Annotated in this window: 90 protein-coding genes, 1 tRNA gene, 1 pseudogene and 1 riboswitch (2 of these 93 only partly in view); of the genes and pseudogenes, 46 read left to right on the top strand and 46 right to left on the bottom strand. The window is 73.1% G+C overall.

What is annotated here, in order from left to right; genetic code table 11:
- The 6 genes from wecB to ACTVZO_RS31550 form a co-directional block, all read right to left on the bottom strand.
- Positions 1-386, bottom strand: the 5' end (the start) of a protein-coding gene (wecB, locus tag ACTVZO_RS31575; protein ID WP_443301562.1) for a non-hydrolyzing UDP-N-acetylglucosamine 2-epimerase. It extends 778 nt beyond the left edge of the window; only the first 386 of its 1,164 coding nucleotides appear in the window; it begins with the start codon at positions 384-386; the stop codon falls past the left edge of the window.
- A 3-nt stretch (positions 387-389) separates the two neighbouring features.
- Positions 390-1,646, bottom strand: coding sequence for a nucleotide sugar dehydrogenase (locus ACTVZO_RS31570; RefSeq protein ID WP_443301561.1), 1,257 nt, complete (start codon positions 1,644-1,646; stop codon positions 390-392).
- A complete protein-coding gene (locus ACTVZO_RS31565) occupies positions 1,646-2,416 on the bottom strand; it encodes a WecB/TagA/CpsF family glycosyltransferase (protein WP_443301560.1) in 771 nt (256 codons plus the stop codon). Before ACTVZO_RS31565 ends, ACTVZO_RS31570 begins: the two co-directional genes overlap by 1 nt.
- The gene (locus ACTVZO_RS31560) at positions 2,413-3,582 is read right to left on the bottom strand and encodes a hypothetical protein (protein WP_443301559.1); all 1,170 of its coding nucleotides are present in this window, start codon (positions 3,580-3,582) and stop codon (positions 2,413-2,415) included. The genes ACTVZO_RS31565 and ACTVZO_RS31560 overlap by 4 nt, the downstream gene beginning before the upstream one ends.
- Before the next feature lie 436 nt (positions 3,583-4,018).
- Positions 4,019-4,618, bottom strand: a complete 600-nt coding sequence (locus ACTVZO_RS31555; protein WP_443301558.1) for an acyltransferase — start codon at positions 4,616-4,618, stop codon at positions 4,019-4,021.
- Positions 4,619-4,738: 120 nt separating this feature from the next.
- Positions 4,739-5,404, bottom strand: coding sequence for an MSMEG_1061 family FMN-dependent PPOX-type flavoprotein (locus ACTVZO_RS31550; protein WP_443301557.1), 666 nt, complete (start codon positions 5,402-5,404; stop codon positions 4,739-4,741).
- Between the two features lie 199 nt (positions 5,405-5,603).
- On the opposite strand from ACTVZO_RS31550, the gene ACTVZO_RS31545 reads away from it, so the two are divergent.
- From ACTVZO_RS31545 to ACTVZO_RS31535, 3 genes are all read left to right on the top strand, one after another.
- Complete coding sequence (locus tag ACTVZO_RS31545; protein WP_443301556.1) at positions 5,604-6,536, top strand: ion transporter; 933 nt, start codon at positions 5,604-5,606, stop codon at positions 6,534-6,536.
- Positions 6,537-6,679: 143 nt separating this feature from the next.
- Positions 6,680-7,624 carry a trypsin-like peptidase domain-containing protein gene (locus ACTVZO_RS31540; RefSeq protein ID WP_443301555.1) on the top strand — a complete coding sequence of 315 codons (945 nt, stop codon included), beginning with the start codon at positions 6,680-6,682 and terminating at the stop codon, positions 7,622-7,624.
- 111 nt (positions 7,625-7,735) lie between these two features.
- Positions 7,736-8,344 carry a TetR/AcrR family transcriptional regulator gene (locus ACTVZO_RS31535; RefSeq protein ID WP_443301554.1) on the top strand — a complete coding sequence of 203 codons (609 nt, stop codon included), beginning with the start codon at positions 7,736-7,738 and terminating at the stop codon, positions 8,342-8,344.
- A 25-nt stretch (positions 8,345-8,369) separates the two neighbouring features.
- Here ACTVZO_RS31535 and ACTVZO_RS31530 read toward each other — a convergent pair whose 3' ends face one another.
- The 3 genes from ACTVZO_RS31530 to ACTVZO_RS31520 form a co-directional block, all read right to left on the bottom strand.
- Positions 8,370-9,770 (bottom strand): protein kinase domain-containing protein, encoded by a 1,401-nt coding sequence (locus ACTVZO_RS31530; RefSeq protein ID WP_443301553.1) that lies wholly within the window; start codon positions 9,768-9,770, stop codon positions 8,370-8,372.
- 467 nt (positions 9,771-10,237) lie between these two features.
- On the bottom strand, positions 10,238-11,851 hold the full coding sequence (locus tag ACTVZO_RS31525) for an esterase/lipase family protein (RefSeq protein WP_443301552.1): 1,614 nt from the start codon (positions 11,849-11,851) through the stop codon (positions 10,238-10,240).
- A gap of 68 nt (positions 11,852-11,919) precedes the next feature.
- On the bottom strand, positions 11,920-12,849 hold the full coding sequence (locus ACTVZO_RS31520) for an oxidoreductase (protein ID WP_443301551.1): 930 nt from the start codon (positions 12,847-12,849) through the stop codon (positions 11,920-11,922).
- Positions 12,850-13,059: 210 nt separating this feature from the next.
- On the opposite strand from ACTVZO_RS31520, the gene cbiE reads away from it, so the two are divergent.
- The 4 genes from cbiE to ACTVZO_RS31500 are packed head-to-tail and all read left to right on the top strand — an operon-like array spanning position 13,060 to position 16,333.
- Complete coding sequence (gene cbiE / locus ACTVZO_RS31515; protein ID WP_443301550.1) at positions 13,060-14,316, top strand: precorrin-6y C5,15-methyltransferase (decarboxylating) subunit CbiE; 1,257 nt, start codon at positions 13,060-13,062, stop codon at positions 14,314-14,316.
- The gene (gene cobM, locus ACTVZO_RS31510; protein WP_443301549.1) at positions 14,313-15,062 is read left to right on the top strand and encodes a precorrin-4 C(11)-methyltransferase; all 750 of its coding nucleotides are present in this window, start codon (positions 14,313-14,315) and stop codon (positions 15,060-15,062) included. The genes cbiE and cobM overlap by 4 nt, the downstream gene beginning before the upstream one ends.
- Positions 15,052-15,873 (top strand): cobalt-precorrin-6A reductase, encoded by an 822-nt coding sequence (locus ACTVZO_RS31505; protein WP_443301548.1) that lies wholly within the window; start codon positions 15,052-15,054, stop codon positions 15,871-15,873. Before cobM ends, ACTVZO_RS31505 begins: the two co-directional genes overlap by 11 nt.
- 34 nt (positions 15,874-15,907) lie before the next feature.
- Positions 15,908-16,333: a hypothetical protein gene (locus tag ACTVZO_RS31500; RefSeq protein ID WP_443301547.1), complete on the top strand. Its 426-nt coding sequence runs from the start codon at positions 15,908-15,910 to the stop codon at positions 16,331-16,333.
- A gap of 55 nt (positions 16,334-16,388) precedes the next feature.
- Here the strand turns inward: ACTVZO_RS31500 and ACTVZO_RS31495 are convergent, their stop codons facing one another.
- From ACTVZO_RS31495 to ACTVZO_RS31485, 3 genes are read right to left on the bottom strand one after another with little or no spacing between them, the layout of a single operon-like run.
- The gene (locus ACTVZO_RS31495; RefSeq protein ID WP_443301546.1) at positions 16,389-17,888 is read right to left on the bottom strand and encodes a precorrin-2 C(20)-methyltransferase; all 1,500 of its coding nucleotides are present in this window, start codon (positions 17,886-17,888) and stop codon (positions 16,389-16,391) included.
- A complete protein-coding gene (locus ACTVZO_RS31490) occupies positions 17,885-18,532 on the bottom strand; it encodes a precorrin-8X methylmutase (RefSeq protein ID WP_443301545.1) in 648 nt (215 codons plus the stop codon). The genes ACTVZO_RS31495 and ACTVZO_RS31490 overlap by 4 nt, the downstream gene beginning before the upstream one ends.
- Positions 18,529-19,860: a cobalamin biosynthesis protein CobG gene (locus tag ACTVZO_RS31485; RefSeq protein ID WP_443303326.1), complete on the bottom strand. Its 1,332-nt coding sequence runs from the start codon at positions 19,858-19,860 to the stop codon at positions 18,529-18,531. The genes ACTVZO_RS31490 and ACTVZO_RS31485 overlap by 4 nt, the downstream gene beginning before the upstream one ends.
- A gap of 415 nt (positions 19,861-20,275) precedes the next feature.
- A riboswitch (cobalamin riboswitch) is annotated at positions 20,276-20,381 on the top strand.
- A 53-nt stretch (positions 20,382-20,434) separates the two neighbouring features.
- On the opposite strand from ACTVZO_RS31485, the gene cobN reads away from it, so the two are divergent.
- From cobN to ACTVZO_RS31470, 3 genes are all read left to right on the top strand, one after another.
- Positions 20,435-24,067 carry a cobaltochelatase subunit CobN gene (gene cobN, locus ACTVZO_RS31480; protein WP_443301544.1) on the top strand — a complete coding sequence of 1,211 codons (3,633 nt, stop codon included), beginning with the start codon at positions 20,435-20,437 and terminating at the stop codon, positions 24,065-24,067.
- A gap of 18 nt (positions 24,068-24,085) precedes the next feature.
- On the top strand, positions 24,086-24,559 hold the full coding sequence (locus ACTVZO_RS31475; protein WP_443301543.1) for a hemerythrin domain-containing protein: 474 nt from the start codon (positions 24,086-24,088) through the stop codon (positions 24,557-24,559).
- Between the two features lie 233 nt (positions 24,560-24,792).
- A complete protein-coding gene (locus ACTVZO_RS31470; RefSeq protein ID WP_443301542.1) occupies positions 24,793-27,009 on the top strand; it encodes a terpene synthase family protein in 2,217 nt (738 codons plus the stop codon).
- A 122-nt stretch (positions 27,010-27,131) separates the two neighbouring features.
- On the opposite strand, the gene ACTVZO_RS31465 is transcribed toward ACTVZO_RS31470, so the two are convergent.
- The 7 genes from ACTVZO_RS31465 to ACTVZO_RS31435 all read right to left on the bottom strand — a co-directional run bounded on the left by ACTVZO_RS31465 (position 27,132) and on the right by ACTVZO_RS31435 (position 36,885).
- Complete coding sequence (locus ACTVZO_RS31465; protein ID WP_443301541.1) at positions 27,132-28,364, bottom strand: GNAT family N-acetyltransferase; 1,233 nt, start codon at positions 28,362-28,364, stop codon at positions 27,132-27,134.
- Positions 28,365-28,512: 148 nt separating this feature from the next.
- Positions 28,513-29,760: a YncE family protein gene (locus tag ACTVZO_RS31460; RefSeq protein WP_443301540.1), complete on the bottom strand. Its 1,248-nt coding sequence runs from the start codon at positions 29,758-29,760 to the stop codon at positions 28,513-28,515.
- Between the two features lie 171 nt (positions 29,761-29,931).
- Entirely contained in the window at positions 29,932-31,092 is a 1,161-nt protein-coding gene (locus tag ACTVZO_RS31455; RefSeq protein ID WP_443301539.1) for an XdhC family protein, read from the bottom strand.
- A 94-nt stretch (positions 31,093-31,186) separates the two neighbouring features.
- Complete coding sequence (locus tag ACTVZO_RS31450) at positions 31,187-32,650, bottom strand: NCS2 family permease (protein WP_443301538.1); 1,464 nt, start codon at positions 32,648-32,650, stop codon at positions 31,187-31,189.
- Positions 32,651-32,972: 322 nt separating this feature from the next.
- Positions 32,973-35,378, bottom strand: a complete 2,406-nt coding sequence (locus tag ACTVZO_RS31445; RefSeq protein WP_443301537.1) for a xanthine dehydrogenase family protein molybdopterin-binding subunit — start codon at positions 35,376-35,378, stop codon at positions 32,973-32,975.
- Positions 35,379-35,380: 2 nt separating this feature from the next.
- Complete coding sequence (locus ACTVZO_RS31440) at positions 35,381-35,986, bottom strand: (2Fe-2S)-binding protein (protein WP_443301536.1); 606 nt, start codon at positions 35,984-35,986, stop codon at positions 35,381-35,383.
- A gap of 2 nt (positions 35,987-35,988) precedes the next feature.
- Positions 35,989-36,885, bottom strand: coding sequence for an FAD binding domain-containing protein (locus tag ACTVZO_RS31435; RefSeq protein WP_326587260.1), 897 nt, complete (start codon positions 36,883-36,885; stop codon positions 35,989-35,991).
- A gap of 254 nt (positions 36,886-37,139) precedes the next feature.
- On the opposite strand from ACTVZO_RS31435, the gene ACTVZO_RS31430 reads away from it, so the two are divergent.
- A complete protein-coding gene (locus tag ACTVZO_RS31430) occupies positions 37,140-38,819 on the top strand; it encodes a PucR family transcriptional regulator (protein WP_443301535.1) in 1,680 nt (559 codons plus the stop codon).
- 165 nt (positions 38,820-38,984) lie between these two features.
- Complete coding sequence (locus ACTVZO_RS31425; protein WP_443301534.1) at positions 38,985-39,776, top strand: hypothetical protein; 792 nt, start codon at positions 38,985-38,987, stop codon at positions 39,774-39,776.
- Positions 39,777-39,807: 31 nt separating this feature from the next.
- Here the strand turns inward: ACTVZO_RS31425 and ACTVZO_RS31420 are convergent, their stop codons facing one another.
- Positions 39,808-40,473 carry a GntR family transcriptional regulator gene (locus ACTVZO_RS31420; RefSeq protein ID WP_443301533.1) on the bottom strand — a complete coding sequence of 222 codons (666 nt, stop codon included), beginning with the start codon at positions 40,471-40,473 and terminating at the stop codon, positions 39,808-39,810.
- Positions 40,474-40,576: 103 nt separating this feature from the next.
- Between ACTVZO_RS31420 and ACTVZO_RS31415 the strand changes: the two genes are divergently transcribed.
- Positions 40,577-41,437, top strand: a complete 861-nt coding sequence (locus tag ACTVZO_RS31415) for a (2Fe-2S)-binding protein (protein ID WP_443301532.1) — start codon at positions 40,577-40,579, stop codon at positions 41,435-41,437.
- A 196-nt stretch (positions 41,438-41,633) separates the two neighbouring features.
- Entirely contained in the window at positions 41,634-42,692 is a 1,059-nt protein-coding gene (locus ACTVZO_RS31410) for a DUF2637 domain-containing protein (protein WP_443301531.1), read from the top strand.
- 73 nt (positions 42,693-42,765) lie between these two features.
- On the opposite strand, the gene ACTVZO_RS31405 is transcribed toward ACTVZO_RS31410, so the two are convergent.
- The 4 genes from ACTVZO_RS31405 to ACTVZO_RS31390 form a co-directional block, all read right to left on the bottom strand.
- Positions 42,766-43,197, bottom strand: coding sequence for an ATP-binding protein (locus ACTVZO_RS31405; RefSeq protein WP_443301530.1), 432 nt, complete (start codon positions 43,195-43,197; stop codon positions 42,766-42,768).
- A 130-nt stretch (positions 43,198-43,327) separates the two neighbouring features.
- Positions 43,328-45,070, bottom strand: coding sequence for a pyruvate dehydrogenase (locus ACTVZO_RS31400; RefSeq protein WP_443301529.1), 1,743 nt, complete (start codon positions 45,068-45,070; stop codon positions 43,328-43,330).
- Between the two features lie 28 nt (positions 45,071-45,098).
- The gene (locus ACTVZO_RS31395; RefSeq protein ID WP_443301528.1) at positions 45,099-46,763 is read right to left on the bottom strand and encodes a protein phosphatase 2C domain-containing protein; all 1,665 of its coding nucleotides are present in this window, start codon (positions 46,761-46,763) and stop codon (positions 45,099-45,101) included.
- A gap of 102 nt (positions 46,764-46,865) precedes the next feature.
- Entirely contained in the window at positions 46,866-50,633 is a 3,768-nt protein-coding gene (locus ACTVZO_RS31390) for a S8 family peptidase (protein ID WP_443301527.1), read from the bottom strand.
- A 199-nt stretch (positions 50,634-50,832) separates the two neighbouring features.
- Here ACTVZO_RS31390 and ACTVZO_RS31385 point away from each other — a divergent pair, with 199 nt between their 5' ends.
- Both ACTVZO_RS31385 and ACTVZO_RS31380 read left to right on the top strand, forming a co-directional pair.
- Complete coding sequence (locus ACTVZO_RS31385; protein ID WP_443301526.1) at positions 50,833-51,810, top strand: helix-turn-helix domain-containing protein; 978 nt, start codon at positions 50,833-50,835, stop codon at positions 51,808-51,810.
- A gap of 24 nt (positions 51,811-51,834) precedes the next feature.
- Complete coding sequence (locus ACTVZO_RS31380) at positions 51,835-52,317, top strand: DUF456 domain-containing protein (protein ID WP_443301525.1); 483 nt, start codon at positions 51,835-51,837, stop codon at positions 52,315-52,317.
- Between the two features lie 208 nt (positions 52,318-52,525).
- Here the strand turns inward: ACTVZO_RS31380 and rsgA are convergent, their stop codons facing one another.
- The 3 genes from rsgA to ACTVZO_RS31365 all read right to left on the bottom strand — a co-directional run bounded on the left by rsgA (position 52,526) and on the right by ACTVZO_RS31365 (position 55,862).
- The gene (rsgA, locus tag ACTVZO_RS31375; protein ID WP_443301524.1) at positions 52,526-53,656 is read right to left on the bottom strand and encodes a ribosome small subunit-dependent GTPase A; all 1,131 of its coding nucleotides are present in this window, start codon (positions 53,654-53,656) and stop codon (positions 52,526-52,528) included.
- Positions 53,657-53,929: 273 nt separating this feature from the next.
- On the bottom strand, positions 53,930-55,147 hold the full coding sequence (locus ACTVZO_RS31370; RefSeq protein ID WP_443301523.1) for a cytochrome P450: 1,218 nt from the start codon (positions 55,145-55,147) through the stop codon (positions 53,930-53,932).
- A complete protein-coding gene (locus ACTVZO_RS31365) occupies positions 55,131-55,862 on the bottom strand; it encodes a TetR/AcrR family transcriptional regulator (RefSeq protein ID WP_443301522.1) in 732 nt (243 codons plus the stop codon). The genes ACTVZO_RS31370 and ACTVZO_RS31365 overlap by 17 nt, the downstream gene beginning before the upstream one ends.
- A 151-nt stretch (positions 55,863-56,013) precedes the next feature.
- Between ACTVZO_RS31365 and ACTVZO_RS31360 the strand changes: the two genes are divergently transcribed.
- Entirely contained in the window at positions 56,014-56,418 is a 405-nt protein-coding gene (locus ACTVZO_RS31360) for a VOC family protein (RefSeq protein WP_443301521.1), read from the top strand.
- On the opposite strand, the gene ACTVZO_RS31355 is transcribed toward ACTVZO_RS31360, so the two are convergent.
- Positions 56,346-57,083 (bottom strand): helix-turn-helix domain-containing protein, encoded by a 738-nt coding sequence (locus ACTVZO_RS31355; protein WP_443301520.1) that lies wholly within the window; start codon positions 57,081-57,083, stop codon positions 56,346-56,348. The two genes, ACTVZO_RS31360 and ACTVZO_RS31355, sit on opposite strands and share 73 nt — an antisense overlap.
- A gap of 45 nt (positions 57,084-57,128) precedes the next feature.
- Positions 57,129-58,253 carry a YihY/virulence factor BrkB family protein gene (locus tag ACTVZO_RS31350; protein ID WP_443301519.1) on the bottom strand — a complete coding sequence of 375 codons (1,125 nt, stop codon included), beginning with the start codon at positions 58,251-58,253 and terminating at the stop codon, positions 57,129-57,131.
- 17 nt (positions 58,254-58,270) lie between these two features.
- Here ACTVZO_RS31350 and ACTVZO_RS31345 point away from each other — a divergent pair, with 17 nt between their 5' ends.
- The 14 genes from ACTVZO_RS31345 (at position 58,271) to ACTVZO_RS31280 (ending at position 71,731) form a co-directional block, all read left to right on the top strand.
- Complete coding sequence (locus ACTVZO_RS31345) at positions 58,271-59,920, top strand: acyl-CoA dehydrogenase family protein (RefSeq protein ID WP_443301518.1); 1,650 nt, start codon at positions 58,271-58,273, stop codon at positions 59,918-59,920.
- 264 nt (positions 59,921-60,184) lie between these two features.
- A complete protein-coding gene (locus tag ACTVZO_RS31340) occupies positions 60,185-61,447 on the top strand; it encodes a GAF domain-containing protein (protein WP_443303325.1) in 1,263 nt (420 codons plus the stop codon).
- Positions 61,448-61,452: 5 nt separating this feature from the next.
- The gene (locus ACTVZO_RS31335; RefSeq protein WP_443301517.1) at positions 61,453-62,016 is read left to right on the top strand and encodes a GNAT family N-acetyltransferase; all 564 of its coding nucleotides are present in this window, start codon (positions 61,453-61,455) and stop codon (positions 62,014-62,016) included.
- A gap of 120 nt (positions 62,017-62,136) precedes the next feature.
- Positions 62,137-62,220: a putative leader peptide gene (locus ACTVZO_RS31330; protein WP_310942095.1), complete on the top strand. Its 84-nt coding sequence runs from the start codon at positions 62,137-62,139 to the stop codon at positions 62,218-62,220.
- 226 nt (positions 62,221-62,446) lie between these two features.
- Positions 62,447-64,144 (top strand): nitrite/sulfite reductase, encoded by a 1,698-nt coding sequence (locus tag ACTVZO_RS31325; protein WP_443301516.1) that lies wholly within the window; start codon positions 62,447-62,449, stop codon positions 64,142-64,144.
- Positions 64,141-64,320: a hypothetical protein gene (locus tag ACTVZO_RS31320; RefSeq protein WP_443301515.1), complete on the top strand. Its 180-nt coding sequence runs from the start codon at positions 64,141-64,143 to the stop codon at positions 64,318-64,320. The genes ACTVZO_RS31325 and ACTVZO_RS31320 overlap by 4 nt, the downstream gene beginning before the upstream one ends.
- Positions 64,317-65,045, top strand: coding sequence for a phosphoadenylyl-sulfate reductase (locus ACTVZO_RS31315; protein WP_443301514.1), 729 nt, complete (start codon positions 64,317-64,319; stop codon positions 65,043-65,045). Before ACTVZO_RS31320 ends, ACTVZO_RS31315 begins: the two co-directional genes overlap by 4 nt.
- Positions 65,046-65,083: 38 nt before the next feature.
- Positions 65,084-65,629 (top strand): adenylyl-sulfate kinase, encoded by a 546-nt coding sequence (gene cysC, locus ACTVZO_RS31310; RefSeq protein WP_443301513.1) that lies wholly within the window; start codon positions 65,084-65,086, stop codon positions 65,627-65,629.
- Positions 65,626-66,561 (top strand): sulfate adenylyltransferase subunit CysD, encoded by a 936-nt coding sequence (gene cysD, locus ACTVZO_RS31305; protein WP_443301512.1) that lies wholly within the window; start codon positions 65,626-65,628, stop codon positions 66,559-66,561. Before cysC ends, cysD begins: the two co-directional genes overlap by 4 nt.
- Position 66,562: 1 nt before the next feature.
- Positions 66,563-67,903 carry a sulfate adenylyltransferase subunit 1 gene (locus ACTVZO_RS31300; RefSeq protein ID WP_443301511.1) on the top strand — a complete coding sequence of 447 codons (1,341 nt, stop codon included), beginning with the start codon at positions 66,563-66,565 and terminating at the stop codon, positions 67,901-67,903.
- Between the two features lie 206 nt (positions 67,904-68,109).
- Positions 68,110-69,246, top strand: a complete 1,137-nt coding sequence (locus ACTVZO_RS31295; RefSeq protein WP_443301510.1) for an aliphatic sulfonate ABC transporter substrate-binding protein — start codon at positions 68,110-68,112, stop codon at positions 69,244-69,246.
- A 58-nt stretch (positions 69,247-69,304) separates the two neighbouring features.
- Positions 69,305-70,096 (top strand): ABC transporter ATP-binding protein, encoded by a 792-nt coding sequence (locus ACTVZO_RS31290; RefSeq protein WP_443301509.1) that lies wholly within the window; start codon positions 69,305-69,307, stop codon positions 70,094-70,096.
- The gene (locus ACTVZO_RS31285) at positions 70,083-70,964 is read left to right on the top strand and encodes an ABC transporter permease (RefSeq protein ID WP_443301508.1); all 882 of its coding nucleotides are present in this window, start codon (positions 70,083-70,085) and stop codon (positions 70,962-70,964) included. Before ACTVZO_RS31290 ends, ACTVZO_RS31285 begins: the two co-directional genes overlap by 14 nt.
- A 5-nt stretch (positions 70,965-70,969) precedes the next feature.
- On the top strand, positions 70,970-71,731 hold the full coding sequence (locus ACTVZO_RS31280; RefSeq protein WP_443301507.1) for a sirohydrochlorin chelatase: 762 nt from the start codon (positions 70,970-70,972) through the stop codon (positions 71,729-71,731).
- A gap of 49 nt (positions 71,732-71,780) precedes the next feature.
- Here the strand turns inward: ACTVZO_RS31280 and ACTVZO_RS31275 are convergent, their stop codons facing one another.
- The 6 genes and pseudogenes from ACTVZO_RS31275 to ACTVZO_RS31250 form a co-directional block, all read right to left on the bottom strand.
- On the bottom strand, positions 71,781-72,782 hold the full coding sequence (locus ACTVZO_RS31275) for a ketopantoate reductase family protein (RefSeq protein ID WP_443301506.1): 1,002 nt from the start codon (positions 72,780-72,782) through the stop codon (positions 71,781-71,783).
- A 66-nt stretch (positions 72,783-72,848) separates the two neighbouring features.
- Positions 72,849-73,397 (bottom strand): DUF1697 domain-containing protein, encoded by a 549-nt coding sequence (locus tag ACTVZO_RS31270; RefSeq protein ID WP_443301505.1) that lies wholly within the window; start codon positions 73,395-73,397, stop codon positions 72,849-72,851.
- Between the two features lie 20 nt (positions 73,398-73,417).
- Positions 73,418-74,655, bottom strand: a pseudogene (gene mgt / locus ACTVZO_RS31265) (macrolide-inactivating glycosyltransferase).
- A gap of 20 nt (positions 74,656-74,675) precedes the next feature.
- Positions 74,676-76,058 carry an ABC transporter substrate-binding protein gene (locus tag ACTVZO_RS31260; RefSeq protein WP_443301504.1) on the bottom strand — a complete coding sequence of 461 codons (1,383 nt, stop codon included), beginning with the start codon at positions 76,056-76,058 and terminating at the stop codon, positions 74,676-74,678.
- Entirely contained in the window at positions 76,058-76,951 is an 894-nt protein-coding gene (locus ACTVZO_RS31255) for a carbohydrate ABC transporter permease (protein ID WP_443301503.1), read from the bottom strand. The genes ACTVZO_RS31260 and ACTVZO_RS31255 overlap by 1 nt, the downstream gene beginning before the upstream one ends.
- Entirely contained in the window at positions 76,951-77,874 is a 924-nt protein-coding gene (locus ACTVZO_RS31250) for a carbohydrate ABC transporter permease (protein ID WP_443301502.1), read from the bottom strand. The genes ACTVZO_RS31255 and ACTVZO_RS31250 overlap by 1 nt, the downstream gene beginning before the upstream one ends.
- Before the next feature lie 89 nt (positions 77,875-77,963).
- Here ACTVZO_RS31250 and ACTVZO_RS31245 point away from each other — a divergent pair, with 89 nt between their 5' ends.
- A complete protein-coding gene (locus tag ACTVZO_RS31245) occupies positions 77,964-78,821 on the top strand; it encodes a phosphotransferase enzyme family protein (RefSeq protein WP_443301501.1) in 858 nt (285 codons plus the stop codon).
- 97 nt (positions 78,822-78,918) lie between these two features.
- Here ACTVZO_RS31245 and ACTVZO_RS31240 read toward each other — a convergent pair whose 3' ends face one another.
- Positions 78,919-79,161: a hypothetical protein gene (locus tag ACTVZO_RS31240; protein ID WP_443301500.1), complete on the bottom strand. Its 243-nt coding sequence runs from the start codon at positions 79,159-79,161 to the stop codon at positions 78,919-78,921.
- A gap of 176 nt (positions 79,162-79,337) precedes the next feature.
- Between ACTVZO_RS31240 and ACTVZO_RS31235 the strand changes: the two genes are divergently transcribed.
- Positions 79,338-82,508: a tetratricopeptide repeat protein gene (locus tag ACTVZO_RS31235; protein WP_443301499.1), complete on the top strand. Its 3,171-nt coding sequence runs from the start codon at positions 79,338-79,340 to the stop codon at positions 82,506-82,508.
- A 242-nt stretch (positions 82,509-82,750) separates the two neighbouring features.
- Here ACTVZO_RS31235 and ACTVZO_RS31230 read toward each other — a convergent pair whose 3' ends face one another.
- Complete coding sequence (locus ACTVZO_RS31230) at positions 82,751-83,653, bottom strand: LysR family transcriptional regulator (RefSeq protein ID WP_443301498.1); 903 nt, start codon at positions 83,651-83,653, stop codon at positions 82,751-82,753.
- A gap of 110 nt (positions 83,654-83,763) precedes the next feature.
- Between ACTVZO_RS31230 and ACTVZO_RS31225 the strand changes: the two genes are divergently transcribed.
- On the top strand, positions 83,764-84,969 hold the full coding sequence (locus ACTVZO_RS31225) for an MFS transporter (protein ID WP_443301497.1): 1,206 nt from the start codon (positions 83,764-83,766) through the stop codon (positions 84,967-84,969).
- A gap of 266 nt (positions 84,970-85,235) precedes the next feature.
- Here the strand turns inward: ACTVZO_RS31225 and ACTVZO_RS31220 are convergent, their stop codons facing one another.
- Complete coding sequence (locus ACTVZO_RS31220) at positions 85,236-86,027, bottom strand: alpha/beta fold hydrolase (protein ID WP_443301496.1); 792 nt, start codon at positions 86,025-86,027, stop codon at positions 85,236-85,238.
- A gap of 195 nt (positions 86,028-86,222) precedes the next feature.
- Between ACTVZO_RS31220 and ACTVZO_RS31215 the strand changes: the two genes are divergently transcribed.
- From ACTVZO_RS31215 to ACTVZO_RS31185, 7 genes are all read left to right on the top strand, one after another.
- Complete coding sequence (locus tag ACTVZO_RS31215) at positions 86,223-86,864, top strand: condensation domain-containing protein (RefSeq protein WP_443301495.1); 642 nt, start codon at positions 86,223-86,225, stop codon at positions 86,862-86,864.
- A complete protein-coding gene (locus ACTVZO_RS31210) occupies positions 86,789-93,475 on the top strand; it encodes an amino acid adenylation domain-containing protein (protein ID WP_443303324.1) in 6,687 nt (2,228 codons plus the stop codon). Before ACTVZO_RS31215 ends, ACTVZO_RS31210 begins: the two co-directional genes overlap by 76 nt.
- Before the next feature lie 10 nt (positions 93,476-93,485).
- The gene (locus tag ACTVZO_RS31205; protein WP_443301494.1) at positions 93,486-94,658 is read left to right on the top strand and encodes an FAD-dependent monooxygenase; all 1,173 of its coding nucleotides are present in this window, start codon (positions 93,486-93,488) and stop codon (positions 94,656-94,658) included.
- Positions 94,655-95,572, top strand: coding sequence for an SDR family oxidoreductase (locus tag ACTVZO_RS31200; RefSeq protein WP_443301493.1), 918 nt, complete (start codon positions 94,655-94,657; stop codon positions 95,570-95,572). Before ACTVZO_RS31205 ends, ACTVZO_RS31200 begins: the two co-directional genes overlap by 4 nt.
- A 414-nt stretch (positions 95,573-95,986) precedes the next feature.
- Positions 95,987-97,747, top strand: a complete 1,761-nt coding sequence (gene paaN, locus ACTVZO_RS31195) for a phenylacetic acid degradation protein PaaN (protein ID WP_443301492.1) — start codon at positions 95,987-95,989, stop codon at positions 97,745-97,747.
- Positions 97,744-98,961 (top strand): helix-turn-helix transcriptional regulator, encoded by a 1,218-nt coding sequence (locus tag ACTVZO_RS31190; RefSeq protein ID WP_443301491.1) that lies wholly within the window; start codon positions 97,744-97,746, stop codon positions 98,959-98,961. The genes paaN and ACTVZO_RS31190 overlap by 4 nt, the downstream gene beginning before the upstream one ends.
- Before the next feature lie 51 nt (positions 98,962-99,012).
- On the top strand, positions 99,013-100,464 hold the full coding sequence (locus tag ACTVZO_RS31185) for an FAD-dependent oxidoreductase (RefSeq protein WP_443301490.1): 1,452 nt from the start codon (positions 99,013-99,015) through the stop codon (positions 100,462-100,464).
- A 49-nt stretch (positions 100,465-100,513) separates the two neighbouring features.
- Here the strand turns inward: ACTVZO_RS31185 and ACTVZO_RS31180 are convergent, their stop codons facing one another.
- Together ACTVZO_RS31180 and ACTVZO_RS31175 are read right to left on the bottom strand one after the other, a co-directional pair.
- Positions 100,514-101,239, bottom strand: a complete 726-nt coding sequence (locus ACTVZO_RS31180) for a 3'-5' exonuclease (protein WP_443301489.1) — start codon at positions 101,237-101,239, stop codon at positions 100,514-100,516.
- Positions 101,240-101,336: 97 nt separating this feature from the next.
- Positions 101,337-102,587 (bottom strand): SAV2148 family HEPN domain-containing protein, encoded by a 1,251-nt coding sequence (locus tag ACTVZO_RS31175; RefSeq protein WP_443301488.1) that lies wholly within the window; start codon positions 102,585-102,587, stop codon positions 101,337-101,339.
- A 274-nt stretch (positions 102,588-102,861) separates the two neighbouring features.
- On the opposite strand from ACTVZO_RS31175, the gene glgX reads away from it, so the two are divergent.
- Positions 102,862-104,976: a glycogen debranching protein GlgX gene (gene glgX / locus ACTVZO_RS31170; protein WP_443301487.1), complete on the top strand. Its 2,115-nt coding sequence runs from the start codon at positions 102,862-102,864 to the stop codon at positions 104,974-104,976.
- Here the strand turns inward: glgX and ACTVZO_RS31165 are convergent.
- Entirely contained in the window at positions 104,961-106,250 is a 1,290-nt protein-coding gene (locus ACTVZO_RS31165) for an MFS transporter (RefSeq protein ID WP_443301486.1), read from the bottom strand. The two genes, glgX and ACTVZO_RS31165, sit on opposite strands and share 16 nt — an antisense overlap.
- An 82-nt stretch (positions 106,251-106,332) precedes the next feature.
- On the opposite strand from ACTVZO_RS31165, the gene treY reads away from it, so the two are divergent.
- Positions 106,333-108,588 carry a malto-oligosyltrehalose synthase gene (gene treY / locus ACTVZO_RS31160; RefSeq protein WP_443301485.1) on the top strand — a complete coding sequence of 752 codons (2,256 nt, stop codon included), beginning with the start codon at positions 106,333-106,335 and terminating at the stop codon, positions 108,586-108,588.
- A gap of 121 nt (positions 108,589-108,709) precedes the next feature.
- Complete coding sequence (locus ACTVZO_RS31155; RefSeq protein WP_443303323.1) at positions 108,710-109,978, top strand: M14 family zinc carboxypeptidase; 1,269 nt, start codon at positions 108,710-108,712, stop codon at positions 109,976-109,978.
- On the opposite strand, the gene ACTVZO_RS31150 is transcribed toward ACTVZO_RS31155, so the two are convergent.
- Both ACTVZO_RS31150 and ACTVZO_RS31145 read right to left on the bottom strand, forming a co-directional pair.
- Positions 109,975-110,451, bottom strand: coding sequence for a GNAT family N-acetyltransferase (locus ACTVZO_RS31150; RefSeq protein WP_443301484.1), 477 nt, complete (start codon positions 110,449-110,451; stop codon positions 109,975-109,977). The two genes, ACTVZO_RS31155 and ACTVZO_RS31150, sit on opposite strands and share 4 nt — an antisense overlap.
- A gap of 44 nt (positions 110,452-110,495) precedes the next feature.
- Positions 110,496-111,059, bottom strand: coding sequence for a DUF1707 and FHA domain-containing protein (locus ACTVZO_RS31145; RefSeq protein ID WP_443301483.1), 564 nt, complete (start codon positions 111,057-111,059; stop codon positions 110,496-110,498).
- 110 nt (positions 111,060-111,169) lie between these two features.
- Here ACTVZO_RS31145 and treZ point away from each other — a divergent pair, with 110 nt between their 5' ends.
- On the top strand, positions 111,170-112,918 hold the full coding sequence (gene treZ / locus ACTVZO_RS31140) for a malto-oligosyltrehalose trehalohydrolase (RefSeq protein ID WP_443301482.1): 1,749 nt from the start codon (positions 111,170-111,172) through the stop codon (positions 112,916-112,918).
- A gap of 33 nt (positions 112,919-112,951) precedes the next feature.
- On the opposite strand, the gene ACTVZO_RS31135 is transcribed toward treZ, so the two are convergent.
- Complete coding sequence (locus tag ACTVZO_RS31135; RefSeq protein ID WP_443301481.1) at positions 112,952-114,076, bottom strand: M24 family metallopeptidase; 1,125 nt, start codon at positions 114,074-114,076, stop codon at positions 112,952-112,954.
- Between the two features lie 159 nt (positions 114,077-114,235).
- Here ACTVZO_RS31135 and ACTVZO_RS31130 point away from each other — a divergent pair.
- A tRNA-His gene (locus ACTVZO_RS31130) sits at positions 114,236-114,308 on the top strand.
- A 74-nt stretch (positions 114,309-114,382) separates the two neighbouring features.
- Here ACTVZO_RS31130 and ACTVZO_RS31125 read toward each other — a convergent pair.
- Entirely contained in the window at positions 114,383-115,138 is a 756-nt protein-coding gene (locus tag ACTVZO_RS31125; protein ID WP_443301480.1) for an alpha/beta fold hydrolase, read from the bottom strand.
- 122 nt (positions 115,139-115,260) lie between these two features.
- Positions 115,261-115,343, bottom strand: the final stretch of a protein-coding gene (locus ACTVZO_RS31120; protein WP_443301479.1) for a phosphocholine-specific phospholipase C. It continues 1,978 nt past the right edge of the window; 83 of the gene's 2,061 nt are visible here — the last part of the coding sequence; its start codon lies beyond the right edge, outside the window; it ends in the stop codon at positions 115,261-115,263.

Raw genomic sequence — 115,343 nt, 5'->3', positions numbered from 1 at the left:
AGCAGCGGGCCGGCCTTCGCGGTCACCAGGGCGCAGGCGAGGGTGGAGTTGATGTCCCCGACCACCACCACGGCGTCCGGGGCCACCTCCTCGACCAGCGGCTCGAAGGCCGCCATCACCCGGCCGGTCTGCTGGGCGTGGCTGCCGGATCCGGCACCGAGGTAGCGGTCGGGGGCGCGGATGCCGAGGTCGCGGAAGAACACCTCGTTCATGGACTCGTCGTAGTGCTGGCCGGTGTGGACGAGGACCACCTCGGCGCCGCGGCGCTCCAGTGCGTCCATCACCGGTTTGATCTTCATGTAGTTGGGGCGCGCCCCGGCGACGCAGATGATCCGGGCGGTGTGTCCCGTGGTTCGCGCGGTTCCCGTGGTTTCCGTGGTTCCCATCGCTCAAAGCACCTCCACGTTCGGTCCGGACAGCCGGTTGCGGCAGTCGAGGACGAAGGAGGCGTGCTCGGTGACCAGGTGGTAGTCGAAGGAGTCGTGGTCGGTGAGCAGGACGACCACGTCGGCGGCCGCCAGTTCCCTGCGGGTGGGCTCGACCCGCACGAGGCGGGCGTCGACCTTGATGTTCTCGACCACGTGGGGGTCGGCGGCGCGCACCTTGGCCCCCATGTCGAGGAGCAGCTGCGAGACGCGCACCGCGGGTGACTCGCGGGCGTCGCCGGTGTTCTTCTTGTACGCGAGCCCGAGCAGCAGGATCCGGGAGCCGTTGACCGAGCGGCGCTTGGAGTTGAGAGCGTCGATGACACGGCGGGTGACGTACTCGGGCATGTGGCTGTTGATGTCGTTGGCGAGCTCGACGAAGCGGAAGCTCTGGCCGAGTTCGCGCTGCACCCGCCAGGACAGGTAGGAGGGGTCGATGGGCAGGCAGTGCCCGCCGACGCCCGGTCCCGGAGTGAACTTCATGAAGCCGAAGGGCTTGCTGGACGCGGCCTCGATGGCCTGCCACACGTCGATGTCGAGGTGGCGGGCGAACATCGCTATCTCGTTGACCAGCGCGATGTTCACGTGCCGGAAGGTGTTCTCCAGCAGCTTGGCCAGCTCGGCCTCCTTCGGCGAGCTCACCGGCACCGTCGTGTCGACGAGGTCCCCGTAGAAGGCCTCGACGGCCTTCAGGGAGCGGGCGTCGACGCCGGAGACCACCTTGGGCGTCTGCTGGAAGCCCCAGACGGCGTTGCCGGGGTCGATGCGCTCCGGGCTGTAGCCGAGGTGGAAGTCGGCTCCGGCGGTGAGCCCCGAGCCGTCCTCCAGGATCGGCGCGAAGAGTTCCTCGGTGGTGCCCGGGTAGGTGGTGGACTCGAGGACCACGGTGGCTCCGGGGCGCAGGAACCGGGCCAGTGTGTGCGCCGACTCCTCTATGTAGCGGAGGTCGGGGGCCCCGTCGTGTAACGGGGTCGGGACGGTGACGACGGCCACGTCGAAGCCGCCGCAGTCCCGGGCCAGTTCGGTGGGCCGGTAGGTGCCGAGCGCGAGCGCCCGGGCCAGCCGCTCGGAGCTGACGTCCTCCACGTACGACTCTCCGGCGGCGAGGCTCTTGACCCGCCGCGCGTCCACGTCGTACCCGATCACATGGTGGCCGACCTCGGCGGCCCGGATGGCCAGCGGGAGACCGACGTACCCCTGTCCCACGACGACGACACGCATCAGTGACTCCTGTTCGCGGAACCGGCGGACGGGGTGCGGCGGATGAGCTCGCGGACCGTCATGAAGAGGAAGGCGGTGTTGGTGGTGAGGTAGCGCTTGCCGAGGCGGCGGGGCTCCTGGAGGGTGCGGTAGAACCATTCGAGGCCCATCCGCTGCCAGAGCGCCGGTGCCCGTTTGGTGATCCCGGCGAGGATGTCGAAGGAGCCGCCGACGCCGTGCACCACGTGGGCGCCGGTGCGGTCGCCGTAGCCGGCGGTGAAGATCTCCTTCTTGGGCGAGGTCATGCCGAGGAACAGCAGCTGGGCGCGGCTGTCCGCGATGGCGTCGGCGACCGCCCCCTGCTCGGAGTCCGCGAAGTAGCCGTTGCGGCTGCCGGCGACCCGCAGTTCCGGGAACCGCTCGGAGATCTGCCGGAGCATCATCTCCAGGACCTGCTGCTGGGCGCCGAGCAGGTAGACGGAGATGCCGGCGGACTCGGCGGCGGCGAGCAGGCGCATGAACAGGTCGATTCCCGCGACCCGTTCGGGGAGCCGGACGCCGAGCACGCGCCCGGCCCAGACCACGGCCTGGCCGTCGGCCAGGACCAGGTCGCAGCCGGCGACCGCCTCGGCGAGGCGGGGGTCGCGGCGCATGTTGACCAGTTTGGCGGCGTTGACCATGCCGATCTCGATGCGCTCGCCGCGGCGGACCGCGTCGAGGCAGCGCCGGACGGTCTCGTCCATGGTCAGGGCGTCGAGTCCGACCCCGAAGAGGGTGTGTCTCTGGCTCATCTCTGCGGCCCCCCGAGCCAGGCGAACAGCATCCAGCCGAACTCGTACGGCCGGCACTCGCGGTCCACCGCCACGGGGCGGAAGAGCCGGTCGAGGGGTGCGAGCCGGGCGTGCGGGGCCACCCGGGTGGTGAGGCCGCGGGCGGCGCGTACGGCCTTGCGGGGGTCGCCGCGGTAGACCTTGCGCCAGGTCACGCCGAGCTCCTCGCGGATCATCGGCTCGCGCGGGGTGCCGGCGGGTCCGGCGAGTTCGGGCACTTCGGTCATCCAGCGCAGCCCGCGGCGGAGCTCCGTGCCGAAGTCGGTGCCGCCCGCTTCGGCGAGGTCGAACAGGGCGGTCGGGGCCATCGCGTGCTGGTGGACGCTGTAGACGGGGTAGCCCTCGACGAGGGTGCCGTGGCGGGCGTCGTAGTGCCACCACCACTGTCCGCCGTCCCCTTGCAGGGCGCAGATGCGGGCGGCGCAGGCGTCGGCGGCGGCGAGGGCCTCCTGGTCCTCGCCGCTCGCGTGCAGCCGGGCCAGCGCCTGGAGCGGATACGTCTGGTCGGCGAAACAGGCCACGTGGGACCGGTATCCGGGCAGCAGGCCCGGCCCGGTGGCGTGCGGGAACAGCGGGCTGCCGGCGTTCCGGGCCGCGAGCAGCCTGTCGCGGGCCGCGGCGAGGCGGTGCTCCACGTCCGCGGCCCCGCGGGCGGCGGTGAGGGCGGAGAGCACCCAGGCCGCCTCGACGGTGTACTGCGGCTGCCCGGGCTGGTCCAGCGCGGCCACCCGGCCGAGGGCGTCGGCCAGTTTGGGGTGGCCGGTTTCGGCGGCGGCCCAGGCGATGAGCGCCGCGTCGCCCAGGTTCGTCACGGCGGGCAGCCGTTCCACGAGCACCCCGGTGAACTCCTGGGCGGTGCGGCCGCCGAACAGCGGGCGCTGCCGGTCCTCGGGCAGGAACCGGGCGCCGAGTGCGGTGATGGCCGCGTAACGGGTGCTGGTTCCGCGCTGTTCGAGGGCTCGGGCGCCGTCGGGCGAGGCCTTGCCCACCCGGGTGAAGACGAAGTTCTCGGCGCCCGGCAGGTACATCCCGGGCAGGCCCGCCTCGGCCAGCGCGAGCAGCCGCTCGGCGAGGGCGTGCAGCGGCCGGTCCTCATGGGCCAGTGCTTCTAATCGTGTGCTGGTCATCGGGTCCCCACCCCGATTCCCCGGGTGCTGCGCGCACCTCGTATGTCCGAGCTGTACGGCTCCAACACACCTACCCCCCTCTGATCACTCCTCGGACGGACCTGGCGGTCGTCACTCCGTGGAGGGGGATTGCGCGTGACGGCGACGCCCGCGCCCGCGACTCCCTCGTCGCGTGCGGCACGAGCCGTCCGACGGACGCCGACTGGACCCCCCAGCGATGCCTCGGACCGGAGCACGCGCGTCGACGGCAGTGTGCGCGGGCGCGGTGAAGCCGCGCCGCGCGGCTCTGCCCGCGGTGCCCTCGTCGTGTACAACCCCCCACTGAGACAGGCCTGTTGCCTGCTCAGATCCCTTGTGCAGGGACACGGTATGCCCACGGATGTTCGTTGATTGTGGTTTTGAGGAAATGCCGGTGCCCTAAATTGCCGACATTCCGTCAGGTGCGCTCGATCAGCCCGCCGTCCTTCTCCTCGTGCAGTGCGCCGGTGCGCGGGCACTCCCAGACGCCCGGCTCGTCCTCACGCTCCACGAGCCGGACCCCGGCCCGGCCCACCCAGCCGATCCAGCGGGCCGGCACCCCTGCGACGAGGGCGAAGTCGGGTACGTCCCGGGACACCACGGCCCCGGCGGCGACCAGGGCCCAGCGTCCGACGCGGACCCCGGCCACGCACACCGAGCGGGCGCCCAGCGAGGCCCCCTCGGCGACCACGACCCCGGCGGCCTCCCAGTCGCCGCCGCGTTTCTGCCGGCCGTCGGGTTCGACCGCGCGGGGGTAGAAGTCGTTGGTGAGCACCGCCGCCGGGCCGATGAACACCCCGTCGCCCAGTACGGCGGGCTCGTACACCAGCGCGTAGTTCTGCAGCTTCACGTGGTCGCCGATGCGCACGCCCGGTCCTACGTACGCACCGCGGCCCACGATGCACCCGCGGCCGAGCCGGGCTTCTTCCCGTACCTGCGCCAGATCCCAGATCGTGGTCCCCTCGCCGAGCTCGGCCGTCTCGTCGACCTGGGAGGAGGGTTGAATGCGGACACTCACGGAGCGGTCCCCTTACGGTTCGCGAGGTGTTCGGATGCACGCGCGTACGAACGGAGCATATGCGCCGCGGGCCTGACCGCCCCGCCGATCAACCGACTGTTCACCCAGCGGACTTGGGGCTCATTCGTAGCGGTACAGCAGGGACTCGCGCTCGCTCTCGCGGATCTTCTCGATGGCCTCTTCCGGCAGGCCCAGGTGAGAACGGGTGACCTCGGCGGAACTGGGGGCGGCGTCCTCGGCGAGCCACTGCCCGGGCTTCCAGGCGTTGCCGCGCAGGAAGGCCTTGGGGCAGTGCTGGTACACCTCCTCCACCTCCACCACGATCGCGGTGCGCGGCGGCTTGCCGACGGGGGTGAGCTGCTCCAGCAGGCGCGGGTCGGCGGAGACGCAGGCCCTGCCGTTGACGCGCAGGGTGGTGGCGCGGCCGGGGATGACGAAGATCAGGCCGGCCCGGCCCGTCTCCACGATGTTGTGGCTGCTGTCGAGCCGCTTGTTGCCGGTGGCGTCGGGCACGGCGAGGGTGAACTCGTCCAGGACGGACACGAACCCGGCCGGGCCGCCCCGCGGGGTCACGTCGCAGTGGCCGGCGGCGCCCGCGCTGGCGATGAACACCAGCGACGACCTGCCGATCACGGCGCGGGCGACGTCGTGGATGCGGTCCACCGCCTTGCGGCGGACCAGCTCGCTGGGCTCCTCGTAGAGCTCGCGCAGCTGGGCCGTGTTCTGGACGGCGCCGGCGCTCAGGGCATCGAATATGCGACCGCTGTGCGGCGTGGTGGTTGTCACGGCCACGCAATCTATCCGACCGCGTCCGGCCCGGCCTCGAGCCCGGCTCGGAGCCCGGCCCTGAGCGCCGACGGGGCGTTGACGTGGGCGGTCGGCGGAAACCCGATCGGGTGTGTGGCGTTAGTAGGGACGACCACCGCACCCCGCCGGGTGCGGTCCTGCGGTGAAGACGCGTACGAGGAGCACGATGAGAGTCCCGATGCCGGCCCGACGCGGCCGCGTGAAACTGGCGGCCCGGTGCCGGGTGGCGACGGAGGCCCCGGCCTTCGGCATGGCGGTCTTCGCGGTGATCCTGCTGAACGCCGCGCTGATGGGCGTGGAGACGTACAGCGGGCTGGCCCGGGAGTACCGGCCGGTGCTGGAGGCGGCGGAGGACACCTGCCTGCTGGTGTTCACGCTGGAGATGCTGCTGCGGATCGGTGCGCACGCCGACCGGCCGAAAGCATTCTTCCGCGATCCCTGGAACCTCTTCGACCTCGCGGTGGTGGCCTCGGCCTTCCTCCCCCTCGTCCGCGAGAACGCCACGCTGCTGCGGCTGCTGCGGCTGGCCCGCGTACTGCGCAGCGCGCGCTTCCTGCCGCACCTGCGCATCCTGCTGATCGCCGTGGGCCGCAGCCTGCCGGGCACCGCCAGCTTCCTGTTCGTCGGCGCGCTGGTGCTGTACGTGTACGCGATGGTCGGCTGGGTCTGCTTCGCGGAGTCCGACCCCCAGCACTACGGCTCCCTGGGCCGCGCCGCGCTCACCCTGTTCCTGCTGACCACGCTCGACGGACTCACCGACGCGGTGCGGGCCGGGCTGCAGATCTCGCGGCTCAGCATCCTCTACTACGCCTCGTACGCCCTGCTCGCCTCCTTCGTGCTGGTGAACGTACTGATCGGTGTCGTGCTCAACTCCCTCGACGAGGCACGCGAGATCGAGGCGGAGGCCGACCGGGCGCCGGGCCCGGCCCCCAGCCCCGCCAAGGGGCCGGTCGCGAGCCCGGGCGCGGGCGGGCCGGACCTCCCGGACGCCGGGGACGTCCGGGAGCGGATCGCCACCGCCCGGCGGGCGCTCGACGAGATCGAGGCGAGCCTCGCCGCCGGGGAGCGGCCCCCGGCCCGGCAGCTGGAGGCCTCGCACCCGGGACCCTGACCGCGGACTTCGCCCGGGGAGGGCGCTGTGAGAACGGACACGTCCGGATCACGGAACCCGACCCGCGGCTCTCCCCATCGAACGAGTCGTCGGACGGGGAGTCGGACGCGGAGTCCAACACGGACGCGGGGCGGGAGTACCGGATGTTCAGCAAGGTGCGCGGGCGGGCCGTACGGGCCGCCGTGCTGGTCTGCGTGCTCGGCGCGCTCGTCCTCGTGGGCGGGCGGTACCTGTGGGAGCTGCGCGGCATGGTCGCCAACCGCGCGGACGGGGACGCCGCACGGGGCGTCTACCAGCAGGACCCCGAGCGTGCCGACCGGACGGCGGCCGCCGTGCTGGACGGGATCGTCCGCGAGGACCCGGTCGCGCCGACGGACGGCGGGGCCTTCAGCGACGGCAGCGCCCCGGTGGACTGGCGCTCCGGCGGGTGGCAGCCCTCGGACCCCCTGGAGGCGCGGCCCGCCCCGGCCGAGCCGGCCATCGGGGCGCTGTTCTCCCCCGGCACCGACGGCGACCCGGACCACCACTGCTCGGCCGGGGTGGTCCACTCTCCGCAGGGCGACCTGATCGTCACCGCCGCCCACTGCGTCCACTCCTTCGGCTTCCGCACCAACCTGGCCTTCGCTCCCGGCTACCGGGACGGCGTGGCCCCGTACGGCGTCTGGGTGCCCACCCGGATCGACGTGGACCCGCGCTGGACCGGGGACGGGGACCCCGACCACGACGTCGCCTTCATCCGGCTGCGCCGCCCCGGCTACCCGGGCCAGCGGCTGGAGGAGATGACCGGCTCCCTGCGGGTCTCCTTCCGCCCCGAACTGCCCCTTCCCGCGCGGCTCGTGGGCTACCCCAACGGCTCCGAGCAGCCGCTGGACTGCCGCAGCACCGCCCGCGCCGCCGGGCCGGCGCAGCTGCGGTTCGACTGCGCCGGCGTACCGAACGGCACGAGCGGCGGTCCGGTGCTGACCGACGGGCACACGCTGATCGGGGTGGTCGGCGGCCGCGACGGCGGGGGCGACGACACGACCTCGTACAGCAGCTACTTCGGAGACTCCGTCCGCGCCCTGTACGAACGCGCGACAGCTCCCTAGGGCCGCCGCGCTGGAACCCTTTTCTAGAACGACCCTCTATTTACGGGTCTTGCTAGGCTCTCCGGCACGGCCGTCCGGGCCGCTACCCCCACGGACACCGACGGGATCGACATGTCTCCGAAGCAACAACGTGGCGAGGCCACCGTCGATCTGCTCCTGACCACCGCGCTGCGGGTGTTCGCCGAGTCCGGCCAGCAGGGGTTCACCGTCAACGCGGTCGTCTCGGCCAGCGGGGTGAGCCTGGGCAGCCTCTACCACCACTTCGGCAACTTCGACGGCCTGGCCGCCGCCCTCTACATCCGGTGCACGGACCAGCTGTGCGACGAGATGGTCGCCGCCCTGACCCGCTGCCGGACCGCCCGCACCGGCATCCACGCATGGGTGGCGTCCTACCTGCGCTTCACCCAGGAGCACCGGGACGTCGCCCTGTTCCTGCACGCCTCGGCCTACTCGGGCTACCTCGCGGCCCACGCGGAGGAGATCGGGGCGGCCAAGGCGGAGAAGTTCGCCGCCATCATGCAGTGGCTGAAGGTGCGCATGGAGCGCGGCGAGATCGCCGCGCTCCCGGCTCCGGTGACCGAGGTGATGGTCATGGGCCCGCTCACCGAGGCGGCCCGCCGCTGGCTGTCCAGCACGTACGAGATCGACCTGGCGGAGGCGGCCCGGCACCTCCCGGAACTCATCTGGCGCTCACTGCGTCCGGAGCCCGACCCGGCTTAGGGTCACGCCGGCCTGGCGCCAACGTTCAGAACAGGGAGACACAGCCCTGGTAGTCGTCCTTGACGCAGTTCTCCTGCCGGCCGACGGCCACGTACGTCATGCAGCCGAACACCAGCACCAGCAGGCCGGCCGCGAGCAGGATCCGGGAGAACACCTTGTGGAGCGGGGGGACCGGCCTGGCGGCCCGGGTCCAGAAGGGCAGCGCGCCCACCGCTCCGGCCAGGCCCGCGAGGCCTTGGACGGCGGCCATCCACCGCGCGTGCCCCCAGTCCTGGCCGTTGACGGACTCGATCGCCGCCGCGGAGAACCAGATGCCCGCGACCACCAGCAGGGCGCACAGGGCCATCCGGCCGGCCTGGACGACTCGGGTGCGCGGCGGCAGTGACGTCCAGGGCGCCGCATGGACCACTGCCCCGGGCGCCGGAGCGGGTCGCGGGGGCGCGGCGGCGGGCCCGAACCGCCCCGCTGCGGTGGGCGCCGGCAGCGGGGGCCCGAAGGCGGGGCCGGACCTCCCCGCCGCGGTGGGCACCGGGTGGGTTGTACGGCCGGCCGGTGCCTGCTCCGGCCCCGCCGGAGCCAGGTCCGCCGCCTTCACCGCGGCCCGCATCGCCCGTGCGTCCGGGTACCGGTCCTGTGGGCTGATCGCGAGGGCGCGGGCCAGGACGGCGTCGAGGGCCGGCCGGCCGGTGATCCCGTAGGAGGCCAGGGCCGGCAGTGGCCGTTCCCGCTGCTGAACGGCGATCGCGAAGATGTCGGGGCCGTCGAAGAGCCTGCGGCCCGTCAGGATCTCGAAGAGCACCACGCCGACCGCGTAGAGGTCGCACCGGCCGTCGATGTCCGGCGCGCCGCGGAGCTGCTCCGGCGCCATGTACGGCGGCGTCCCGATCGCCGCGTGGGTGCCCGTCAGCGCGGTGCCGGCCAGCGCCCGGACGATCCCGAAGTCCGTCACCTTGGCGACGCCGCCCGGCGCCAGCAGGACGTTGGCGGGCTTGATGTCCCGGTGGACCAGCCCCAGCGCGTGGCTGGCCTCGAGGGCGGACAGGAGCTGGTCCACGAGGCGCAGGGCCTGGGGTACGGGCAGGGCGCCGTGCGTGCGCAACTGGTCCGCCAGGGAGGGGCCGGACACCAGCTCCATGACGAAGTAGGGGATGGGCGGGCCGCCCTGGCGCGGCTCCTCGCCGGTGTCGTGCACGGTGACGACGTGGATGTGTCCGAGCGCGGCCATCGCCTGGGACTCGCGCCTGAACCGGGCCACGAAGTCCTCGTCGAGCGCGAGCGCGGGCAGCATCGTCTTGACGGCGACGGGACGGTCGAGCCTGACGTCGTAGGCGCGGTAGACCTGCGCCATGCCGCCGCTGCCGAGCGGTCCGTCGATGCGGTACCGGCCCTCGGCGAGTGTCGCGCCCGCGATGAATAGGTCCCCCATGGCGGCAATCGTAGAAGCGGTTTCGGCCCGGGCCGCACGGAGCCGAGAGTCCTCACAAGCGGAGCGTGTCGATCCCCGGCCTGGACTGCGGGACCCGGGGGACCAGGCCGCGCTCCACCTCGCAGCCATGCTCATCTGGGCCCGGAGACAAGCCGGTTCTGCGTCGGCACCGGACCGCGCAGGCCTGAACGCCGGGCCGCCGGTGGGCGGTTCGTCCCGCTGCACCGCGGTCACGCGCGAAGCGCTCCGCGAGCACCCGCGCCGCCGGCAGCCCGGCCGGGCCCGCGCCGAGTACCACCGCGTGGTCGCGGGGGGATTCTGGGTGGTTGTCCGGAGTGTCGTCCATGGCACCGAGTGTCCGGCGGCCCGCGCGCCCCGGTCAGGTCCCGCCCGGGGCGCCCGGAGGCGTCCCGGGGGCGGACGGGGGCGCGCCGGGCACCGGGCGCCGTGGACCGTCCCGCGCACGGCTACGGACAGAGCACCGTCCAGGTGACCTTCACGTGCCCGCCGTCGTCCCCGCGGAAATCTGCGGTTCGGGTGCCCGGCCGGTCGGTGTACGGGTCCCAGGCGACGGTGCCGCGCGCGACCAGGTCGTCCGCGGAGGAGGCGTCGTGGTCCCAGAGGTGCACGGAGAGCTCCAGCGGCGCCGGACCGTGGCCGGTGCCCGAGCCGATCCGCTGGTGGAAGTACGGGTCCGGGTCGGTGCGCGCCCCCTTGTTGGGGAAGGTGGAGGGGTCGGAGCCGGACCGCGACCAGAGCGCCGTACGGGTCCCGTCACCGGCCCGGACGGCGATGTCCCCGTACAGCGCGGGGCGGGTCGTGCCGTCGTCGAAGTACGTCAGCTCGGCGCCGTCCACCCGGATCCGGCAGGCGGGCACGCCCGACACCGGGGTCACGGTGTAGGTGACCGCGGCCTCGCCGCCGTCCACGCCGCGCATCCGGGCGGTGAAGCGGCCGAAGCCGAGGGCCGGGTCCCAGTGCGCGCGGCCGGCGGCCATGACGTCGTCGTTGTTGCCCGCGCTGTAGTCGGCGTCCGTCAGGTAGGCGGTGACGGTGGCTCCGCCGCTGAAGGTCCGGCTGCGGGCGGAGTCGTCGAGTCCGAACCACGGGTCGTGGTCCGGGAAGGCGGTCGCGCCGTCGCGGTCGCGGTGCCACAGCGTACGGGTCGTGCCGTCGGCGGTGAGGCTGATCCCGTCGTAGAGCTCGGGGCCGCTCTCTCCGGAGGAGGTGAAGCGGGCCTCGTTCACGGTGATGCGGAACGGCCCGGTCTTGAGGTCGACGGGGGTGACGGGGTCCGCCGCGAACTCCTCGGCGATCCGTTCGCGCACCCAGTCGTTGCCGAGCAGGCCGTAGTGGGAGGGGCAGCCGCTGTCCCCGACCGGCAGCACGTGGTTGACGGCGCCCGCGAGCTCGGTGGAGCGGGGGGCCCGGCTGTCGCCCGGCGGGATCTGCGCGTCGCAGGCGGAGCTGAAGGTGGTGTACCGGGTGGCGCCCGGGGTCTCGTCGCCCGCGTTGAGCGAGCCCAGGAAGGCACTGCCCGGGGCCATCTCGGCGAGCGACGCGGCGTGGATGTCGCAGAAGGTGCCGAAGGGGCCGCACGGGGAGGCGTCCCCCGCACCGTGGTTGGGTCCGCCGAGCGAGACCCAGGCGCGGACCCGCGGGCTGCCGCCGCCCTTCAGGTACGCGCGGGTGAGCAGCGAACCCATGCTGTGCGCGACGACGTTCACCTGGCGGGTGCCGAACCGCTCGGTCAGGAAGGCGCCGAAGCGGGCGGCGTTGGACTCGTTGGTGGCGGCCCAGTCGTAGCCGAACTGGGCGAGGTCGCTGTACAGCCAGCCCCGCGCGTGCAGGTCGTCCTCCAGCCCGTCGAGGGAGGCGGCCGTGTCCCCGTAGCCGTGCACGAGCACCACGGGCGTACGCTGCTCCGCCCGCCCGGCGGCGGCCTGCCCGGCGGCGGGCCCGGCGGCCGCCTGCGCCGCGGGAGCGGTGAGCAGGGCGGCGAGCACGGCCAGGAGCACGGGGAACAGCAGGTACGGGGGCAGGAGAAGGGGCGGGTGCGGGGGCGGTGCGGAACGGCGCATGGCTCTCCTCGGGGCTGCGACTCCACGACCACAAGTGACCGACGGGTGGCAAGTTAGCCCCGGGAGGATCAGCGCGGTAGGGATGCGTACGAGACTCCTGTGAGCTTCTCGGACGCGGCCCAGAGCCGTTCGCCGGACTTGTCGTCGAGGGTCCATTTCGCCCGCCAGGAACGGGCGGGCGCACCGCGCCAGCCGAACCGCGGGCCGACGAACGCGTCCTGCCGGACCCCGGGCGCGGTGGCGGCGTACAGCGTGGGCAGCGCGCCCCCGGTGGCGGGCTGCGCGACGAGCTCGTTGGCGAGCGCCACCCCGCGCGCGTAGAGCGTGCCGCCGTCCTGCGTCGCGCCGGCGTGCAGGTTGGTGGACGCGTACCCGGGGTGGGCGGCGGCCGCGGTGATGGTGGACCCGGCGGCGGTGAACCGGCGGGACAGTTCGTGGGTGAAGAGCAGGTTGGCGGTCTTGGAGCGGCCGTAGGCGAGCCAGCGCCGGTAGCCGCGCTCGTAGGCCAGGTCGTCGAGGTCCACGTCCGCCAGCGCGTGGAAACCGCTGGAGACGTTGACGATCCGTGCCCCGGGGGCGGCGGCCCGCAGCCGCGGCAGCAGCAGTCCGGTCAGCGCGAAGTGCCCGAGGTGGTTGACCCCGAGCTGGGTCTCGAACCCGTCGGCGGTGCGCCCGTAGGGCAGGGCCATCACGCCGGCGTTGTTGATCAGCAGGTCCAGCGTGGCACGGCGCTCCCCGAACCTCTTCGCGAACTCCCGCACCGATGCCAGGTCGGCGAGGTCCAGCGCGAGGAACTCGACTTCGGCGCCCGGCACTTCGGCGCGCAGCCGGATCTCGGCCGCCTTGCCGCGCGCGGCGCTGCGGCAGGCCAGCACCACCGTGGCGCCGCGCCGTGCGAGCTCCCGGGCGGTGACGTAGCCGATGCCGCTGTTGGCCCCGGTGACGACCGCGGTCCGGCCGCTCTGGTCGGGGATGTTCACGGCGTTCCAGCCGGGCATGGCAGCTCCCTGGCTCCCTCGCGGACGATGTGGATTACCGAGGGTAGACGGGTCCGGGGCGGGGTGGGAGAGGGGGTGTCCGGACGGGCGTCCGCGCAGGCCAGTAGGCTGCGGTCGGCCCGCCCTCCGCTTCCCGTCCCCGCCTTCCTCTTCCTCCTCTCCGCCCCCGTTCCCGTTCCCGTTCCCGTTCCCGTTCCGAGGTATCGCGCAGTGAGCTCCGCACCGCCCCCCGTACCCGTCACGGTCGTCGGCCTCGGCGCCGACGGCTGGGCCGGGCTCACCGCCGCCGCGCGGTCCGCTCTGTCCTCGGCCCAGGTCCTGATCGGCGGGCCGCGCCAGCTGGACCTGCTGCCGGCCGACTCGTGCCCCGGTGAGCGGATCGCGTGGCCGAGCCCGCTGCGGCCGGCCGTGCCGAAGCTGATGGCCGAGCACGCGGGCCGCCGGATCGCGGTGCTGGCCAGCGGCGACCCGATGTTCTACGGGATCGGCCGCGCGCTCGCCGAGGAGCTCGGCCCGGACGCGCTCGCGGTCCACCCGCACCCCTCCTCCGTCTCGTACGCGTGCGCCCGCCTGGGCTGGCCGGTGGAGGACACCGAGGTGGTCACGGTCGTCGGCCGTCCGGTGGCGCGGCTCGCCGCCGCCCTGCACGAGGGGCGCCGGGTGCTGGTGCTCAGCGCCGGAGCGGCGTCCCCGGCCGAGATCGCCGCCCTGCTCCGGGAGCGGGGCTTCGGCCCGAGCCGGATCCGGGTGCTGGAGCAGCTCGGCTCCGAGCGCGAGGACGCGTACGAGGGCATCGCCGACGGCTGGGACCACCCGCCGGGCGATCCGCTGAACGTGGTGGCCGTGGACTGCCGCCGGGACCCCTCCCATCCGGCGCCCCGGCTCGGTGCGACCCCCGGCCTGCCGGACGGCGCCTACGAGCACGACGGGCAGCTCACCAAGCGCCGCGTGCGCGCCGCGACCCTGTGCGCGCTGGCCCCGGCCCCCGGCGAGCTGCTGTGGGACATCGGCGGAGGCTCCGGTTCCATCGGCATCGAGTGGATGCGCACACACCCCTCGTGCCGGGCGGTGGCCGTGGAGCGCGTCCCGGAGCGGGCGGCCCGCATCACCCGCAACGCGGCGGCGCTCGGCGTACCCGGGCTGCGCGTGGTCGTCGGCGCCGCGCCCGGAGCGCTCGACGGACTGCCCGCACCCGACGCCGTGTTCATCGGCGGCGGACTGACCGCGCCGGGGCTGCTGGACGCGGCCTGGGCGGCGCTCACCCCCGGCGGCCGGCTCGTGGTCAACACCGTCACCCTGGAGTCGGAGGCGGTCCTCACCGACCGCTACCGGCGCCACGGCGGCGAACTGGTGAAGCTGTCGGTCGCGCACGCGGTGCCGGTCGGCGGTTTCACGGGCTGGCGGCAGGCCATGCCGGTCACCCAGTGGTCGGTCACGAAGTCGACGAACGAGAAGGATCAAGCATGACCGTGTACTTCATCGGCGCGGGCCCCGGTGCCGCCGACCTGATCACGGTGCGCGGTGCCCGGAGGCTGGCCGCCACCCCCGTCTGCCTCTACGCGGGCAGCCTGGTCCCGCGCGAACTGCTGGCCGAGTGCCCGCCGGACGCCCGGCTGGTCGACACCTCGCAGCTGAACCTGGACGAGATCATCGCCGAGTGCGTGCGGGCGCACGCGGCGGGCCAGGACGTCGCGCGGCTCCACTCCGGCGACCCGTCGATCTTCAGCGCCGTCGCGGAGCAGATGCGGCGGCTCGACGCGGCCGGCATCCCGTACGAGGTGGTCCCGGGCGTTCCGGCCTTCGCCGCGGCGGCCGCCGCACTGAAGCGGGAGCTGACCGTGCCCACCGTCGGCCAGACGGTGATCCTGACCCGCATCGCCCAGCAGGCCACCCCGATGCCGGCCGGCGAGGACCTGGCCACCCTGGGCCGCAGCGGCGCGCTGCTGGTCCTGCACCTGGCCACCCGTTACGTGGACCGGGTCGTGGACGAACTGCTGCCGCACTACGGGGCCGAGTGCCCGGTGGCGGTGGTGGCGATGGCCAGCCGCCCCGACGAGCTGATCCTGCGCGGCACGCTGGCCGACATCGCGGACCGGGTGAAGGAGCACGGGCTGGTCCGCACCGCGGTGATCGTGGTGGGCCGCACGCTCGGCGCCGAGCAGTTCCGCGACAGCCACCTGTACTCGCCCGAGCGCGACCGGCATGTCTGCTGAACCGGGCCGCGCGCCGGGCCGCCACATCCTGATCCTGGGCGGCACGACGGAGTCCCGCCGCCTCGCGGAGACGCTGGTGGGGGCGGAGGCATCGGCGCAGGCCGGGCGCACGGCGCCGGCCTCCCCGCAGCGCCCGGCGGTCCGGGTGACGACCTCCCTCGCCGGGCGGGTCGCCGCGCCCGTGCTGCCGCCGGGCGAAACGCGGATCGGCGGCTTCGGCGGGCCCGCCGGACTGGCCCGGTGGATCACCGCGCACGGGGTCACCGACCTGGTCGACGCCACCCACCCGTTCGCGGAGCGCATGAGCTTCAACGCGGCCGGGGCGGCGGCGCTGACGGGGGTCCCGCTGCTGGCGCTGCGCCGCCCCGGCTGGACGCCCGGGCCGGGCGATGCCTGGACCTTCGCGGACTCCCTCGCCGACGCGGCCGCCGTACTGCCGGGCCTGGGCGGCCGGGCGTTCCTGACCACGGGCCGGATGGGCCTGCACGCCTTCGCGCACCTCACCGGCACCTGGTTCCTGGTGCGTTCCGTGGACCCGCCGGCCCCGCCGGTGCCTCCGCGGCTCGAAGTCCTGCTGGACCGGGGCCCGTTCAGCCTGGAGGACGAGCGGGAGCTGCTCACCCGGCACCGGATCGACGTGCTGGTCACCAAGGACAGCGGGGGCTCGGCAACCGCCCCCAAACTCGCCGCCGCGCGCGAGGCGGGCATCCCGGTGCTCGTCGTACGCCGCCCCGCGGTCCCGGAGGGCGTGGCGGTGGCGGACTCGGTGGCCGCGGCCCTGCACCGGCTGCGTTACGATCACGCGCACTGATCGCTCGTACGTGCGAAACGCGAAGGGGGCGGACATGGGGTCCGGCGGCAGAATCTCCGGGGCCCTGACGGCCCTGCTGGCCGGCGGCCTGCTGGCCGGCGGGTGCTCGGGCGGCGCACCGGCCGGGAAACCGGCCGCGGTTCCGCCGGCCACCGCCCCGTCCGCACCGTCCGCGTCGCCGACGCCCTCCGCCGGCCCGGCCTCCCCCTCGCAGCCCGCGCAGCCGCCGTCGGCGTCCGCACCGGCCACCGGCCCCGCGAAGGGGCAGGAGACGCGGCGGCCGGCCGCCGCGACGTCCCGGCCGGCCGCGCAGCGCACCTCGTCCGTGCCGCAGAACCCCTACCGGGGCCCGACCCCGCCACCGGCGCCGCCCAGGCCCCCGATCGAGCCCTGGACGCCGCCGCCGTTCGACCCGAACGACCCGTCGATCCCGAAGGTGACCCTGCCGCCCCTGCGGTAGGCCGGGTCACCTGCCCCCGGTCGACGGTGACCGCTGGCCGGTGGCCGGTGACCCGTCACGGGTACCGGCGCGGCGTCCACGTGATCCGGGAGCCGTCGGCCCGCTCGGTGACCTGCGTCTGCGAGGAGCCGATCAGCAGGAGCGTCCGCATGTCGACCTCGGACGGCTCCAGTTCGGCGAGCGTGACGATCCGCACCGACTGCTCGGGCCCGCCCACGTCGCGGGCCACGACCACCGGGGTCTGCGGCGCACGCAGCTCCAGCAGCAGCTGGCGGGCCTGCGCCACCTGCCAGGTCCGGCTGCGCGAGCCGGGGTTGTACAGGGCGAGGACCAGGTCCGCAGAGGCGGCCGCGCGCAGCCGCTCCGCGATCACCTCCCACGGCTTGAGCCGGTCCGAGAGGGAGATGGTGGCGTAGTCGTGGCCCAGCGGGGCGCCGGCCGCGGCGGCCGCCGCGTTGGCCGCGGTCACCCCCGGCAGGACCCGTACGGGCACGTCCTTGTACTCGGCCTGCCCGGCCACTTCGAGCACCGCCGTGGCCATCGCGAACACCCCGGGGTCGCCACCGGAGACCACGGCCACCCGCTGTCCGCGCCGGGCGAGGTCGAGGGCGAACTCGGCGCGCTCGGACTCCACCTTGTTGTCGGAGCCGTGCCGGATCTGGCCAGGCCGGACGGGGACCCGGTCCAGGTAGGTGGTGTACCCCACCAGCACCTCCGCGTCGGCCAGCGCCCGCCGGGTCTCGGGGGTCAGCCACAGCGGCCCGGCGGGGCCGGTGCCGACGACCGCGACCTCGCCGGGCCCGGCCGGCACGCTGCCCGGGTTGCCGGTCCGGCTGGGCACGACGGCGACCGCGAAGTACGGCACGGACTGCGGGTCGGTGTCCGCGAGGACGCCCGTCCGCTCGCCGGACATGGTGGCGCGCTCGACGTAGCGGGCCTCGGCCAGCCGGCCGCTGCGCTCCATCGCCCCGCGCACGGCGGGGAAGGTCCGGCCGAGCTTCATCACGACCGCCGAGTCGGTGGCCGCCAGGCGGGCGGTGAGCTCCTCCTCGGACAGGGTGCCGGGGAGGATCGTCAGCACCTCCTCGCCCTCCACGAGCGGGGTGCCGAGGCGGGCGGCGGCGGCGCTGACGGAGGTGACACCGGGGATCACCTCGGTGTCGTACCGGTGCGCGAGCCGCTTGTGCATGTGCATGTACGAGCTGTAGAAGAGCGGGTCGCCCTCCGCGAGCACGGCGACGGTCCGGCCGGCGTCGAGGTGCGCGGCCAGCCGGGCGGCGGCGGACTCGTAGAACTCCTCCATCGCGCCCTGGTAGCCGCCCGGGTGGTCGGTGGTCTCGGTGGTGACCGGATAGACCAGCGGCTCCTCGATCTGGCTCTCGCGCAGGTGCTTCGCGGCGATCGAACGGGCGATGGACCGGCCGTGGCGCGCGCTGTGATAGGCGACGACGTCCGCCGCGCCGATCACCTCGACGGCCCGCAGCGTCATCAGGTTCGGATCGCCGGGGCCCAGCCCGACCCCGTACAGCCGCCCCTCGGGCGCCGCCGCGCTCATTCGGCCACGCTCGCGATGGCGTTGACCGCGGCGGCGGCGATGGCGCTGCCCCCGCGGCGGCCGCGCACGATCAGGTGGTCGAGCCCGGAGGGGTGCGCCGCGAGGGCGTCCTTGGACTCGGCGGCGCCGATGAACCCGACGGGCACGCCGATGACGGCGGCGGGGCGCGGGGCCCCCTCCTCGATCATCTCGAGCAGCCGGAACAGCGCGGTGGGCGCGTTGCCGACGGCGATCACGGACCCCTCCAGCAGGCCCCGGTCACGCCAGACCTCGAGCGCGGCGGCGCTGCGCGTGGTCCCCATCTTCGCGGCGAGCTCGGGCACGGCCGGGTCGGAGAGCGTGCAGATCACGTCGTTGTCGGCGGGCAGCCGCTTGCGGGTGACGCCGCTGGCGACCATCTGCACGTCGCACAGGATCGGCGCCCCGGCGGTGAGCGCGGCGCGTGCCCGCAGCACCACCTCGGGCGTGTACCCCAGGTCCTTGGGCAGGTCGGTCATCCCGCACGCGTGAATCATGCGCACCGCGACCTGCGCGACGGAGGCGGGCAGCCCGGAGAGGTCCGCCTCGGCGCGGATCGTGGCAAAGGACTGGCGGTAGATCGCGGCGCCGTCCTTCTCGTACTCGAACACTCTGTACTCGCTCATTTCTTCACTGCGACTTCGGACTCTGATCTGGACTGATCTGGACTGATCTGATCTGACGTGGTGCCGCGTGCGGCGGTGAGGGCCGCCGCCAGGTCTGTCTGACGGGCCACGGCCCGCCCGTGGACGGAGATCCGGTAGCCGTCGTCCCGCGTGGCCAGCACGTCGACCCACCGCGTCCCCCGCGGGTGCCCGCACCGGCGCTCGCAGCCGGACCAGTGCACGGGCAGCGGCCCGCGCGCCCGCTCTGCGACGGCCCGCGCGTCGGCCCGGACGTCGGCCAGGGCCTTCGCGCAACCGGGCTGCCCCGTACAGGCGGTGACGGACCGCCAGGCACTGTCGGCCGATACGACGAGCCCGGCGCCCTCCAGGCGCCGCGCGGGAGCCTCGAGGGGGACGTCGAGCGGCACGTCGTGAAGGACAACGCTCCGCCACGGGGTGACGCGCAGCCCAGTGCCGGGGTCGGCGACCTGTACGAGGACCCGCCACTGTTCGGAGGTGAGCCGGCCCAGCGGGGGCAGGACGCACAGCGTTCCCCGCTCGCCGGTGCCGCCGGACTGCGGCCCGGGCGGCGGCGAGCAGGGCCAGGCCACGCCGGCGACCCGTACCGCGTCGATCCCGGCGCCGGTGAGGCGCGCGGCGAACTCGGCGTCGTCCAGGGCGTGTCCGGCGGGCAGCTCGCCCACCCGCCAGGCCCGGGTGCCGGCCGCGTCCACGGCGTCGAGGAAGTACTCGGCGGCGAGCAGCGCCGCGCGCGGGGCGTCCTGCGCGGCCACCGAAACGGCGCCGGCGGCCGGCCCGAGCCGCACCAGCGCGCGGCCCCCCGGCCGGGCGAGCACGGTCACGTCCGGCTCCAGGGCGGCCACGTCGCCGCGCCCGTCGTCGAAGGCGAACAGGAACCGGCCGGACAGGGCGGTGACCCGCGTGTTCGCGCACAGCAGCCGGTCCAGCTCGCCGACCCAGGGCAGTACGTCGCCCGACATCGGCGTGGCCACGATGTTGCGCACCCGCTCGTGGCTGGGCGCGGGCAGCAGTCCGGCGCCGTCGAGCAGCTCCGCGAGCCCGCCGCCGCATCCCTCGGCAAGGCCGCGCAGCTGCACGTTCCCCCGCGAGGTGAGCTCCAGGTGCCCGTCCCCGAACCGGTCGGCGGCCACCGCCAGCAGCGAGGCCTGCCGCACGGTCAGCGCCCCGCCGGGTATCCGGACCCGCGCCAGGAACCCGTCGTCGGCCGCGTGCAGCCGCAGCGCACCGGGACAGGCGTCACCGCGCTCCCGTATGACGGGCTCGTCCCGCGATGCGGCGGCAGGGGGCTGTGACATGGCGGCGAGCATACCCACGATTCCCCACCCCCGACCGGCCCCCACCCCCACACCACCCCCTCCGACCAGCCAACTCCCCCACCCCCACCCCCATCCACCCCCACAAACCCCACCCACCGCATCCCCACCGCACCATCCCAGCCCCGCCGCACCATCCCAGCCCGCCGGCGTTTGAGTCGCGGGGCCCGGGGCAGAGCCCCCGCAACGACGCCGCACCCAGCCGCCCCCGCCCATGCCCTCCCAGCCCCGCCGGCGTTTGAGGCGCGGGGCCCGGGGCAGAGCCCCGGCAACGGCGCCAAGCCGGACCACCCCACCCCACCCCCGGGCCCCGCCCCGGCCTCGCACCTGCGAGAACCCCACCACCCCGCCTCCCGCCAACGGCACGCGCCCCCTAGGATGATCCCGGCGGAGCCACACGGCTCCGCCATCGCCGAGGACGGCGACATGGGAGGAAGCCCGGTGCGAATCCGGCGCGGTCCCGCCACTGTGAACCCCGCGGAGCGACCCCCGCGACCGGGGTGAGTCAGGAACTCCCGCTGTCCTCACTGCCCGGGGCGCGGAAACCCCGAGGAAGGCCTGCCGCCGCATGATCCTGCTGCTGTCGACGTCCGACACCGATCTGCTCAGCGCCCGCGCCGCGACATCGGCGGACGGCCCCGTCCCGTACCGGTTCGCGAACCCCTCCCGCCTTCCCCTCGACGACCTCCCCGGACTCCTCGACGGCGTCGACCTGGTCGTCGTACGCCTCCTCGGCGGCCTCCGCGCCTGGCAGGAGGGCCTCGACCTCCTCCTGGCCCCCGGCCAGACCCGCCCGGTCGTGGTCCTGACCGGCGAACAGGCCCCGGACGCCCAGCTGATGGAGGCCTCCACGGTGCCGATCGGCATCGCGGCCGAGGCCCACGGCTACCTCGCGCACGGCGGCCCCGCCAACCTCGACCAGCTGGCCCGCTTCCTCTCCGACACCGTCCTCCTCACCGGCCACGGCTTCGAGCCGCCCGCCGCCTCCCCCACCTGGGGCCCCCTGGAGCGCACGGCCCGGCAGCCCGAAGCCCCGCAGGCGGCCGCCCCCAAGGTCGCCGTCCTCTACTACCGCGCCCACCAGATGAGCGGCAACACCGCCTTCGTGCACGCCCTGTGCGACGCCATCGAGGCCCACGGCGCCCAGCCGCTCCCCCTGTACGTCTCCTCCCTGCGCACCCCGGAGCCGGAGCTCCTCGCCGCTCTGACCGGCGTCGACGCGGTCATCACCACCGTCCTCGCCGCCGGCGGCACCCGCCCCGCCACCGCCTCCGCCGGCGGTGACGACGAGTCCTGGGACGCCGGCGCCCTCGCCTCCCTCGGCGTGCCGATCCTCCAGGCCCTGTGCCTGACCGGATCCCGTACCGCCTGGGAGGACAACGACGAGGGGCTGTCCCCCCTCGACGCCGCCACCCAGGTCGCCGTGCCCGAGTTCGACGGCCGCCTGATCACCGTCCCGTTCTCCTTCAAGGAGCTCGACGAGGACGGCCTGCCCGCCTACGTGGCCGACCCCGAGCGCGCCGCCCGGGTCGCGGGGATCGCCGTACGCCACGCGCGCCTGCGCCACATCGACCGCCGCGACAAGAAGATCGCCCTGGTCCTCTCCGCGTACCCCACCAAGCACTCCCGCATCGGCAACGCGGTCGGCCTGGACACCCCGGCCAGCGCCGTCGAGCTGCTGCGCACCCTCATCGCCGAGGGCTACGACTTCGGTCCCGTACCCGAGATCCCGGGTCTGGTCTCGGGTGACGGCGACGAGCTGATCCGCGCCCTGATCGAGGCCGGCGGCCACGACCAGGACTGGCTCACCGAGGAGCAGCTGGCCCGCAACCCGGTCCGCATCCCGGCCGCCGACTACAGGCGCTGGTTCGCCGGCCTGCCCGCCGACCTCCGCGCCAGCGTCGAGGAGCACTGGGGCGAGGCCCCCGGCAACATGTTCGTCGACCGGTCCTCGAACCCCGAGGGCGACATCGTCCTGGCCGCCCTGCGCCGCGGGAACCTCCTCATCCTCATCCAGCCGCCGCGCGGCTTCGGCGAGAACCCGATCGCGATCTACCACGACCCGGACCTGCCGCCCTCGCACCACTACCTGGCCGCGTACCGCTGGATCCAGGCGCGCACCGAGGACGGCGGCTTCGGCGCCGACGCGATGATCCACCTGGGCAAGCACGGCAACCTCGAGTGGCTCCCCGGCAAGAACGCCGGTCTGTCCGCCTCCTGCGCGCCCGACGCGGCCCTCGGCGACCTGCCGCTCATCTACCCGTTCCTGGTCAACGACCCGGGCGAGGGCACCCAGGCCAAGCGCCGCGTGCACGCCACCCTGATCGACCACCTCGTGCCGCCGATGGCGCGCGCGGAGTCGTACGGCGACATCGCCCGCCTGGAACAGCACCTCGACGAGTACGCCCAGATCTCCGCGATGGACCCGGCGAAGCTCCCGGCCATCCGTGCACAGATCTGGACCCTGATCCAGGCGGCGAAGCTCGACCACGACCTCGGTCTGGCCGAACGCCCCGACGACGACGGCTTCGACGACTTCCTGCTGCACGTCGACGGCTGGCTGTGTGAGGTCAAGGACGCGCAGATCCGCGACGGCCTGCACGTCCTGGGCGGCGCCCCGGCCGGCGAGTCCCGCGTCAACCTGGTCCTCGCCATCCTCCGTGCCCGTCAGATCTGGGGCGGTACGACGGCCCTCCCGGGCCTGCGCGAGGCGCTCGGCCTCGACGAGTCGGCGGCCACCCGTACCTCGGCGGACGCCGTCGAGGAGCAGGCCCGCGCCCTGGTCCAGGCGATGGAGGACGCGAACTGGTCCCCCGACGCGGTGGCCGGGGTCGCACGTGACCACTCGGCGGACGTCGCGGCGGTGCTGTCCTTCGCGGCCCGCGAGGTCGTGCCCCGGCTGGCCGGCACCACGGACGAGATCGCCCACGTCGTCGCGGCCCTGGACGGCTCGTTCATCCCGGCGGGCCCTTCCGGCTCCCCGCTGCGCGGCCTGGTCAACGTCCTCCCGACGGGCCGCAACTTCTACTCGGTGGACCCCAAGGCCGTCCCCTCCCGCCTGGCGTGGGAGACGGGCCAGGCCCTCGCGGAGTCCCTCCTCAACCGCTACCGCACGGACAACGGCGAGTGGCCGGCGTCCGTCGGCCTGTCGCTGTGGGGCACGAGCGCGATGCGCACGGCGGGCGACGACGTGGCGGAGGCGCTGTCGCTGCTCGGCGTCCGCCCGGTCTGGGACGAGGCCTCGCGCCGCGTGACCGGCCTGGAGGCCATCCCCCTCGCCGAACTGGGCCGCCCCCGCATCGACGTCACCCTGCGCATCTCGGGCTTCTTCCGTGACGCGTTCCCGCACGTCATCGGCCTCCTGGACGACGCGGTCCGGCTGGCGGCGTCCCTGGACGAACCGCCCGCCGACAACTTCATCCGTGCGCACGCCCAGGCGGACCTCGCCGTCCACGGCGACGAACGCCGGGCCACCACCCGTATCTTCGGCTCCCGCCCGGGCACCTACGGAGCGGGCATCCTCCAGCTGATCGACTCCCGCGACTGGCGTACGGACGCCGACCTCGCGGAGGTCTACACGGTCTGGGGCGGCTACGCGTACGGCCGCGGCCTGGAGGGCCGCCCGGCCCGCGACGAGATGGAGACGGCCTACAAGCGCATCACGGTGGCCGCGAAGAACACGGACACCCGTGAGCACGACATCGCGGATTCGGACGACTACTTCCAGTACCACGGCGGCATGGTGGCCACCGTCCGCGCCCTGCGCGGCACGGCCCCGGAGGCGTACATCGGCGACTCCACCCGCCCGGAGACCGTCAAGACCCGCACCCTGGTCGAGGAGACCAGCCGCGTCTTCCGCGCCCGCGTCGTGAACCCGAAGTGGATCGAGGCGATGCGCCGCCACGGCTACAAGGGCGCCTTCGAACTCGCGGCGACCGTCGACTACCTCTTCGGCTACGACGCCACGACGGGCGTGGTCGCGGACTGGATGTACGACAAGCTCACGGAGACGTACGTCCTGGACCCGGAGAACCGCGCCTTCCTCGAAGAGGCCAACCCCTGGGCCCTGCACGGCATCGCGGAACGCCTCCTGGAGGCCGAGTCCCGCGGCATGTGGGAGAAGCCGGACCCGCAGATCCTCGAATCCCTCCGCCAGGTCTACCTGGACACGGAGGGCAACCTGGAGGGCGAAGCGGAGTAGCCCCTCCAGACTGTCTGGATGTGCCACTACTGCGGCTGCCGCCAGATCCCGCTGATCAAGGAATTCATCGCGGAACACGAGACGGTGACGAACGCGGCGGGCGATGCCCTCCGCGCCCTGGACACCGGTGACGTCCCGCGCGCCCAGGCCCTGCTCTCGACGATGACGGCCGTCCTCCTCGCCCACTGGAAGGGCGAGGAGGACGGCCTTTTCGCGGTCATGTCCACGGACCCCGAATACGCCCCCTACATCGAGGCCCTGATCGCGGAACACCGCGGACTGGCGGCGTTCCTCTCCCGCGCGGACCTCACCACCCCGGCGGACGTACACACCTTCCGCCAGGCCATGGACGACCTCCACCACCACATCGCAAAGGAAGAGGACGGCCTCTTCCCGGCTTCCCTCACCGCCCTCACGGGCGACGACTGGAACCACTCCATCAAGGCCTGGCAGTCAGCCCACCCCCAGTCCGAACTCCACCCGGCGGGCTGACGCGCCGGTTTCGCGATGCCCGTGTCCTGGTCGGCTCGTCGAACGGGGCCGGGCAGCCCGGTCGGGACGTCCTTATCCCGCGCCAGGGCGCCGCACCGCGGAACGACCCGTCCGTCACCTGAAGCAGTGAACTACCCCTTATCCCGGGGCCACCAGGGGTAGGGCACTGCTGATCTCGTGCGGGGGCCGGGTTCACCTGCCCCCGCACCCATGGACGAAAGGCCGACCCTGCCGTGACGCAGCCGTTCCAACTGCCGGATTTCTATGTGCCTTATCCGGCGCGACTGAACCCCCACCTGGAGGACGCGCGGGTCCACACCAAGCAATGGGCGCGCGCACTCGGGATGCTGGAGGGTTCCGGCGTCTGGGAGGAACACGATCTCGACTCGCACGACTACGCGCTGCTGTGCGCGTACACGCACCCCGACTGCGACGGCGCAGCGCTGTCGCTGGTCACCGACTGGTACGTCTGGGTGTTCTTCTTCGACGACCACTTCCTGGAGATGTACAAGCGCTCGCAGGACCGCGACGGCGCCAAGGACTACCTCGACAAGCTCGCCGCCTTCATGCCGATGGATCTGGCCGACGGCTTCCCCGAGCCCACCAATCCGGTGGAGGCGGGCCTCGCCGATCTCTGGCGGCGAACCGTTCCCGCGATGTCCCAGGACTGGAGGGAACGGTTCTCCGAGTCGACGCGGAACCTCCTCAACGAGTCCATGTGGGAACTGGCCAACATCAACATCGGGCGCGTCGCCAACCCGCTCGAGTACATCGAGATGCGCCGCAAGGTGGGCGGCGCGCCCTGGTCCGCCGGCCTGATCGAGTACGTCTCCGCCGAGGTCCCCGCCCGCGTGGCGCACTCGCGGCCGCTCGGGGTGCTGCGCGACGCCTTCTCCGACGCCGTGCACATCAGGAACGACATCTTCTCCTACGAACGGGAGGTCGCCGACGAAGGAGAACTCTCCAACGCCGTGCTGGTGTTGGAGACCTTCCTCGGCTGCACCACCCAGGAGGCCGCGGAGGCCTCCAACGACCTGCTCACCTCACGCCTCCACCAGTTCGAGCAGACGGCGCTCGTCGAGCTCCCCCAGCTCTTCGCCGACCACGCCATGGACCCGGCCGAGATCGCCGCCGTACTCGCCTACGCCAAGGGCCTGCAGGACTGGCAGTCGGGCGGCCACGAGTGGCACATGGTCTCCAGCCGCTACATGAACAAGGAGGCCCGGGCCACCGCACCGCTCACGCTGCCCTTCCTCCCCTCCGGGCTCGGCACCACCGCGCTCGACCTGCGGTCCGTCTTCACCCGGCGCTCGACGGACTTGCGCCGGCGCTCCTTCACCCACGTCCCGTTCGAGAAGACCGGCCCCTCCGTCATCCCCGACATCTACATGCCGCACCGGCTGAGCCTCAGCCCGCACCTGGCGCACGCCCGCGAGGAGTCGGTGGCGTGGTCCCGGCGGATGGGCCTGCTCGACCCGCAGGCGGGCGACCCGGGTTCGGCGATCTGGACCGAGGCCAAGCTGCGGGGCTTCGACTTCGCGCTCTGCTCGGCCGGACTCGACCCGGACGCCACCGCGGAGGAGCTGGCCCTCAACGCCTGCTGGCTGACCTGGGGCACGTACGGGGACGACTACTACCCGGTGGTCTTCTCGCAGGCCAAGAACCTGCCGGCCGCGAAGGCGACCACGGCGCGGCTGATCGCGATGATCCCCGTGGACCACGCCGACCTGCCGGAGCCGGTGACCGCGATGGAGCGCGCGCTGGCCGACCTCTGGGTGCGCACCTGCGCGGGCATGTCCACGGAGCAGCGCACCGAGTTCCGGGCCACGCTGGTGGACATGCTGGAGAGCTGGCTGTGGGAGGTGGACAACCAGATCCAGAACCGCATCCCGGACCCGGTGGACTACGCCGAGATGCGCCGCCGCACCTTCGGCAGCTACCTCACGATGTACCTGTGCCGACTGGGGCACCAGGGGCGGGGCATCCCGGAGGAGATCTACGCCTCGGGGACGATCCGGTCGCTGGAGAACGCCGTCGCGGACGCCGCCTGCCTGATCAACGACGTCTACTCCTACCAGAAGGAGGTGGAGGTCGAGGGCGAGGTCCACAACTACATCCTCGTCACACGGAACTTCTTCGGCATCGGGTACGCGGAGGCCCTGCACATCTGCCATGCGCTGATGACCCGGCGCACGGAGGAGTTCGAGCACATCGTCGCGAACCAGTTGCCGCTGCTCTACGACGACTGGAAGCTCGGCGAGGAGGCGCGCAGGGCCCTGGACGCGTACGTCGGCGAGCTGCGGGACTGGCACGCGGGCGTCCTCAACTGGCATCAGAACATTGCCCGTTACCGTCCCGAGGACCTGCACGGGATGCCCGGCCCGCTGTCCACCGGCGTCCTGGGCTCCGGCTTCGGGATGGCCGCGGCCCGGATCTCCCTGCCCGCCTGACACCGAAGGCCGCCCGGCCCGGGAGGTCCCTGATCCCGGAGGTCCCTGATCCCGGAGGCCCGGAGGCGGGGACGGTCCGCTCGCCCGCCCCCGCCTCCGCACCGCCCATGCTCCGCCCCGCCTCAGAACTCGTCGCTCGTGTGCGGCAGCAGGTCCGTCCGCAGGGCCGCGTCCAGCTCGGCCGCCGCGCCGGGCGTGTGCTCGGCGACCAGCCCCGCCGCGACGAGTTCGACGACCCGGGTCCCGCCCAGGTAGCACGCGGCCAGCTCCCGTACGTCCAGGGCCAGGTCCGGCGCCGCCCGGGCGGGCTCGTACGCCGCCCCGCCCGGCCCCGCCTTCAGCCGGAAGCGCCCGGCGTTCGCGGGCAGCCGTACGTCGGTCAGCTCCAGCACCAGCTCCACCGGCGCGGCCCAGGACCGCGCGGTCAGCGCCGCCCGTACGTCGACCAGGCGCAGCCAGAGCGCCGGGAACTGGGCGGTCACCCGCACCTGGTCCCGGTCGGCGGCGAAGTGCAGCAGCGGGTCGTCGGCCGGGCGGCCCCACGCGGTGACCCGGCCGGTCAGGTCGAGGGCGGCGAGGCACTCCCACAGGGCGGCGGCGACCGCCGGGGTGTCGGCCTCCAGCTCCTCCACGCGGACCAGGCCCGGTGTGCGGACGGACCCGCCGTCGTCCTCCGGCTTGGTGCGGTAGAGCACGTATCCGGCGACCGGCTCCCCCGGCTCGCCCAGGACGATGATCCGGGGCGGGCTCAACTCCTCGTCGTCCTCGGCCTGTTCGGACAGCCACTCCTGGCTCCAGCGTTCGGGGCTGCGGCTCGGCCGGCCGGCCCGTCCGGCGCGGGCGGCCTCGTGGAAGGCGCCGATGACCGCGAGCGCCTGCTCCGGGGCGACGAGGCGCAGCGGGCGCCGGTCCGGGGCGATGCGCAGGGGCAGCGGCCGGGTGGAGTCGATCTCGATGGTGACGCCGGTGGTGGCTCCGCCGTAGCCGAAGCGGCCGTAGATGGCGGCCTCGGACGCCCACAGGGCGGCGAGGGGGCTGCCGGCGGCCGAGGCGCGGCGCAGCTGCTCGGCCATCAGCGCGGTGAGCACGCCGCGGCGGCGGTGGGTGGGTGCGACCGAGACGAAGGTGAGGCCGGGGCAGGCCAGGTCCGCTCCGGGGACCGACAGCCGGAAGTCGTGCGCGGCCATGAAGCCGACGAGCGTGTCACCGTCGTAGGCGCCGATCCGGCCGCAGCGCACCAGCAGTGCGTGATGCCGTTCGCGGCCCTCTTTCTCGGGCCGGTCGTTGAATACCAGGTACGCGAGCTCCAGAGCACGGTCGATGTCGGCCTCGGGTACCTCGCGGATGTCCACCATGATCACGAGACTAATCGGTCATCGGTGGACTGGTCACCTCATAGCGGCTGGATCTCCGCCATAGTGGCCGGATCTGCATGTTCGGCCCCGTTCCGCGCTCCGTCGGCGGGGGCGTGGGCGGGCGCCCGCGCCCCCGCCGGCGGAGGCGTCACCCGTTGGCGGGACCCGTCCAGCCCTCCGGGACGTGTCCGATCCTGATGCGCTGCGGGTGGTCGCCGACGGGTACGGACACCCGCTTGGTGCCGGTGGCGAAGTCGATGGCCGTCACCCGGTCCGAGCCGCTCTCGGAGATCACGCAGGCCGAGCCGTCGCCGTCCACCGTGGCCCAGTACGGCTTGTCGGCGCCCACCAGCGGCCCCTCGGCCAGGGTGGCCCGGTCCACGACGGTCGCGTAGTCGTCCATGGTGCCCGCGATGCAGAGCTTGCTCCCGTCCGGGCTCATCGACATGCCGTGATGCCGGGAGTCGTTGACCCAGGTGGTGCGGTCCTTGCTCGTGGCCGGGTTCTCGGGGAGGGCCTTGAGGCGGGTGATCCGGTCGGTGGCCACGTCGTACTCCAGGAACCCGTTGAAGAAGGACACCTGGAAGTAGAGCTTCGACTCGTCGGGGCTGAAGGAGACGGGACGGACGGCGTCGGACAGGTCCCGGCGGCCGAAGGCGTCCAGCCGCTCGCGCATGTCGATCACCTTGACCGTGCGGAAGGTCCGGGTGTCCACCACCGTGATCTTCCGGTCGCCCTTCGTCCAGTCCAGCCAGGGCGCGTCCAGGGCGGTGGTCACCTCCCCGATCGAGCTGTTCCACAGGTAGCGGCCGCCGCCGGTGAAGGTGTTCTCGTGGGGCTTGTCGCCGGTGGTGAAGGAGCCGGTCTGGCGGCCGGTGGCGATGTCGAGGACGTGCACGGCGTTGGCGGTGGAGGCCGAAACCGCGACCCGGGTCCCGTCGGGCGACACGGCCATGTGGTCGGCCCGGTAACCGGCCACCGGGAAGCGCCAGTTGATGCGCCCGGTCCGCAGGTCGACGGAGACGACGTCGGCGAAGCTGGGCCTGGAGGCGACGACGGCCGAGCCGTCGGGGGTGGTGTACAGGTCGTCCACGAACTGGTCGTGGCCCTCGCCGGCGGTGGCCCGGATGCCGAGGAAGAAGGCGAGTCTGACCGGGTTGAGGTAGATCTCCCGGAGCCGCTCCTCCTTGTCGGGAACGATGTCGACGCGGCCGACCTTGGCGAGATCGCCGGTGGAGGCGAGGACGTCGGCGGTCCCCTCCCAGTTGTTCCCGACGAACAGCACCTCGCGCAGGCCGTTGCCGCCGGGCGAGGCCGCCGCGGGCGCACCGGGCACCATGGAGGCCAGAAGGGCGGCTGCGGCGAGCGCGCCCAGCGTGCGGAGGGTACGTGACATCCGTTCAACTCCGTTGCGGGGGAAGGGATGGAGAAGGCTCCTCCTGTTACCGGCGGGTAAAATAGGCGGAACGCCGAAAGGGCGCAACCCTCACGGGTCGCGCCCTTGGTCACGTACGGGGGTCACCTACAGGGGGTCACCTACAGGGGGTCACCTACGGGGTCCGGCTCTTCAGGCGACGGAGCCGATCCGGCCGATCACGCCGTCCGAGACGGCCTGCGGGTCGGGGTGGATCGGGATGTGCGCGCCGGTGAGCGCTGCACCAGTGCCGCCTCGGCGGTTGGCGACGATCTCCGCGGCGATGGACAGCGCGGTCTCCTCCGGGGAGCGGGCGCCGAGGTCCAGGCCTATCGGGGAACGCAGCCGGGCCAGTTCGAGCTCGGTCATGCCGACCTCGCGGAGCCGCTTGTTGCGGTCCTCGTGCGTGCGGCGGGAGCCCATGGCGCCGACGTAGGCGACGGGGAGCCTGAGGGCGAGTTCGAGGAGCGGGACGTCGAACTTGGCGTCGTGGGTGAGCACGCACAGGACGGTGCGGCCGTCGACGTCCGTGGTCTCCAGGTAGCGGTGCGGCCAGTCGACGACGATCTCGTCCGCCTCGGGGAAGCGGGTCTTCGTCGCGAAGACGGGCCGGGCGTCGCAGACGGTGACCCGGTAGCCGAGGAACTTGCCGATGCGCACGAGGGCGGACGCGAAGTCGATGGCACCGAAGACGATCATCCGCGGGGGCGGGACGCTGGACTCGACGAGCACCTTGAGCGGCTCTCCGCAGAGCCGGCCGTCCGCCCCCATCTCCAGCACGCCGGTCCGGCCGGCGTCGAGCATCGCGCGGGCCTCTTCGGCGATGGTGCGGTCCAGCTCGGGGTGGCCCCCGAAGCCGCCCTCCCAGGCGCCTTCGGTACGGACGAACACGGCGCGGCCCATCAGCTCGGCCGGCCCTTCCGCCACTCGGGCGACCGCCGCCGCCTCCCCGCGGGCGGCGGCGGCCAGACCGGCCGCGAACACCGCCCGTGCGGGGGAGCCCACGGAGACCGGGGTGACCAGGATGTCGATGATGCCGCCGCAGGTCAGGCCCACCGCGAAGGCGTCGTCGTCGCTGTAGCCGAAGCGCTCGGCGACGGTTTCGCCGTCCTCGAGCGCCTGGCGGCACAGCTCGTACACCGCGCCCTCCACGCATCCGCCGGAAACCGAGCCGATGGCCGTGCCCTCGCTGTCGACGGCGAGCGCGGCCCCGGGCTGCCGGGGCGCGCTCCCGCCGACGGCCACCACGGTGGCCACGGCGAAGTCACGTCCCTGCTCGACCCACCGGTTCAGTTCTTCGGCGATGTCCAGCATGGGGGCCTCCTCGGAGAGGTTCGGTTCCAGTATCGGATACGTGGAGTGCGCGGTACTTCGTACGGGTACTGCGTACGGATCAGCGGCGGCCCGGTCAGCCGACGCCGAGCCAGCTCTCGATCGGGTGCAGCGCGAAGAAGACCAGGAAGATTCCGGTCAGCGCCCACATGAAGCCGCCGATCTCACGGGCCTTGCCCTGAGCGACCTTGATGGCGACGTAGGAGATGACGCCCGCGGCGACACCGGCGGTGATCGAGTAGGTGAAGGGCATGATCACGACGGTCAGGAAGACCGGGATCGAGGTCGAGCTGTCGGCCCAGTCCACGTGGCGGGCGTTCTGCATCATCATCGCGCCGATGACGACCAGGGCCGCGGAGGCGACCTCACCCGGGACGATCTGGGTGATCGGGGTGAAGAAGAGGCAGGCGGCGAAGAACAGGCCGGTGACGACGGAGGCGAGGCCCGTGCGGGCGCCCTCGCCGACGCCGGTCGCCGACTCGACGAACACGGTCTGGCCGGAGCCGCCCGCGACGCCACCGATGGCCCCACCGGCGCCGTCGATGAACAGGGCCTTGGACAGGCCCGGCATGCGGCCCTTGTCGTCGGCCAGCTTGGCCTCGGTGCCGACGCCGATGATGGTGGCCATCGCGTCGAAGAAGCCCGCGAGCACCAGGGTGAAGACGATCATGCCGACCGTCATGTAGCCGACGTCGCCCCAGCCGCCGAAGGAGACGTCGCCGAAGAGCTCGAAGTTCGGCATCGAGACCGCGGAGCCGTCGAGCTCCGGCGGGCCGTTCTTCCAGGCCTTCGGGTCGATGTCCACGATGGCGTTGAGGATCGCGGCGAGCACGGTGCCGCCGACGATGCCGATCAGGATCGCGCCGGGCACCTTGCGGGCCTGGAGCATGAAGATGGCGATCAGGGTGATCGCGAAGAGCAGGACGGGCCAGCCGGACAGCTCACCGGTCGCGCCGAGCTGGACGGGGGGCATGAACTCCCCGCCGTTGCCGACGAACCCGGCCTTCACGAAGCCGATCAGGGCGACGAACAGTCCGATGCCCATGGTGATGGCGTGCTTGAGCGCGAGCGGGATGGCGTTCATGATCATCTCGCGGAGGCCGGTGACGACCAGGAGACAGATCACGACACCGTAGACCACGCACATGCCCATGGCCTGCGGCCAGGTCATCTGCGGGGCCACCTGCGAGGCGAGCACGCCGGACACGGACAGACCGGCGGCGAGGGCCAGCGGCACCTTGCCGACGAAACCCATGAGCAGCGTGGTCACGGCCGCGGCGAAGGCGGTGGCGGTGATGATCGCCGAGCCGTCCATGACGGTGCCGGCGACGTCCTTGCCCGAGAGGAGCAGGGGGTTGAGAAGGAGGATGTACGCCATGGCCATGAAGGTCGTGATGCCGCCACGAACCTCGTTGCCGACGTTGGATCCTCTGTGCGTTATATGAAAGTACCGGTCGAGCCAAGAACGCCCGGCGGGGTTGAGAGAGCCGTCGCCGGCCTCTTCCGCGGTGGTCTTGGGCTCCACAGACGACTGGGTCATGGTGCCTAACTCCCAAGGTTCAAAGGGGCACCCGCATGGAGATTGGAGACGCGGGATTTGGGAAACTGCGTTGGCTGCACGACCCGGGGTGACGGCCCGAGGCGACGCGAAGGTGCACTGCGTGTACTGCGGGTAGTGCGGGGGTGACCGCTGGTACTACGTGGGGGTTGTCGCAGGGGTACTGCCGGGTGAAGCGGACCGCGAGCGGTGCGGTACTTCGGGTACTCCGGGCGGCGCGATGTGAAGTGTGACGTTCCCATGTCGCACCGCCCGGAGAGTCTGAGGGGGTCCGGGGGCCTCGCGGCCCCCGGACCACACCGTCCTAGAGGGTCCCGGTGAGGGCTTCCGGACGGATCGGGGTCTTGTTGAGCTCCAGACCGGTCGCCTGCCGGATCGCCGCGAGGACGGCCGGGGTGGACGACAGGGTCGGGGCCTCGCCCATACCGCGCAGGCCGTACGGCGCGTTCGGGTCGGCGAGCTCCAGGACGTCGACCGGGATGGTCGGGGTGTCCAGGATGGTCGGGATCAGGTAATCCGTGAAGGAGGGGTTGCGCACCTTCGCGGTCTTCGGGTCCACGATGATCTCTTCCATGATCGCGACGCCGAGGCCCTGGGTGGTCCCACCCTGGATCTGGCCGACCACGGAGAGCATGTTCAGGGCCTTGCCGACGTCCTGCGCGGTCGCCAGCTCCACGACCTTGACCAGGCCGAGCTCGGTGTCCACCTCGACGACCGCGCGGTGCGCGGCGAAGGTGTACTGGACGTGGCCGTCGCCCTGGCCGGTCTTCAGGTCGAAGGCGACGGTCGGCCGGTGCCGGAACTCCAGCTCCAGGTCGATCGCGTCCTCGCCCTCGAGGATGTCCGCCAGGTCCGCGAGGACCTCGCCGCCGTCGGTGACGACCTTGCCGCTCTCGAGGAGCAGCTCGGCGGTCGCCCACGCGGGGTGGTAGGAGCCGTTCTTGCGGCGGCCGATCTCCAGGACCTTCTCGCGGACGGCCTCACAGGTGTTCTTCACCGCGCCACCGGTCATGTACGTCTGCCGCGAGGCGGACGTGGAACCGGCGGAGCCGACCTGGGTGTCGGCCGGGTGGATGGTCACCTGCGTGACGCCCAGCTCGGTGCGGGCGATCTGCGCGTGGACGGTGATGCCGCCCTGGCCGACCTCCGCCATGGCCGTGTGGACCATCGCGACGGGCTCGCCGTTGATGACCTCGAGGCGCACGCGGGCGGTCGAGTAGTCGTCGAAGCCCTCGGAGAAGCCGACGTTCTTGATGCCGACCGCGTAGCCGACACCGCGGACGACGCCCTCGCCGTGGGTGGTGTTGGACAGGCCGCCCGGCAGTGCGCGGACGTCCGCGCCCTCGCCGGCGCTCTCCCACTGGCGCTCCGGCGGCAGCGGGCGGGCCTTGACCCGGCGCAGCAGCTCGGCGACCGGGGCCGGGGAGTCCACGACCTGGCCGGTGGGCATGATCGTGCCCATCTCCATGGCGTTCAGCTGGCGGAACTCGACCGCGTCCATGCCCAGCTTCGCCGCGAGCTTGTCCATCTGGGCCTCGTAGGCGAAGCAGGCCTGGACGGCGCCGAAGCCGCGCATCGCGCCACAGGGCGGGTTGTTCGTGTAGAGCGCGATCGCCTCGATGTCGACGTCCTCGAGGACGTACGGACCCACCGAGAGGGAGGAGGCGTTGCCCACGACCGCCGGGGAGGCCGACGCATACGCGCCGCCGTCCAGGACGATCTTGCACTTCATGTGCGTGAGCTTGCCGTCCTTGGTGGCGCCGTGCTCGTAGTAGAGCTTCGCCGGGTGGCGGTGCACGTGGCCGAAGAAGGACTCGAAGCGGTTGTAGACGATCTTGACCGGCTTGTTCGTGGCCAGGGCCAGGAGGCAGGCGTGGATCTGCATCGAGATGTCCTCGCGGCCACCGAAGGCACCGCCGACGCCCGAGAGCGTCATGCGGACCTTCTCCGGCGGCAGGCCCAGGACCGGTGCGATCTGCTGGAGGTCCGAGTGCAGCCACTGGGTGGCGACGTACAGCTCGACGCCGCCGTCCTCGGAGGGCACGGCAAGGCCGGACTCCGGACCGAGGAAGGCCTGGTCCTGCATGCCGAAGGTGTACTCGCCCTCGACGATGACGTCGGCGCGCTTGCGGGCCTCTTCCACGTTGCCGCGGATGATCGGCTGGCGGTGCACGATGTTCGGGTGCGGGACGTGACCGATGTGGTGGTCGTCGCGGCCCTCGTGGATCAGCGGCGCGTCGGGGGCGAGGGCGGAGGCCTCGTCCGTGACGAGCGGCAGCTCACGGTAGTCGATCTTGATCTTGGCGGCCGCGCGGCGGGCGGTCTCCGGGTGGTCGGCGGCCACGAGGGCGACCGGCTCACCGTGGTGGCGTACCCGGCCGTTGGCGAGAACCGGGGTGTCCTGGATCTCCAGGCCGTAGTTCTTCATCTCGGCCGGCAGGTCGTCGTACGTCAGCACCGAGTACACGCCGGGCATGGCCAGCGCCTCGGAGATGTCGATGGACGCGATCTCGGCGTGGGCGACGGTGCTGCGCAGGGTCTGGCCCCACAGCATGTCCTCGTGCCACATGTCCGAGGAGTACGCGAACTCGCCGGTGACCTTGAGGGTGCCGTCCGGGCGGAGCGTGGACTCGCCGATGCCGCCCTTGTTGTGCTTCTGGCTGACGTTCGTCGGCGCGCCTGCGGGCACCGTGCGCGTGTTCTGAGCCATGGTCAGACCGCCTCTGCCTGACGGGCGGCCGCGAGGCGGACCGCGTCGAGGATCTTCTCGTAGCCCGTGCAGCGGCACAGGTTGCCGGACAGGGCCTCACGGATGTCCTGGTCGGACGGGGAGGAGTTCTCCTCCAGGAGCGCGTCCGCCTGGACCAGGAGGCCCGGGGTGCAGAAACCGCACTGGACGGCGCCGGCGTCGATGAACGCCTGCTGGACGTTGGAGAGCGGGGTGCCCTCGCCGGTCTGCGAGTCGCCCGGCTTGGCCTGCCACTGCTTGGCCGCGTCCAGGGACACGCCCTTGCTGCCGCAGCCGCCGCCGGTGCCGCAGGCACCGCCGTGGCCGTGCTCGTCGCGCTGCTTGGCGAAGTCCGCCAGGCCCTCGACGGTCACGACGTCACGGCCCTCGACCTGACCGGCCGCGACCAGGCAGGAACAGACCGGCACGCCGTCGAGACGGACGGTGCAGGAACCGCACTCGCCCTGCTCACAGGCGTTCTTCGAACCGGGCAGGCCCAGGCGCTCGCGCAGGACGTAGAGAAGGGACTCGCCCTCCCACACGTCGTCGGCTTCCTGCTGACGGCCGTTGACAGTGAAATTGACGCGCATGATTACGCAGCCCCTTCAAGCGAGCGGCCGTTGCCGGTACCGCGGTACTGCTCCCAGGTCCAGACGAGCTGGCGGCGAGCCATGATGCCAACCGCGTGACGGCGGTACTTCGCCGTGCCGCGGACGTCGTCGATCGGGTTGGCCGCGCCGGAGGCGAGGTCACCGAACTGCTTGGCGATCGACGGGGTGATGACCTTGCCCGACTCCCAGAAGCCGCCCTCTTCGAGCGCGGCGTTGAGGAACTCCTCGGCGGCCTTCGCACGGATCGGGGTCGGCGCGGCCGAACCGATGCCGGTGCGGACCGTCCGGGTCTCCGGGTGCAGCGCCAGGCCGAACGCGCAGACCGCGATGACCATCGCGTTGCGGGAGCCGACCTTGGAGTACTGCTGGGGACCGTCCGCCTTCTTCACGTGGACGGTCTTGATGAGCTCGTCGGCGGCGAGCGCGTTGCGCTTGACGCCGGTGTAGAACTCGTCGATCGGGATCAGGCGAGAGCCGCGTACGGACTCCACCTCGACCTCGGCACCGGCCGCGAGGAGCGCGGGGTGCGAGTCACCGGCCGGCGAGGCGCAACCGAGGTTGCCGCCGACGCCGCCGCGGTTGCGGATCTGCGGGGACGCGACCGTGTGCGAGGCGAGCGCGAGACCCGGAAGCTCCGTGCGGAGGTTTTCCATGATCTGCGTGTAGGGGACGGAGGCGCCCAGACGAACCACGTCCTCGCCGACCTCCCACTCCCGCAGCAGACCGATGCGGTTCAGGTCCAGGAGGTACTCCGGCCGACGGTGGTCGAAGTTGATCTCGACCATCACATCGGTGCCACCCGCAATCGGCACAGCTGTGGGGAACTCGGCCTTAGCGGCGAGCGCCTCCTCCCAGCTGGCGGGGCGAAGGAAGTCCATGTGCGGCTCTCTTCTTCTTAATCGGGTCGTTCACTTCAAGCCAGGAGGCCCAAAGGCCCTCGACTGGTCGTTCACGTGCTGTTAACGCGGTGTGGACTCAGTACACCGGCCGCCCGTCCCCCGGGTGCAGTCACCGAAACCATGAAGGAGTTGGCTGACGACCTCCCTCGTCTTGTAGATTCGTATGAAAGGCAGGATGCGACGACCTGCCCGATTTCCAACGGCAACATTCGAGACAGATCGGCGGCGACATCATGCGGCTGCGCGCACTGCTGGAAACCGAGGCGCTGGGGCTGCGGCTGCTGGGCGGCGAGGACGAACTCGACCGGACGGTCCGCGGGGTCATGACGACCGACCTGCGCGATCCCAGCCGATACCTCACCGGGGGCGAGCTCGTCCTCACTGGCCTGGCCTGGCGAAGAAATTCAGCCGACTCCGAGCCGTTCGTACGAATCCTCGCGAGCGCGGGCGTCGCCGGGCTCGCCGCCGGCGAGGCGGAGCTGGGAGACATCCCGGACGATCTGGTATCAGCCTGTCGGCGCAACCGCCTGCCGCTGTTCGCTGTGAACGAAGACGTTGCATTCGCCACGATCACCGAGTACGTGGTTCGCCAGGTATCCGGGGAGCGCGCGGGCGATCTCGCGGCCGTCGTGGACCGCCACCGCCGCCTGATGACCTCGGGTCCGGCGGGCGGTGGACCGGATGTGGTGCTGGATCTGCTCACCACCGACCTCGATCTCCGGGCCTGGGTGCTGTCCCCCACCGGCCGGCAGATCGCCGGGGCGGGCGAGCCGCTGGCGCCGGGCGTGTGCGCGGCACTGGCGAGCGAGCACCTCGCGGCGGTCCGGACGGGCCGCAGGGGCCCGCACCGGATCTCCATTCAGGGTATTGCCTACTCGCTCTTCCCGATCAGGGGACACGGCCGGGGTGCGGCGGGGCCGGGCTCCCGGGACGTGCGCGAGAGCGTGCTGTCGGACTGGCTGCTGGCCGTGGAGGCGGACGCGGGCGACTGGCCCGCCGAGCGCCTGGACCTGCTCCAGGGCGTCACCCAGCTGATCGCCGTCGAGCGGGACCGGCGCGACGCGGCCCGCACCGTGCGGCGCCGCCTCGCACAGGAGGTCCTCGAACTGGTCCAGACGGGTGCTCCGCCCGCCGAGATCGCCGCCCGCCTGCGGGTGGCGGCGCCGGTGCTGCTGCCCGGACTGGGCGCGGCCCCGCACTGGCAGGTGGTCGTGGCCCGGGTGGACTGGGACGGCGGGGACATTCCCGGCGGCCCGGTGGCCCAGTCGCTGCTGGAGGAGATCCTGGTCGACCCGTCGGTCTCGGGGCCGGAGCCCTCGGACCGGATCGCCGTCGCGCACGCCGGGGACGAGGCCATCGCCCTGGTGCCGCTGCCCTCGCTGACCGGGGAGGGCGGGGAGGACAAGGGCCCCGACTCGGCCCTGCACGCCGACGAGCTGCTCTCGGCCGTACGCGACCCCCTGCAGGCGGGTCTGGCCGACGACGGCCGCCTCACGCTGGGCGTCAGCGCGGCCGTGCACTCCGCCGAGGGGCTGCGCGGGGCGCTGGAGGAGGCCCGGCACGCCCGCCGGGTCGCCGCGGCCCGTCCGGGCCGGGTCTGCGCGGCCGGGCACCACGAGCTGGCCTCGCACGTGCTGCTGCTGCCGTTCGTGCCGGACGACGTGCGGCGCGCGTTCACGGCCCGGCTGCTGGACCCGCTGCGGGACTACGACCGGCGCCACCGCGCGGAGCTCATTCCGACGCTGGAGGCCTTCCTGGACTGCGACGGTTCCTGGACCCGCTGCGCGACGCGTCTGCACCTCCACGTCAACACGCTGCGGTACCGGGTCGGGCGGATCGAGCAGTTGACGGCGCGTGACCTGTCGCGGCTGGAGGACAAACTCGATTTCTTCCTCGCACTGCGCATGAGCTGAGGAGATCCGCCCCACGGCCGGCGGGGTCCGGCCGGGGGGCGCTGATGATCCGTCCGGACTTTGTGAAAGAGTTCACCCGACCCCTTGGCCGGAGCCGCCGATCCGTGCTCTCATTTCGCCCCAGGGCTCAACGATGTGCTGCTTGGTTGCTTTGGGGAGGGCAATGTGGCGGAAACCGCCATGTCGGGTGCCGGAACTACCGGGGGAGACGACCCCCTCCAGAGGGCGATATGGCGGCTGCGCTCGCGCGGCTGTTGGACCGACGCGGCGGCGCTGCTGACACCACACGTCGGCAAGGCCGGAAACGCGGGGGCCGCCGTGCAGCGGACCGCGCTGCTGGTCGAGCGGTGCCTGTTCACCGGCCAGGGCTGGGCCGAGGCCGAGGACGCGCTGCGGGTCGCCGAGGCGGTGGCGCAGGACGACGACGACCGGGGCGCCGCCGCGTGCGAGCGGGGCCAGCTGGCCTACGCGGCGACCGTGCTCGGCGTACGGGACCGGGCCGACGAGGCCCGCTCCGCGCTGGGCCGGGCGGCGGCGCTGCTCTCGCCCGGGTCGCGGACCCGTCCGCTGCTGGACTTCCGGCGGGGGCTCGTCGCCGAGCACCTGGCGGACGCCCCGCAGTCGGCCCGTCCGGCGTACCACCGGGCGCACGCCGGCGCGGTCGCGCACGGGGACACGCTCCTGCTCTCCTTCACCTGGCGGCACCTGGCGGCGCTGGCCCTGCGGGACGGCGAGGTGGCGGAGGCCCGCCACGGCTTCCTGGAGTCCCTGCGGATCCGCGAGGAGCTGGGGTTCCTGGTCGGCACGGCCCCGGCGCTGGCCGCCCTGGCCGAGGCGGAGCCGGAACCCGAAGCCACCCGCCTGCGCGCGGAGGCCCGCCGCCTGTTCCACCTCCTGGGCGGCATCCCCACCTGGCTGGCGGACCAGCTCCACCCGACCGAGTCCCCCGCGGCGTAGCCGGCGGCGGGGCGGTCGTGGTGCGGGGCGGTCAGGGGGTGGAGCCTGCGAAGTGTTCGCGGATCAGGGACTCCACGACCGGCAGGTCGCCGGCTGCGAGCGCCTCCAGCAGCGCCGCGTGCTCCGCCGCGTCCGCGACGAGATCCGCACGGCGCACCCGCGGCGCTCCCGGCAGGGGCCACTGGGCCCGCCGGTGGAGCTCGTCGGCCACCTGCACCAGCTGGCCGTTGCCCGCCAGCGCGAGCACCTGGCGGTGGAAGGCCCGGTCCGCCTCCGCGTAGCCCGGCACGTCGCCCGCGGCCGCCGCCTCCGCCGTGGCGGCCGCGGCGGGCCGCAGGGCCTCCCAGGTCGCCGCCGGCACGGTCCGGGCCAGCCGGAGCACGACCGGGACCTCGAGCATGGCCCGTACCTCGGCCAGCTCCGCCAGCTCGCGCGGTGTGCGGGACAGCACGCGGAAGCCCCGGTTCGGGAGGCATTCCACCGCTCCCTCCAGGGCCAGCTGCTGCATCGCCTCGCGCACGGGCGTCGCGGACACGCCGAAGCGGTCCCCCAGGGCCGGGCCCGAGTAGATCTCGCCCGGTACCAGCTCGCCGTCGACGAGCGCGGCGCGCAGCGCGTCGAGCACCTGTCCGCGTACGGAATGGCGCAGCACCTTCCGCGTCTGTGCCGGTACCCGGGCTCGGGCCGTGTCGTGCATCCGGTCCTCCTCGGTGTATCGGCCTGCCCCGAGGATACGGCCTGACCGAGATCGGGTAAGGTAAGGCTAACCTGCTAACGATCGCGCGATTTGGTGGTCCGTCATGACCGTCACGGCCGTTCCGCCCGTCACCGGCTCCCCGGTGACGGTCTCGTACGCCCGGCTGGCCGAGGCCTACGCCGGGCTGCTGGTCGTCGAGCACTCCGCGCACGAACCCTCCCCTCGCGGTGTGGGCTGGGTCGGCGCGGACGAGCTGGCGGCGGGCGGACCCGCCCTGGACGCGTACCTGGCCTGGGACGATGCCCAGGTCCTGCGGGACTACGGGCAGCGGGCCCGGCCCGACGTGGTCGCGAGCTTCGGGCTGCACCGGTACGCGTGGCCGGCCTGCCTGCTGATCACCCTGCCGTGGTTCCTCCAGCGGCGGGTCCCCCGCCTCCCCGTCTCGCAGGTGGCCTTCCACCGGACGCAGAGCCGGATGGCCGTACACGTGGCGGAATTCGCCTGCCTGCCGGACGATCCGGCGGCCGCTCTCCCCGGGGCCCGGGTCGTGCCCGACGAGGAGGCGCTGCGCGAGGAGGTGCGGGCTGCGGTGGCCCAGCACCTCGATCCGGTACTGGCGGGCTTCGGCCCGCGCATGCGGCGCGGCCGGCGGGCCCTGTGGGGCATGGTGACCGACGAGGTCGTCGAAAGCCTCTGGTACATCGGCGACCTGCTCGGCGAGGAGCGGCGGGCCATGGCCGAACTGGAGGCGCTGCTGCCCGGCTCGACCGCCCCGTACACCGGGGGTGCGGGATTCCGCACGCTCGAAGGACCGGACGGCCGCGAGCTGCCCACGCGCGACCGGGCCAGCTGCTGCTTCTTCTACACCATCCGGCCGGACGACACCTGTGTCACCTGCCCCCGCACCTGCGACGCGGACCGCATCGCCCGGCTCACGGCGGAGGCGGCGCCGATCGCGAGCTGAACCCACCCCCGCGGGTGACGCGATTCGAACTCAACCCTCCCTGCACGGGCTTCAGTTCGAACCACAACACCCTATCCGGCGGGCCCCGCCCCCCGATGGCGTCCACTTGCCCCGAAACCGGCATGCCGGGCCGATCCACTGCGCCACTATGGCGCCGGAAGGCCGCATACGCGAGGCAGAGGCAAGGGACATCCGCATGAGACTGACCGACATATCGCTGGACTGGCTGCTGCCCGGCAGCCTGCTGATCCTGGGCGTACTTGCGGCAGTTGCGGTACTGGCCCGGGGCAAGCGCGAGAGCGAGAAGGCCGCCGCCGAGGACAGCTGGGAGCGCAGCGAGGAGCGCCGCAGGCGCAAGGAGGCCGTCTACGGCACCGCCTCCTACGTCCTGCTCTTCTGCTGCGCGGCGGTCGCCGCCGCGCTCTCCTTCCACGGACTGGTCGGCTTCGGCCGGCAGAACCTCAGCCTGTCCGGGGGCTGGGAGTACCTGGTCCCCTTCGGCCTCGACGGCGCCGCCATGTTCTGCTCGGTGCTCGCCGTCCGCGAGGCCAGCCACGGTGACGCGGCCCTCGGCTCGCGCATGCTGGTCTGGCTGTTCGCGGGCGCGGCAGCCTGGTTCAACTGGGTGCACGCGCCGCGCGGGCTGGGCCACGACGGAGCCCCGCAGTTCTTCGCCGGCATGTCGCTCTCGGCGGCCGTCCTCTTCGACCGGGCCCTCAAGCAGACCCGCCGGGCGGCGCTGCGCGAACAGGGCCTGATCCCGCGGCCGTTGCCGCAGATCCGGATGGTCCGCTGGCTGCGGGCGCCCCGTGAGACCTTCGGCGCGTGGTCCCTCATGCTGCTGGAGGGGGTGCGCACCCTCGACGAGGCCGTGGACGAGGTCCGCGAGGACAAGAAGGAGAAGGAGAACGACCGGCACCGCAGGCGGGAGCAGCACCGTCTGGACCGTGCGCACATCAGGGCGCTGGGCCGGCAGCACCGGGCCTTCGGGCGGGCCCGCGCCCGCCAGGTCGACCTCCCGGAACTGACGCAGGGAGCGGGCTCCGCGCCGGCCGGCGCGGAGCCGGCCATACCCGAATCGGGACAGCTGCCCGCCCGCCGCAGGCCCTCCCTGCAGGCCGTCAGCCGGACCGAGGCGGTTGAGGTGACCGGTCCGCGGACGGTGGACCTCACCGCCGAGGACGACACCCAGACGATTCCCCGGCTCGACTCGCTGGAGCGCAAACTGAAGGACCTGGAGCAGCAGTTCGGCTGACCGCTCCCGGCTCTGGGTCCGGGGTCCGGACCCGGGTCCGGACCCGGGTCCGGACCCCGGAGGGCTCGCCCGCTCAGGCGAGCCCTCCGTCCAGTTCGAACCAGACCACCTTGCCGCGGCCCGGTTCCACCACGTCCACGCCCCACGCGTCGGCGAGCGCCTGCACCAGCACCAGCCCCCGGCCGTGCGTACCGTCGTCGGCGGTCGGTACGTACGGCAGGGGCCGCCGTGAGGCGTAGTCCCGGACCTCCACCCGGAGCCGGACGGCATCCAGGCTCGCGGAGACCTCGGCGCCCTGCTCGGTGTGGACGAGGGCGTTGGTGACGAGCTCGGTGAGGAGGAGTTCGGCCACCTCCGCGGCATCCGCCCGGCACCGGTGGCGCAGCAACTCCCGTAAGGACCGCCGGATTTCGCCGACCGCCTTCAGGTCGGCCCGGCGGACGCTGCGGCTGATCTCCAGCGCGTCCGCCGCTCCCCCGCCTTCGGCCGAGGGTTCGCGAGGCACCGGCCGGCCCCTCTTCCACAGCTTCCCCGCGTTCGCCCCCACCCGCACGGCGGTCTACCTCCCACGTCCATTGCTCTCGAACAGGTCTACGGGATGCATGCCCCCCGGGCCGGTCCGCACTCATACGGGCTCAAGGGCGGGGCACGTTGCGGAGGTTGGATCGAGCCATCTGGATCATCCGGCCCACCCCGCCGTCCAGCACGATCTTGCTGGCGGAAAGGGCGAATCCGGTCACCATCTCGGCACTGATCCTCGGTGGAATCGACAGGGCGTTGGGGTCGGTCACCACGTCCACCAGAGCGGGTCCCCGGTGCTTGAAAGCGTCCCTCAGAGCCCCCGTGAGCTGCTTGGGCTTCTCCACGCGGACCCCGTACGCGCCCGCCGCGCGGGCGATGGCGGCGAAATCGGGATTCGTGTTCCGCGTCCCGTAGGAGGGCAGGCCGGAAACCAACATCTCCAACTCGACCATTCCGAGTGATGAGTTGTTGAACAGGACCACTTTGACGGGAAGGTCGTACTGCACCAGGGTGAGGAAATCTCCCATCAGCATCGAGAAACCGCCGTCACCCGACATCGACACCACTTGACGTTCGCGGTCGGTGAACTGTGCGCCGATGGCCTGCGGGAGGGCGTTGGCCATCGAGCCGTGGCTGAAGGAGCCGATGATGCGCCGCTTGCCGTTCGGGGAAAGATAGCGCGCCGCCCACACGTTGCACATGCCGGTGTCGACGGTGAACACGGCATCCTCGTCGGCGAGTTCGTCGAGCACGGAGGCCACGTACTCGGGGTGGATGGGGGTGTGCTTCTCCACCTTGCGGGTGTAGGCCTTGACCACGCCCTCCAGGGCGTCGGCGTGCTTCTTCAGCATCCGGTCCAGGAAGCGGCGGTCCGTCTTGGCCCGCACCCGCGTGTTCAGGGCGCGCAGGGTCTCCCGTACGTCCCCCCAGACGGCCAGGTCCAACTGGGATCGGCGGCCGAGGTGTTCGGGCCGGATGTCCACCTGGACGATCTTCACGTCGTCGGGGAGGAAGGCGTTGTACGGGAAGTCCGTGCCGAGCAGGATCAGCAGATCGCACTCGTGGGTCGCCTCGTAGGCCGCGCCGTAGCCGAGGAGACCGCTCATGCCGACGTCGTACGGATTGTCGTACTGGATCCACTCCTTGCCGCGCAGGGCGTGCCCGATGGGCGCCTTGACCCGGCCGGCGAACTCCATCACCTCGGCGTGCGCCCCGGCGGTGCCGCTGCCGCAGAAGAGGGTGACCTTGTCCGCCTCGTCGACGAGCCGGACCAGCTTCTCGATCTCGCCGTCGCCGGGGCGGACCGAGGGGCGGGCGGTGACCAGGGCGTGCTCCACCGCCTTCTCCGGCGCGGGCTGCCCGGCGACGTCGCCGGGCAGCGCGACGACTCCGACGCCGCTGCGGCCGACGGCGTGCTGGATGGCGGTCTGCAGGACGCGCGGCATCTGCCGGGGGTTGGAGATCAGCTCGCTGTAGTGGCTGCACTCGCTGAACAGCCGGTCGGGGTGGGTCTCCTGGAAGTAGCCGAGGCCGATCTCCGAGGAGGGGATGTGGGAGGCGAGCGCGAGGACCGGGGCCATGGAGCGGTGGGCGTCGTACAGGCCGTTGATCAGGTGCAGGTTTCCCGGCCCGCAGGAGCCTGCGCAGGCGGCGAGGCGGCCGGTGATCTGGGCCTCCGCGCCGGCGGCGAAGGCGGCCGTCTCCTCGTGGCGTACCTGGATCCAGTCGATGCCACCCGTACGGCGGATTGCGTCCACCACCGGGTTGAGGCTATCGCCGACGACGCCGTACAGCCTGCGCACGCCCGCGCGCACGAGGATGTCGACGAACTGCTCTGCCACGTTCTGCTTGGCCATGCCTCCTATCCAGCCACGGGCGCGCCGGTTACGCCTCCCAGACGGCGGCGGCCGTGCGGTCGTCGGCGTAGCCCTTGAGGCGGAGCTGGGTGTCCGCGAGGAAGGCGGCGAGGCCGGGCGGTTCCGGCACGGCCCAGCGCGCGGCGAGCGCCTCCGGGAGGAGCGGCTCCTCGCGCATCGGCTCCGCCAGGCCGCCGGAGCACAGCAGCAGGGTGTCACCGGGGCGGGCCACGGAGGCGCGGAAACGGAAGCCGTACTCGGTGTCCCCGCCGGGGGTGGGCGGGGCGGTCGGGACGGGCGGGGCGGTCGGGACGGGCGGGGTGGAGGGCGGGGCGGGCGGTGTGGGCGGCCCGGCGGGTTCCAGGTCCTGCCAGGCGCCGTCCCGCAGCCGGAACAGCCCGCCCGCGCCGGCACCGAAGCACACCCGGGTGCGGCACTCGGGGTCCACCGGGAGCAGCAGGCCGCGCAGTCCGGCCGTGTACGCCTCCTCGGCGAGCCCCAGCTCGGCGGCGCGGGCGCGCAGCCGTCCGTAGCCGCGGTCGGTGAGCCGCTGGAGGCCCGAGCGCAGGGCGTCGCGACGCCCGGCCCGGATGTCCTCGCCCAGCCGCCCCTGGCTCCGCCCGACGGCCGCGGCGACGGTGCGGCAGAGCTCGGCGGCGGCCTCGGCCGCTCCGGGGGCGGCCCGGTCGCCGCCGGCCAGGACCACCAGGACCAGGGCGTCGTCGCCGCCGCCGAAGCGGGCGGTGAGCAGGAAGTCGCGGCGGGCCTCGCCGCGGAACCGGGCGGAGTCCCCGCGCAGGGAGGCGGCGCGCAGGGTGTACGTGCCGTAGCGGGCGCCCTCCAGGACCGTGTCGGGGGTCAGCGCGTCCAGGGCGGCCGGGTCGGCGGGCGGCAGCGAGCCGGGCTCGGCGGCGTAGGTGGGCGCACGGTCCCCGAGGTGCCGCACCTCGGGCCGGTCCGCCGCCGCGGGCCGGTCCGCCGCCGCGGGCGCGGCGGGTGCCTCGGGCCCGGCGGGTGCCGGACCGGTGGGGGCGGGCCCCGGCTCCGCCGCCTCCTCCCGCTCCCGCGGCACCTCCCACCGCCGCACGGGCGGTACGTCCACACCCCCGAGCGCGTACCCGGTGGCGCCCCCTTCCCGCGGATCCCGCGGAGCGGCCGCCGGCGGGGTGGCCGGAGGCGGAGCCGCGGCGGGTGGGGGCGGAGGCGGAGCCGCGGCGGGTGGGGGCGGAGGCGGGGCCGGGGCCGCGGCCGTTGGCGGTGCGGCCGGGGGCCATCCCGGTGGGGGCGGTGGCGGAGAACGGCGGGGGCCCGGGAGCAGCGCCTCCGCAGGGGTTGGGGCCTGCGACGGCGCGGGCGGGGGCGGCGGCGGACCCGCCTGCCCCGGCACCGGCACCGGCCCGGCCCCGGCCGCCGGGGCCCGGCCCGGACCCGACACCGAAGGCAGCCCCGGGGGCTGGTTCGGGGCGGTGCCCGGTGGGGGCGGGGGCGGCTGCGCGGGCAGGTCCGGGGCCGGGGCCCGGGCAGCGGGCACCTTCGGGCCCGCGGCCGGATCCGGGGCCGGGGTTCCGGTCGTCGTGAGGTTGGCCGCCGTGTCGAAGCGGTGGTCCAGGGTGTCGCCCGGGTCGGGCGACGGGCCCGGGTCCGGGTCCTCGTACAGCTTCTGCCACCAGTCGTCCGCGCCCTGCTGACTCATGCCCTCATTCTCGGCCTCCCGCGCGGACGGAAAACGCCGAATGCGCGAAAAGGGTCCACCGGGCCGCCGCCCGGTGGACCCCTCCACCCCTACCCGTACGGACTAGCGGACGTCGTACGCCCGCACGACCGTCTGGGTAACGGAGGCACCGTTCGCGTCGGTCAGTTCGACCTTCAGCGACACCTGCTTGCCGGAGGCCCCGGCGTGGTCCACGACCGCGCTCCACCGGCCCCCGAGCTCGCTCGCCTTCGCCTCGGTCCAGTTCTCACCGTCGTAGGAGTACGACAGCTTCGCCGACTTCAGCGCACCCGGCGCGTAGCCCGCGTGCCCGGTGGCGCTCAGCCCGATGGTCTGGCCGTTCGCCGCCGCGGCCGTCTTCATGCCGTCCAGCGGGGCCGCGTACCGCGGGAAGAGGACCGGCAGGCCCTGCGAGTACGCCGACGCGTCGAGCTTCGAGGTGAAGCCCCAGGTCGTCTGGACGGAGGTCGACCGCTGCCAGGTACGCGCGGGCGGGCCGATCTTCTCGATGGACTGGGTCAGTTCGTACCGGCCCGCCTCGGCCGGGACCTCGAAGACCCCGAACGGGTACCAGCTCTCGCCGATGACCTCGCCATCGCGCGCGAGCCGCAGGTTGCCGATGTCGCCGAAGGAGCCAGGCTGTGCGGCGTGGCGGCCGTCGCCCCACATCGCGGGGGCGAAACCGATCAGGTTGCCCTGGCGCTCGGCGGCCAGCGTCTCCTTGCCGGAGGTGTCGCGCGGTGCGACCGGGCCGGTCACCCCGTCGTACCAACGCGCGCTGGTCTTGAGACCCTTGGTGTGAACGCGCTGCTCGCCGACCATGAACTCGCCCCAGGGGAAGCTGCTGGAGAGCAGCTGGTCCCAGGCCGTGTCCCCGGCGGTGTAGAACTCCGTGCGCCGGCCCGGCGCCGCGACGGTCTCAATCCCGCCGAAGAACACCGCGCTGCCGATCGGCCGGTAGGCGCCGGCCAGGTCGATGAAGTCGGCGGCCACGCCCATGGAGTTGTAGGTGGACTCCACCTGTCCGAGGTCGCGGTCGCGCACCCGGTGGGTGCGGCCGCCCTTGACCTCGCCCGTCTCGGGGAAGGCGAGGCTGTAGACGTACGGGCTCTTCGCGGTGGCCTTCCAGGACAGCGTGACCTTGCCCGCCGCCAGCCGGTCCAGCAGCGTCTTGCCCTCGGCGGCCTCGATGGCCATCGCGGGCAGCGAGCCGCCCGCGTAGCCGGTGAAGGCGACCCAGCGGCCGGGGGCGTCGCGGTAGGCGAGCACCGCCTTGGCTCCGGCGGCCCGGGCGTTCTGCGCGACCTCGTACAGCGCCCCGTCCGCGGCCTTGACCAGGACGACCGCGTCCTTGGCGGCGACCGCGGCGAGCTCCTCCGGGGTGCCCGCGCCCGCGTCGACGAGCGGCGCGCTGCCGTTCCCGTCGAGGTTGTCGCTGCCGGTGGACGCGGTGATCGGGTGCAGGGCGGGGCCGCCGGCGACCTTCAGTTCGGAGACGAGCGGCGCGGCCGCCCGCCAGTAGCTGCCGAACTCGAACGCGCCGTCCTTCGCGCGGCCTTCGACGGAGGCGTAGTAGCCGCGGATGGTCCGGCCGCCCATGGCGGTGCCGGCGTGCAGCCACGCGTCGTCCCAGCTGCGGGCGAAGCCGAGGGTGGTGTTGCGGGCCTCGACCGGCCTGTCGGCCTCGATGGCCAGGCGCCCGGCCTTGCGGGCGTCGAGCACGAGGGTCGTGTCCTTCTTCACCTCGACCTGCGGGCGTCCGAGGTAGGTGAGGGAGTCGACCAGCCGGTCGTCGCCCTCACCCGCGTCGGGGGTGGCGACGAAGGCGGAGAGGAAGTAGGCGCCCGGCCGGACCCGGTAGACCTGGTCGGCGGAGCCGTCGTTGAAGCGGCGTTCGCCGGTGGCGTCGTCGGTGCCGATCACGTCCAGGGAGGACGGTCCGGCGGCCGGCTTGCCCGCCCGGTCGACGAGCTTGACGCGCAGGGTGACCGTCTGCGGCTCGACGTACAGGGAGAAGGGCGTCGAGACGCGCACGCCGCCCGCCGTGGCGATGATCCGGCCGGTGACGTCCCCGTACTGGGAGCGCTCCAGCTTCGCGGCGGGGTCGAGGGCCAGCGGCACCTTGACGGTGGCTCCCGGCGGGAGGGTCACGGTGCGCTGGCCGAGGCGGGCGACCTGGCTGCGGACGGCGGAGCCGTCGTTGCCGGTGATCTTCTCGACGGCGAGGTTCAGGGTGACGGGGCTCTTGCCGAGGTTGGTGTACGGGACCTGCACGGTGGTGCGGTCGCTGTGGTCCTGCGGCCAGTTGTACGTGCCGCCCTGGACGGCCGGGGCTCCGGTGACGGTGGTGTCGAGGGCCGCCCGCACGTCGAGCCGGCCGCCGCCGGTCTCCCGTACGTCCCCGGGCACGGCGGTGTTCGCGGAGCCGACGAGGGCCGCCTTGACCTGCTGCGAGGTCCAGTCGGGGTGGCGCTGCTTGACGATGGCGGCGGCGCCCGCGACGTGCGGGGTGGCCATCGAGGTGCCGGACATGCCCTGGTACGCGTACACCCCGCGGCCGCCGGCGGCGGCGGCCGAGATACCGACGCCGGGGGCGGCGATCTCGGGCTTGAGGGTGTGCTGGAGTCCGGCCGGGCCGCGGCTGGAGAAGGCGGCCGTGGTGTCGTCGCGGTCGACGGCGCCCACGGTCAGCACGCTCGCCGCGCAGCCGGGCGAGGAGACCGTGTTGTTGCCGGGGCCCGAGTTGCCGGCGGCGATGACGAAGAGCGGGCCCTGCTGGGAGAGCCGTTCGGCGGCCGCGGCGAGCGGGTCGTCGCAGGCGGTCTGGCTGGGGTCGCCGAGGCTCATGGAGACCACGTCGGCCTTGCTCGCGACGGCCCACTCCATACCGGCGATGATCCACGAGTCGAGACCGTAGCCCGCGTCGTTGAGGACCTTGCCGCTGAGCAGTTCGGCGCCGGGGGCCACACCCTTCTTGGCTCCGCCGCTCTCGGCTCCGGAGCCGCCGACGGTGGAGATGGTGTGGGTGCCGTGGCCCTGCCGGTCACCGTCGGTGTCCGAGTCGGTGAAGTTCTTCGAGTCGGCGACGCGGCCCTTGAGGTCGGGGTGTTCGAGGTCGGTGCCGGTGTCGAGGACGGCGACCTTGGTGCCCTTGCCGTCGTATCCGGCGGCCCAGGCGGCGGGCGCGCCGACCTGCCGGGTGGAGCGCTCGAGGTTCGCCTGGACCTTGCCGTCCAGCCACAGCTTCTTCAGTCCGCCCGAGACGGAGCGCGCGCGGGCGTCCGTACCGGTGACGTCGGCCCAGAAGGCGGCGGCCTGCTCCTTGTCGGCGGAGAGGGCGACGCCGCCGATGGAGTCGAGGACCAGGGAGCGCTCGGCTCCGCGGGGAGCGGGCGGGGCGCTGCGCGCCACGTTCACGGAGCCGTCGTAGACCGCGATGAGCGGGAGCTTCTTGGCGTGCGCGTCGTCGTAGCCCTGCCGGATGAGGCCGGTGACGTTGAAGAGCTCGTGGTCGGCCTTGCCGGCGGCGAGGGCCTTGGCCGCGCTCTCCGGGTAGACGTAGAGGTCCTTGCCGGACTGGCGGGTCTGCACCACCGGCTGCGAGCCGTCCGGGCGCGGCATGGCGGTGGCGGCGGTGCGGCCGGCGGCGTCGGTGGAGACCACGATCCGGTCGCCGGTGACGAGGGTGACCGTGACGGGGGCGGTGGGCTGCTTTCCGGCCGCCTCGCTGCCCACGAGTGGTCTCTTTCCAGGCGCTCCGTCGCTCGGCTGTGCCGCCGACGGGCCGACGGCGGTGACGGCCAGGACGGCTGCTGTGGCCGCCCCGAGCGCCGTTCGCGATATCGGGCGCATCGCTCTCCCCAGGTGAATTCCGGCCAACTGCTGCATTGCGCGGCAAAGCTGCCGCGTAAAAGGCTTCTGGCCAGCGGATGTTGGTGCTGCGGTGGCGTCACCTTGGCAGAGTGGCGGGGGGTGCGGCGATGATGTCGGCGGCGGGTTTGCGCCGTGGCCGCTTCCCGCCAGGTGCGGGGCTGAGAGGTGGGTGTTCGGGTTGCTGGGTGCGATAGGTCTCGACGAGGGCCAGGAGTCGGCGTACCGCGTGCTGGTCGCGCTGGGGGCGGCGGAGGTGCCCGACCTCGCGCACCGGCTGACGCTGCCGGTGCCGCAGACCGAGCGGGCGCTGCGGCACCTGGAGCGGCACGGCCTGGCCGCGCAGTCCTCGGCGCGGCCGGGGCGCTGGGTGGCGGCGCCGCCGGGGGTGGCCCTGGGGGCGCTGCTCACGCAGCAGCGGCACGAGCTGGAGCAGGCGGAGCTGACGGCGGCGCTGCTGGCGGAGGAGTACCGGGCGGAGGCGGCCGAGCCGGCGGTGCACGACCTCGTGGAGGTGGTGCAGGGCGCGAGTGCGGTGGCGCACCGCTTCCACCAGCTCCAGCTGGGCGCCGAGCGGGAGGTGTACGCGCTGGTCAGCGGCCGGCCGCAGGTGGTGACGGGTACGGAGAACGAGGCGGAGGAACGAGCCTCCGTACGCGGGGTCGACTACCGGGTGGTGATCGAGCGGGAGGTGCTGAGCCAGCCGAGCGGGATCCGGGAGGTGTCGACGGCGCTGGCCCGGGGGGAACGGGTCAGGGTGACGGGCGAGGTTCCGACGAAGCTGGTGATCGCGGACCGGACGCTGGCGATGGTCCCGCTGACGGCGCGCGGCGCGGAGCCGGCGGCGCTGGTGGTGCACGCGTCGGGGCTGCTGGAATCCCTGACGGGGCTGTTCGAGGCGGTGTGGCGGGAGTCGCTGCCGCTGCGGCTGGGCGTGTCGGGCGGGCCCGAGGAGTCGGACGGCGGGCCGGACGCCACGGACCTGGAGATCCTGACCCTGCTGTTGGCGGGGATGACGGACGCGAGCGTGGCCAAGCACCTGGAACTGGGCCTGCGGACGGTGCAGAGGCGGGTCAAGGGCCTGATGGAGCTGGCGGGGGTCACGACGCGGCTCCAGCTGGGCTGGCACGCCTACGAACGGGGCTGGGTGGCCCGATAGGCCCTGGTCGGTCACGCTGAGCAGATGGATCTGCCGCAGCTGCTCCTGGTGGGGCTGGTGCTGGTCCTCGGGGCGCTCGGGGTACTGGTGCCGGGCGTGCCGGGGACCTGGCTGGTGTGGGCCGGGCTGCTGTGGTGGGCGCTGCGCGTGCGGTCGGCGGAGGCGTGGACCCTGCTGGTCGCGGCCACGGCCCTGCTGCTGGTGGTCCAGGTGGTGAAGTGGCTGCTCCCGCCGCGGCGGCTGCACGGGGTGACGGCGACCCCCCGGATGGCGGTGTACGCGGGCACCGGAGCGGTACTGGGCTTCGTGCTGATCCCGGTGCTGGGGGCGGTCCCGGGCTTCGTGGGCGGCATCTACCTGTGCGAGCGGCGGCGCCTGGGGACGCACGGCGAGGCGTGGGCGTCGGCGCGGACGGTGATGCGGGCGGTGGGGACGAGCGTGCTGGTGGAACTGCTGGCGTGCCTGATGGTGACGGGGGCGTGGGTGGGCGTGGTGGCGTCGTCCTGAACCGGCCCCTCCCGGGGGGGGCGGGCTGGCGGGGCCGGGCCCGGACCCGGATCCGGGTCCGGGATCCCGGGTCCCGGTCCCGGACCCGGGCCGCTGCCCGGAGCCGCGCCCCGTCCCCCCTTCCACCGTTCCCCGGGCTTCGCCCCAGACCCTCCCCCAGACTCCGTCCGGGGCTGGAATCGGCAGGGCCGGGGCCGGGGGTGGGGGGTCAGGCTCGGCCTGTGCGTTTGGCTGCGTAGTTGGCGCGGCCCTCCGCCGACTTGAGGCGCCAGTCCCGGCGGATCTCCGAGCGGAGCCTGGCGTCCGTCTTGGCCACGATCCGCTGGTTCTCCCGCAGCAGCTTGCGGTAGCTCTCCAGGCGGCGTTCCGGCAGCTCTCCGGAGGCCACGGCGGCCCGCACCGCGCACCCCGGCTCCGCCTCGTGGGCGCAGTCGTGGAAGCGGCAGGTCTCCGCGTACTCCTCGATCTCCGAGAACACCTGGCCGACGCCGGTCCCGGCGTCCCAGAGCCCGACGCCGCGCAGTCCTGGCGTGTCGATCAGGACTCCGCCGCCCGGCAGGGCGAGCAGGTTGCGCGTCGTGGTGGTGTGGCGGCCCTTGCCGTCGACCTCGCGGGCCTCCTGGACCTCCATGACGTCAGCCCCGAGCAGCGTGTTGGCCAGGGTGGACTTGCCGGCGCCCGAGATGCCGAGCAGCACGCTCGTTCCGCCGCCGACGAGGGCGGTCAGGACGTCCGTGCCCTCCCCGGTGAGGGAGGAGACCGTCAGTACCTGGACCCCGGGCGCGGTGGTCTCCACGTCCTGGACCAGGTGTGCGAGCACGGCCGGGTCCGGGACCAGGTCGGCTTTGGTGAGGACCACCAGCGGCTGCGCCCCGGATTCCCACGCCAGGGCCAGGAAGCGCTCGATGCGCCCCAGGTCCAGTTCCACGGCGAGGGAGACCGCGATGATCGCGTGGTCGACGTTGGCGGCGAGGATCTGCCCCTCGGACCGCTGGGAGGAGGTGGACCGCACGAAGGCGGTGCGGCGCGGCAGGTACGCCTTCACGTAGCGCGGGCTGCCCGTCGGCTCGACCGCGGCCCAGTCGCCGGTGCAGATGACCCTCAGCGGGTCGTGCGGGGTGACGAAGGCGGTGTCGGCACGGACGATGCCGTGCTCGGTCATGACGTCGCACTGACCGCGGTCGACGCGCACGACCCGGCCGGGCAAGAGGCCCTGCTCGGCGTACGGGATGAACTCGACCGACCACGCGGCGTCCCAGCCGAAGTGGGCCAGGGCGGTGTCCCGGGACGACGAGGAGGAAGAAGAGAAGGAGGAAGAGGAATGCGATGCGAGAGACAAGGGGAACCCTTCACAGGGTGGCCCCGGCAGCGCGCTGCCGCTCGGTGGCGGCGCGCGAAGAGGTGTGAGGTCAGCCGGAGACCACGGAAGTGACATTGATGGCCTTCTGAGTGCGGGCGACGGCGCCCTGCCTGACGACAGTCATCAATGAACTCACCTCCGGGTCATGCGCGTGCTGGTGTTCCGCTCTGGTCGGCGGGAACGGATTCACCGTAACAAGCCCGCTCCCGGGGGCGCCAATTCTTTTTCGCGGCCCGGATGCCGCGGCGGGCGCTAGCCGAACCGGACCGGCAGGTGCTTGATGCCGTTGATGAAGTCCGAGCGGAGCCGGCGCACCTCGCCCGCGAGGGCGAAGTTCGGGTGGTGGACGAGGAGTTCGCGGATCAGGGCCTTGATCTGGGTGCGTGCCAGCCCCGCGCCCAGGCAGAAGTGCGGGCCCCCGCCGCCGAAGGCGAGGTGGCCGTTCGGGGTGCGGCGGACGTCGAAGGCGAAGGGGTCGGTGAAGACCTCCTCGTCCCGGTTGGCGGAGGTGTAGTACGTGACCACCTTCTGCCCCGCCGCGATCGGCCGGCCCCGCAGGACGGTGTCCCGCGTCGCGGTGCGCCGGAAGTTGTGGATCGAGCCGCCCCAGCGCAGGAACTCCTCCGTGGCCGAGGTCCACAGCGCCCCGTCCTGCGGGGACGCGGCCAGTGCGGCGCGGGCCGCCGGGTGCTCGGCCAGCGCCAGCACGGTGTGGGACAGCAGGTTGCGGGTGGTCTCGTTGCCCGCGACGCACAGCAGCACGAAGAACATGTTGATCTCGTCGGGGGTGAGCCGGTCCCCGTCGACCTCCGCGTGGACCAGCCTCGAGAGGATGTCCTCGCGGGGGTGCGCCCGCCGCTCGGCGGCCAGCGCGTCGCAGTAGGAGTAGATCTCGGCGGCCGCGAGGTCGCTGTCGTGCTTGCCCGCCGAGAGCTCCGGATCCTGGCCGCCGGCCATCCGGTTGCTCCAGTCGAAGATCAGCCGCTCGTCGCCCGGGGGTACGCCGACCATCTCGCAGATCGTCTGGATGGGCAGCCAGGCGGCCACCTCCGAGACGAAGTCCGTGTCCCGGCCGGGGGTGACCGCGCGCTCCACCAGGGCCGCCGCCCGCTCCTCGATCCGCGCCGCCAGGCGGCGTACGACCCGGGGGGTAAAGCCCGCACCGACCAGGGCGCGGTAGCGGGAGTGGCGCGGGGCGTCCATGCCGAGCAGCACCAGCCGCAGGGCCGCCAGGGATTCGGGGCTCTGGTCGCGGACCATGAAGGAGCCGAGCTCGGTGGACCACAGCCCGGGGTCGCGGCTGATCTCCTTGACGTCGGCGTGCCGGGTGACGGCGTAGAAGCCCTCGTGGGCGCCGGGCACCTCGTGCCAGTGCACCGGGTCCTCCCGGCGCAGCCTGGTGAACTGCTCGTGCGGGACCCCGCGGGCCCAGGTGTCTTCCAGCAGGTCCACTTCACCGGTGGGGATCACGGTCCGGCTCCCTTCGGGGGGTGGGGTCGGGGGTGGGGGTGGCGTCGGTGTGTGGGGTCAGGAGAGCGCCCAGTGCTTCGACCACGAGGGTGCCGGGGATGCCCCGGGGGTCGAGGCGGTGCTGCATGGCCAGGCCGAGCAGGACGCCCAGTACCAGGGCGCCGGTCTCCTCCGGCGGGCGGGTGAGCGGGGTGCCGGTGGCCTCGGCCCAGTCGGCGAGGCCTTCGCCGAGCTGGGCGCGGACCTCGGCGTAGCGCCGGGCCAGCAGGCCTCCGAGGAGCGGACCCCGGGCCGCGTGCAGCCACAGCTCCGCCTCCAGGAGCAGCCAGGAGTCGCCCCGGTCGGGGTGCGGTCGGGTGAGACCGGCCCACATGGCGGAGAAGTGCGTGGCGGGGTCCGCCGGGTCCGCGCTGTCCGCGATCTCGGCGGCGAGTTCCTCGGCGGTCCGTTCCGTCCAGACCTCGAGCAGGGCGAGCAACAGGCCCTCCTTGCCTCCGAAGTGGCTGTAGAGGGCGCCGGTCGTCCGGTCGGCCGCGTCGGCGACGGCCTCCGCCGAGACGGCGTGGAAGCCCTTGCGGGCGAAGAGTTCGGCCGCGGCGTCGATGAGGCGCGAGCGGGTCTGGGACTTGCGCTGCGCCTGGCGCGACTCCGGCGCGCGGTCCGGTCGCGCGTGCGGACGGGAGAGGGGCGGGGGTGGAGGAGGATGTGACGGCACGGGGCCTCCCGCGAGTTATATCGGCTTCCCGATATAACGTGCGCCCGGACCTGACATGCCGTCAACCCCCTTGACCGTGTCCGCGCCCGTGTCCGCGCCCGTGTCCGTTTCGTTCAAGACGGCGGCCCCCGGCCCGGCCTAGCCTGCCGTCATGACTCCCCGACTCGACATGATCGGCCTGGTCGTCTCCGACATGGCCGCCTCGCTCGCCTTCTACCGCCGGCTGGGGCTGGACGTGCCGGCCGGCGCCGATGACCAGCCGCACGTGGAAGCCGTTCTGCCGGGCGGCCTGCGGATCGGCTGGGACACGGAGGAGACCGTCCGCTCCTTCGACCCGTCCTGGACCCGGCCCACCGGTGACGGCCGCCGGGACCTGGCCTTCCTGTGCGACTCCCCCGCCGAGGTGGACGCCCTGTACGCCGAACTGACCGCCGCCGGGCATCCGGGGCACCTGAAGCCCTGGGACGCCTTCTGGGGCCAGCGCTACGCCGTGGTCCTCGACCCGGACGGCTGCGGGGTCTCGCTGTTCGCCCCGTCGGCTGCGCCCGCCACGTAGGCGCTCAGCGTGGTCCCGGCCAGGGCCCTCACCTCGCGGGACAGATGGGCCTGGTCGGCGTACCCGGCGACGCAGGCGACCTCGGCGCAGGGCGTGCCCGCCCGGGCCAGCGCGAGGGCGCGGCGCAGCCGGAGCACCCGGCCCAGCGTCCGGGGGCCGTACCCGAAGGCGTCGAGGGAGCGCCGGTGCAGCTGCCGTTCCCCGAGGCCGACGGCCGCGGCGATCGGGGCGACGGCCTGGCCGGCCCGGAGCCGGGCCACGACCTCGGCGAGCAGCGGGTCCGGCGGCCCGGCCTCGGCCGCGCGGCGCGCGGCCAGGGCCTCCAGCCCGGCACGCGGGTCCTCGTACGAGGCCACCTGCCCGGCGAGGCGGCGCACCTCCCGGGCGGGCCACAGGTCGGCCAGCCCGACGCGGCGGTCCCGAAGCTCGTGTGCCGGTACGCCGAGCAGCGCGGGCGCGGTACCGGGCGCGAACCGGATCCCGGCGAAGGCCCCGCCCGGGACCTCCCCGGCCGGATGCGGTCCGGTGTCGGTCCCGGCCACCAGCAGCCGCCCCCCGACCCACAGCAGGTCCATGCACCCGTCGGGCAGCACGACCCGCCCGGGCCCGCCGGCCCGCCACAGCACGGCTCCGGCCACGACCGCCGACGGCGTCTCCTCGTACACCCTTCCAGGCTAGGGGGTGTCCGACGGGGCGGCGCCGGGCCCGTCTCAGTGCTTGCGCAGCCGGGAGCCGTAGTCCTCCGGGGGCAGGAACTTCGACCAGCGTTCGGGGAACTCGGAGGGCATGCCGTCGTCCTCGTCGTCCTCCGACTCGCCCTCCGCCATCGCGCGCCAGGCCGCGGCCCGGGCGATCAGCTGGGCGGCTTCCGCTTCTCGGGCCCGCTCGTTCGCCTCGCGGGCCGCCGCGGTGGCCACCGAGGGCCAGACCCGGTCGATCGCCGCGTTGACGGCGGCGCCGACGAGGACCGCGAAGGCCGAGATGCCGATCCACAGCAGCACGGCCACCGGTGCGGCCAGCGAGCCGTAGATCGTCGGCCCCTCCACGGTGTTGGTGAGGTAGATCCGCAGCAGGAAGGAGCCCAGCACCCACATCGCGAGGGCGACCAGGGCGCCCGGCACGTCCTCGATCCACGGCGATCGCACGGGCACGGACACGTGGTAGAGCGTGGTCAGGAAGACGATCGACAGCAGGGTGACGGTCGGCCAGTACAGGACGGCGATCACGCTGGTGCCCCAGGGCACCAGCCGGACCACCGCGTCGGGTCCGACCACCATCAGCGGCAGCACGACCGCGCCGATGACCAGCGCGATGATGTAGAGCAGGAAGGCCAGCAGCCGGGTCTTGACGATGCCGCGGTGCCCGTCGAGCCCGTACATCACGGTGATGGTGTCGATGAAGACGTTCACCGCGCGCGAGCCCGACCACAGGGCGAAGGCGAAGCCGAGCGAGATGAGGTCCGGGCGGCCCCGGCCGGTCACGTCGTCCAGCATCGGCTTGGCGATGTCGTTGACGCCCCGGTCGGACAGGATCGTGCCGACCGCCCCGAGGATGTTCTCCTCGATGCTGGCCACCGTGGTCGTGCCGGTCCAGCCGTCCACGTAGCCGAGGAGGCCCAGCAGGCCCAGGAAGAGCGGGGGCAGCGAGAGCAGGGTGAAGAAGGCCGCCTCGGCGGCGAGGCCGAGGATCCGGTACTCGATGCACGAGTTGACGGTGTCCTTCAGGAGCAGCCAGCCCATCTTCCGCTTCGAGACGTTGCGGTAGAGGGCGCGGGCCCGGTGGAGCCGTCCGTGGCGTACCAGGATCCGCTCTGGTGTTTCTTTTGCTGGCTGCACGTCCTTACGGTATCCGCATGGCAGCCACCACCCACACAGTCACCAATCAGGCCCCGCCGCTCGTGGGCCACGACGTCTACGGGGGCGACCGGGCCCTCACCGAGGGCGTGGAGCGCCATCTCGCCTCCGCGGGCCCCGAACTCCTCGGCGAGGTGCGGGAGGAGCTCACGCTGCTCGGGCGCGCCGCCGGTTCCGAGCAGGCCCAGGAGTGGGGCCGGCTCGCGAACGAGAACCCGCCCAGGCTCCGGACGCACGACCGGTACGGGAACCGCGTCGACGAGGTGGAGTTCCACCCCGCCTGGCACCGGCTGCTCGGGAAGGCCGTGTCCGCCGGGCTCACCGATGCCTGGGGGCGGCCGGCCGGGCACCTGCGGCGTGCCGCCGGGTTCTTCGTGTGGTCGCAGGCCGAGGCCGGGCACGGCTGCCCGGTCTCGATGACGCACGCCGCCGTGCCGGCCCTGCGTGCCGATCCGGAGCTGGCGGCCGAATGGGAGCCGCGGCTGACCTCGCACGTGTACGAGGAGGGGCTGGCGCCGGCCGCGCGGAAGGGCGGTGTGCTCTTCGGCATGGGGATGACGGAGAAGCAGGGCGGCAGCGACGTACGGGCGAACACGACGGCCGCGGCGGCGCTGGACGCCCCGGGCGAGTACGTGCTGACCGGGCACAAGTGGTTCTGCTCGGCGCCGATGTCCGACGGGTTCCTGGTGCTGGCGCAGGCTCCGGGCGGGCTCAGCTGCTTCCTGGTGCCGCGGGTGCTGCCGGACGGCACGCGCAACGTCTTCGCGATCCAGCGGCTGAAGGACAAGCTGGGCAACCGGTCGAACGCGTCGGGCGAGGTGGAGTTCGACGGGACCTGGGCGCGGCGGGTGGGCGAGGAGGGGCGCGGGGTGCGGACCATCATCGAGATGGTCGCGGCGACCCGGCTGGACTGCGTCATCGGTTCGGCCTCGCTGATGCGGCAGGCGCTGACGCAGGCCGCTCACCATGCGGAGCACCGCTCTGCTTTCGGAGCACCGCTCATCGACCAGCCGCTGATGCGCAACGTCCTCGCCGACCTCGCCCTGGAGTCCGAGGCGGCCACCACCCTGACCCTGCGGCTGGCGGCCGCCTACGACAGCGGGACGGACCAGGACAAGGCCTTCCTGCGGCTGGCCGTGCCCGCCGCCAAGTACTGGGTGACCAAGCGCTGTACGCCGATGGTGGCGGAGTCGCTGGAGTGTCTGGGCGGCAACGGCTACGTCGAGGAGTCCGGCCTGCCGAGACTGCTGCGCGAATCGCCGCTGAACTCCATCTGGGAGGGTTCGGGCAACGTCCAGGCACTGGACGTACTGCGCGCCCTCCAGCGGGAGCCCCAGGCCCTGAACGCGTTCCTCCAGGAGGTCGGCCTGGCCCGGGGCGCGGACCACCGGCTGGATTCGGCCATCAAGGACCTGCTGACGGAGCTCGCCGACCTGGAGGGCATCGAGGCCCGGGCCCGCCGGGTGGTCGAGCGCATGGCCCTGGTGCTCCAGGGCTCGCTGCTGGTGCGGTGGGCGCCGCCCGAGGTGGCGGACGCGTTCTGCGCCTCGCGGCTGGGCGGTGACTGGGGGGCGGCCTTCGGCACGCTGCCGCACAGCCTGGACCTGGGCGCGATCGTGGAACGGGCGCGGATCACGGGCGGGGAGTAGTCCCCAAACCGCTCCGAGCCGGGATCCGGGCCCGTCGTACGGGATCAGGAGTGGCGCCGCGCCGACTCGGCACCACCCCTGATCCGAGAAGCCCCGAGGAGGAGCTGTCACGCCGCTCGGCGGCGTCCGGACAGTTTCGGTCGGGCGACCGGGACTTGGCGAGAGTTGCATACCGTTGCAACCTTTGAGTCGTCCTGTTCGCACGGGGAGGTTCCGGTGGCCGACACCACAGGCAGCACGGTCGATGTGGCCCGCATCTCGGCCATGGACGCACGGGAGGCCGCGCGTCTGCTCAAGGGCGTACGGGCGGCGGCGCTGGCCGGGGACCGCCCGCCCGCCGCGCCGCGCCCGGAGATCGCCGAGTCCTGGCGCCGGATGATGGCGGGCGGGGTGCACCCGGACCGGGACGCGCGCTCGCGGGTGCTGTCGGCCGCCGAGACCGAGGAGCGGCGGCACGTCTCGCCGTTGCGGGAGATCCTGCCGGTGCTGCGGGAGGGGCTGCTCCCGGCCCTGGACGAGGTCCTGCACATCATGGTCGTGGCCGACGCGGAGGGCCGGCTGCTGTGGCGGGAGGGCCACTCCTCCATCCTGCGCAAGGCGGACCGGCTCGGCTTCGCGGTCGGGGCCGACTGGGACGAGGCCGTGGTCGGCACCAACGGGGTGGGGACCGCCCTGGTGACCCGGCGGCCGGTCCAGGTGTTCTCGGCGGAGCACTTCGTCTCCAGCCACCACGACTGGACCTGCGCGGGGGCGCCCGTGCGCGATCCGCGCGACGGGCGGCTGCTGGGCGTGGTCGACGTGAGCGGCCCGCTGGCCACGATGCACCCGGCGACCCTGGCGTGGGTGAGCTCGGTGGCCCGGCTCGCCGAGCGGGAGCTGCGCGTGCGGCACCTGGAGTCACTGGAGCGGCTGCGGGCGGTGGCGGCCCCGCTGCTGGCCCGGCTGCCCGGGCGGGCGCTGGCCGTGGACCCGAACGGCTGGACGGCGGCCGTGACCGGCCTGGCCCCGGTGGACCGCGTGCCGCTGCCGAAGTCCTTCGGCCCGGGGCGGGTGTGGGTGCCGCAGCTCGGCGACTGCGTGGTGGAGCCGCTGCCCGGCGGCTGGCTGCTGCGGATCGCGCAGGACCGTAAGGGCGCGGGGGCGACCCGGGTCGTGCTCGACGTCAGCCGGGCCGGGGCCGGGTCGGCGACGGTGTACGGGGCGGCCGGGAGCTGGTCGCAGGAGCTGAGCCCGCGCCACGCGGAGCTGCTGTTCCTGCTGGCGGAGAGCCCGCGCGGGCGCTCGGCGGCGGAGCTGTCCGAGGAGCTGTTCGGGGATCCGACGCGCACGGTGACGGTCCGCGCGGAGATGTCCCGGGTGCGCCGCAACCTCGCGGGCGTGCTGACCCACCGGCCGTACCGCTTCGCGGAGGACGTGGAGGTGGAGCTGATCCGCCCGCAGGACCCGGCGGGGCTCCTGCCGCACTCCACCGCGCCCGCGGTGATCAGGGCCCGCCTGGGCTTCCGGGGGCGGGGCATGATTCCCTGACCTGCATGAGCACCATCACACTCACCACCTGGTCCCTGGAAATGACCTCGCCGGACGATCTGGTCCCGGCCGCCGCACCGGGCGGGGAGATCACGATCGCGCGGGCGGAGGTGCCCTCGCCCGAGTTCAGCCGGTTCCTGTACGCCTCGGTCGGCGGGGACATCCACTGGACGGACCGGCTGGCGCTGACCCGCGAGCAGTGGGTGGAGCAGCTGGGGCGGCCGGGTGTGGAGACGTGGGTGGCGTACGACCGGGGCACCCCGGCGGGGTACGTGGAGTTCGACCCCCAGGACGACGGAGTGGTGGAGATCGTCTACTTCGGTCTGCTGCCGGACTTCCGGGGGCGGCGGATCGGGGGGCACCTGCTGTCGGTGGGCGTGGCCCGGGCGTGGGACCTCGGGTCCCGGTGGCCGGATCTCGAGCCGACGCGGCGCGTCTGGCTGCACACGTGCAGTCAGGACGGGCCGACGGCGATGGACAACTACCAGCGGCGCGGGTTCAAGCTCTTCAAGACGGAGACGGAGCCCAAGGAGGACACCCCGACCCCGGGCCCCTGGCCAGGCGCCTAGGCCGTCTCCGTCGGGTCCGGCTCCGTGACGGCGATCACGCCGTATCGCGATGCGAGACGACATCGTCCGCATTTTGGACAGTAGTGGACTCCTCCAATCGGCACATGACACGCTTCCGCCATGAATGGAGCTGGAATTGCCTTGGTGAGTCGGCGGCACGTCGACCTCGGCCGCATGTCCAGCGCCATCTGTCCGGCCTGCTGACGGAACCAGCACCGCCGCACACCGCCACAATCCCGGCATCGTCGCCGCGGAAGTGACGATCACCCCTGCCCCCTGACGGCTGAACACCGCCCCTGCCCGCCGGTCACCCCGGCAAAGGCGGCCATCAGCCACACCCGCTCAGCGACGCCGACGTGACGGGGGCGCACCGCCGCTCCCCCCTGTGCCCCGCTCCTGCCCTGAGCCGCCGAAGAAGGACGTACCCGCCATGGCCGCCACTCCCGAAACGCCCGCAGCCGCCGCCGCGCGCCGCAAGACAGGCCGCCACCGCGGCGAGGGTCAGTGGGCCGTCGGACACCACACGCCCCTCAACGGCAACGAGCAGTTCAAGAAGGACGACGACGGTCTCAACGTGCGGACGCGCATTGAGACGATCTACTCCAAGGCCGGTTTCGACTCGATCGACCCCAACGACCTGCGCGGGCGCATGCGCTGGTGGGGGCTGTACACCCAGCGCAAGCCCGGGATCGACGGCGGCAAGACCGCGATCCTGGAGCCGGAGGAGCTGGACGACAAGTACTTCATGCTGCGCGTCCGCATCGACGGCGGCCGGCTGACCACCGAGCAGCTGCGCGTGATCGGCGAGATCTCCGAGGAGTTCGCCCGCGGCACGGCGGACCTCACCGACCGGCAGAACGTGCAGTACCACTGGATCCGGATCGAGGACGTCCCGGAGATCTGGCGCCGCCTGGAGGCCGTCGGGCTGTCCACCACCGAGGCCTGCGGTGACACGCCCCGCGTCATCCTCGGCTCGCCCGTCGCCGGCATCGCGCTGGACGAGATCATCGACGGCACCCCCGCGATCGACGAGATCTACCGCCGCATCGTGGGCAACAAGGACTTCTCGAACCTGCCCCGCAAGTTCAAGTCCGCGATCTCCGGCTCGCCGCTGCTCGACGTGGCGCACGAGATCAACGACATCGCCTTCGTCGGCGTGAACCACCCCGAGCACGGCCCCGGCTTCGACGTCTGGGTCGGCGGCGGCCTCTCCACCAACCCCAAGCTGGGCGTCCGCCTGGGCACCTGGGTCTCGCTCGACGAGGTCCCGGACGTGTACGAGGGCGTCATCTCGATCTTCCGCGACTACGGCTACCGCCGACTGCGCACCCGCGCCCGCCTGAAGTTCCTCGTCGCCGACTGGGGCGCTGCCAAGTTCCGCCAGGTCCTGGAGGACGAGTACCTGAAGCGGAAGCTGACCGACGGCCCCGCGCCCGAGCAGCCCTCCGGCCAGTGGCGCGACCACGTCGGCGTCCACCGGCAACAGGACGGCCGGTTCTACGTCGGCTTCGCGCCCCGCGTGGGCCGCGTCGACGGCGCCACCCTGACCAAGATCGCTGACATCGCCGAGCAGCACGGCTCCGGACGGCTGCGCACCACCGCCGAGCAGAAGATGATCGTCCTCGACATCGAGGCCGACCGGGTCGACTCGGTGGTCGCGGCCCTGGAATCGCTCGACCTGCGGGTCAAGCCGTCCCCTTTCCGCCGCGGCACGATGGCCTGCACCGGCATCGAGTTCTGCAAGCTGGCCATCGTCGAGACCAAGGCGCGCGGCGCCTCGCTGATCGACGAGCTGGAGCGCCGCCTGCCGGAGTTCGCCGAACCGCTGACCATCAACATCAACGGCTGCCCGAACGCCTGCGCCCGTATCCAGGTGGCGGACATCGGTCTCAAGGGCCAGCTGGTCCTGGACGACGACGGCAACCAGGTGGAGGGCTACCAGGTCCACCTGGGCGGCGCACTCGGCCTGGAGGCCGGCTTCGGCCGCAAGGTCCGCGGCCTCAAGGTCACCTCGGCCGGTCTGCCCGACTACGTCGAGCGGGTCGTCAAGAGCTACGAGGAGCAGCGCGAGGACGGCGAGCGCTTCGCGGCGTGGGTCGCCCGCGCGGACGAGAAGAGCCTGTCGTGAGCGAGCGCGCCGCACCGTTCTACTGCCCCTACTGCGGCGACGAGGACCTGTTCCCCCACGAGACGGGCCACGGCGCGTGGGAATGCAGGGCCTGCAACAGGGCCTTCCAGCTGAAGTACCTCGGGCTGCTGTCCCGGGGTGTCCGGTCCGATGCCGCTGGAGGGGACGAGATATGACCACGACTCAGGACGCCGGTCTCAAAACCGCGTCCGCCGGCACGGCCGCCCTGCGGGACGTGGCCGAGCGGGCGGGCCGGGACCTGGAGGACGCCTCCGCGCTGGAGATCCTCACCTGGGCGGCCGAGACCTTCGGGAAGAAGTTCGCCGTGACCTCCTCCATGGAGGACGCGGTCGTCGCCCACCTGGCCTCCCGCGCCTTCCCCGGCGTGGACGTGGTCTTCCTCGACACGGGCTACCACTTCGAGGAGACCATCGGCACCCGCGACGCGGTGGAGGCGGTGATGGACGTCAACGTCATCACCCTCACCCCGCGCCAGACGGTCGCCGAGCAGGACGCGCAGTACGGCCCGAAGCTGCACGACCGCGACCCTGACCTGTGCTGCGCCCTGCGCAAGGTCAAGCCCCTCGAAGAGGGCCTGACCGCGTACGACGCCTGGGCGACGGGCCTGCGCCGCGACGAGTCCCCGACCCGGGCGAACACCCCGGTGGTCGGCTGGGACGAGAAGCGGCAGAAGGTCAAGGTCTCCCCGATCGCCCGCTGGACCCAGGACGACGTGGACGCGTACGTGGCCGAGCACGGGGTGCTCACCAACCCGCTGCTGATGGACGGTTACGCCTCCGTCGGCTGCGCCCCGTGCACCCGCCGGGTGGCGGAGGGCGAAGACGCGCGGGCCGGCCGGTGGGCCGGGCGGGGCAAGACCGAGTGCGGACTGCACGGCTGATGACGACCACCAGCGAAGAACTTACGGAGACACAGCAGATGAGCGTGAGCGACCAGGGCGCCACCGTGTGGCTGACCGGGCTGCCCAGCGCCGGCAAGACCACCATCGCCTACGCGCTGGCCGAGCGGCTGCGCGCCGAGGGCCACCGCGTGGAGGTGCTCGACGGGGACGAGATCCGCGAGTTCCTCTCCGCCGGCCTCGGCTTCAGCCGCGAGGACCGGCACACCAACGTGCAGCGGATCGGTTTCGTCGCCGAACTCCTCGCGAGCAACGGCGTCAAGGCGCTGGTACCGGTGATCGCGCCGTTCGCGGACAGCCGTCAGGCCGTCCGCAAGCGGCACGCCGCCGCGGAGACGGACTACCTGGAGGTCCACGTGGCCACCCCGGTCGAGGTCTGCTCCGAGCGTGACGTGAAGGGCCTGTACGCCAAGCAGGCGGCGGGCGAGATCTCCGGTCTGACCGGGGTCGACGACCCGTACGAGGCGCCGGAGTCCCCGGACCTCCGTATCGAGTCGCACACGCAGACCGTCCAGGAGTCGGCTTCGGCCCTGCACGCGCTGCTCACCGAGAGGGGTCTGGCATGACCACGGTCGCCCACCTGCACGAAGAGACCGACGCGCCCTACGCGCTGTCGCACCTCGACGCCCTCGAATCCGAGGCCGTGCACATCTTCCGCGAGGTGGCGGGCGAGTTCGAGAAGCCGGTGATCCTGTTCTCCGGCGGCAAGGACTCCATCGTCATGCTGCACCTGGCGCTGAAGGCGTTCGCGCCGGCGCCGGTGCCCTTCACCCTCCTGCACGTCGACACGGGGCACAACTTCCCCGAGGTGCTGGAATACCGCGACCGCACGGTCGAGGAGCACGGCCTGCGCCTGCACGTGGCGTCCGTCCAGGACTACATCGACGCCGGCAAGCTGCGCGAGCGCCCGGACGGCACCCGCAACCCGCTGCAGACCGTCCCGCTGACCGAGGCGATCCAGAGCCTCAAGTTCGACGCGGTCTTCGGCGGCGGCCGCCGCGACGAGGAGAAGGCCCGCGCCAAGGAGCGGGTGTTCAGCCTCCGCGACGAGTTCTCCCAGTGGGACCCGCGCCGCCAGCGCCCCGAGCTGTGGCAGCTCTACAACGGCCGCCACGCGCCGGGTGAGCACGTGCGCGTCTTCCCGCTCTCCAACTGGACCGAGCTGGACGTGTGGCAGTACATCGCCCGCGAGGGCATCGAGCTGCCCGAGATCTACTTCGCGCACGAGCGCGAGGTGTTCCTCCGCAACGGCATGTGGCTGACGGCCGGCGAGTGGGGCGGCCCGAAGGAGGGCGAGACGCCCGAGACGCGTCTCATCCGCTACCGCACGGTCGGTGACATGTCCTGCACCGGCGCCGTCGACTCCGACGCCGCCACGCTGGACGCCGTGATCGCCGAGATCGCCGTCTCCCGCCTCACCGAGCGGGGTGCGACCCGCGCCGACGACAAGATGTCCGAGGCCGCGATGGAAGACCGCAAGCGCGAAGGGTACTTCTAACATGACCAGCACCACCGAGCAGTTCGCCGACCTCGCGGCGACCACCCTGCTGCGCTTCGCGACCGCCGGTTCCGTCGACGACGGCAAGTCCACCCTGGTGGGCCGGCTGCTGCACGACTCGAAGTCGGTCCTGACCGACCAGATGGAGCACGTCGAGGCGGTCTCCCAGGCCCGCGGCCAGGACGCCCCCGACCTCGCGCTGCTCACCGACGGCCTGCGGGCCGAGCGGGAGCAGGGCATCACCATCGACGTCGCGTACCGCTACTTCGCCACCGCGCGCCGCCGGTTCATCCTCGCCGACACCCCCGGGCACGTGCAGTACACCCGGAACATGGTCACCGGCGCGTCCACCGCCGACCTGGCCGTGGTCCTGGTCGACGCCCGCAACGGCGTGATCGAGCAGACCCGCCGGCACGCGGCCGTCGCCGCGCTGCTGCGCGTCCCGCACGTGGTGCTGGCCGTCAACAAGATGGACCTCGTCGGCTACCAGGAGTCCGTCTTCGCGGCGATCGCCGAGGAGTTCACCGCCTACGCCACGGACCTGGGCGTCCCGGAGGTCACCGCGATCCCGATCTCGGCGCTGGCCGGGGACAACGTGGTGGACCCGTCGGCGAACATGGACTGGTACGGCGGTCCGACGGTGCTCGAGCACCTGGAGACCGTTCCGGTCAGCCACGACCTCACCGCCTGCCCGGCGCGTTTCCCGGTGCAGTACGTGATCCGTCCGCAGACCGCCGAGCACCCGGACTACCGCGGCTACGCGGGCCAGATCGCCTCGGGCGTGCTGCGCGTCGGCGAGTCGGTGACCGTGCTGCCGTCCGGCCGCACCTCGGTCATCGAGGGCATCGACGCGCTCGGCGAGAGCGTCGACATCGCCTGGGCCCCGCAGTCGGTGACCGTGCGCCTCAAGGACGACATCGACATCTCGCGCGGTGACCTGATCGCGCCGTCGGCGAGCGCCCCGGCCACCACGCAGGACGTCGAGGCGACGGTCTGCCACGTGGCCGACCAGCCCCTGGCCGTCGGCGCCCGGGTGCTGATCAAGCACACGACGCGGACGGTCAAGGCGATCGTCAAGGAGATCCCCTCGCGGCTGACCCTCGACGACCTGTCCCAGCACCCGAACCCCGGTCAGCTGGTGGCCAACGACATCGGCCGCGTGGTCGTCCGTACGGCCGAGCCGCTCGCGCTCGACGCGTACGCCGACTCGCGCCGCACCGGATCCTTCCTGCTGATCGACCCGGCGGACGGAACCACCCTGGCGGCGGGCATGGCCGGCGAGTCCTTCGCCTCCACCGCCGAGACCACCGTCCAGGCCGACGAGGAAGGCTGGGACTTCTAGCCCATGCGTTCCGACATCTGCTCGGCCTTCGCGATGGAGGGCGCCCTCAGCAGCGGCCGGGGAGGGGTGGCGCGATGTGCGTGCTGACCGGACCGCTTCCGGCATTCCGCCTTCGCGCCCGCATCCCCGACGAGCCGTACCCGCCCCTGCTCCACAGACGAAGACGTGCGTCATGAGATGACCACGTCACGAGAGGAAGTCCTCCCGTGCCTGCCACCGCCGCCATCCGCACGACGCGTTCCGTCCGCACCGCCCGGCGCCGCGGCCTCGTGGCCGCTGCCGCCCTGCCGCTGCTGATCGGCGCGCTCGCTTCCTGCGGCTACGGCTCCCAGGCCGGGAAGGACGAGCCCCAGCCGGCCGGCGCCGTCGGTGAGAAGCTCTCCGCTCCCGAGGTGCGTATCGGGTACTTCCCGAACCTGACGCACGCCACCGCCCTGGTCGGCCTCCAGGAGGGCCTGATCCAGAAGGAACTGGGCGGCACCACGATCAAGACGCAGGCGTTCAACGCCGGTCCGTCCGAGATCGAGGCCCTCAACGGCGGCTCCCTCGACATCGGTTTCATCGGCCCCTCCCCCGCGATCAACGGCTACGTCAAGTCCAAGGGCTCCAACCTGCGGATCATCTCCGGCTCCGCGTCCGGCGGCGTGAAGCTCGTCGTGAACCCCGCCAAGATCAAGACCCTGGACGACCTCAAGGGCAAGAGGATCGCCACCCCCCAGAAGGGGAACACCCAGGACGTCGCGTTCCTCAACTGGATCTCGGAGAAGGGCTGGAGCGTCGACCCCGAGTCCGGCAAGGGCGACGTCTCCGTCGTCCGCACCGACAACAAGGTCACCCCCGACGCCTTCAAGCAGGGCTCCATCGACGGCGCCTGGGTGCCCGAGCCCACCGCCTCCAAACTCGTCTCCGACGGCGGCGCCGTCCTCCTCGACGAGACCACCCTGTGGCCCGACAAGAAGTTCGTGATCACGAACATCATCGTGTCGCAGAAGTTCCTCAAGGAGCACCCCGACGTCGTCGAGGCGGTCCTGGCCGGCACGGTCAAAACCAACGCCTGGATCAACGCCAACCCCGACCAGGCCAAAGCCTCCGCCAACGCCAAACTCGCGGCCGACAGCGGCAAGCCCCTCGACGCCGCCATCATCGACCCGGCCTGGCCCGGCATCGCCACCACCGACGACCCGCTGGCCGCCACCCTCAAGACCCAGTCGGAATGGGCCGTCAAGGCCAAGCTCATCGAACAGCCCGACCTCACCGGCATCTACGACCTCACGCTCCTGAACAAGGTCCTCAAGGCCGCCGGAAAGCCCGAAGTCTCCGACGCCGGCCTCGGCGCCAAGTAACCCCGCAATCCAGCAACCCAGCAACCCAGCAACCCAGCAACCCCAGGAGGTGACGACCATGGCCACCACGCTCGCCAAGGCTGCCGAGGGCACCGTAGCGGAGCCGACGCACGGTACTCGTATCGAGCACGTCTCGAAGTCCTTCTCCGGCCCGGCCGGATCACAGCTCGTCCTGGACGACATCAGCCTCGATGTCGCTCCCGGAGAGTTCGTCACCATCCTGGGGGCCTCGGGCTGCGGCAAGTCCACCCTGCTCAACCTCGTCGCCGGCCTCGACAAACCCACCACCGGCACGATCCAGACCCCCGGCCGCCCCGCCCTCATGTTCCAGGAACACGCACTCTTCCCCTGGCTCACCGCAGGCAAGAACATCGAACTCGCCCTGCGACTGCGCGGAATCCCCAAAAACGACCGCCGCACCGAAGCCGAACGACTCCTCGAACTCGTCCGCCTCGGCGGCGCCCACGGCAAACGCGTCCACGAACTGTCCGGCGGCATGCGCCAACGCGTAGCACTCGCCCGCGCCCTCGCCCAGGACAGCCAACTCCTCCTCATGGACGAACCCTTCGCCGCACTCGACGCCATCACCCGCGACGTACTGCACGGCGAACTCGCCCGCATCTGGGCCGAAACCAACCTCTCAGTCCTCTTCGTCACCCACAACGTCCGCGAAGCCGTCCGCCTCGCCCAACGCGTCGTCCTGCTCTCCTCACGCCCCGGCAAAGTCGCCAGGCAATGGACCGTGGACATCCCCCAGCCACGCCGCATCGAAGACGCGAACGTAGCGGAACTGTCCCTCGAGATCACTGAACACCTGCGCGAGGAGATCCGCCGCCATGGCCAGCACTGAAACACAGGCGAAAACGGACGACCTCGCAGGACTGGAAGCCGGCCTCGACGCCCTGGACGCGGTCCACACCCACCGCACACCCTTCCGCGAAATCCTCGTCAAGAAGGCTCTCCCACCGGTCCTGGCCGTCGGCCTCGTCCTGCTCGTGTGGCAGGTCCTGGTCTCCCTGAAGGTCACCGAGGAAACCAAACTCCCCGCACTGTCCGCGGTATGGGACAGCCTCGCCGACATGTGGCTCAAGGGGACCCTCCTCGAAGTCATCTGGACCAGCGTCTCCCGCGGCCTCCTCGGCTTCCTCCTCGCCCTCGCCATCGCCACCCCCCTCGGACTCCTCGTCGCCCGCGTGAAGTTCGTGCGCGCCGCGATCGGCCCCATCCTCCAAGGCCTCCAGTCCCTGCCCTCCGTCGCCTGGGTACCCCCCGCCGTCCTCTGGTTCGGCCTCAACGACGCCATGATGTACACCGTCATCCTCCTCGGAGCCGTCCCCTCCATCGCCAACGGCCTCGTCTCCGGCATCGACCAGATCCCCCCGCTCCACCTCCGCGCCGGCCGCACCCTCGGCGCCACCGGACTCCTCGGCGCCCGCCACATCGTCATGCCCGCCGCACTCCCCGGCTACCTCGCCGGCCTCAAACAGGGCTGGGCCTTCTCCTGGCGCTCCCTCATGGCCGCCGAAATCATCGCCAGCTCCCCCGACCTCGGCCTCGGCCTCGGCCAACTCCTCGAAAACGGCCGCAACAACATCGACCTCCCCGGCGTCTTCCTCGCCATCATCCTCATCCTCGTCGTCGGCATCGCCATCGACCTCCTCATCTTCAGCCCCCTCGAACGCCGCGTCCTGCGCACCCGCGGCCTCCTGGTCAAGTGAGTCCCGTGTCCCGCGCACCCGCCCTGCTCGTCATCGCCCACGGCAGCCGCGACCCGCGGCACGCGGCGACCGTGCACGCCCTCACCGGGCGCGTGCGGGCGCTGCGGCCGGGGCTGCGGGTCGAGACGGCCTTCCTGGACTTCAACACTCCGACGGTGAGCCAGGTCCTGTCTGCGCTGTACCTGTCCGGTGTGCGGGAGGTGGTCGCGCTCCCCCTCCTGCTGACCCGGGCCTTCCACGCGAAGTCCGACGTGCCCGCGGCGCTGGCCGAGTCGGCGGCGCGGCTGCCGGGGCTGTCGGTGCGCGTGGCCGACGTGCTCGGGCCCTCGCCGCTCCTGCTCTCGGCGCTCGACCGGCGGCTGGCCGAGGCCGGACTCACCCCGGCGGACCGCTCCACCACCGCGGTGGTGCTCGCGTCCGCCGGATCCTCAGACCCGGAGGCGATCGCAGCGATCGCTGAAACCGCGCGGGAGTGGCGGCGCACCGGTTGGTGTGCCGTGCGGCCTGCGTTCGCCTCCGCTGCCCTTCCCCGTACGGAGGACGCCGTACGGGCCCTGCGTGCGGAGGGCTTCGCACGGGTGGCGGTGGCGCCGTACGTCATCGCCCCCGGGCGGCTGCCGGACCGGATCACGGCGGGTGCGGAGGCCGCGGGTGCCGATGTCGTGGCCGGTGTGCTCGGCCCGGCCCCGGAGCTGGCCCGTCTGCTGCTGGGCCGTTTCGACACCGCGGCCGCCGCCCCGGCCCGCCTCCCGGCCCTGACGGCCTGACCGGCTGCGGCCGGCCGCAGCCGCCCTCGCGGGCCGGGGCGCCCGGGGACTACGCCCGGGCCGCGGCCTCGTCGGCCAGGGCGGTGAGGTCCGTGATGGACATGGCGCCCGGCGGGAGCCCTTCGCGGGCGAAGATGTTGGCCGCGTGCCGCAGTACGTCGTTCACCGGCGTCGGCACGCCGTGCAGGCGGCCCAGCAGGGAGATCTCCCCGTTGAGGTAGTCGGCCTCGACCGAGCCCGTACCCCGGGCCAGGCTCTGCCAGGACGAGCCGCCCCGTACGCCCGGCGGCTGCTCCACCTTGCCGTCGCGCGCGTCGAACTGCTCCGCGTCCGAGGCGTAGGCGATCCCCGCCGCCCGGAAGGCCGCCTTCGCCTCGCGGACCGCCCGCAGCAGCAGCGCGGCCTTCGCCGGCTCCGGCTCCGGGCCGGTGGTCGCCTGGACCGCGTTGCCCAGGTTCCCCAGCAGCTTCGCGTACTTCCACCGCATCACGTCCTCGGCCACCGGCGCCTCGAAGCCGGCCTTCCCGAGGTCCGCCGCGACCGCCCGCGCCAGCGTGTCCGTACCGCCCGCCGCCAGGCCCACGTGCAGGATCCCGGTCAGCGGCGCGCACAGCGCGGAGACCACGCCCGGCTCCAGGAAGGTGGCGGGCAGCCAGACGCACACCCCGTACACGCGCGCGAAGCGCCGCAGGGCGAGGCGTTCGCTCTCGACGCCGTTCTGCGCGCACAGCACCGGCAGCCGCTGCGCCGCCGTCCCGCCGCCCGCGACCTCCGCGTCGCCCCACGCGTCGAGCGCGGCGATCGCGTCCTGCGTCTTGACGGCCAGCAGCAGGACGTCGTCCGGGCGCAGTTCGCCCAGTTCGGCCGGTCCGGTGACCACGGGCAGCCGGTGTACGCGGGTGCCGGCCGCCGTGGTCAGCCGCAGGCCGTCCGCCCGCAGGGCCTCCGCGTGCGCGCCGCGCGCGACGAGGACGACCTCGCCGCCCGCCTCCGCGAGCCGTCCGCCGATGGTGGCGCCGACCGCGCCCGCGCCGATGATGATGTAACGCATGCCTCCGAGCCTGGCACATCCCGGCCCCCGCGCCACCGTCGGGGCACGGGGAAGGGGGCGGCCGGGTCAGGCCTCGGTCAGCTCCACCAGCTTGGCGACCGTGTTCCAGTTGCGGGTGGTGGCGTCGATGCCCTTGACGCGGGCCGGCTTGGCGAGGGCCTCGGCCAGCTTGGAGCGGCCCAGCCCGTTCGGTGCGTAGAGGTAGAGCACGCGGTCGCCGAGCCGGTACTCCTCGGGGAGGTACGCCGCCGGGTCGAGCCCGGCGAAGCGCTCCGGGCCGGGCAGCTCGGAGTAGAAGGTGGCGTGGAGCTGCCTGCCCTCCAGTTCGGCGGCCGGGAAGGGGCAGGCGTCGGCGACGGCCTTCAGGTAGGCCCCGTCCACGACCAGGCACGCCACCCGGAAGCCGAAGTGGGCCTCGATGGCGGCCTCCAGCTCCCGGGCGAGCGCGCGCGGGTCCTTCTTCGCACTGCTGAAGACGGCGTTGCCGCTCTGCAGGTACGTCTGCACGTCGCCGTGGCCGAGTCCCTCCAGGACGGAGCGCAGCTCCGCCATGGGAACCTTCCTGCTCCCGCCGACATTGACCCCGCGCAGCAGCGCCGCGTATTTCCTGTCCATGGGGGCAGCGTAGGCGCGCGCTATGACAGTTCCGCCTCGATGAGGTCGGCGGCCTGGTGCGTGCCGCCCTCGGTGGCCATCCGCGCACGGACTTCCGCGCAGCGGGCGGCGACGGCGGGGTCGCGGACCAGGGCGAGGACCGCCTCGCGGAGGGTGGCGGCGTCGGCCTGGTCCGCCGGGACGTGCCGGGCCACGCCGAGCGAGACCAGCACGTCGGCGTTGCCGAACTGGTCGACGGCCTGCGGCACGGCGACCATCGGGGTGGCGGTGGCGAGGCCCTCCTGGCTGCCGCCGGCGCCCGCGTGGGTGATGAAGGCGTCGGCCTGGCGCAGGATGTCGAGCTGGGGGACCCAGCGGTGGACCTCGATGTTGGCGGGGACCGCGCCGAGTTCGGCTTCGTCGGTGAACTTGCCGATCTGGAGGACGACGTGCCAGTCGGGCAGGTCGCCGAAGGCCTCGACGCAGGCGCGGTAGAAGGCGGGCTGCTTGGTGAAGGCGGAGCCGAGGGAGACCAGCAGCACCTTCCGGCCCTCGGCCCGCTCCGGGCGCTGCCAGTGTCCCTGCACGGCCGCACGGTCGCCCTGGCAGGCGCCGACGAAGGTGTGCACGGAGGTGTCGACGCGGTCGGCGTTCGGCTGGAGCGCGCGGGGGATCAGGACGAGGCTGCGGCGCGGGCGGCCCTGGAAGCGGTCCACGTCGTCGCCGAGGCCGTTCTCGCCCAGCCAGGCGGCGAACCGGGCGTAGTAGGCCCGTCCGCGCTCGGACGCCTTCAGCTCGGCGAGCATCGGCGCGGCCACTTCCTCCTCGTACCCGTCCCAGGCGACCAGGTTCGGGGAGAGGGAGACGGCGGGGACTCCCCAGCGGTGCGCGAGCACGGGTGCGGGGTAGGCGGTGATGTCGTGGAGGACGAGGTCCGGTTCGTCGCCGTCGAAGGCCGCCGCGAGCTGCGGGAGCCCCTGGACGGCGTCGTTCAGGAAGGGTTCGAGGTTGTCGATGAGTTCGGTGCCCCAGGCCTCCGGGTCGTCGTCGGTGGGGAGGGTCGACTTCCAGATCACCGGGGTGGCGCCGGTCTCGGCGACCTTCTCGGCGAAGGGGGCGGGGATCGCGTAGCTGACGCGGTGGCCCCGGGCGACGAGTTCCCGGATCACTTCGATGCTCGGGTTCACGTGCCCGTGGGCGGCGATGGAGAACATGGCGATGTGGGCGGGCTTGGCTGAGGTCATGCACCGACCATAACGAGACGAGACGTCTCGTGCAATCAATAAACGGGCCCGGGGCCTACCTCTGGTACCGCGCCAGCACCCGGTTCCCGTCCCCCACCAGGCGTTTCTCCAGCTCCGCCAGGTCGATCGCGCCGCTGTAGAACTCCTGCAGCGCCGAGGTCGCGACCTTGTCCTTCCACTCCGGGTAGCCGCGCACCGACTGGGCCGGCGCGGGCCGCAGCCCGGCGGCGAGCGCCGCGCCCGTGGCCCAGCCGAGCTCGGGCGTGCGCAGCGCCGGGTCGGCGAGCGCCTGCGTGCCGGTCGGCAGCATCCAGTCGCCGCGGGCGAGGCGGACCATGTTGGCCGGGCTCAGCAGGAAGTCGACGAAGGCCGCCGCCTCCTTCTTGTACGGGCTGTCCTGCGCGATGGACAGGGTCTGCGGGCTGACCCCCTGCGCCAGGCCGCCGGCCCCGGCCGGGGGCGGCAGCACCTGCCAGGCGAAGCCGGGCGGGGCCTGGCGCACGATCTGCTGGCGGTACGAGAACCCGAGCGGCACCATCGCGTACCGGCCGCCGAAGAAGCCGGGCAGGGTGTCGGAGCCGCCCATCCCGAGGGTGGCCCGCGAGGCGCTGCGGTCGGTCTCGGTCTGGGCCCGGATGGTGGCGGGGACGACCGCGTCGCCCTCGGACCAGCGGATGGCGGCCTTCCCGTCCGCGTCGCGGTGGAAGAGCCGGCCGCCCGCGGACAGGCCGAGGTTGAGGGTGGCGGAGACGGGGTCCTTGAGCGGCCAGGCCACCCCGTACCGGCCCTCGGCGGTCAGCTGCCGGGCGGCGGACCGGAACTCCTCCCAGCTCCAGGGGGCTTCGGGCGTGGGGATGCGGACCCCCGAGGCGCGCAGCAGATCCGTGTTGGCCATCAGGACCCGGGGTTCCTGGAGGAAGGGGACCCCGTACACCCCGCCGCCCGGTCCGAAGGTGACGGTCTCCCAGGAGGCTGCCGGGATGTCGGCCTTGAGCCGCTCGGAGAGCAGGGGGCGCAGGTCGGCGAGGTAGCCGCCGTAGGCGAAGTCGGCGAGGTCGTCGGAGGCGTCGTGGATGACGTCGGGGGCCTCGCCGCCCTCGAACGAGGTCAGCAGCTGGTCGTGGACGCTGCTCCAGCTGCCCTGTACGTACTGGACCTGGACCTCGGGATGGGCGGCGTTCCACTCGGCGACCAGGGCCTTGTTGGCGTCCACGGACTCCTTCTGCCAGGCGAGCGACTGGAAGCGCAGCCGCACCACGGCGTCGGAGCCGGCGTCGCGCGGCGCGGAGCACCCGCCGGCCAGAGCGGCCAGCAGCACGAGCACGAGGGCCCAGACCCGGACGAGGGTCGGGGCCGGGGCCGGGGCCGGGAACGGAGCAGGGGTGCCGGTCCGCCGCTCTCGGCTGCGGCTGCGGCTGCGGCTGCGGCTGCGGCGCATCAGCTCTTCACCGCTCCGGCCAGCATGCCGCCGGTGATCCGCTTCTGGATCACGGAGAACACCACCAGCGAGGGCAGGGTCGCGAGGAAGGCCGCGGCGGCGAGCGGGCCGAGGTCGGCGGCGCCCTCGGCGCCCAGGAAGTGCGTCAGGACGACCGGCAAGGTCTGCTGCTCCGGGGTCTTGAGGAGGACCAGGGCGAAGAAGAACTCGTTCCAGGCGGTGATGAAGGCGAACAGCCCGGTGGCCACGATCCCCGGCGCGAGCAGCGGCGCGACCACCGAAACGAGGGTGCGCAGCCGCCCGGCCCCGTCCATCGCGGCCGCCTCCTCCAGCTCGGGCGGGACGGCGCGGACGTAGCCGACGAGCATCCACAGCGCGAACGGCAGCGACCAGACGACGTACACGAGGATCAGACCCGGTACCGAGTTGACGAGGTGGAGGTTCTTCAGCACCAGGAACAGCGGGATGATCACCAGGACGAACGGGAAGGCCTGGCTGATCACGACCCAGCCGGTGGCGGCGGCCGCCAGCCTCCCCCGCCCGCGGGCCAGGACGAAGGCCGTCGGGGTGGCCAGGGCGACCGCGAGCACGGCGGCGCAGACCGCGGCGATCAGGCTGTTGAACGCCGCGTGCGCCAGCGGCTGCTCGGCGAAGGCCTGGCGGAAGTTGCCGAGGGTCGGGTCCCGGGGGATCCAGGTGGGGTGCAGGCTGCCGAGCTCGCGCGCGGGCTTGAAGGCCGTGGAGAGCAGCCACAGGAACGGGAACGCGAGGAAGACGAGGTAGCCGGCGAGCGCTGTGTACTGGGCGGCCCGGGCAGTCCGGGCGGTCCGGCCGGTCCGTGCGCCCGGCGCGCCTCGGGGGCGGGTCCAGGAGCGGCTGCGCGCGGGTCCCATCAGCCGTCGCCTCCCCGGAGCCGGCCGGCCAGGTACACGGCGAGCAGCACCGAGATCAACGCCACCATCACGCAGCCCATGGCGGCGGCGTACCCGAACTGCCCGTAGCGGAAGGCCTCCTCGTACGCGAAGAGCATCGGCAGCCGGGTGCGGCCGCCGGGCCCGCCGCTGGTCAGCACGTAGACCAGGGCGAAGGAGTTGAAGTTCCAGATCAGGTTGAGCGCGGAGACGGAGAGCGCCACCGGCCGGATCGCGGGCCAGGTCACCGACCGGAAGCGGCGCCAGGCCCCGGCGCCGTCGAGGGCGGCGGCCTCGTGGAGTTCGTGCGGGGTGTTCTGCAGGCCGGCGAGGAGCGCGACCGTGGTCTGCGGCATGCCCGCCCAGATGCCGACCACCACGACGGCGGGCAGGGCGGTGGCGAGGCCGCTGAGCCAGTCGGTGTCCCCGGCGAGCCCGAAGCCGGACAGGGTCTCGTTGAGCACCCCCGCGTCGGGGTGGTAGACGAGCCGCCAGATGATGCCGACCACCACCTCGGGCATGGCCCAGGGGATGATCGCGAGCGAACGGGCCAGCCACCGGAAGCGGAGGTTCTGGTTGAGCAGCAGGGCCAGCCCCAGGGCCAGCAGGAACTGCGGGACGGTGACCCCTACCGCCCACAGCAGGCCGATCCGGAAGGACTCCCAGAACAGCCGGTCGTGGAGCAGGTCCTGGAAGTTGAGCATGCCGACCCACTGGGTGGGCGCGGTGCGCCCCGACTGCGAGTCGGTGAAGGCGAGGGCGATGCCGTAGAGCAGCGGGCCGACGCTGAGCAGCAGGATCGGAATGAGCGCGGGCAGGACCAGGAACCAGGCCCCGTGGTCGGCGCGGCGGCCCTTGTGCGCGGGGGCGGCTGCGGTCACCTTCACCCCTTCCCTCGCGGTCATCGTCCGCAGGGCCTGATGGCGCGTCAAGGCAGTGCGCGTCCGGATGGGAGACTTGGCGCATTCACGACGATCCGGATCCGGAGTACGAGATGGACGAGGCGCGGGCCAGGGACGTACTGGCGGCCGCGGGCCTGGGCGGCCAAGGCGCCGCGCTGCTGGCCCTGGGCGAGAACGCGGTCTTCGCGACCGGGGAACTGGTGGTGAAGGTGGGCCGCGCGGACGGGGCCCTGGCAGCGCGGGCCGAGCGCGAACTGGCCGTGGCGTACTGGCTGGAACAGGCCGGCGTCCCCGCGGTCCGCGCGGCCGAGCCGACGGCCCGGCTGGTGGCGGGGCACCCGGTGACGCTGTGGCACCGGCTCCCGGAGGCGGTGCGCCCGGCCGGGCCGGAGGACCTCGCGGGGCTGCTGCGGCGGATCCACGCCCTGCCGGTGCCGCCGTTCCCGCTGGCCGCGCGGGACCTGCTGGGCGGTGTGGAACGCTGGCTTCGGCTGGCCGGCGACGCGATCGACCCGGCGGACGCGGCGTACCTGCGGGCCCGGCGCGACGCCTACGCGGACGAGGTGGCCGGGCTGGTTCCGCACCTGCCGCCGGGCCCCATCCACGGCGACGCCCTGCCCCGCAACGTGCACGTCGGCCCGGACGGCCCGGTCCTGGTGGACCTGGAGACCGTCTCGGCCGACCTGCGGGAGCACGACCTGGTGGTGATGGCCCTCTCCCTGGACCGGTACGGGCTGACCGCCGCGTCCTACGAGGCGTTCGTGGCGGCGTACGGCTGGGACGTGCGCGACTGGGCGGGCTGCGCGGTGCTGCGCGGGGCCCGCGAGACGGCCAGCTGCGCCTGGGTCTCGCAGCACGCACCGACCAACCCGAAGGCACTGGCCGAGTTCCGCCGCCGGGTGGACTCCCTGCGCGAGGGCGCCCCCGGGGTGCGCTGGCACCCGTTCTGACGGATGCGGGGGCGTTGTCGCTGACGACCGGACCGAGGCGCGGCACGTCGGTGGGGCGGGCCTCCGCCGGAGGCCCGCCCCACCTGATGGACGTGGATCAGTCGCTCCGCTTCCCCGTCCGCTTCAGCATCCGGAGCTGGTGGCGCCTGCCAAGGTAGGAGCGGCGGTTCGTCCACCAGCGCAGCTTGTCCTGCGAGTCGTGCGGAAACACGGTCTGAACGACGCCCGCAGCGAGAGCCAGGAATGTGATCAGCACGATGCACCACCACGGTGCGCCCACCAGGATCGCCGCCAGGCCCCCGAGGGCGCAGAGGATGCCCGGCACCATGTTCCGTCCCAATACTGCCTCCTGTGTCAGGTGTGGTCGGTATCGAGGGACACTCTCCTGACCTGGGGAAGCGTGCGGAACGTGCAACCGGTTGCCGTCTGAGATGGCAACAACTGGCCACGTTCTGGCAGCCTGTTGACGCGCTTGCCGAGTTGCCGGGCAAGTGGTCACGAGGACGGGAGCCCTGAGTGGACCACGACGAGGTGACGGATCAGCCGGAGGAGGCGAGGCCGTCGAGCGCCTACGCGCAAAGCCTGGCCGAGTTCTTCGCCCGGACCGGCGCGAAGGGCGTCGAACTGGCCACGCACGCCGGCTACCACCCCTCCGTCATCTCGCGGTACCTCAAGGGCGTGCGCATCGCCCCCGCCGAGTTCCTGCCCGAGTTCCGTTCCTTCCTCGCCGCCCACGGACAGCCGATCAGCGACGAGGAGTTCACCGGCCTGGACACGCTGCGGAGGTCGGCCCAGGCGGCCGGCAGGGGGCACTCCGCCCGGGCCGCCTACTCGCGCGAACGGATTGCCGAGCTGGAGAAGCAAGTCGAGCGGATCACCGCGCGCGTGCGCGAGCGGAAGGGCGGCGCTGCCGTCGAGCCCGGCGGCGTGGCCGCCCGTGTCAACGATGCGCACCTGCACGTGGCGCAGTCCGTGGCGCCTTCCGTGGCGCCGTCACAGGCGCCTCCGATGACCCTGCCGGCAGCGCCACGGGGGTTCGTCGGCCGCACCGGAGTGCTGCGCGACATCATGACGTGGTTGCGCCCGGACCCGGCCACGAACCCCTGCGAAGACGCGTCGTCGGCTGTGCTCGCCGTGGCCGGCATGGGAGGGCCCGGCAAGACGGCGCTTGCCCTTCAGGCCGCTCATCAGGCTCGGGCGGGCGGGTGGTTCTCCGGCGGCATCCTCTTCGCCGACGTACACGGATACAGCCCTGGTCCCCCCGCCGAGATCAGCACCGTCGTCGACCGCTTCCTGCTCGGATTCGGCGTCAAGAGCAGCGACCTGCCTGACAGCACGGACCAGAAGCTCGACGCCTGGAGGACGCTCACCGACCGGCTCGCCGAGGAGGGGCGTCCGCTCCTCGTGGTACTCGACAACGTCCGTACCGCCGGACAGGTGGCGGGCCTCCTGCCGTCACATCCGCACCGCGCCCTGGTCACTTCCCGCCAGACGCTGTCCGCGCTGCTGGCGCACCGGATCGGTCTGGGTCCTCTCGCCCCCGACGATGCCGTCGCCCTCCTCGACAAGGCCCTGCGCACCGGAAGTTCCGGTGACGGGCGCGTGACCGGTCAGCGGCCCGACGCGCTGCGCCTGGCCGAGCTGTGCGGTCATCTTCCTCTCGCCTTGCGGATCACAGCGGCCCTGCTGTGCGATGACCGGCGCCGACCCCTCGCCCACCAGGCGGACGACCTGGCCGACGCCCGCACCAGGCTCCAGGCCATGCAGTACGACGATGTCGACGAGCAAGGCCGTCCACTGGCCGTGGATGCCTCGATCGATCTTTCATACGGGCTCCTGAGTACGGCGACGGCCCGGGCGTTCCGGCTTCTGGCGCCCGCGCCCGGTCCGGACATCTCCACCGACTCGGCCGCCGTCCTTCTCGGCCGGTCCCCGGCACAGACCCGCAGGATCCTGGCAGAGCTTGCTCGCGCGCATCTCCTCCTGCCCTCACCTACAGAGCACGAGCGCTGGGCGATGCACGACCTCGTCCGTCTGTTCGCCGACGAACAGGGCAGACGCCATGCCGCGGAAGACCAACGCGACGCGGCCGTGAAGTCCCTCATGAGTCACTACTGCACCACCGCCGAGGCGGCCGACACGCATCTCCAGGGCGACTGCGACCTGCCCGTCTCCGACCTCTTCCCGGGAAAGGACAGCGCCGCGACCTGGCTGGAAGGGGAACGTGCGAACCTCATCGCAACGGTCATCGCTGCTGGGGAGTACGAGCATCCGGCTGCGACCAGCCTCGCCCCGACCCTGTACAGGTTTCTGGATCTCTGGAGCCACTACGCCGACATGCTCGCCGTGAACGGCGTCGCGTTGGGCGCCTGCCGGGAACGCGGCGACCGGTTGGGGGAGGCAAAGGCCTTGAACGCCTTGGGCATCGCCCACAGGGTGTCGGGGCACCCCCAGAAGGCGATCGACGCCCACGCCGCCAGCGCCGACATCTGCAGGGACTTGGGTGAACGGCCCGGCGAGGCTGCGGCCATGAACAACCTTGGAAGCGCCCTGTACCTGGCGGGACGCCACGAGGAAGCGCTCGACGCCCGCATCGTCGCGATCGGCCTCTTCAGGGAGACCGGCCGCCGTGTCGGCGAAGGGGAGGCCTTGAGCAATCGCGGCAACACCCTGGTGAGCATGGGAAGGCTCGAGGAGGCGATCGACACCCATACGGCTGCTGTCGACGTGTTTCGCACGATCGGCGACCGTCACAGCGAGGGCCAGGCGCTGGACTCTCTCGGGAATACCTTGAGGGCGGTCGGACGCCTTGAGGAGGCGGTGGACGCCCATGCGGCCGCCACGCGACTCCTCAAGGAGAGCAACGACCATCACCGTCGATCGAGAGCGCAGAGGGGGCTCGGGATCGCCTTGCATGAAGCAGGGCGATTCGAAGAGGAGATCCACGCTCGCACCACTGCGATCGAGCTGTTCCAAAAGATCAAAAACCACGTCGAGGCGGGTGTCGAATTCATCCATATGGGAGTCGCTCTGCGGGAAGTCGGGCGCCTTGAAGAGGCGATCGACGCGCATGCGGACGCAGTCCGCATTTTCGCGGAGACAAAAACCCCCAGCCACGAGGTATGGGCACTGAACAAGCTTGCAGGTTGCACAGTGGAGGCTGGACGGTACAAGGAGGCCGTCGCACATCACACCCGTGCCCTCGCACTCGCACCCGACAGCCTGGCGAGCATCACCGGCCGCGGGCTGGCCTGCTTTTCCCTCGGCCAGTACGACCAAGCGCTCGCCGACCTGGACCGCGCTGACGAACTCGCGCCCGACAGCGCTCCGGTGCTCGCAGTTCGAAGCAGTGTCCACCGCCTGCTCGGGCAGTACGAGCGAGCCCTGGCCGACGTCGACCGTGCCGTCGAACTCGACCGGCACGCCCCCAAAGGATCGCGCTGCGCGGTGTCACTCTCCGCGTCACAGGCAGATTCGAGGAGGCGGTTGCCGATTTTGACCGCGCCCTCGGATCGGCTCCGGACAACGGCTGGATTCACTACGAGAAGGCGGTGGCTCTCCATGCCCTACGAGCCCCGGGCAGTGCGCTGCACTTGGCGCGCTCGATTGAAATCCTCACCCTTGGATCCAGCGGGCCGCGACCACGCCCGGCAGATGTCGCCAACCTCTTTCTGGCGCACTGCTTGAAAACGGATTGGGCGAAGGCAGAACAATACCTGACCCTTTTCCTCAGTGGCAGCCCGGCGCCCGGAGCCACGACCGAGCTTCGCATCGTCATGGACACCGTTCTTCGAATTCTGGATTCAGCCGGGGAGCACCTGCGGCCGTTTCACCGTCGACTGCGGGACGCGAGCGCGGCCGGGGCCGCACCGTCGGGCACCTCGCCGATTTCGGACTCGGCACCAGACCGGTGAGGGGTCCCGCGGCCGTCAGTCCGCCGGGCCGGCCGTCTCGCCGACCGCCAGGGCGAAGGCCTCCGCCTGCGCCGAGGGGCGCGTGCGGTGGCGGATGAGGCCGAGTTCGGAGTCGGGCAGGCCCTGCACCGGGACGAAGGTGAGGGAGTCGCGCCGGCCGTGGTAGTCGGCGGTGGACCGGCACAGCAGCATCGCGCCGCGGTTGGCCGCCGTCAGACTCAGGCCTTCCTGAAGGGTGTTGACGCTGGGTCCGGCCGGTACGGGCAGCCCGCCCGGGGTCAGACCGGGGGCCTGGGCCTGCCGCCAGTACTCGGGGGCGCCGCCGCCGATGCCGATGAGCCGGCAGTCGGCGAGCTCCTCGGCGGAGAGGGAGTCCCGGGCGGCGAAGGGGTGCCGGACGGACACGGCCAGGGTCTGCGGCTGCCGGGAGAAGACCGGGCCGAGGACGAGGTCGTCCTCGGCCACCGGCAGCAGGACCACCGCGCAGTCCACCTCCTGGCGGCGCAGCGGCCCGAAGGGGTCGGAGAGGGGGATCTCGACGATGTCGATCGCGCAGTCCGGGTACCGGTCGCCGAACAGGGCGATCGCCCGGCTGAGGTAGTCGTCCACGGTGCCCTGGAAGCCGATGCGCAGCTCTCCGCCCATGCCGCGCGCGGCTGCCCGGGCCTCGTCGACCGTGGCGCGCAGGGCGTCGTACGCGGGACGCAGGCCCGCGAGGAAGCTCTCGCCCAGCGGGGTCAGGCGCACCCGCCGGCTGGTGCGTTCGACCAGCGGCGCGCCGATGCGGCTCTCCAGGGAGCGCAGCAGCTGGCTGACCCGGCTCTGCGAGACGTACAGCCGCTCGCCGGTCCGTCCGAAGTGCAACTCCTGCGCGAGCACGAGGAACGTCTCCAGCTCGCGTATCTCGACACCGCTCATGGTTTCCTTTCTACACCGCCGCCCCGTTGCGGCCGATCGAGTAGCCCCGCTTATCGAAGGATGAGGGATCGGCCGTTGTTCCCGCAGGTCGGGGCGGGTTGGCTGGTCGCATGGCACAGACTGAGGAAATTGCAGACACCACCGGGGTGCCGGAGCGATCCGCGACCCGCGGCTGGCTCGGCGTCGCGGCGGTCGCGAGCGCGACGTTCACGGTGGTGACGTCGGAGATGCTGCCCGTGGGCCTGCTGACGCCCATCGGGGACGCGCTGAAGGTGAGCGAGGGCACCGCCGGACTGACCCTGACCATCACCGGCCTGGTCGGAGCGGTGTCGGCCCCGCTGCTGACACCGCTGCTGGGGCGGTTCGACCGGCGGGCGGTGCTGTGTGCGCTGATGGCGGTCCTGACGGTGGGCAACCTGCTCGCGGCGTGGACCCCGGACTTCGGGGTGATGGTGGCCGCCCGTGTCCTGGTCGGCGTCGGCATGGGCGGTGTCTGGGCGATCGCGGCGGGTCTGGCGGTACGCCTGGTGCCGCCGAAGTCGATCGGCTCGGCCACCTCGTTGATCTTCAGCGGCATCGCGGTGGCTTCGGTGCTCGGCGTCCCGGCGGGCACGTACATCGGCGAACTGGCCGACTGGCGCACCGCGTTCGTCACGGTGGGCGTACTGGCGCTGCTGGTGCTGATCGCCCTGGCGGTCCTGCTGCCGCGGCTGCCCGCGGAGCAGGACGTACGGCTCAGCGGTGTGCTGCGGCTGTTCGGCGAGGCGCGGGTGCGGACCGGGCTGATCGTGGTGGCGCTGCTGGTCACCGGTCACTTCGCCGCCTACACGTACGTGCGCCCCGTGCTGGAGGAGGTCTCGGGGGCGAGCGCCGGGATGATCGGCACGCTGCTGCTGGTGTACGGAATCGCGGGCGTGGCGGGCAACTTCGCCGCCGGTGCCGGCGCCGGGCGCTCCCCGCGCTCCACCCTGCTGGTGATCAGCGCGGTACTGGCGGCCACGGTCGCTCTGGTACCGGTGCTCGGCGGTTCCGTCCTGACCGCCGGTGCGCTGCTCGCCGTCTGGGGGCTGTCCTACGGCGGCGTGTCGGTCAGCACCCAGACCTGGCTGCTGGCTTCGGCCCCCGAGGCGCGCGAGGCCGCGTCCTCGCTGTTCGTCGGCGTGTTCAACGGGGCGATCGCGCTCGGCGCGCTGGCCGGCGGGCTGGCCGCGGACGGCGCGGGGGTCACCGCGGTGATGTGGCTGGGCGGCGGGCTCGCCGTCGCGGCCCTCGCGGTGACGGCGCTGGGCAAGGCGCCCTCGTCCGGGCGCCTGTGATGAACCGGCCGCCGAAGAACCGGGCCGCGATGGCCCGGCCGCTGACGACCCGGCCCCCGCGCCCGTGTCCCTGAGACCGGAGCGCCACTGAGACCGGCCCGGCGCCCACCCCCGGGCCCGCCGCCCCGTTCCCCGGGACGGCGGGCCGGGCGCCGGGCCCGCCGTCCGACCGCCCCCGCCGTCCGGCCGCCCGGGGACGGGCTCCGACGGCGGAGGCGGTACGGCTCGGGCGGTACGGGCGGGCCTGCCCGTACCGCCCGTGGCGGTCAGCGGCCGACGCCGTCGAGGAACTCGGTGATGAGCCCGGCCCACTCGGCCGGCCGCTCCGCGGCGATGGCGTGACCGCAGTCCAGCGTCGCCAGCCGCGCTTCCGGGATCCCCTCCACGAGTTCGCGGGAGTGAACGGGAGTGGTGAGGAGGTCCCCGAGGGGCGAGACGACGAGGACCGGTACCGCGATCCGCGCCAGATCGGCCCGTACGTCGATGTCGTCGAAGAGGGCGAGCTGCGCGTCGGTGCCCGGCGGCATCCCGGCGGAGAACAGTGCGAGCTGCTCCTCGACCTCCTCGTGGGAGCGCTCGTCGAGCCAGCGGGCGCCGCCGACCACCAGCGAGAGGTAGGAGGCCAGGACCCGGCTGTCGCCGTCCGGCGCGCCGAGCGCCCGCCAGGTGTCGACGACCAGCTTGAGGCGGGCGTTCGGACGCGCGAATCCGGCGGAAAGAACAAGGGCGGTAACCCGCTCGGGATGGCGCACCGCGGCCCGCACGGCCACCGTCGTCCCCATGGAGAATCCGGATATGGCAAAAGAATGTACGCCGGATTGCACGGCGCTTTCCACAATGTGGTCGGCGAGCAGGTCGAGTGTCAGCGGACCGTCCGGGAGAGCATTATTCCCGGAGCCCGGATAATCCGGGCCGACGACGGTTCGACGGCTCGCCAGAGTTTCGAGTACCGGTCCGTAACTGTCCTCGATGTCACTGCCCGCACCATGCGCGAGCAGCAGTCCTGGTCCGCCGCCGCGGACGAGGACGGATTTCTGGGAAGGGAGCAGAGAGGTCATGTCGGAGATGTTAGCGAGGGCTCGCGAAAATCCTTGACCAATATCGCGCGGATCACATATTCCCACTCCTGACTACCCGATCGAGTAGTCCTTCTCCACTCATACGAGTAGTGGTGAAGCGGATTGGGGGAAACGTAGGCTCCTGAGCATCGGACGGCAAACATTCCGGCTGTCCGAATTAGCGAAGGAAGGCCGATGCTCGCAACACGCCAGCTCCCTCTGTCCGCCTACCAGCTGGACATTTGGGCTGCCGAGTCCACCGCGCCGGGTGACCCCCAGTTCAACGTGGTCATTCAGGAGCGGTTGGCCGGCGATGTCGACGTGGACAGCTTGAAGGAATCGCTCGAGGAGGTCCTGCGCGGCAACGACGCGTTCTCCCTGCGCTTCGACGAACAGGACGGGATCCCCTGCCAGTGGGTGGCCGGGGCCGATGCGCAGGAGGAGACGGGCCCCTGGGTCCAGTACGTCGACTTCTCCGGCGCGGCCGACCCCGCGGCGGCCTGCGCGGCGTGGCGGGAATACTCGTTCACGCACCCCTTCACCCTGCGGCGTTCGCGTTTGTTCACGGCCGCAGTGCTGCGCGAGAGTGCCTCGGTCGTCCATGTGCACCTCAACGCCCACCACCTGATCGCCGATGCGTGGGCCCTGAACCAGGTCAGCCGTCAGCTGTGGGAGCGCTACGCCGACCGGGTGGGCTCCGCCATGGCCGCCGGGACCGGGGCCGTGCCCGTGGCCCCCCCGCCCTCCCCTCCGTCACCGCGCTGGTCGGGGCGGACTCCGCCTACCGCGCCTCCGGGGCCTTCGAAGAGGACCGGGCCTACTTCCGCGATGCGCTGAAGGGCGTGCAGCCCGCCCTGTTCACCCGGGCCACGGTGGCTCCCGCGGACGGTGCGCGGCGCCGGGCCCGGCACACCTTCACCGTCGACGCCGACCTGGTGCGCCGCATCCGCGGCGGCGGCAGCTCCCCGTTCGCGTTCCTCGCGGCCGCCTTCGCCGCCTACTTCTCCCGGGTGCACCGCAGCGAGGAGCTGGTGCTCGGCGTCCCGTTCCGCAACCGGCACTCGGACGCCGAGCTCGAGACGGTCGGCCAGCTGGCCAACAACCTCCCGCTGCGCGTGCCCGTCGGCCCCGCGGACACCCTGCACGAGCTGGCCGCCGCGGTCCGGAGCAGCACGGACGCGCTGCGCGGCCACGAGCGGCTCGCCCTCGGCGACGTGCTGCGCGACCTGCCGGCCGTCGGTGCGGGCTCCCGCCGGCTCTTCGACATCACCCTGTCCTACCTCCGCCACTCGCGGCCCGCCCCGCTGCCGGGCACCTCGCTGGAGTCCGTCGTCCTGGCGCCCGTCCACCACCAGGACGCGCTGTCCGTGATGGTGCACGCCTTCGAGGACGACGCCGACCTGCGGGTCGACCTCGACTACGCGGTCGACGTGTTCGACGAGGACTACCCGATCGCCTCGGTCGCGGGCCACCTGCTGCGCCTGATCGCCGCCGGGGTGGCCGAGCCCGGCCGGGCAGCGGCCACGCTGCCCGTCCTGGACGAGGCCGAGCTCGAGGACCTCACGGTGCTGCGGCAGGGGCCCGAGGTCCCGTACGCCGACGCCCGGACCGTGCACGGCCTGATCGCCGACCAGGCCGCCCGCACCCCGGACCGGACCGCCGTGACCGGCGCGGACGGGACCCCGCCGCTGACCTACGCGGAGCTCGACACCCGCTCCAACCAGGTGGCGCACGCCCTGCGCGCCCGGGGCGTGGGCACCGGCGACCGGGTGGCCGTCCTGATGGACCGCTCCCCGCGGCTGATCGTCGCCCTGCTCGGCGTCCTCAAGTCCGGCGGCGCCTACGTACCCGTGGACCCGGGCTATCCCGCGGAGCGCATCGGCTTCCTGCTCCAGGACAGCCGTGCCAAGGTGGTGCTGACCGACGGCGGGACCCCGGTCGGGGACCAGGACGTCCCGGTCCTGCACACCGACGAGCTGCTGACCGGCCCGGGCGGTCCGCTGGAGGACCCGGCCGGCCCCCGCGACCTCGCGTACGTGATCTACACCTCCGGCTCGACCGGCCGGCCCAAGGGCGTCATGGTCGAGCACCACTCGGTGGTCAACCGGCTCGCCTGGATGCAGAAGGCCTACCCGGTCGGCGACGGCGACGTCCTGCTCCAGAAGACGCCGATCTCCTTCGACGTCTCGGTGTGGGAGCTCTTCTGGTGGGCGATCGAGGGCGCGGGCCTCGCCCTGCTGCCCGTCGGCGGCCAGCGCGACCCGCGCGGGATCCTGCGCACGATCGCCGAACAGCGCGTCACCACCCTGCACTTCGTCCCCTCCATGCTGGGCCCCTTCCTCGACCTGCTGGAGGACCGGCCGGAGCTGCGCGCCGAAGCCGCCTCCCTGCGGCAGGTGTTCTGCAGCGGTGAGGCCCTGCCCACCGCACGCGCCGAGCAGTTCAACCGGGTCTTCGGCTCCCGCGGCGAGAGCGCCCCGCGGCTGGTCAACCTGTACGGGCCCACCGAGGCCACGGTCGACGTGTCGTACTTCGACTGCCCGACGGCCGCCGAGGGGCCGGTCCGCCGGATCCCCATCGGCCGGCCCATCGACAACACCCGGCTGTACGTGGTGGACGCGCACGGCGGGCTCCAGCCGGCCGGGGTCCCCGGTGAGCTGTGCATCGGCGGCGTCGGCGTCGCCCGCGGCTACCTGGAGCGGCCCGAGCTGACCGCGGAGAAGTTCACCGAGGACCCCTTCTCCCCGGGCGGGCGGCTCTACCGCACCGGCGACCTCGCCCGCTGGCTGGCCGACGGCACCCTGGAGTACCTCGGCCGCATCGACGGCCAGGTCAAGATCCGCGGCAACCGGGTGGAGCTCGGCGAGGTGCAGAACCGGCTGGCCTCCGTGGCCGGCGTACGGGACGCCGTCGTGGTGGACCACCAGTCGGGCAGCCGGGGAACCCTGCTGATCGGCTACTACGTCGCGGACAGCGAGCTCAGCCCGGCCCTGCTGCGCGAGGAACTGGCCACCGCGCTCCCCGAGTTCATGGTTCCGGCGCACTTCATCCGGATCGGCACCGTCCCGCTGACCCCGAACGGCAAGGCCGACCGCCGCGCCCTGCCCGCCCCCTCGGCGACCGCCGGTCCGCAGTACACGGCGCCACGCAACGCCACCGAGGAGACGCTCGCCGCGATCTGGGCGGAGGTACTGGAGGCGGAGCGGGTCGGGATCCACGACGACTACTTCGCGCTCGGCGGGGACTCCATCACGATGCTGCGCATCCGCGCCCGGGCCGAGAAGGCCGGCATCGTGTTCGACCTGACGGACCTGGTGCAGCAGCCGACCGTCGCCCAGCTGGCCGCCCGGTCGGCCACCGGTACCGGGGCCGCCGCGCCCGCCGCCGAACTCGCCCCCTTCGCCCTGGTCTCGGGCGTCGACCGGGCCCGGCTCGAAGGCCGCGCCGACGCCTACCCGCTCACCCGGCTCCAGCTCGGCCTGCTCTACCACAGCCGGGCCGAGCAGGACTCGGCCGTCTACCGCGACGTCTTCCAGTACAGCGTCACGGCCGCATGGGACGAGGATGCCTTCCGGCGCGCCTTCGAACGGCTCGTCGCACGCCACCCCGTCCTGCGTTCCTCCTTCGACCTGGGCTCCTTCTCCGAGCCGCTCCAGATCGTGGACCACACGGTGACCGGCGGCTTCGACGCCGTGGACCTGCGCGGCCGCGAGGAGGCCGAGGCGCTCGCCGAGATCGCGGCCCATGTCGACGAACGGCGGTTCCACCGCTACGACTTCGAGCAGGCGCCCCTCCACCACCTGCGCGCCCACGTCCGCGAGGGGACGCTCGAGCTGGTCCTGAGCTTCCACCACGCGATCCTCGACGGCGGCAGCGTGGCCACCCTGGTCGCCGAGCTGCTGCGGGACTACCTGCACGGCCTGGGTCACCCCATCGGGGCCGTGGCCGAGGCCGCCCTGCCCTCGGCGGCCCACCACGTACGCGCCGAACGCGAGGCCCTGGAGTCGGAGCAGACCCGCGCCTTCTGGCGCGAGCGGCTGCGGGACGCCCCCCTGCTGCGCCTCCAGCCCTTCCGCGGGCACGAGACCCCGGGCCCGGACACCCAGATCACCCGGATCGTGGACCTGCCCGCCGCACTCACCGAGCAGGTCGCCGTGTTCGCCCGGGAGCGGACGCTGCCGGTGAAGTCCGTGCTGTTCGCGGCGCACTGCCTGACGCTGGGACTCTTCTCCGGCTCCGACGACATCACCACCGGCCTGGTCACCCATGGCCGCCCCGAGCTGGAGGACGCCGACCGCATCGCCGGACTGTTCCTCAACACGATGCCCGTGCGGCTCGGCACCGCCGCCGACAGCTGGGCCGACGTGGTCCGTGCGGCCTTCCGGCAGGAGCAGCAGAGCCACGCCCACCGCCGCTACCCGCTCAGCGCGATCCAGGAGGACCGGGGCTCCACCGTCCTGGAGACCGCGTTCAACTACATCCACTTCCGTCAGCTGGCCGCCGTCTTCGAGCTGCCCGGGGTCAGCCTGCTGGACTTCCGGACCTGGGAGGAGACCAACTTCCAGCTGCTGGTGAACGCCATGACCGACCCGGTCGACGGCTCCGTCCGGCTGCGGCTGGACCACCACGGGCTGACCTTCACCCCGGCCCAGGCCGACCTGTACGCCGAGCGGTTCACCGCGATCCTCGACCGGCTGGTCCACCACCCGGACGAGGCACCGGACTTCGGCTTCCTCGCTCCGGCCCCGGAGCCGGCCGCGGCCCTGGAGCAGCAGGACGCCGCCGCGCCGCTGGACGTCGTACGGGCCGTCGCGCGGCAGAGCGCCCGCGCACCGGAGGCCACGGCCCTGGTGTTCGGCGAGCGCCGCTGGACCTACGCGGAACTGGACGCGGCCGCCGACCGGGTGGCCCGCGAGCTGATCGCGCTCGGTTCGCGGCCCGGTGACCGGATCGGCATCGCGATGGACCGCTCGCCGGAGACCGTCGCCGTGATCCTCGGCGTCATGAAGGCCGGCGCCGCGACCGTCCCGCTGGACGTCAGCTACCCGGTGGACCGGCTGACCGCGATGGTGGAGCAGGCCCGCCCGTTCCGGGTCATCGCGCACGCCGCGCACGGCGCCACCGTCGGCGGGCCGGCGCTCGTACTGCCGGCCGAGGAGCTCTTCGCCGAGGACGGCGAGCGGCCCTACCTGCCCCGGATCCCGGCGGAGGTGACCGAGGAGATCACCCCCGACTCCATCGCCTACGTGCTGTTCACCTCGGGTTCCACGGGCGCGCCGAAGGGCGTGGCGATGCCGCACCGCTCCCTGGCCCACCTGGTCGCCTGGCAGAACGGCATCCCCAGCGGGGTCGTCGGCGGGGTGACCGCCCAGTACGCGCCGCTGAGCTTCGACGTCTCCTTCCAGGAGATCTTCTCCACGCTCGCGGGCGGCGGCACCCTGCTGCTGCTCTCCGAGGAAGAGCGCCGCGACATGCCCGCCCTGCTGCGGCTGCTCGACCGCGAGGGCGTGCAGCGCGTCTACCTCCCGTACGTGGCGCTCCAGCAGCTGGCCGAGACCGCGGACGCGCTCGGGCTGGCCCCGCGCTCGCTGCGCGCCCTGCTCTCCTCCGGCGAGCAGCTGCGCGTCACCGACGAGATACGCGCGCTGTGCGCGGCGCTGCCCGGGGTGATCCTGGAGAACCAGTACGGGCCGACCGAGTCGCATGTGGTGACCGCGTACACGATGCAGGGCGACCCGGCCGGGTTCCCGGCCCTGCCGCCGATCGGGCGGGCCATCGCGGGCTCCTCGGTGCACGTCCTGGACGCCCGGCTGCGGCCGGTCCCGGCCGGGGTGCGCGGTGAGCTGTACCTGTCGGGCGCCTGCCTGGCGGAGGGGTACGTGGGCCGTCCGGACCTGACCGAGGAGCGGTTCGTGCCGCACCCGTCCCCCGCGGCCGCGGCGGCGGGGGTGCGCCTCTACCGCACGGGCGACCTGGGCTTCGCCCTGCCCGACGGAGACGTGGTGTGCCTGGGCCGGGCCGACGCGCAGGTCAAGGTGCGCGGATACCGTGTGGAGCCGGCCGAGGTGGAGCTGGCCATCACCCGCTTCGCCGCGGGCCACCCGGGGATCGCGGAGGCGGCGGTCGTGGCCCGCCGCCGGGAGGGCAACGACTCCTTCCTCGCCGCGTTCCTGACGGGCGACCCGGACGGCGCGGACCTGACGCTGCTGCGCAAGCAGCTGCGGACGGTGCTGCCCGAGTACATGATGCCCTCGCACTTCGAGTGGCTGGCCGCCCTGCCGCTGACGCCCAGCGGCAAGCGCGACGACAAGGCGCTGCGCGCCGCCCCGCTGAGCACGGGGGCCACCGCCGACGCCGCCGCGGCGCCGCGCGACGCGTACGAGGAGACCCTGGTGGAGATCGTCGGCGATCTGCTCCAGCTGCCCGCGCTGGGCGTGCACGACAACATCTTCGACCTCGGCGCGACCTCCCTGACGGCGATGCGCCTGGTGGTGCAGATCGAGCAGCGCTACGGGATCAGCGTCCCGCTCTCGGAGTTCGTGTCGGCGCCGACGGTGGCCGAACTGGCCGCGCGGCTGCGGTCGGGCGACGCCGCGACCGCCTTCGACCCGCTGGTGCCCATCCGTCCGGCCGGGTCGAAGCGTCCGATGTTCTTCGTCCACCCGATGGGCGGGAACGTGCTCTGCTACGTCCGGTTCGCCAAGTACCTGGAGGAGGGCCAGCCGTTCTACGCCCTCCAGGCGGCCGGCGGCGACCCCGGCACCGAACCGCTGCGCAGCGTCGAGGAGATCGCGGCCAGCTACATCGAGGCGATGCGCCGGGTGCAGCCGAGCGGCCCGTACGTCATCGGCGGCTGGTCGTTCGGCGGGTTCGTGGCCTTCGAGATCGCCCGGCAGCTGCGGGCGGCCGGCCAGGAGGTGGCCCGGCTGGTGCTGCTGGACACCACCGCCCTCAACCCGGGCCGGCGCCTGACCACGGACGACGACGCCCTGCTGGGCTGGTTCTTCTGGGAGCTGCTGTGGCTGCGGCGCGGGGGCGACTCCCCGCTGGAGCTGATCCCGGACCGGCTGACGACGCTGGAGGAGAAGTTCGGCTTCATCGCCCAGCTCGCCATCGACGAGGGCGTACTGCCCACGGGGAGCACCGGTGCCGTCGTACGGCGCCTGTTCCACGTGTACGAGGCCAACTGGAAGGCGGCGTTCGCCTACCGGCCCGAGGTGGTGGACCAGGACATGGTCCTCATCCACGCCGCGCAGCCGCTTCCCGGGGTCCTCAACTCGATGCACACCGCCATCGAGAGCATGCACGCGGACCCGAGCAACGGCTGGCGCGAGCGCACCAGCGGGACGCTCGAGGTCGTGGACGTACCCGGCGACCACCTCACGATCATGGAGGAGCCGTACGTGGCCCACATGGTCCAGGTCGTCACCGAACTGATCGGACAGTGAGATGACACGGATGACACACCGCAAGAAGGCCCTCGTGATCGGTGCGGGGATCGGCGGCCTGACCGCCGCGATCGCGCTGCGCGAGGCGGGACTGGACGTCGAGGTCCACGAGCGGGCGGGCGAGCTGCGGGCAGCGGGCTCGGGCCTCTCGGTGATGAGCAACGCGATCGGCGCGCTGGACTCGCTGGGCGTCGGCATCGACCTGGAGAAGCGCGGGGAGGCCCTGCGCTCGTACCACGTCAAGACGGCTTCGGGCCGGCTGATCCGGGAGTTCCCCTTCCCGGACATCATCGGCAGGCTGGGGGTGCCCAGCGTGCTCATCACCCGGGCGGACCTCCAGCAGGCGCTGCTGGAGGCGGCGGAGGGCATTGCGCTGCACCTCGGCGCGGCGGCCACCGCCTTCGAGACGGAGGGGGTGCCGGGCGGCGGCGTGCGGGTCTCGTTCGAGGACGGGAGCAGCGCCGAGGGGGACGTGCTGATCGGGGCGGACGGCTTCAACTCCGCGGTCCGCAGGCAGCTGGTGGGGCCGGAGGACTCGCAGGACAGCGGCTACATCTGCTGGCTCGCGGTGGTCCCGTTCTCGCACCCCCGCTTCACCCCGGGCTCGGTCACCCACTTCTGGGGCAGCGGCAAGCGCTTCGGGCTCGTGGACATGGGCGCGGGACGGCTGTACTGGTGGGGCACGAAGAACATGCCGGCCGAGCTGTCGAAGGACTGGAAGGGCGGCAAGGCGGAGGTCCTGCACGCCTACGACGGCTGGGCCGACGAGGTGCGCCAGGCGATCCTGGCCACCCCGGAGGAGTCGATCATCGCGGTGCCCTCGCGGGACCGGGCGTTCCTGGAGCGCTGGGGCCGGGGTCCGGTGACCCTGCTGGGCGACGCCGCGCACCCGATGCTCACCAGCCTCGGCCAGGGCTCGGGCATGGCGATCGAGGACGCGGTGGTGCTCGGGCGGGCCCTGAAGGACGCGCCCGACCTGCCGCGGGCCCTGCGCCGGTACGAGGACGAGCGGCGGGAGCGGACCCGGGGGATGGTGGCCGCCTCGCGCGGCATCAGCTCCTTCGAGCAGTCCGAGGACCCGTTCCGCCGGCCGGTGCGGGACGCGTACTTCCGGTTCATGCCGCAGAGTCGGCTGACCCGCACGCTGGAGGACGCCCTCACCTTCCCGGCGGTGGCCGGATGACCGCCCCCGCTTCCCGTAGGAGTCAGCTCGTGTCAGCCGCTTCGAACCGCACCGCCCTGTCGCCGCGCGGCCGGTCCGTCCTGGTCACCGGGGCCTCCTCCGGCCTCGGCCGGGTCTGCGCCCTCCAGCTGGACGAGGCGGGCTTCAGGGTGTTCGCCGGGGTCCGCAAGGAGGCCGACGCCCTGGCACTGGCCGAGGCCGGCGCGCACGGCCGGATCGTGCCGGTGCTGGTGGACGTGACCGACGAGAAGTCGGTGGCCGCGGCCGCCGAACGGGTTTCGGCCGAGGTGGGCGAGGACGGCCTGTGGGGGCTGGTGAACAACGCGGGCATCTGCGTGTCGGCCCCGCTGGAGTGCGTCTCGCCCGAGCGGCTGCGCCAGCAGCTGGACACCAACGTGGTGGGGCAGCTCGCCGTCACCCAGGCGTTCCTGCCGCTGCTGCGCCGTACCCGCGGCCGGGTGGTCAACGTGACCTCGGGCCTGGGCAGTGTGGCGATCCCCTTCCTCGGGGCGTACGCGGCGGCGCAGTTCGCCAAGGAGGCCCTGACCGACGTCCTGCGGCGGGAGCTGGCGCTGCAGGGGGTGGACGTGGCCCTGGTGCAGCCCGGGGCCATCATGACGCCGATCTGGGGCAAGGTCTCCGACGTGGCGCGGGCCGCGATGGACGGTGTGCCGGAGCAGCTGGCCGAGCTGTACCGGATCCCCTTCAACCGGTTCCTGCACCAGAACGAGAGGCAGGCCCGGGAGAGCCCGACCCGTCCGGAGGACTTCGCGGAGACGGTCCGGCAGGCGCTGACGGCCCGGCGGCCCAGGACCCGCTACCGGGTGGGTCCGGACGCCCGGAAGGTGAGCGTGCTCGCGCGGGTGCTGCCCGACACGGCCCTCGACCGGTACCTGCGGCCGATCACCCAGTAGCCGCGGGGACCGGAGGGTTCCGGCCTGGGTGATGGGTGCGGCCGCTGAAGAGGCCGTACAGAACAAGCCAGTTGGCACGCCCGCCGGGAGGCGGGGAGCGGTGGTATCGCGCCAGATGATGGCCGATAGCGGCAAGTTGCGCGTGATATGGCCATCGTCACAGTTTGACCCGTCTTCTCGGCGGGCGTGCCCAACGTCCCAGATCCGGCCGGGATTTCATCCCGTGTCCCCCCGGCCGGAAGTCCGCCCTGCCTCCGTTCTCGCGCTCCACGGTGTGAACGGCCCGTCAATTCCCTGCATGACCTGACTCCGCCGTGGGTGCGAACCAGCCGAATTAGCGTGACCACCAAGGCTTTCCGGACTCGCCGACCCCGGACCGGACCGACCCCTACCGCTCGACGAAGGATGAGGACCATGGCGCACACCGTGCGGCCGCCCGTTCCCGAAACCCGCGCCGACGGCGGCGCGTTGACCCGATTCGCCGCCCGGCACCGCGAGACCCTGGAACGGGCCCGCGAGGTGATCCGCACCCGCGAGCACTGGTCGCCGTACGCGGAGGACCCGGAGGATCCACAGGCCTACGGCCGGGGCGCGAGAACCGCCGGCGAGGCCTCCTTCCGCCGGCTCCTCGGCCGGCCCTTCGACCTCGGACAGCCCGGCCGCGACGGCACCGTGGGCCCCGCCCCGCACGCCGGCGGCGAGCGCTCCCCGTACGGCGGCCCGCTGGAGGTCTCCTACCCGCACTGCGACCCCGACGCCCTGCTGCCCGCCATGCTGGCGGCCCTGCCCGCCTGGCGCGACGCGGGCCCCGGGGCCCGTGCCGCGGTCTGCGCCGAGATCCTCCACCGGATCAACGCCCGCAGCTCCGAGTTCGCGTACGCGGCCGTGCACACCAGCGGCCACAACTTCCTGATGGCCTTCCACGCGGGCGCCGTCCACGCCCAGGACCGCGGCCTCGAGGCGGTGGCCCGCGCACTCGACGAACAGACCCGGCTGCCGGCCGCCTCGGTCTGGCGCAAACCCCAGGGCGACGGCCGGGCCGTCACCCTGGCCAAGACCTTCAAGGCGGTACCCCGGGGCGTCTCCCTGGTCATCGCCAACCGTGTCTTCCCCACCTGGAACAGCTACCCGGCCCTCTTCGCCTCGCTGGCCACCGGCAACCCCGTCCTGGTCAAACCGCACCCGGCGGCCGTCCTGCCGCTGGCGCTCACCGTCCGGATCGCCCGCGAGGTGCTGACCGAGGCCGGCTTCCCCGCCGACCTGGTGTGCCTGGCGTCCGAACACCCCGGCGAGGGACTGGCCCGCGCCCTGGCCACCCGCCCCGAGGTCCGCCTCGTCGACTACGCAGGCACCACCGGCTTCGGCCGGTGGCTGGAGGACAACGCCCGCCAGGCACGCGTCTTCACCTCCGGATCCGCCGTCAACACCCTGCTCGTGGAGTCGACCGGCGACTACCGCGACATGCTCGCCAACCTGGCCTTCTCCGTCTCCCTGTACAGCGGGCAGCTGTGCACCAGCCCGCAGAACCTGCTGATCCCGCGCGACGGGATCGGCACCGACGAGGGGCACCGGACGTACGCGGAGATCGTCGCCGACCTCGGCGCGGCGCTGGCCGCGCTGCTCGCCGACGACACCGAGGCCGCCGGCATCCTGGGCGCGCTCCTGGGACCCCCGGTCCTGGAGCGGCTCGAACGGGTGATGGCCGGGAAGGCCGGGACCGTGGCCGTCCCCTCCCGCGCCGTACGCGACCCCGCGCATCCGGAGGCGGTCATCCGCACCCCGGCCGTCGTGACCCTCGACGCGGACCGGGCCGAAGACCGGGCCACCCTGCTCGCCGAATGGCTCGGCCCCGTGGTCTTCGCCGTCGCGGTGGACTCCGTCGCCGACGCGGTCGCGCTGGTCTCCCGGACCACCCGCGAATGCGGCGCGCTGTCCGTCGGGCTCTACTCCACCTCGCCGGAGGTGGAGGCGGCGATGGAAGCCGCCTGCGCCGAGGCCGGCGTGATGCTGTCCGCGAACCTGATGGGCGACTGGTACATCTCCCAGTCGGCCGTCTACTCGGATCTGCACGGCACGGGCATGAACCCGTCGGGCAACGCGGTCTACTGCGACGCCGCGTTCGTGGCCGCGCGCTTCCACACCGTCGGCGTACGGCGCTACGGCGGCTCGATATGAACGGCACCCTCACCCACATGCCGCTGCGCGGACGCGAGCGGGAGATGCGGCTCATCCGCGAGGTGCTGGAGTACGGCCGCCGCTCCGGCCCCGCCGTCCTGTCGATCGAGGGCATGCCCGGCATCGGCAAGACCCGGCTGCTCCGGGAGGCCGCCCTCCTCGCCGACGGCCTGGGCTACGCCGGCCACCACCCCGACCCGTGGACCGATCCCCGGCACCCGCGCCGCCGCACCGCTCCGGCCCGGCACACCCGGGGCCGGCCCGGCCGCTGCCACGCCCCGGCGGGGCCCGTGCTCGTCCTGGTCGACGACACCCGCCGGACCGTGGACGGCCCGCCGCGGATGCCCTTCACCCCCCGCGAGCGGCCCGGCGGCGACCCCGTGGTCTGGCTGGTGGCCCACCGGCCCGGCGAGGGCCCGGCGCTCCCGGCCGGGCTCACCGGCCGCAGCGAGCACCTCGCGCTGGGCCCGCTGGGCCCGTCCCCCTCGCTGAGCCTGGCCCGCGACCTGCTGGGCGCGCCGCCCTCGCCCGCCCTGGTACAGCTGCTCGACCAGGCCGGCGGGCATCCGCGGCTGCTGATCGAGCTGCTCACCGGGCTCCAGGAGGAAGGCTCCGTGGAGACCGCGGACGACGAGGTCCGGCTGCTGACCTCGCGGCTCCCCGCCCGCCTGGCCACCCGGGTACGGGCCACCCTGGAGCACTTCTCCCCCGGCTGCCGCCAACTGCTGTGCGTGGCCTCGCTCCTGGGGTGCGAGGTGGTCTACGAGGACCTGGCGCTGATGCTGCGGACCTCGGTGTCCGCCCTGCTCCCGGCCCTGGAGGAGGTGGAGGCGACCGGCGTGGTGCGCAACGACGGCGGCCGGGCCGTCTTCTCCAACCCGCTGCTGCGCCGGCTCATCTCGGACTCCATGCCCGACTCGCTGCGCCTGTCCCTCCAGCGGGAGGCGGCGGCGCTGCGGGCGACGGCGGGCTTCGCCGAGGTGCCGGCCGCCGGGCCGGAGCTGAGCGAACAGCAGCGGGTGCTGGTCGGGCTGGTCCGCGAGGGCCTCACCAACCAGCAGATCGCCCGGCGCCTCGCGCTGTCCCCGCACACCGTCAACTACCACCTCCGGAAGCTGTTCAAGACCTACGGGGTGAGCTCGCGGATCGACCTGCTGACGGCGGCGGAGCACCTGGACGCCGCAGGCCGGGCCGCACGGGCCCGCCAGAACTGACCCGCACCTGCACCTCACGCCGCACCGCACCGACCGTGGAGAACCCGTACCGTGACCGATCCCGATCTCGTCCTGGCCGGCACCTGGCCCCGCCCCGACACCCCGCCCCCGGCCCGGCGCACCGCCTGGCTGCGGGACGCCCTGCACGCCGAACCCGACGACGGGCGCTCACCGCAGCTGCTCGACGAGGTGCGCTGCGACGTCCTCGTCGTGGGCGGCGGCTTCACCGGCCTGTGGACCGCCCTGGAGATCCTGCGGCGGGCGCCGGGCACGGACATCGTGCTGATCGAGGCCGATGTGTGCGGCGGCGGCGCCAGCGGCGCCAACGCGGGCTACCTGATGCCGATGTGGGCCCGCTTCAGCAGCCTCGTGGCGATCGGCGGGCCCGAGGAGGCGCGCCGGCTGGGCGAGGCCTCCGCGCAGGCCGTAGACGACATCCTCGCCTTCACCGAGACCCACGGCATCGACGTCGAGCACACGCGCGGCCCGTGGCTGTGGGCCGCCTCCTCGCCGGCCCAGCACGGGGCGTGGCGGCAGACCCTGGAGGACCTGCGCAGGGCCGGGACGGAGCCGCTGCACGAGGTGTCCGCCGCCGAGTCCCGGCGGGCGGTCGGCACCCGCAACCACTTCGGCGGGGTCCTCGACCCGGGCTGCGCCACGCTCCAGCCCGCCAAGCTGACCCGCGGCATGCGCCGGGTGGCGATCGAAGCGGGTGTCCGCGTCCACGAGCGGACCCCGCTGACCGCCCTTCGGGCCGGGCACGGGGGCGCCACCACCGCCCACACCCCCTACGGACGGGTGTCAGCCGAACGGGTCGTGCTCGCCATCAACGCCTGGGCCGGGCAGCTGGAGGACCTCGGCCGCCGGATGGTGACCGTGGCCAGCGACACCGTCGTCACCGAGCCCGTTCCGAAGCTGCTCGCGGACCTCGGCTGGGACGGGCGGACCTCGGTCTGCGACTCCCGCCGCAGGCTGAACTACTACCGCACGACCCCGGACGGCAGGCTGGTCTTCGGCAAGGGCGGCTCCGGCGTGGCCTTCGGCCAGAGCGGGGCCGGCACCCTGTGGGGCGATCCGCTGCGCCCCGCCGAGCTGCGGCGCCAGCTCTCCCGGCTCTTCCCGGAGCTCGCCGGCGCGCCCGTGGACGCGGCCTGGACCGCCCCCGTGGAGTACTCGACCACCTCGCTCCCCTTCGCCGGCTGGCTGAAGTCGGTGCCCGGGGTCTGCTACGCCACGGGCTACTCGGGGGACGGGGTGGGGCCCTCCCGGCTGATGGCGAAGGTGCTGGCCTCCCTCGTGCTGGGCACGAAGGACGAATGGTCGGGCTCGGCCTTCACCCGCCCGCCCGGCGGCTGGATCCCCCCGGAGCCGGTCCGCTACCCGGGTGCCCGGCTGATCATCCCGGCCCTGCGCGCGGTGGAGCACCGCGAGGACCGCGGCCAGGGCGTACCGGGCCTGGTGAAGCGGCTGGCCTCGATCGACCCGTCCGCCTTCCGCCTCTGAACCCGCCCGGCCGTCCCCCTACCCGGCCGTCTCCCGCCCGGCCGTCCCCCTAACCGGCCGCCGGCACCAGGCCCCGCAGCGGCCACGCCGTGTCGATCACCGCGTCCGGGGTGCCCTGGCGGCGCAGGTAGGACTGGAAGTCGCGGGCCCACCGGGCGTGCCAGGTGCCCTGGCGGTCGTGCAGGTCGGCCGGGGTGAGCGCGGCCACCTCGGGATGCCGCTCGGCTATCGCGCGGGCCACCTCGACCGCGGCCAGGGCGTCCGCCCCGGCGTCGTGCGCGGCGTCGAGGGTGACCCCGTACACCCCGCAGACGGCCTCGAGCGTGCGCTTGCCGCGCCGGTACCGGTCCACGGCCCGGTCGATGGTCAGCGGGTCCACCACCGGCCCGGTCGCCGCCCCGCCCAGCCGGTCGGCCAGCGAGGGCAGCCCGTGCCGGGCCAGTTCCGCGGAGAGCAGGGTCAGGTCGAAGGCCGCGTTGTAGGCGACGACCACCGCGCCGCCGCGCCAGTGCCCGACCAGGGCCTCGGCGACCTCCTCGGCCACCTCCCGCACCGGCCGGCCCTCGGCGACGGCCCGCTCCGTGCTGATCCCGTGGATCGCCGAGGCCCCCTCCGGGATCGGTATCCCCGGGTCCGCGAGCCAGCCGCGCCGCTCGCGCACCTCGCCGCCCCGCACCTCGACCACCGCCGCCGTCACGATCCGCGACTCCCCCGGCTCCGTGCCGGTCGTCTCCAGGTCGAATCCGATCAGCACACCGCCGTGCCAGTCCCCCATCACGCGCCCTTCCCCCCGTACACCTTCGGTCAACGACTTTCAGCCTGCCACGGGCCACTGACAGGCCGGCCGCCGGGGGCACGGCGCGGGGGCGGCGTCACGACACGGGCCGGGAGTCCTCCCACACCGATTCGAATTCCTCGCGGTACGTCGTGAACAGCCCGTGGTCGGCGTCCTTGGGCACGCCGCGGCCGCCGCCGCGCAGGACCAGGACCGGGGATTCCATGCCGCGGGCCCGGCGCAGGTACGACTGGACGACCGCGATCCCCGAGGACTGGCCCTCCACCAGGTAGGCGGTGAACCGCGGGGTCTCGTCGAAGACGTGGATCTCGAACCGCGACGGGTCCCGCAGCCCCGCCCGGACCCGGCGGACGTGCAGGATGTTCATCTCCACCGAGCGGCTGAGCTCGCCCTTGCGCAGCCCGAGCTCGCGCTCGCGCCGCTTGACCGCGCTGCTCGCCGGGTTCAGGAACAGCAGCCGCACCCGGCAGCCGGCCTCGGTGAGCCGGACGAGTCTTCGGCCCGAGAAGTTCTGGACCAGCAGGTTGAGGCCTATGCCGATGGCGTCGAGCCGGCGCGCCCCGCCGAACAGGTCCTCCGCGGGCAGCTGGCGCTGCAGGCGCACCCGGTCCGGGTGGACCGAGATGACGTCCGCGTACCGGTCGCCCACCAGGTCCTCGACGGCGTCGATCGGCAGCCGGTCGGCCGACGGGCTGCCCGCGCCGCCGCCCAGCACCTCCAGCAGCCGCGCCGAGGCCCGTTCCGCCTGTTCCAGCACCGGCCGCGACAGCGCCCGGTTGCGGGAGACGACGTTGCGGGTGACCTCCAGCTCGTCCAGGGCGAGCTCGATCTCGCGCCGGTCGTCGAAGTACGGCTCGAAGCAGGGCCAGTGCTGGACCATCAGCTCCCGCAGCTGCGGGAGCGTCAGGAAGCTCAGCACGTTGTCGTCGGCCGAGTCGAGGAGGTACCCCTTGCGCCGGCTGACCTCGCGCACGGCGACCGCCCGCTGCACCCACTCCTGCCCGGCGGGCCCGGCGGCCGCGACCACCCAGTCGTCCCCGCCGTGCACGGGCTCGTAGATCGGCCGCAGCACCGCTCCGACCACCGACCGCAGCCGCTGTTCGATCAAGTTCAGCCAGATGTACGCACGGCCCGCGCGTTGCGCCCGCGTACGGACCTCGCTCCAGGCCTCCGCGCCCCAGTCCAGCTCGGCACCGGCCGGGGCGCTGTCGGCCGCCTTCGGGGCCAGCGACACCGCCCCGGTCACGACCCCCGCCGACGGTGCGTCCGCGGGGCCGCCCTCGTGACCGCTGTCACCAGGGGGCAGCTCCAGACCTCCCGAGCTCACCCGTGCACCGCCTTCTGCGTCTGGACGCCCGTCTCCAGTGATCACGGAAGGGTACTCCGCGCGCGCGGCCCGGTGCAGCCCGATGGCCCGTACACCGGCTGTCCGTTGACCCATTATCCGATGCCCACACAGTCGTCCGACCCGCATATCAGCTCTGCGGGTCACCCGGAGAGAGCAACCCAAGTCCGCGCGTGAGGCCCCTCTTTCGGGGAAGATCTGGCAGTGACGCGGTCCAGCCGGATCAGCCGGAGCAGGATGGGAAGAGTCGTTATCTATGCAGGTCTGGCCGGGACAGGCGTATCCGCTCGGTGCCACGTACGACGGCGCCGGCACCAATTTCGCGGTCTACTCGGAGGCCGCCCGACGCATCGAGCTGTGCCTCCTCCACGACGACGGGTCGGAGTCCGCCGTGGAGCTGCGCGAGACGGACGCCTTCGTCCGGCACGCCTACCTCCCGGGCGTCATGCCGGGCCAGCGCTACGGGTTCCGCGTCCACGGCCCGTACGAGCCCGACCGCGGCCGGCGCTGCAACGCCGCGAAGCTGCTGCTGGACCCGTACGCGCGGGCCATCAGCGGCCGGGTGAACTGGAACGAGGCGGTGTACGGCTACCACTTCGGCCGGCCCGACTCCCGCAACGACCTGGACTCCGCCCCGCACACCATGAGCTCCGTGGTGGTGAACCCGTACTTCGACTGGGCCAACGACCGGCCGCCGCGTCACGAATACCACCACACCGTGCTGTACGAGGCCCACGTCAAGGGTCTGACGATGCACCATCCCGAGCTCCCCGAGGAGCTGCGCGGCACGTACGGGGCGCTCGCGCACCCGGCGGTCATCGGGCACCTGACCAAGCTCGGGGTGACGGCGCTGGAGCTGATGCCGGTGCACCAGTTCGTCAACGACCACCGGCTGGTCAACGACGGGCTGAGCAACTACTGGGGCTACAACACCATCGGCTTCTTCGCCCCGCACAACGGCTACGCCTCGGGTGACCGCGGCCAGCAGGTGCTGGAGTTCAAGTCGGCGGTGCGGGCCCTGCACGAGGCGGGGATCGAGGTGATCCTCGACGTGGTCTACAACCACACGGCCGAGGGCAACCACCTGGGTCCGACGCTGTCCTTCCGCGGGCTGGACAACTCCTCGTACTACCGGCTGGCGGAGGACCCGCGCCACTACATGGACACCACCGGCACCGGGAACTCGCTCCTGATGCGCTCCCCGCACGTGCTCCAGCTGATCATGGACTCGCTGCGGTACTGGGTGACCGAGATGCACGTGGACGGCTTCCGCTTCGACCTTGCGGCGACGCTGGCCCGCCAGTTCCACGAGGTGGACCGGCTGTCCTCGTTCTTCGACCTGGTCCAGCAGGACCCGGTGGTCAGCCAGGTGAAGCTGATCGCCGAGCCCTGGGACCTGGGCGAGGGCGGCTACCAGGTGGGCAACTTCCCGCCGCTGTGGACCGAGTGGAACGGCAAGTACCGGGACACCGTACGGGATTTGTGGCGCGGGCAGCCGCGCACGCTGGCGGAGTTCGCGGGGCGGCTCACCGGCTCCTCGGACCTCTACCAGGACGACGGCCGGCGCCCGCTGGCCTCGATCAACTTCACCACCTGCCACGACGGTTTCACCCTGCACGACCTCGTCTCCTACAACGAGAAGCACAACGAGGCCAACCGGGAGGGCAACCGGGACGGCGAGACCCACAACCGGTCCTGGAACTGCGGGGTCGAGGGGCCGACCGAGGACCCGGAGGTGCTGGAGCTGCGCGAGCGGCAGATGCGCAACTTCACGGCCACGCTGATGCTGTCCCAGGGCGTGCCGATGCTCAGCCACGGCGACGAGTTCGGCCGCACGCAGGGCGGCAACAACAACGCCTACTGCCAGGACAACGAACTGTCCTGGGTGGGCTGGCCGGAGCCCGGCAAACCGGCGCCCTCGCTGCTGGAGTTCACCCGGCGGATGGTGTGGCTGCGCCGCGACCACCCGGTGTTCCGGCGGCGCCGGTTCTTCCACGGGCGGCCGGTGGAGGGAACCCACGACGAGCTCTCCGACATCGCCTGGTTCACCCCGCACGGCGAGGAGATGCGGGCCCGTGACTGGCAGGCCCAGCACGCCCGGGCGCTGACGGTGTTCCTGAACGGGGAGGCGATCTCCGAGCCGGGGACGCGCGGGGAGCGGATCACCGACGACTCGTTCCTGCTGATGTTCAACGCGGGCGCCGATCCGCAGGAGTTCACCGTTCCGGCGGGGCACGGGGCGCAGTGGCGGCTGGTGGTGGACACGGCGCGGCCGGACGTACTGCCACCCGGCATCGGGCCGCAGTTCGCGGCCGGGGACCGGGTGGCGCTGACGGGACGGTGTCTGGTGGTGCTTCAGCGCCCGGCGTAGGCGGAGCTCTCGCCCACGGACGGCGAGCCGGCCTGCTGGGCCGGGATGAAGACCGTGCCGTGCGTACGGGCCGCCGGCACCCTCGTGACCAGGGCGAGGGCCAGGCAGAGCGCGGCGGCCCCCACGGCCACCGCGAAGGCCGCGGCGGGCCCGTAGGACTCCGCGAGCCGCCCGGAGAGCGGCAGCGCGAGGGCCTGCCCGGCGACCAGGGCGCTGGCGGCGAAGGCCATCGACTCGGCGAGCCGGGCGGGCTCCACCACCCGCTCGGTCAGGGCGAACGCGGTGATCAGGTGCGGGGCGTAGGCCGCGCCGAGCACGGTGACGACCAGGTACAGCGGCCACAGGGCGCCGGTGAACAGCAGCGGCACGGAGAACACCAGGGCGGCGCCGGTGGCCACCCGCCAGCGCAGCCGCAGCCCGAAGCGGGCCGGCAGCGCGCCGAGCGAGATGCCGACGACGGCGCTGACGACGCCCATGGCGGCGTACACCACGGCGGCCTGCTCGGGGACGCCCAGCCGCATGGTGAGCGCGGCGATCCCGGCCTGGCAGGCGCCGAACATGGCGCCCTGGAGGGCGAGGGAGCCGCGGACGGCGTGGACCACGCGCGGCTGGCGGACCCGGCGCTCCCGGCGGCCCCGGGCGCGGGGCCGCGCGGGGCGCCCCGCCGTGACGGCGGCGGTCGGGTGCAGCGCGAAGGCCGTGCCGAAGACGGCGACGAGGACGGCCGCCCCGCCGAGGGCGATTGCGGGGTGCGCGACGATCGAGGCGAGCCCGACGAAGGCGGGGCCGAGGACGAAGGAGACCTCGTCCAGGGTGCCTTCGAGCGAGTGCACGGCGCCGACCACGCCCTCGTCGGACTTGGCGCGGTGGGCGAGGGCCACGGAGCGGGTCCGGGCAAGCGGCCCGATCAGCGGGATGGAGGCGCCCGCGACGGCTCCGACGGCGGCGAGCGGGAGGGTGGCGAGGTGGCCGAGGGCCCCGGCCACCAGGGCGGCGGTCGCGAGGGCGTTGACCGCGGCGGCCGTCAGTACGACGGGCCGCTGGCCGTGCCGGTCGGCGAGCCGGCCGAGGACGGGTCCGAAGACCACCTGACCGGCGGAGAGCGTGCCGCCGACGATGGCGCCGGTGGCGATCGAGCCGCTGGTCTGGGCGACCAGCACGACACTGCCGAACTGGGACATCGCGACGGGCAGTCGGGCGAAGAACGAGACGAGGGGGAGAAGGGGCCCGGTCAGGGCGATGACTCTTCGATAGGTGTTGACGGTTCCAACCACTTGAGCAACGCTAACCCGACGCAGTCACTCGTATGCATTGGGTAATGGCACGGAATCCGGCAGGCTGGGTACGTACGTTCTCATGAGCCTGCCGCGGTCACCCAGCCCATGGGAATCTGATGTTCCGACACCTGTCACTCCGGCGTCGACCTACCGTCTCCAGCTGCGTCCGGAGTTCCCGTTCGCGGCGGCCGAGGCGGCCGTTCCGTACCTCTCCTCGCTGGGCGTGTCCCATCTGCACCTGTCGCCGGTGCTGGAGGCGGTGCCCGGTTCGGCGCACGGGTACGACGTCACCGACCACTCCCGGGTGCGCGGGGAGCTCGGCGGCGAGCCGGGCCTGCGGTCACTGGCCGCCGCCGCCCGGGCGCACGGGCTGGGCCTGGTGCTCGACATCGTGCCGAACCACATGGCGGTACCGGCGCCGCTGCGGCTGAACCGGCCGCTGTGGGAGGTGCTGCGCGAGGGGCCGGGCTCGCCGTTCGCCCGCTGGTTCGACATCGACTGGGAGGCGGGCGGCGGGCAGGTGCTGCTGCCGGTGCTGGCCGGACCGGCGGCGTCCTGCGAGCTGACGGCCGACGGGGACGTACTGCGCTACGGGGAGCAGGAGTTCCCCCTGCGGGAGGGGACCGCGGGGCTGGAGCTCCCCGAGCTGCTGGCCGCGCAGTGGTACCGGCCGGCCTGGTGGCGGGAGGCCCGGACCGGACTCAACTACCGGCGTTTCTTCACCATTTCGGAGCTGATCGGGGTCCGGGTGGAAGACCCTGAGGTGTTCACGGCCACGCACGCCAAGGTGCTGGAGCTGGTCCGGGACGGGGTGGTGGAGGGGCTGCGGATCGACCACGTGGACGGGCTGGCGGACCCGGAGGGCTACCTGCGGCGGCTGCGGGAGGCGGCGGGGCCGCACTGCTGGGTGGTGGTGGAGAAGATCCTGGCCAGGGACGAACGGCTGCCGTCCGCCTGGCCGGTGGCGGGCACCACCGGGTACGACGCGCTGCACCGGGTGGACGGGGTGTTCACCGATCCGGACGGAGCGGCGGAACTGGCCCGGCGGTTCGGCGAGTCCACCGGGAGTCCGGCGTGGGAGCGGATCGCGCAGGCCTGCGCGCGCGAGGTGCTGACCGGCGACCTGGCCGCCGAGCTGGGCGCACTCGAACGCCGGGCCGGGCCGGACCTCGCCTGCGCGGTGCGGGAGTTGCTGATCGCCTACCCGGTCTACCGCCCCTACCCCGGCGAGCCCGAGCCGGATCCGCGGGCCGTGGAACGGGCGGCCGCGGCGGCCGGTCCCGGCGCGGTGGCGGGCGTACGGGAGCTGCTGCTGCGCGATCCCGCGTTCGCGGCCCGCTTCGCGCAGACCTCGGCCGCGCTGCGGGCCAAGTCCCTGGAGGACCGGGCGTTCTACCGGTACGCACCGCTGCTGTCGGCCACCGAGGTCGGCGGGGATCCGGGTCGGCCCGCGGTCCGCGCGGCGGAGTTCCACACGTACTGCGAACGGCTGGAGCGGGACTGGCCCCGCTCGGGGACGGTGCTGTCCACCCACGACACCAAGCGCAGCGCGGACGTCCGGGCCAGGATCTCGGTGCTGTCGCAGGCGCCCGGGCCGATGGAGGGGGCCGCGGACGGGGCGGACCCGGCGCTGGCGTGGACGGCCCGGCAGACCGCGCTGGGGCTGGGCCGGGCCCCCCAGGCCGTGCCCCGGCTGACCGAGGCGCTGCTCAAGGGGGTCCGGGAGGCGGGCCTGCGGACCAGCTGGACGGAGCCGGACGAGGCGTACGAGGCGGCGGTGGCCGGGTACGCGCCCGGGCCGCTCGACCTGCCGCCGGAGCTGGCGGAGGCGGCCCGGGCCAATGTGCTGGGCATGGCGCTGCTGCATCTGGCGATGCCGGGGGTGCCGGAGGTGTACCAGGGCTCCGAGACGGAGTACCGGGCCCTGGTCGATCCGGACAACCGGCGGCCGGCCCGCTTCCCGCGGGAGGCACTGGCCCGGCTGGACGCCGGAGCCGGTCCGGAGGGGCTCGCCGAGGAGAAGCTGGCGCTCACGGCCGCGGTGCTGCGGTTGCGGCGGGACCGGCCGGAGCTGTTCAGCGGGTACGCCCCGCTGGCGGCGCGGGGGCCGGCGGCGGACCACTGCCTGGCCTTCAGCCGCTCCCCGGGCCTGGTGGTGGTGGTCACGCGGCTCGCCCACCGCCTGGCCCTGGCGGGCGGCTGGCGCGATACGGTCCTCCCCCTGCCGCCGGGCCACTGGACCGCCCTCCCGGACGGCACCCCGCACGAGACGGAGGCCCCCCTCCCCCTCCTCCTGGCCCCGGCCCCCGTCCGCCTCCTCCTCCGCACCGCCTGACCCCGAGACGGGGGGCCGGGTCCGGGCCGGGGACCGGGGGCCCCGGCCTCTCGGCCCCGGTGGGGGAACTGTGAGGGCTGCGCAGCAGTAGGGGCGGGGCCCGGCGGGCATGGCATCCCTTGTGACCCTCCTCCGCGACATGCGCTACCCCACACCGCACGAGCTCGCCCTGGCCGCCCGGGCCCTCGCGGACGAACACCCCGCCTCGGTCCGGCTGCGCCAGGCCGGCACCTCCCGGGCCGGGCAGCCCCTCTGGCTGCTCTCCCTCGCGGCCACCGGCCGCCCCCTCCGGGACGTCCTCGTGGTCGCCGGGGCCCACGCCAACGAACCCGTCGGCGGCGCCACCGTGCTCTCCCTCGCCCGCCGGCTCCTGCACGAGCCCGGCCCGCGCACCGGCTGCGGCTGGCACTTCCTGCTCTGCGCCGATCCCGACGGCGCCGAACTGCACCGCACGCCCCGGCCGTACTCGCTGCTCGACTACCACCGGCACTTCTTCCGGCCCCCCGGCCCCGAACAGCCCGAGTGGGCGCCGTCTTTACTGCCCCCGGACCGGCTGCCGCCCGAGACCCTCGCCCTGACCGCGCTGATCGACGAGCTGCGGCCCGTGCTCCAGGTCTCGCTGCACGCCACCGACCTCGGCGGCTCCTGGGTGCAGCTCACCCGTGACATATCCGGCCTCGCCGAGCCCTTCGGCAAATCGGCCGCCGAGCTGCGCATCCCGGTGGAGAACGGGGCCTCGGACGCCGCCGGCTGGCCCTCCCCGGGGCCCGGGATCTTCGTGATCCCGCAGCCGGGGAGCGAGGCCGCCGGGGCCTTCCACCCCGAGGACACCAGACTCAGCACCTGGTACCACGCCCACCGTTACGCCGGCACCACCGCGATCGTCGAAGTCCCCATGTGGGCCTCGGACCTGGTGGACGACCCGACTCCGCACCCCGACCCGCGCGGCGCCCTGCGGCTGCTGGCCGCGCGGCTCGGCGAGGACACCGCGCGGGTGGCCGCCGTACGGGAGGCGATCCGACGCGGCCCGCTGCCGTACGAGGATCCGGCCGCGGCGCCCCTGCTGCGCGCGGTGGACTGGACCCTCGCGCTGATCCCCCGGATCACCGCCGAGTGGGCCGGCGACGGGGCTCCCAGCGAGGCCACCTCGGCGTACGTCGCGAGCATCGACGCCTTCGGGCGCCGCCTGTCGCTGCGCGCCGCCGCGATGCTGCTGCGGGTGCTGCGCACCCAGGGCCATCCGTCGGCGCCTGGGCTGGACCGGCTGGTCACGGGGTGGTGCGAGGACTTCGCGGCCCGATTCCAGGCCCGCTGGGTCCCGGTCGCCACCCAGGTGGAGCACCAGTCCCGCACCGTCCTGGCCGCGTACGAACGCCTGATCGCGCCCTAAGGCCTGTCGGAGGCGTCCACGGGCAGGCCGTACCGCCGCTTGGGCAGGCCCGTGGCGCCCAGCCGGTCGTAGAACCGGATCGCGCCCTCGTTCCAGTCGGGGGTCTGCCACTGGACCTGCCCGAGGCCGAGCTCGCGGGCCAGCTCCCGCACTCCGTCCACCAGGGCGGCGCCCAGCCCGTGGCCGCGGGCCTCCTCGGCCAGGTAGAGGCAGTCCATGTGGAGGTAGTGGTCCGCGTCCCAGAAGGAGAACTCCGCCGAGCAGGCGGCGTATCCGGCGACCCCGCCGTCCGGGGCCTGCGCGAGCAGCACCCACATCCGGGCGTCCTCGGCGAAGAGCCGCCGCCCGAGCCGCTCGGCGAGGTCCGGCGGCCGGGGCGCGGACTTCTCGTACGCGATGTGCTCCCGCATGAGTTCGACCAGGCGCGGCAGGTCCCCGACGCGTGCGCGGCGCACGACAGGCATGTGTTCCATGCCCTCCACCCTGCACCACGGTCCGGCCCGCCCGCGGGCCGGGTTCAGCTCGACGACAACCGGAAGGCCATCCTCCCGAAACTGACCTGGTCGCCGTCCCGGACCACCGCGGACCCGGTGACCCTGCGCCCGTTGACCGTGGTCCCGTTGGTGGAGCCGAGGTCCTTGAGCACCCACACCCCGTCGCGCAGGCTCAGTTCCGCGTGTGCCCGGGAGACGGTCTCGTGGCTGAGCCGCAGCCCGTTGCCGGGGTCGCGGCCGATCCGCAGGCCGCCCGCGCCGGGGTGCGGCAGCAGCAGCTTGGGCAGTTTCTCCGCGGCCCAGGCGCGCCGGACCCCGACCGAGACCGCGGACACCCGCCCGACCCAGCCGAACAGCCGACGGGTCCAGGGGCTTTCGGGCCCCTCCCGCGTCTGGAGGTCGGCGGTGAGGACGGCGAGGTCCTCGGAACGGCGGGCAACCAGGGCGAGTTCCATCCGGCGCAGGAACGTGTCGTGGGACAGCTTCCCGAGGGCCGCACCCTCCCTGAGCTGGCCCAGCGCCCGGTCACGCTCGGCATCCGAAAGCCGCGGCACCGGGTAGGCGGGGAACTCAAAACTCGACGTCACAGGGTGATTGTCGGCCCGTCGGGGCCGGAGTGTCCAGAACTCCCCCGCCGGGCCCGGAATGATGGGCAGGATACGCATGCTGAACAGCGCCGCAGACGAGGGGAACGTCCGTGCAGTTCGAGGTGTGGGCACCGCTGACAGGTCATGTCGCCATGCGACTCGACGACGCGACGTACGACATGGCACGCGATCCGGAGCGCGACGGCTGGTGGACCGTCCAGGCGCCCGCCGCCGACGGAAGCCGGTACGGGTTCCTGCTCGACGGCGAGCCGGACCCGCGGCCCGACCCGCGCGGGCGGCGGCTGCCGGACGGCCCCGACGGCCTGTCGGCGGTGGTCGACTTCACGGCGCTCCCCGGGCCGGCGGCCGCGGCCCCCCGCACCCCGCTCCAGGACGCGGTCCTGTACGAGCTGCACATCGGCACCTTCACCCCCGAGGGCACCTTCGACGCCGCCGCCGCGCGCCTGGGCCACCTCACCGGGCTCGGCGTCACGCACGTGGAGCTGATGCCGGTCTGCTCCTTCCCCGGGCGGCACGGCTGGGGGTACGACGGGGTCGCCCCCTGGGCGGTGCACGAGCCGTACGGCGGACCGGAGGGGCTGGCCCGGTTCGTGGAGGCGGCCCACGCCGCCGGGCTGGGGGTGGTCCTGGACGTGGTCCACAACCACCTCGGCCCCTCCGGCAACCATCTGCCCGCCTTCGGACCGTACTTCACCGACACCCACCACACCCCGTGGGGCGCGGCGGTGAACCTGGACGCGCCCGGCTCCGACGAGGTGCGCGCGTACCTCCTGGGCAGCGCGCTGGCCTGGCTGCGCGACTACGGGATCGACGGGCTGCGGCTGGACGCCGTGCACGCGCTCGCCGACGGGCGGGCCCTGACCTTCCTGGAGGAGCTGTCCGCCGCGGTGGACGAGCTGGCGGCCGAGACCGGCCGGCCGCTGTTCCTGGTCGCCGAGTCCGACCGGTGCGACCCGCACACCACCACGCCGCGCGCCGACGGGGGCCTGGGGCTGCACGCCCAGTGGAACGACGACTTCCACCACGCCCTGCACTGTGCGCTGACCGGGGAGTCCCAGGCGTACTACGCCGACTTCGCCCGGGCCCCGCTGGCCGCCCTCGGCAAGACCCTGACCCGCGCCTTCTTCCACGACGGGACCTGGTCCTCCTTCCGCGGCCGCACCCACGGCCGCCCGGTGGACCGCCGCCGGACCCCGGCGCACCGCTTCCTCGGCTACAGCCAGACCCACGACCAGATCGGCAACCGGGCGCTCGGCGACCGGCTCGCCGCCTCGCTCTCCCCCGGGCTGCTGGCGTGCGCCGCGACCGTGGCGCTGACCGGGCCGTTCGTGCCGATGCTGTTCATGGGCGAGGAGTGGGGTGCGGGCACGCCCTGGCAGTACTTCACCGACCACCCCGACCCGGAGCTGGCCGAGGCCGTGCGGGCCGGCCGGCGCCGGGAGTTCGCGGCGCACGGGTGGAAGGCCGAAGAGATCCCCGACCCGCAGGATCCCGCGACCCGGGACCGCTCCTGCCTGGACTGGGCCGAGCCGGAGCGGGCCGGCCACGCCCGCCTGCTGGCCTGGTACCGCACCCTCGTCGCGCTGCGCCGCTCGCACCCGGACCTGCGCGACCCGGACCTGGCGGCGGTCCGGGTCGCGCACGACGAGGAGCGGCGCTGGCTCACGTTCCGGCGGGGCGACGTACGGGTGGCGGTGAACCTGTCCCCGGAGCCGGTGACCATCGCGCTGGGCCGCAACGGAGTACGGGTGCTGGCCGCCTGGGAGCCGCTCGAACACCCGGGCCCGGACGGGCGGATCCACCTGCCGGGCGAATCGGCGGTCGTCCTCGGGCCGTGAGGGTGGTGCGGGAGGTGCGGGAGGTGCGGGCCGCTACTCGACGACCGCCAGCTCGCGCGGGGCGTTGTTGAGGCGGCGCCCGCCGTCCTCGGTGACGGTCACGATGTCCTCGATGCGGACACCGAACCGGCCGGGCAGGTAGACGCCCGGCTCCACGGAGAAGCACATGCCGGGGACCATGGGCCGCTCCTCGCCCTCGACCATGTACGGCGGCTCGTGGGTGGTGACGCCGATGCCGTGGCCGGTGCGGTGGATGAAGCGGTCGCCGTAGCCGAACTCGGTGATCACCGCGCGGGCGGCCCGGTCCACCTCCTGGCAGGAGACGCCGGGCCGGACCGCGGCCACCCCGGCCCGCTGGGCCTCGCGGACGACGTCGTGGACGCGCTGCTCCTCGGCGGTCGGCTCGCCCACGTGCACGGTGCGGGAGATGTCGGAGCCGTAGCCGTACCGCAGGCCGCCGAAGTCGAGGACGATCATGTCCCCGTGCCGGATGACCCGCTCCCCGGCCTCGTGGTGCGGGTTGGCCCCGTTGGGGCCGGAGCCGACGACGGTGAAGTCGACCTGGGAGTGGCCGTGCGCGCGCAGCAGCGCGGCCAGGTCCTCGGCGACCTCGGTCTCCCGGCGGCCCGCGAAGGGGACGTGGAGGATCTGCGCGTAGGCGGCGTCGGCCGCGGCGCCCGCCGCGGCGAGCCGCTCGAGCTCCCGTTCGTCCTTGACCGCGCGCAGCATGGGCAGCGCGTCGGTGAGGGGCACGTAGGAGGTGGCGGGCAACTCCCGTTGCAGTCCGAGGAGGTGCAGGGCCCAGGTGCTGTCGCTCACCCCGAAGCGCCCGGCCGCGTCCAGCAGCGGGGCGCTGAGGACGTACGGGTTCTTCCCGTCCGCCCAGTCCCGCAGGGCCAGCGCGGCGGCTCCGGGGGCCTTGGCGGCGTCGGGGGCCTCCAGGGCGGGCACCACGAGCACCGGCTCCTGCCCGGTGGCCAGGACCAGCAGGGTGAGCCGCTCGGTCTCTCCGGTGGGGCGGTAGCCGGTGAGGTGCGTGAGGTCGGGACCGGGCGCGATCAGCAGCCCGGCGAGTCCGGCGTCGGCGGCCGTCTGCGTGGCGGCGGCCATCCGGGCGGCGTAGTCCTCGGTCGTGAAGGGTGCGGGTTCACGGGTCATGCGGGTGATCCTGCCGTGGGCCGCGCGGGGAGGGGAGGGGCCGCGCCGGACCGCCGGCGGCCCGGCCCGGGCCGCCGCGGAATAAGGCGTCGCGGGAGCACCCCTCTGATCGGCTATGCTGTGCATGCACGTCGAACGGGTGGTCCGCCACCCTTCGTGGTGGGTGTAGCTCAGTTGGTAGAGCACCTGGTTGTGGTCCAGGTGGCCGCGGGTTCAAGTCCCGTCACTCACCCTGTGGGTCCCGTGAGGGGTACGAGGTTTCCTCGTACCCCTCACGGGCTTTTCCCGTGTCCGGAACCACACCGGCTAGGCGCGCAGGAAGGCCTCCACCTCGGTGGCGAAGGCGACCGGGGTCTCGTGGGGCGGGTAGTGGCCGGCGCCGGGGAGGACGCGGATCCGGCAGTTCGGGTACCAGGCCTGCCACGTGGCGCGCATCACGTCGGCGGTCAGCGCGAGGTCGTACTCCCCCACGAGGACCAGCACGGGGACGGTGTTGCCCTTGACCGCGGAGGACAGGTCGAGGGGCTGCCAGCTCGCCAGGTAGGCGGCGAAGGCCTCGGGCCGGGAGACGTCCAGGGAGTGGGCGACCATGCGGTCCACCCAGTGGCGGCTCGCCCGGTTCCCGGTGACCAGGTCGAGGATGACGCGCCGCTTCTCCGGGTCCTCGGGCGCGCCGTGGAAGAGGGTGTGCGTGGCGTCGTCCATCGCGTAGGGCGCGGCCGGCACCGGGGCGAGCCCGACCAGCTTCTCGATCCGCTCGGGGGCGCGGACGAGCACCTGCTGCATCGCCTTGCCGCCCATGGAGTGGCCGAGGAGGGAGAACGTCTCCCAGCCGAGCTCGTCGGCGAGCTCCAGGACGTCGTCGGCGATCTCGGGCAGGTCGTACCGGCCGGGGACGTCCCGCCGCGTGCCGTAGCCGCGGTAGTCGGGGAAGGCGTACGAGAACCCTTGCGGGTCCAGGCAGTCGAGCGCGGAACCCCAGTTGGCGGAGGTGCCGAACCAGTCGTGCAGCACGATGACGCGGACGGGCCCGGTGCCGATCCTGCGGTGGGCGATGGCCATGCGTTCTCCCTCGGTGACGGGACGGCGGATTGCGACGCCGTACCTCCTTCCCACCCCGCCTGCCGTCACACCGCCGGCCGCCGGCCCGGTCCGGGCCGGCGGCCGTACGCGCCGCGGAGTGATCAGACGGTCTTGATCGCCGGGTCGGAGAGGCCCGGGGCGCCCGTTTCCACGTGGCCGGCGAAGCGGCGCAGGAAGGTGGCGT

Origin of the sequence: Streptomyces sp. IBSNAI002 (assembly GCF_052244475.1) — a bacterium.
Classification (GTDB): domain Bacteria; phylum Actinomycetota; class Actinomycetes; order Streptomycetales; family Streptomycetaceae; genus Streptomyces.
The sequence above is the reverse complement of the archived record's forward strand: the minus strand, read 5'-3'. Positions and strand labels throughout refer to the sequence as shown.

What these genes read in the sequence shown, in the direction of transcription:
- ACTVZO_RS31505 (WP_443301548.1), top strand. Translation starts at nt 15,052, where the DNA reads ATGTCTGCTGAACCGGGCCGCGCGCCGGGCCGCCACATCCTGATCCTG.
- ACTVZO_RS31430 (WP_443301535.1), top strand. Translation starts at nt 37,140, where the DNA reads ATGCGGCTGCGCGCACTGCTGGAAACCGAGGCGCTGGGGCTGCGGCTG.
- ACTVZO_RS31220 (WP_443301496.1), bottom strand. Translation starts at nt 86,027, where the DNA reads ATGACCTCTCTGCTCCCTTCCCAGAAATCCGTCCTCGTCCGCGGCGGC.
- ACTVZO_RS31270 (WP_443301505.1), bottom strand. Translation starts at nt 73,397, where the DNA reads ATGGACAGGAAATACGCGGCGCTGCTGCGCGGGGTCAATGTCGGCGGG.
- ACTVZO_RS31520 (WP_443301551.1), bottom strand. Translation starts at nt 12,849, where the DNA reads ATGCCCGGCTGGAACGCCGTGAACATCCCCGACCAGAGCGGCCGGACC.
- ACTVZO_RS31205 (WP_443301494.1), top strand. Translation starts at nt 93,486, where the DNA reads ATGACACACCGCAAGAAGGCCCTCGTGATCGGTGCGGGGATCGGCGGC.
- ACTVZO_RS31560 (WP_443301559.1), bottom strand. Translation starts at nt 3,582, where the DNA reads ATGACCAGCACACGATTAGAAGCACTGGCCCATGAGGACCGGCCGCTG.
- ACTVZO_RS31450 (WP_443301538.1), bottom strand. Translation starts at nt 32,650, where the DNA reads ATGACCCAGTCGTCTGTGGAGCCCAAGACCACCGCGGAAGAGGCCGGC.
- ACTVZO_RS31410 (WP_443301531.1), top strand. Translation starts at nt 41,634, where the DNA reads ATGAGACTGACCGACATATCGCTGGACTGGCTGCTGCCCGGCAGCCTG.
- ACTVZO_RS31495 (WP_443301546.1), bottom strand. Translation starts at nt 17,888, where the DNA reads ATGAGCGCGGCGGCGCCCGAGGGGCGGCTGTACGGGGTCGGGCTGGGC.
- ACTVZO_RS31200 (WP_443301493.1), top strand. Translation starts at nt 94,655, where the DNA reads ATGACCGCCCCCGCTTCCCGTAGGAGTCAGCTCGTGTCAGCCGCTTCG.
- ACTVZO_RS31525 (WP_443301552.1), bottom strand. Translation starts at nt 11,851, where the DNA reads ATGCGCCGTTCCGCACCGCCCCCGCACCCGCCCCTTCTCCTGCCCCCG.
- ACTVZO_RS31300 (WP_443301511.1), top strand. Translation starts at nt 66,563, where the DNA reads ATGACCAGCACCACCGAGCAGTTCGCCGACCTCGCGGCGACCACCCTG.
- cysD (WP_443301512.1), top strand. Translation starts at nt 65,626, where the DNA reads ATGACCACGGTCGCCCACCTGCACGAAGAGACCGACGCGCCCTACGCG.
- ACTVZO_RS31250 (WP_443301502.1), bottom strand. Translation starts at nt 77,874, where the DNA reads ATGACCGCGAGGGAAGGGGTGAAGGTGACCGCAGCCGCCCCCGCGCAC.
- glgX (WP_443301487.1), top strand. Translation starts at nt 102,862, where the DNA reads ATGCAGGTCTGGCCGGGACAGGCGTATCCGCTCGGTGCCACGTACGAC.
- ACTVZO_RS31125 (WP_443301480.1), bottom strand. Translation starts at nt 115,138, where the DNA reads ATGGCCATCGCCCACCGCAGGATCGGCACCGGGCCCGTCCGCGTCATC.
- ACTVZO_RS31395 (WP_443301528.1), bottom strand. Translation starts at nt 46,763, where the DNA reads ATGAGTCAGCAGGGCGCGGACGACTGGTGGCAGAAGCTGTACGAGGAC.
- ACTVZO_RS31360 (WP_443301521.1), top strand. Translation starts at nt 56,014, where the DNA reads ATGACTCCCCGACTCGACATGATCGGCCTGGTCGTCTCCGACATGGCC.
- ACTVZO_RS31315 (WP_443301514.1), top strand. Translation starts at nt 64,317, where the DNA reads ATGACCACGACTCAGGACGCCGGTCTCAAAACCGCGTCCGCCGGCACG.
- ACTVZO_RS31460 (WP_443301540.1), bottom strand. Translation starts at nt 29,760, where the DNA reads ATGTCACGTACCCTCCGCACGCTGGGCGCGCTCGCCGCAGCCGCCCTT.
- ACTVZO_RS31545 (WP_443301556.1), top strand. Translation starts at nt 5,604, where the DNA reads ATGCCGGCCCGACGCGGCCGCGTGAAACTGGCGGCCCGGTGCCGGGTG.
- ACTVZO_RS31490 (WP_443301545.1), bottom strand. Translation starts at nt 18,532, where the DNA reads ATGAGCGAGTACAGAGTGTTCGAGTACGAGAAGGACGGCGCCGCGATC.
- ACTVZO_RS31500 (WP_443301547.1), top strand. Translation starts at nt 15,908, where the DNA reads ATGGGGTCCGGCGGCAGAATCTCCGGGGCCCTGACGGCCCTGCTGGCC.
- ACTVZO_RS31440 (WP_443301536.1), bottom strand. Translation starts at nt 35,986, where the DNA reads ATGCGCGTCAATTTCACTGTCAACGGCCGTCAGCAGGAAGCCGACGAC.
- ACTVZO_RS31535 (WP_443301554.1), top strand. Translation starts at nt 7,736, where the DNA reads ATGTCTCCGAAGCAACAACGTGGCGAGGCCACCGTCGATCTGCTCCTG.
- ACTVZO_RS31190 (WP_443301491.1), top strand. Translation starts at nt 97,744, where the DNA reads ATGAACGGCACCCTCACCCACATGCCGCTGCGCGGACGCGAGCGGGAG.
- ACTVZO_RS31475 (WP_443301543.1), top strand. Translation starts at nt 24,086, where the DNA reads ATGTGCCACTACTGCGGCTGCCGCCAGATCCCGCTGATCAAGGAATTC.
- ACTVZO_RS31225 (WP_443301497.1), top strand. Translation starts at nt 83,764, where the DNA reads ATGGCACAGACTGAGGAAATTGCAGACACCACCGGGGTGCCGGAGCGA.
- ACTVZO_RS31540 (WP_443301555.1), top strand. Translation starts at nt 6,680, where the DNA reads ATGTTCAGCAAGGTGCGCGGGCGGGCCGTACGGGCCGCCGTGCTGGTC.
- ACTVZO_RS31230 (WP_443301498.1), bottom strand. Translation starts at nt 83,653, where the DNA reads ATGAGCGGTGTCGAGATACGCGAGCTGGAGACGTTCCTCGTGCTCGCG.
- ACTVZO_RS31325 (WP_443301516.1), top strand. Translation starts at nt 62,447, where the DNA reads ATGGCCGCCACTCCCGAAACGCCCGCAGCCGCCGCCGCGCGCCGCAAG.
- paaN (WP_443301492.1), top strand. Translation starts at nt 95,987, where the DNA reads ATGGCGCACACCGTGCGGCCGCCCGTTCCCGAAACCCGCGCCGACGGC.
- ACTVZO_RS31380 (WP_443301525.1), top strand. Translation starts at nt 51,835, where the DNA reads ATGGATCTGCCGCAGCTGCTCCTGGTGGGGCTGGTGCTGGTCCTCGGG.
- ACTVZO_RS31340 (WP_443303325.1), top strand. Translation starts at nt 60,185, where the DNA reads ATGGACGCACGGGAGGCCGCGCGTCTGCTCAAGGGCGTACGGGCGGCG.
- ACTVZO_RS31400 (WP_443301529.1), bottom strand. Translation starts at nt 45,070, where the DNA reads ATGGCCAAGCAGAACGTGGCAGAGCAGTTCGTCGACATCCTCGTGCGC.
- ACTVZO_RS31420 (WP_443301533.1), bottom strand. Translation starts at nt 40,473, where the DNA reads ATGCACGACACGGCCCGAGCCCGGGTACCGGCACAGACGCGGAAGGTG.
- ACTVZO_RS31150 (WP_443301484.1), bottom strand. Translation starts at nt 110,451, where the DNA reads ATGGAACACATGCCTGTCGTGCGCCGCGCACGCGTCGGGGACCTGCCG.
- treY (WP_443301485.1), top strand. Translation starts at nt 106,333, where the DNA reads ATGAGCCTGCCGCGGTCACCCAGCCCATGGGAATCTGATGTTCCGACA.
- cobN (WP_443301544.1), top strand. Translation starts at nt 20,435, where the DNA reads ATGATCCTGCTGCTGTCGACGTCCGACACCGATCTGCTCAGCGCCCGC.
- ACTVZO_RS31530 (WP_443301553.1), bottom strand. Translation starts at nt 9,770, where the DNA reads ATGGGGGACCTATTCATCGCGGGCGCGACACTCGCCGAGGGCCGGTAC.
- ACTVZO_RS31565 (WP_443301560.1), bottom strand. Translation starts at nt 2,416, where the DNA reads ATGAGCCAGAGACACACCCTCTTCGGGGTCGGACTCGACGCCCTGACC.
- cobM (WP_443301549.1), top strand. Translation starts at nt 14,313, where the DNA reads ATGACCGTGTACTTCATCGGCGCGGGCCCCGGTGCCGCCGACCTGATC.
- ACTVZO_RS31135 (WP_443301481.1), bottom strand. Translation starts at nt 114,076, where the DNA reads ATGACCCGTGAACCCGCACCCTTCACGACCGAGGACTACGCCGCCCGG.
- ACTVZO_RS31445 (WP_443301537.1), bottom strand. Translation starts at nt 35,378, where the DNA reads ATGGCTCAGAACACGCGCACGGTGCCCGCAGGCGCGCCGACGAACGTC.
- ACTVZO_RS31260 (WP_443301504.1), bottom strand. Translation starts at nt 76,058, where the DNA reads ATGCGCCGCAGCCGCAGCCGCAGCCGCAGCCGCAGCCGAGAGCGGCGG.
- cysC (WP_443301513.1), top strand. Translation starts at nt 65,084, where the DNA reads ATGAGCGTGAGCGACCAGGGCGCCACCGTGTGGCTGACCGGGCTGCCC.
- ACTVZO_RS31215 (WP_443301495.1), top strand. Translation starts at nt 86,223, where the DNA reads ATGCTCGCAACACGCCAGCTCCCTCTGTCCGCCTACCAGCTGGACATT.
- ACTVZO_RS31465 (WP_443301541.1), bottom strand. Translation starts at nt 28,364, where the DNA reads ATGGTGGACATCCGCGAGGTACCCGAGGCCGACATCGACCGTGCTCTG.
- ACTVZO_RS31435 (WP_326587260.1), bottom strand. Translation starts at nt 36,885, where the DNA reads ATGGACTTCCTTCGCCCCGCCAGCTGGGAGGAGGCGCTCGCCGCTAAG.
- ACTVZO_RS31285 (WP_443301508.1), top strand. Translation starts at nt 70,083, where the DNA reads ATGGCCAGCACTGAAACACAGGCGAAAACGGACGACCTCGCAGGACTG.
- ACTVZO_RS31330 (WP_310942095.1), top strand. Translation starts at nt 62,137, where the DNA reads ATGAATGGAGCTGGAATTGCCTTGGTGAGTCGGCGGCACGTCGACCTC.
- ACTVZO_RS31255 (WP_443301503.1), bottom strand. Translation starts at nt 76,951, where the DNA reads ATGGGACCCGCGCGCAGCCGCTCCTGGACCCGCCCCCGAGGCGCGCCG.
- ACTVZO_RS31290 (WP_443301509.1), top strand. Translation starts at nt 69,305, where the DNA reads ATGGCCACCACGCTCGCCAAGGCTGCCGAGGGCACCGTAGCGGAGCCG.
- ACTVZO_RS31390 (WP_443301527.1), bottom strand. Translation starts at nt 50,633, where the DNA reads ATGCGCCCGATATCGCGAACGGCGCTCGGGGCGGCCACAGCAGCCGTC.
- ACTVZO_RS31345 (WP_443301518.1), top strand. Translation starts at nt 58,271, where the DNA reads ATGGCAGCCACCACCCACACAGTCACCAATCAGGCCCCGCCGCTCGTG.
- ACTVZO_RS31275 (WP_443301506.1), bottom strand. Translation starts at nt 72,782, where the DNA reads ATGCGTTACATCATCATCGGCGCGGGCGCGGTCGGCGCCACCATCGGC.
- ACTVZO_RS31570 (WP_443301561.1), bottom strand. Translation starts at nt 1,646, where the DNA reads ATGCGTGTCGTCGTCGTGGGACAGGGGTACGTCGGTCTCCCGCTGGCC.
- ACTVZO_RS31485 (WP_443303326.1), bottom strand. Translation starts at nt 19,860, where the DNA reads ATGCTCGCCGCCATGTCACAGCCCCCTGCCGCCGCATCGCGGGACGAG.
- ACTVZO_RS31415 (WP_443301532.1), top strand. Translation starts at nt 40,577, where the DNA reads ATGACCGTCACGGCCGTTCCGCCCGTCACCGGCTCCCCGGTGACGGTC.
- ACTVZO_RS31245 (WP_443301501.1), top strand. Translation starts at nt 77,964, where the DNA reads ATGGACGAGGCGCGGGCCAGGGACGTACTGGCGGCCGCGGGCCTGGGC.
- ACTVZO_RS31335 (WP_443301517.1), top strand. Translation starts at nt 61,453, where the DNA reads ATGAGCACCATCACACTCACCACCTGGTCCCTGGAAATGACCTCGCCG.
- ACTVZO_RS31180 (WP_443301489.1), bottom strand. Translation starts at nt 101,239, where the DNA reads ATGGGGGACTGGCACGGCGGTGTGCTGATCGGATTCGACCTGGAGACG.
- ACTVZO_RS31455 (WP_443301539.1), bottom strand. Translation starts at nt 31,092, where the DNA reads ATGCTGGACATCGCCGAAGAACTGAACCGGTGGGTCGAGCAGGGACGT.